The following is a 103,319-nucleotide window of genomic DNA, read 5'->3' on the forward strand; positions in this document are numbered from 1 at the left end:
GAGTGGTGAATTGGTTTTCTTGATTCTGAATATAAAATCATTGAAGATGATTGAACTATCTTTGTGTCTTTACATCAGAGACTTATGGACTACAATATATTTTTGTATAGCGATACTCTGATCTTACAAAAAGATTGACTTATGAAACAACAAGGGACATACACTGGCGCCGATGGTAAATCAGCTGGCTTCGATATTCAATATACAGTAAACCAAAAGCGACCTCTAATTTTGTTTTGCCATGGATTCAATGGATTCAAGGATTGGGGTGCATTCAACTTGATGGCGAATTACTTTGTGCAAAGTGGGTTTCAATTTGTAAAATTAAATTTTTCTCACAACGGAACGTCTCCTATGCATCCTTCGGAATTTGTAGATTTAGAGGCATTTGGTGCTAATAACTTTGAAAAAGAGCTCGAAGATATCGAGGCTTTGTTAGTCCAGCTAAAAACCGAAAGTTTTGCAGATTGCGTAGATTTTAAGAAACTATTTTTAATAGGGCATTCTAAGGGCGGAGCAACTGCTCTCGCGTACAGCTTGTCACATCCGGAAATTGTTTCTTGTGCCAGCTTAGCAGCAGTTCTGGACCCAGTAACTCGCTATGGAAAATTGAACGATAAACTATGGAAAGAAAACGGGGTTAAATTTGTCCTGAACGGAAGAACAAATCAAAAAATGCCACTGTATTATCAATTAGCCGAAAACACGCAGAAAATAAAAGATAAATTAGATTTCCGAAATTTACTAAAAGCCGATAAACGAAAATTTTTATTTGTCCATGGTGGAAAAGACGAAGCGGTTCCTGTAGCAGAAATAAATTTGGTGAAAAACCTGCCCAATTGTACTGTCTCTATTATTGAAGATACCAATCATGTTTTTGGTGCATCGCATCCTTTTGCAAGTACTGATTTACCTAATGATTTGCAACAAGCCTTGAGTCAAATCGTAAAATTCTTTCAGTCACTGGGATGACTCATTACTAGATACTTACCCGCAAATAGCTCGTCCTAAATGATGTGGCAGCGCCGGACTGCTGCAGTGATTAGTTAAAATATATTTTCATGAGCTCTTTTTTGAACTTATACTTTGTAGATTTCCTTTGTCGGTGCTTTCTACGCGCACGGATTACAAATCCTCGCTAACATTGTCTAAAAAAACTAATCCGCCCGATCGGACTATTTTAATTTGACATATAAGTAAAACCTAAGGTGAATACTAAAAAAAAAAGACATTCCATAATTCAAATTTCCTTGATAATCTTGGCCGGAATTCCTGCTACAATTGTATTAGCTGGAACGTTCTTAGTTACTACTGAACCTGCCGCAACAACAGAATTTTCGCCAATAGTTACGCCTGGAAGTATTGTTGCATTTGCTCCAATCCACGCATTTCGCTTGATATTTATTGATTTAAGGTCAAGCATTTTACGTTCTTTCGGATTTAGAGGGTGACTTTCTGTGATAATGCTGACTTTAGGACCAATGAGTACATCGTCTTCGATAAAAATTCCACCAAGGTCTAAAAACGTACAGGCATGATTGATAAACACATTTTTACCAATCTGAATATGCCTTCCAAAGTTGGTATGAAATGGTGTAAAGATTGTTGTACTTTTGTCAATCTGCTGTCCAATTATTTCACTCAATCGTTCTCTAATTTGATCAACATTAATTGACGTATTGAGTGCAACTGATAAATTAATTGTTTTAGAAACTTCTTCAAATATTTTTGGATATTCTGGGTCAGTAAAAGGAATTAATCCTCCGCTAAGCATTCTCTCAAAAATGTCAATCTTGTTTTGATTCATATTATTTTTCATTTTCAAACGCCTCTTTTGCTATCATTATTGCAGTCATGGCTTTTGGCCAGCCTGTGTAGAAGGCTAGGTGAGTAATGACTTCTTTAAGTTCTTCCTCGGTCAATCCGTGTTCTTTTGCAAAATTTAAATGAAACTTAAGTTGTCCAGAATGTTCGCCCGCAACCAAAGCTGCAACAGTAATTAGACTTCTTTCCCGACGTGAAAGCTCTTTTCCTTCCCATAAGTCACCAAAAAGCACATTGTCAGTATAACCTAAAAGTTTTGGTGCAAAGTCACCTAACATTTTTTGTGCAGCTGATATTTTTTCTTCATTATCCATTTTATTTATGTTTTTAATTGTTAATCAAAATGTTGTTCGTATTGTTTGCTGTGTTTCATAATATTGTCACCAATGTTCTTGTGCTTCTAGACGTTTGCAAGTTATGAAAAGGATTGTTTTCTGATTTACGAAAATACTATAAAAAATGCTAATGACACTAAATTTAGAAATTGCTGGAGACCTGTGTTGCCTTTAGTTTTACTACTTAGTTGTAATTCAAGGAAAAATAAATTTTACATTTATTTTTCCTTGAATTACTTATTTAAAAACATTTTAATTTTTAGAGGATAGTACTTCCGATCCAATTCATAATTAGAACAACTGTTATTCCAAAACTACACAAAGCAAGAATACGCCAATAAGTAAACCTTCCATTCCCAAACCTCCAAATTCTCTCGCCCGTTTCTTTTCTGTTTGATTTTAAAGTATATTTCGCAAGTATATATGTTGAAACAATAAAAATTAGAATTGCAATTAACCAAAGTTTCAGCACAATTTATATTTTCAAAAGGATGTTAAATATACACTTTTTCCCTAAAACTATTGCCGACGATTTTTCTATAAGTAGTGGCGTTAAAACAGCATTACTTTTAGGATAAGTTCAATATAATTACTCTCTGAAATATCTTAAATTTTGACTTCGGGTTTTTTTGTCGCTTATTACGTAAACTCCTTTCATTTGAAAATTTCAATAATATCACATATTAATATTGGGCAAGGTCAGAGATATTTGCGCAGTAGCTATACTTTGCGGAGCTGGTTTTATAGATTGCTCTATGATATCACAGTACTACCAAACTGTAATTCTATCCTTTTCTGGCAAAAACATTTTATCTCCAGCTTGTACATCAAATGCTTTGTAAAAAGGGCTAGTATTCATTAATGGACCATTAACACGTAAAGCCGGCGGAGAATGTGGGTTGTTGTTAATCCACAAACGCAGGAACTCGTCTTTCATTTTCACTCGCCATATTTTTGCAACAGACAAAAAGAAGCGTTGATCTGGAGTAAAACCGCCAATTTTTGTAGTGTCCTGTCCTGCTTTGGTCATTTTAAAAGCATCGTAGGCGACAGCTATTCCAGCTATATCTGCCGTATTTTCACCAACGGTCATAGCTCCGTTGACATGTAAACTATCCAAAACGGTATAGGTACTGTACATATCGATAACCTGTTGTATTCTGGATTTAAACTGTTTATAATCATCCTTTGTCCACCAGTTTTTTAAGTTACCATCTTTATCGTATTGTGCACCTTGGTCATCAAAAGTATGGGTTATTTCATGGCCTATAACCATTCCAATACCACCATAGTTAAGCGCGTCATCAGCATTATTATCGAAATAAGGCGCTTGTAAAATACCAGCGGGAAAGACGATCTCATTTGCGGTAGGATTGTTATACGCTGTAACTGTTGGAGGTGTTGTATACCATTCGGTTTTATCAACAGCCTTACCCAATTTAGCCAACTGACGTTGATATGCAGCTGCAGAAGCCGATACGACGTTCTCAAAATACGAGTCTCTAACTATTTGCACATTGCTGTAATCTTTCCACTTATCGGGATATCCTATTTTCTTGGTGATGGCAAACAGTTTCTCTTTCGCTTTCTCTTTTGTAGCGGTACTCATCCATTCCAACTTGTCAATTCTCTCAGCATACGCTTTTTGAACATTATTAACCAGGACCAACATCCGTTTCTTGGCATCTTCCGAAAAATATTTCTTGACATACAATTGTCCTAAGGCTTCGCCCAGATAATTATCAATAGCACTAGTTATTTTTTCGCCCCGCGATTTTTGCACAGCTTGCCCAGATAATACCTTGGTATACTCAAATGCAGCATCAACAAAAGGTTTACTTAAATCATCTGCATATCTTTCTATAGAATTTGCTTTCAAGTACACTTTCCAGTTATTTATGGGAATAGTCTTTAGGAGTTTATTAAGGGCATCATAATAAGCGGGTTGGGCTATGTCGATTGAATCAGTTTTGGCACCTAAATTAGCTAATAAATCGCCCCAGCCTATGTTAACATGTGTTTTTACAAGATCTGTCACAGCCATCTTATTATAATTTGCCTGCACATCCCGCAGCTCAACTTTTGTTTTATGCGAAACAGCGAGTTGTTTGTCAATGTCGTACACCAGATTAGCATTCTTTTTGGACTCCTCGGTATTGCTTCCAGTCTGTTGAAATAATGAAGTAAGGTATTTCTTGTACGATTCTTGTATGGCAACAGTCGATAAATCAGATTTGAAATAATAGTCCCTGTCAGGTAAACCGATACCCGTTTGGTAGGCGTGGGCAATGTTCATACTGCTATTTTTATCATCGGATGACACTCCAAAAGCTAAAATTGAAGAATTGTCCACTTTTGCTTGATCAGCCACAAAATGCATTAAGGAAGGTATATCAGTTATAGCTTCAATTTTGGCAAGTAAAGGTTTAATAGGCGCATAACCACGTTTGTCAATAGTTACTGTATCCATACCAGACGCATAAAAGTCCCCTACTTTTTGTGCTGTACTTCCCGTAGGATTCTTGCTTTGTGAAATACTGTCCAATATTCCTTGAAGGCGCATACGTTGTGGATAATTCATAAACATATAGGCGCCAACTCCAGCTTGTGAGGCGGAAATCGCTACAGAATCGTAACATTTACCATTTACATATCTAAAAAAATCATCACCGGGCCGCATTGTAAAATCTATTCCTGTGATAGCGTCATTTTTATTTTCTACCTGTTTTGAGCAGGCGGTAAAAGTTAATAATGCAATTAAAAGCTTGAATGAATTTTTCATAATCTTGATGATTTCTATTAAAAATGAATTAACGAACGTTTGAATGTGGGTCTTTTAATATCGTATGCTTGGCAAAGTTAATTTTGAGGTAACAATTTTTAAATTCCGTTTTAAATTCCGTTATTTTATGTTAGTGCTACAACCTATACAACTCTGAAATAAATCAGTTACAGATCATTTGATAAATGTATGGTAATTCTGGTCGCTGAATAGATTTTCTACTAATTTGTAATCAAATATAATAAAAACACCAGAATATAAGCAGGAATTCGCTGCAATCATAAAATAATCTGCGGAACACGAAATCCCGATAGCCTAACCTTGTCTAAAAAAACATATCTGCGAGATCGGGCTATCCAATCTATTTCTAGGTCTACATTCTGATCAAAAAAGAGGTATAGCTCTTAGTTCTTTTTACCCAATCTTCGATCGTCTTTCGGTTTTCTACTGCGTCAAATTGGCCTGCAGCGCCTCTCGAGATTTTTCCCATGTTGAAGTACTGAGTAAAGATTTACTTTTTAACTAAATACTAAATTCTCAAATCCAGCAATACTGCCGCCGTACGTTCGTGCTTACTCAATCACTTTTGCTTTTATTTCTTGGACATTGAGCGTTCGACCAAATTCATGAACTCGCCCATTTTACTGTCGTCCATCCATCTTGTAACTACGACTAAGTCATTCACATTATCAATTACAATATAATTCCCTCCAAAACCTGCCGCAAAGTAAAGATCAGACGAAACGTCTTTCCATCTTCCACTAGTATTTATCCACCACATATAACCGTAATCTTTATTAGAATTTGAAGGTTTATGGGCAGAGGCAACCCATTTTTCTGATAATAATTGTTGGTTTTTCCACTTGCCCTTTCTTAAGTATAATAAACCAAATCTAGCTTGGTCTATTGCACTTACAAAAACACCGCCTCCAGAATGGCCTCCGCCACTTACGGACTGCATCATTAATCCATCAATATTGACAAAGGAGTTTTCGTACCCGTACCAACGCCAAGTGGTAGAAGCACCTATTGGGTCCATAATTTTTTCTTTAAGTACTACAGCTAACGGTTTTCTCCAAACTTGTAGTAAAGAATAGGCGAGCAGGTTAACGCGTACATCATTGTATTCAAAGACAGTTCCTGGTTCATTGAGCTTCCTGTTTTTCCAATCTTCAATAGTTCCTTCTTTAGGTGGGCGATCTGCCCAATCATGTAATCCGAATAGCGTTCCGCTCCAGTCAGAAGATTGGTTTAGCAAATCCTCCCATTTAATTTTTGAATTATGAGGTTCTTCAAAAGTTCCCTCCCAAACATAATTTTTCACACTATCGGTTACACTTTTTACAAGACCGTTGTCTATTGCCAATCCTGCTGTTGTAGAAAGAAAACTTTTTGTTACACTAAAAGTCATATCAACACGATTAATATCGCCCCATTGCGCTACGATGTATCCGTTTTTTAGAATTAGTCCTGCTGGACCGCCACGTTCTTTCATAGGTCCGATAATTTTATAGTCTGGCTCTCTCGCGTAGGATTTTAGATTGGCAATCCGTAAATCTCTCTCAACTTTATTTTCGTTTTTTAAAGCAAAATTCACAGCACTGTCTAATAAAGTTTTACTTAGCTGCATTTCAGCGGGTGTTTTTACCAGCCATGTTGCGTCAGGAAAGTATTGGCTTTGTGCAGTTGCAACAACAAAGCAAAAGCTAAAAAGAAATGTGAGAGTGTTATTTTTCATATTTATTTTTTATTTCTAATTTATCAGATTATCAAGTCGGATGGTAAATGCCGGTTTTATATTATGATTTTCGGCAGCTAGTAATTGGATGTTTTTCCGACATAGGATAAATGTAAAAAAAAAAATATTAGTAACGCATTCTAATGATTCTAACAATTTTCTTACTGTTATTCCCCCAGCTGCGCAAAGTCTCCTGACTTTGAGCTAATTTAAAATAATTGTAGACGCTATAAGCGCCTACGGTTTCCTAACTTTTTCACCGCCTCACTGTTAATTGTATTACACAAAACCATTTGAATCTAAGACATAAATAATAGGCAGCATATAGATAAAATTCTTATCTAATTATCCGCATTACAAACGTTAGTTTTTTTTTAATTGAGGAAGGTACTTTGATTTAATCTAGCACCAGCGGCTCTAATTGCTGGCTTTATTTTATATATTGTTCTAAAATTCCGCTGTCTTTTAAAAATCTGTCATAATCTTCAATATTTAAAATATGATTTACAGCTAATTTCTTATCTTTTGCTTTGTTAAAATAGGCCTTCACAATTTCGTAGCCTATCCAATATCCCAGATCATTGGGTCTATCATCTTTTCCACTAGTTTCATAAAGCCAATCCTGCATATTGTTTCCATTCATTTTTGCCACAAACTCATTGCATAACTCTTCCTTGTGCTCATTTCCGTAGTTGTTTGCTTCCTTATTTCCCTTTTGTCCTGTGACTAGTTCTGCGATAAAGTCTGCCGCTCCTTCAATGATAGATAGTTGCAGTAAGTTTCTTTCTCCATCTTCGGTGCGTTTTTGTTGGAAATGTATGGATTCGTGAATTACCAATCCAGGAAGTTGGTCTAGACTTGTAAGTTTTTCGGATCCAATTAGTAATCCGTCTTGAGATCTTGTTCCTGCACTATTAAATCTCCCTACAACAAAATAAACTGGTGGATAAACAGCAGCTGGATACCAATATTCCAATGCATAAAAGTATGGTTTAACCTTTTTTTCCTCTTCTCTGATTTTTACCGCAATACCTCTGATTTTTTCATAATCTTGTCTTCGTCTATTTACCATATATAGTAAAGAGTCTGCACTAATTATTCTATAAGGAATAAAATGTTGAAGTCCAATTGTTCCGTTTTTGATGTAAGTTTCGAAAGGGTTTGCATCTAAGTTTTCTACCGTATCAAATGCTTTCCAAAAATTTTGAATATCTGAAGTTTCAAATACAACTTCCTGAGGGTCTTTTGGGAAATTTATCTCTTGTCCAACTACTTTTGAAAAGCATAATACTATGACTATTAATATTACTGTTTTATACATTGCGATTGTGTTTTCAGGTAACTTTATGCCACTTTGAGATGGCTGGAAATTCGTACCCCCTCAATTTTCGGCTTAACGAAAACTTGATGCGAAACGATTATTCCACTAAATTCCAGCTAGCTCAAAATCGTGGCAAGCATTAGTGTTTATTATTGATTTTCTAATTTTGCAATAAACTTGATTATTTTTTTAACTTTTTGGTTTTCTGTTGCAACTGAGTTAATGCTTTCTATTATTTCATTTTGTTCTTCAAGTTTTAGTTTTTTAAAAAAATCTAAAACTTGAGCATCTTTAAAACACTCGAAAATCATTTCATTATCATTTGCTTTTTCGTCGTTTTGATTTTCAAGATAAAGTGTAACATTGACAAAATCTCCAGCGCCTTTTCCGATAGAATTTCTAATTTCAGAATTTAACGCCATTTTTTTGTCGGAATTTTTCATTGGGCCTAAATTCTTATTTTTAATTTCAAAATTGTCAATTTTACCAGATACTTTTAAATCTCCCCATTTTCCTTTTATATCTTTAGTATTTGGAATAATAAGTTGATAAGTCCAAGCACCATTTCCAGGAATATATTGAATTATTAATTTTTCATTATTTACTATATAATTCATTATTTTTTTCTGTAAATCGTTGTTTTTAAATATTTCACTTCTGTTTTTGGGCGACATTACTGCCGACGTTATGCCACTTTGAGATGGCTGGAAGTTCGTAAGCCCTCAATTTTCGGATTAACGAAAACTTGATGCGAAACGATAATTCCACTAAATTCCAGCTAGCTCAAAATGGCTGTTAGCAGATCGGCTTTTTTTACTTTATGTTGTTATTTCAAAAACTTTTTCAAAATTAGTTATTAGTTTGTTTTTTTTTCGCCACATATAAAAACGGCTAATAATGAAAAAACCTAAAAGAATTATATTTATTATTGTATACATTTCTACAGGTGTCGATTCCATATAAAGGATTAAATTAAAAATAAGAATTCCAAAAATCGGCAAATACTTTATCCAATAATATCCGAATCCTATAGGTTTAACTTCGTAAACTATTTCTGTTCGATTGTTGCTTGTTGAATTAAATTTTCCGCAAATAATAAATGGTGCTGGAAATAAAGTAGAGTTTTTAGTCAGTTCAAATTTTGCTTCATTATATGTTCCATAAAAACTTTTATTTGATTCTCCGGATATTGAAAACACTGCAAATGGAGTTCCTTTAATTTTTGGATTTCCATATTTTGTATTTTTAACTAAACGTTCTCTACATTCTATTATACTAATTTTTGTAACCATTTTGATAAAGTCAACTTTATTTTTTTTGATAGTCTATTTGTCTAAAATAGTTGTTTTTATACGATTTTCCCTAAGCTGTCTGCTAACTACCCCATTTGGGATGTAGATACGAAGTTTTGTATCGTTTTATATAGCATCAAATATATTCATTAATTTCTTACAAAGTATGAAATCGACTCTAATTCATCCACATAAAAAAAGCGCTCCTTTTCAGGAACGCTATCTATATAGTAAATCAACGAAATTATTTTTTAGCTATCCATTTTTTGGCATTGACAAAAGCTTCGTGCCAAGGAGAAACTTCATCGTTTCTGCCTGCCGGATAATTCGCCCAGTTCCATTGGAAGTTAGAACGCTCAATATGCGGCATCATCACTAAGTGACGACCTGTAGTGTCGCATAACATGGCGGTGTTATAATCAGATCCATTAGGATTCGCTGGATAACCTTCGTAACCGTATTTCCCTACTATGTTGTAGTTTTCTTCGGCAAGCGGCAAGTTGAATTTTCCTTCACCATGCGAAACCCAAACTCCTAATGTAGATCCAGAAAGTGTAGACAGCATCACTGATTTATTTTCCTGTACCGTTACCGAGGTAAAGATACTTTCGTGTTTATGGCTGTCATTATGAAGCATTTTTCCGTGCACTTCATGCTCAGGATTAATCAATTCTAATTCCATGAACAACTGGCAACCGTTGCAAATTCCAACAGATAGTGTGTCTTCTCTTTTGAAGAAGTTTTTCAACGTGCTATTTGCTTTTTCGTTGTATAAAAATGCTCCCGCCCAACCTTTGGCTGAACCCAATACATCCGAGTTAGAGAAACCACCCACGATACCTATGAATTGAATGTCTTCCAGGTTTTCACGACCCGAAATCAAGTCGGTCATGTGAACGTCTTTAACATCAAAACCGGCAAGATACATCGCGTTTGCTACCTCACGCTCAGAATTACTTCCTTTTTCACGGATAATAGCTGCTTTCGGACGTGGTTTTGAGAAGTCGATTACGGGTTTCTTTCCTGTAAAATGTGCAGGGAAAGTAAACTGTAAAGCTTGGTTTTTATAATTGTCGAAACGAGCTTGCGCCATTCCGTTTTTAGATTGCTTTTGGTCTAACAAGAACGAAGTCTTGAACCAGATATCCCTGTACTCTTTTATGTCAAAAGTCAATTGTCCAAGGTCTAAAGTTTCGTCATTCGTAACAGTTCCTAATTTATAGAAAGCAAGCTCGTTTCCATTTAATTTATTTTCTAAAGTAGCATCGTCTTTGGCTTGGAAAACAATTCCTATGTTTTCAGCAAAAAGATATTTGATGATGTCTTTTTCTTCAAAAACAGAGAAGTCAATTTTGGCTCCCAAATTCAAATCGGCAAAACACATTTCCAATAAAGTTGTGATCAATCCACCACTTCCTATGTCGTGCCCAGCAATGATTTGATTGTCAAGAATTAATTCCTGCATCGTATTAAAGGCCTTTTTGAAAAAAGCAGCATCTTTAATTGTCGGTGCATCTTTCCCGATGGTATTCAAAGTCTGCGCAAATGAGGATCCACCTAATTTGAAATCATCTTGCGAAAGGTTGATGTAGTAAATAGAACCGCCGTCTCTTTGCAAAACAGGTTCCACTACTTTATTGATGTCGATACAATTTCCACCTGCCGAAATAATGACCGTTCCCGGAGCAATCACTTCTTCGTTTGGATATTTTTGTTTCATCGAAAGTGAATCTTTTCCCGTAGGGATGTTGATTCCTAATTCGATTGCAAAATTAGAACAGCTTTCTACCGCTGCGTACAAACGAGCGTCTTCGCCTTCATTTTTACAAGCCCACATCCAGTTAGCCGAAAGGGATAATCCTTCCAAGCCATTTTTGATCGGTGCCCAAACGATATTTGATAATGCTTCTGCAATTGCGGTTCTACTTCCTGCAACAGGGTCGATCAATGCCGCAACGGGCGAATGTCCTATTGAAGTCGCCACACCTTCTTTGCCTAAGTAATCCAAGGCCATTACGCCACAGTTATTCAATGGTAATTGTAAAGGTCCAGTAGTTTGTTGTTTGGCTACTTTTCCACCCACACAACGGTCTACTTTATTTGTTAACCAGTCTTTACAAGCCACTGCTTCTAGTTGCAATACTTGCTCTAAGTAGGTTGATATGTTCTTTTTATCGTAATGCAAATCAGCATAATTTCTGTTGATGTTTTTGTCGGTCATCACCACTTTTGGAGAACTTCCAAAAAAGTCTTCCAAAGCATAATCCATTGGTTTAGCACCAGTAGTTTTTGACTTGAAAGTAAAACGATGATCTCCAGTCACATCACCTACTTCATACATTGGAGCGCGCTCCCTGTCAGCTATGCGCTGTAAAGTGTCAATGTCTTTTTGACCTATAACTAATCCCATTCTTTCTTGAGACTCGTTACCTATTATTTCTTTGGCCGATAGGGTAGGGTCACCCACTGGCAATTTGTCCAGGTCAATTAATCCACCTGTATCTTCCACTAATTCCGAAAGACAGTTTAAATGTCCTCCAGCTCCGTGATCGTGAATCGATACAATTGGGTTGTTGTCGCTTTCTACGAGTGCACGAATGGCATTTGCAACACGTTTTTGCATTTCTGGATTCGAACGTTGTATTGCGTTTAATTCAATTCCTGAACTGAAAGCGCCGGTATCAGCAGAAGAAACTGCAGCACCACCCATTCCGATTCTATAATTTTCCCCACCCAGGATAACGATTTTGTCTCCTGTTTGCGGTGTTTTTTTGATTGCTTGTTCTAATTTTCCGTAACCTATTCCACCTGCTTGCATAATTACTTTGTCGAAACCTAATTTGCGAGCATCTTCTTCATGTTCGAAAGTAAGCACAGAACCTGTAATTAACGGCTGTCCGAACTTGTTTCCAAAATCAGATGCTCCGTTCGAAGCTTTGATTAAAATATCCATCGGAGTTTGGTACAACCATTTTCTTTCAGTCATTCCATTTTCCCAAGGTCTGTTTTCTTCTAATCTTGAGTATGAAGTCATGTAAACCGCTGTTCCTGCTAGAGGTAAAGAACCTTGTCCACCTGCAAGACGGTCACGAATCTCTCCACCTGCACCAGTTGCCGCTCCATTGAAAGGCTCTACTGTTGTTGGGAAATTGTGTGTTTCCGCTTTTAATGAAATCACAGAATCGAAATCCTTGGTTTCATAAAAATCAGCTTTGTCTACACTTTTTGGTGCAAATTGTTGTACTCGTGGTCCTTTTACGAATGCCACGTTATCTTTATATGCTGAAACTATATCGTGAGGGTTTTCAGCAGATGTTTTCTTGATCAGTTTAAATAAAGAAGATTCTTTCTCGACACCATCAATAACAAACTTTCCGTTGAAAATCTTGTGACGACAATGCTCTGAATTGGCTTGTGAGAAAGCGAAAATTTCTGAGTCTGTTAATTTTCTAGCAATTTTAACGGATAAATCATCCAAGTATCCTACTTCTTCTAGGCTCAAAGACAAACCTTCAGATTTGTTATAGGCTGCAATATCATCAATGTCCAAAATAGGCTCTGGCTTTACATCAGTTGTAAAAATATCTTGATTTAATTCGGAATATTTCTGTGAAAGCATCGGGTCAAAATCAGTAAAATCAGCTGTCGCTTTGTGAAATTCTTCGATTCGAATAATTCCTGATATCCCCATGTTTTGGGTAATCTCCACAGCATTAGTACTCCAAGGCGTAATCATTGTGGCACGAGGACCAACAAAAAAATCCGACAATACGGATTTTTCTATTTTATTTGAGTCGGCAAAAAGCCAATTGAGTTTTGAAATGTCTTGAGCTGAAATTTCGTTTTGCGTTTGTACTGCAAAAACAGTTTTGCTTTGGTTTTCAAAGAAATGGATCATTGTTGTGTAGTTTGTTGTATTATGGCTGCAAATTTAGTTTAAAAAAGTAGTAAGCGCAAGAGCCAAAAGAAAAGTATTTCGGAAATTATTTCGGGAAAGGCATACTTTGATAGGCTCCTAAATCAGGGGGTAAAGTTCTTGTATTTCCTATGATGTCAATTGGAATCATGTAGCCTGAGTTCCCTTTGGCGAAAGCGGCCGAAGTTTCGTCAATATTGAATTTGTTTTCTGACTGATTGAGGAATTTGGGATTTTCATTTAAAATAATCGCGTTGTAATGCGCTGTATCAGTTCTAAATTGATAATCTGGATTTGCTGTGGCTGAGTCAAATTTTATCAAACAATTATTAAATTGGTACTCAAAAGCAGCGGCTGTTTTTTTACTTAAAAGCATCTCGTTAGGATAGGAGCCGTATATAATACAATTATTAAAAGTGGCTTGGGTTAACGCTTTAACCTCAGGAATGGCTCCAAGGGTATAATTATCAATAGATACTGCGACTTGCGACGAGCTATTCCAGTTATTGTTGAATGTACAATGGGTGAATTTATAATTTCCTCCATAGGAACAGCTTAAACTAGCCAAGCCAGCAGAATTGATTGCAATGTTTTCCCCTTCTATTTTTGCGGTCTGCGCCAAAATACCATAGTTGGAACAATCATAGATTTGCGTGTTTTTGATGGAAACGGTTGTTCCGTCATTGTTTTGAATCAATAATCCGATGGTCGCGTTTTTAATACTTAAATGGTTTATGGTATTTTTTGTACTCCCGTCAGTAAGCCAAATCGTTCCCCACTGTCCTGGGACATCAGAATATTCCGGTTCTAGTCGGTCGCCCTCAAAAACGACTTCATTTTCTAATTTATCAGTGGTCGATATATTTCCGTTTACGTTTATTGAAGCATTGTTAGCTACAATAAGTCCTGAATTAGCATGAAAATGTACACGGGAACCTGCTTCAAAAACAGCTTTTTTTCCAGTAGGAACAGCAGCATAACCATAGATTACATAGGGTTTTTGATTGGTAAACAGAAGTTCGTTACCATTTATTGGATCATTTTCATCTAGATAAAAGCCTTCGATTTCTTGATCATCAATAGGAAGCGTTTCTTTCGTACCATCACTAAAACGTTTTGGATATAAGAAAACAGCATCTTGAATGAGCGTCACAAGTTCAACCGTTTGCAGATTAGTTCCGCCGTCAAACTCAATTTGGTCCGTATACAGGAAATCAGATGGGTTTACATCAGTAATATTTGCGGTAGTTTCTATGAAGATAAAAAGGCTGTCTTTGGCCAAAAGATCAATATTATTAAAGAGTTTTCCTTCTGTCCCTTGCATACCATCAACCGTCATGCGATATTTTGAATTTAAACCCTTTGTAAGTTTTATTGTTGGGATAGTAATATCATTTTTACTCCGGTTGTATACTTTAAGTCTATAGGTGCTAGAACCTATGTTTGTAAAAACGGTATCTAGGTAAATCGTGTCTTTTGAAAACGCCAAATCACCTGTGCTGGCTACCGTTTCAAAATCAGAACGACACGAGCCGAGAGCTAATATTAAACCAATAAAAAGTAAAAAAGGGATAGGACGCATTTAGTTTTTTATGTAAAAATAAGAAAAATCTATTTTGAAATCAGAATAACAATTGTAATTACTGCTTTGTGTCTCATCTTTTATTTATTTTTACACTCTTTAAAATAAGACAGATGACATTAGACAAAGATAAAATGCTTCAGTATTGCAATGATTTTTCAAAAAACACACTGATGCAAACTTTAAATATAGAATTTATAGACGCCGGGGAAGGCTTTCTTGTTGCTAAAATGCCTGTTAATCCTAGTGTTCACCAGCCTGCAGGATTGTTGCATGGTGGAGCTTCAATAGCTTTGGCGGAAAGTGTTGGAAGTGCTGCTTCTTATTTTTATATTAATGGTGAAGAACAAGAGGTACGCGGAATCGAAATTTCTGCGAATCATCTAAAAAGTATTCGAGAAGGTATTGTTTATGGAACTGCCCGCATTATCCATAAGGGAAGAACTTTACACCTGTGGGAAATTAAAGTCACAGATGAGGCCGGAAGCTTAATATCGCTTTGTAAATTGACTAATATGGTTTTGGATAAAAAGAAATAAAAAAAAAGCTTTTTTTGTTCAATATATAGTTAAAAAATGATTAAAAGATGATTGATTTTTTTATAAAAGTTAAACAACAAATGGCACTCAATCTGCCGTTTGTGATTTACAGGAAGCCCAATAAAACTAAGTTAATTGGTTTTTTTCAAAAAAATGACCATTTGTATTTTGCTGAAGATTTTAATGAGACGGGGTTTGTATTTGCCCCTTTTGATGGTAGCCAGATTATCCTTATTCCTAAAAAAGAATCTGTATTATGGGAATCCGAACTGACGGCTTTTAAGGCGGATTACGATTCTGATATTGAATATCCTGAGAATATTGAAGACAAAGAACGTTTTGAATCACTAGTGCAAAAAGGAGTTGATGCTGTGGCGAGTGGTACTTTTAAAAAAGTAGTTTTGTCAAGAAAAGAAGTTATTGACCTGACTAATTTTGATTTGGTTTCAGTATTTAAAAAATTAGTACATACTTATCCAGCTGCTTTTTGTTATTGTTGGTATCATCCTAAAATTGGTTTATGGGTCGGGGCAACACCGGAACGCTTGCTAAAAGCTAGCAAGAAGAAGTTTTGTACAATGGCTTTGGCAGGGACACAAAATTATGAAGATACCATTGATGTAGTTTGGAAAAAAAAAGAAATGGAAGAACAGCAATTTGTGACTGATTTTATTTTAGATAGTATAAAATCACTAACCACAGAAGTGGCAGTTTCAAGTCCATATACATTGAAAGCTGGGGGTGTATTACACATTAAAACAAATATTGAAGGGAAATTAAATAAGGATTCTAATATGAAACAAGTAGTTTCTGTTTTACATCCAACACCTGCCGTTTGCGGCTTGCCAAAAGAATCTGCCAAGAATTTTATTTTAGAAAATGAAGAATACGATAGAGAGTATTACACTGGGTTTCTAGGAGAAATAAATAAGAAAGAATTTTCTAAAGATACGTCCAAAACTGATTTGTATGTTAATTTACGCTGCATGCAAATAAAAGACAAACGCGCTCATTTATATATTGGTTGCGGAATCACGGAAGCTAGTATTCCTGAAAAAGAATGGAAAGAAAGCGTCAATAAATCGATGACGATGAAAAAGGTATTGTAGAATAAGAAAGAAAAAAGAATGGTTTGTAACGAGATGTTGTAGATCAATGATAATAGCAACAAATAATAAAGAAGAAGAAAATGAAACTAGATATATTAGCTTTTGGAGCTCATCCAGATGATGTAGAGTTGGGTTGTGCAGGAACTCTTTTAAAAGAAATGTCATTGGGTAAATCCGTTGGGATTGTCGACTTGACGCGTGGAGAATTAGGAACAAGGGGTTCAGCAATTATTAGAGATCAAGAAGCAAATGCTTCAGCAAAAATTCTAGGGGTCGCTGTAAGGGAAAATCTAGGTATGCGTGACGGCTTTTTTTTAAATGACGAAAAACACCAATTGGAAATCATTAAAATGATTCGAAAATACCAACCCGAAATAGTATTGTGTAATGCTATTGAAGATCGACATATTGACCATGGAAAAGGAAGCAAGTTGGTTTCTGACTCTTGTTTTTTGTCAGGATTGATGAAAGTAGAAACGGAACTGGAAGGGGAGAAGCAAGCTGCTTGGAGACCAAAATTAGTTTATCATTATATCCAATGGAAGAACTTAGAACCGGATTTTGTCGTTGATATTACTGGATTTACTGATAAAAAAATCGAATCGATTTTAGCCTACAGTTCGCAGTTTTATGATGCGTCTTCGACAGAACCGGAGTCGCCTATTTCATCTAAAAACTTCCTAGAAAGTCTTAATTATCGCTCAAGGGATTTAGGAAGGCTCGCTGGAGTAGATCACGCCGAAGGTTTTACTGTTGAAAGATATTTGGCAGTCAATAGCTTAGGGGATTTGATCTAAATTTGCTATAATTTTTTAATTATATTATTTGCAGAAGTAAACTTATGTTGTATATTTGCAACCGCTAAGCAAATGGTGGTTGTAGCTCAGTTGGTTAGAGCATCGGTTTGTGGTACCGCGAATTTTAAATACAGAAATATAGTTAAAGTCCTTTTTATAAGGGCTTTTTTTATGGTCAAAATTCTAATTTCTAGTGACTTACAGTAATTTAGAAGAACGTGTTTTTATTTTAAAGATGTCTGGTTAATAATTCCAAATTTACTTAAAAACTCTTAAATGTTTGTGTTTTTTGACACTTTTAGCTTTTATGAAAGAGAATCAATTTTTTGATATGAAAATCACTTCTAAATTTAAGAGTTTAATCCGCTTAATTATCAATATAAAAGAAAAAAGAAAGTGCTTCAAATTATGGTTATGACTTGCGGTAATGAAGTGAACAGTGAACGACTGAAGTAACATGAGTATTCTAAATTTACTACATATTTTTATCGCACATCCAAATAATCTTGTTTTGAAAGACAACCCCAAGCACCACAGAAAAACATGCAATTTTTTATGAGGAGCGATGTGGCGTTTTTGCGGTAAATTACTAGCTACAATATATCGAGAGTGAAATTTAGCTTTTGTGAAGTTTAAAGAAGGGATAGTAGCGTGAAACATAGGGTAAATAATAAAATTTAGCGAAGCATTCCTTGATTTAATGCAAAGTGCTAACAGCGAATACCTCAATAGCTATTCATAAGAGCAACTGCTGAACCAACAAAGGGAGAAGGACAATAATATTGCTGAACGCAGAGTAGCAAAATGGCTGTAATCCGCCTAATTCAGGTTGACTTTGTGACACGAAGCTTTATTTGATCAGCGTACTAATATGTACAATATTACAAATCATCTTCAATTCATTTCTATAAAAAATCGCTCCTTTTCACGAACGCTCTCTATCGTAAATCAAAAATTATTTTTTATCTATCCATTTTTTAGTATTGACAAAAGCTTCCTGCGATGGAGAAACTTCATCGTTTCTGTTTCGCCTAGTTCTATTGGAAAGTAGAACGCTTAATACGCTTAATATTAAATAATTGATTAAACAGTAGGTTAACATAAAACAGTCGCATTGTGATCAGATTCGTTTGGGTCTGCTGAATAGCCTTCGTAACCGTATTTCCTTGCAATGTTGTAGTTTTCTTCGACAAGCGGCAAGTAGAATTTTCTTTCACCAAAAAGAAATAAAATCCTCGTGGAGATCCAGAAAGTGCAGACAACATCCTTGATTTGTTTTCTTGCACCTTTACTGAGCTATAGATGCTTTCGTGTTTATTGCTGTCATTGTCAAGCATTTTTCCTGGACTACATGCTCCGGATTAATAAGCTCTAATTTGAGTAACTATTGCCAACCATTATAAATTTTCAACATATAAAGTGTTAACTCTTTTTAATAAATGCACGAAAGTATTGTTCCGTGTATTTATTAAAATTTAAATGATTTAGTCATTCATCCATGAAGATTTGTAGAGTATGTCTACATCTACTTAATATCACTTAATCATATCAAATCACAAACCTATACATTACCACAACAATTGCGTAATCTTTACTTTTACGTTTTTTTTCTATTAATTTAAATAAAGACAAATTATCTATTTTTATTGAGTTTTTGGATGTTATTCTCACCAAAATAAGTTATTTTTTACATTGTATGTTTTTTATATATTAATGTTTTGATATTAATGTAAAATCTTATGGTATTATTGTGAATGTTACAGTCAATAATTATTTCGTTAATCTAAATAATTAGATGACTTTTAAATCAAGCATTTATATTACTAAGGGGATTTTTAAAATGTTGTCTAGTGTAGTTATCATCTAACTACAAACAGAACCTGGATTTATGTTGTATAATCGTCTGATTTAAAAAATCTTATATGATTTTATAAGGAGTTAGAGAAGGGGAAGAAATAAAACAGTACGACATTATTACTATTTTTAGAGGTTATACTCATTGCGAAGTAAGAAGTTGTTTTGCAAGTTGAAAAAAATAGAATCCGTTTGGTTCTAAAATAATTGGGTGTTTTAATTACAATTTCCAAACAAGAAGAAATTTAGTTTGGTATTAAATAAGTTGCTTTCTTAGTCTTAAAGAATGGGACTGAGAGGGCGGAGCCATAAAAAAAGCACATTAATCTTATTTCAGCATACTCTTTAGAAGAAGTAAAAATCATTAAATACTCATAGATTGGTGAATTTAATTAAATTTCACCTACTTTTAAAATCAGTTAAATTTAAATCATTGGTTAACAAGAGTTTAGCTAAAATAAAATATATTTGTACACGCTTTTCTGTCAGTTCTTCGACAACAGCAATCAAGATTTTTAATTTTGAGAGGAAGCAAAAAGTTATTATTAAAAAAAAAATAAATGTTTGTAATTTCCTCCAAGTTTAGCCCCTCAATAGTTCGGCGTGTTATTTTAAAATTCAACTTTATATATTTGAGATATGAAATACAAGAAATGAACTTTAACTCAGAAGCTATAAATACTAGCTGCTTCAGAAGACATGGGTATGAGCATAGTCGAAGGGAACAACTAGTTGTTAACAATTTCTGATGACGATAACGAACTCATTGAACAGTTAACTGATCAATTATCACTGAATAATAATAACAAAGACGGTTATTTAAATTTAACAGCGACTATGTCTAAAGCAATTTCATCTGCAGAATTGACAATCCGTGGTCAGGAATTATTACAAATACATCAGCAGTTTTAAAGTACTTAAATCTTATGAGTCATTAAAATTTATTCAGGAATGCTATGCTGAAAAAGAAAAAGAATTCAAAGCTGCACAGCTACAATTGCCACGTTTTAGGGACCGCAACCAATTTATAAACACAGTGCTTACCCAAACTACTTTAGAGGGGATGCAATCGGAAAAAGATTTAGCAGAAGGTATCTATACCGAATTGGCAAAATATTTGTAAATCCAGCAAATACGTGTAAAAAAAGACACACCAATATTTACCGGTTTAAAACCGGTTTCGGTTCCGATTGAAAAATCAAAACCACACAGACTTTTGGTTATAGTTATATGGAGATTTTTGGGTGGTATTGTGGGTATTAGAATGGTGTTTGGGAAAGTGTTTTTAAATTCTATAAAAAATAGTTGGAAAAAACAAAAAGACTAAAATTTCATTACATGTCACAAAGGAATGAATGGTTTTTCAATTTATTTTTTTAAAAATAAAAAAAATGAGATATTATTTAATTAATTCATAACTAATTTTTTTACTGATAAGTAAATAAAATAACCAAATCATTAAAATCTAATTATTTAGACTGAGGATTCGAAGTTTTAGAAAATAATTATAACTAAAATAAAGAAATTCAGTTTATAAGATGAAGTTTAAAGTAAAATAAATTCTTTACTTTGCTATGACTTTTTTTTCCATCCTAATATTTCATTTATAACAAATTTAAATTTTATGATTATTGAAAAAATAAAATTATATGGCTTTTGGGGATATATAAAATTAATAAGAGATAAAATATTTACAATTATTTTTTTTCCTAATGCAAGAATTGTGAGGTTGCCAATCTATATCCGAGGCAGAAAAGGGATTAGAGGTGCTGAAAACTTAACCACAGGAGTTAACTTAAGGATTGATATAATTAATTCTGATATTAGTACTCCTATACTTGACATAGGAAAAAATGTTGAAATTAATGATTATGTTCATATTGGAGTTGCAGATAGCGTTTCAATAGGTGATAATACATTGATAGCATCAAAGGTTTTTATTTCTGATCATAGTCATGGGTCCTATTCTGGAGATAATCAAAGTAGCCCAAACTCAACTCCAATATGTAGAGCTTTAAAATCAAAAAAAGTTGCTATAGGCAAGAATGTATGGATTGGCGAGTTTGTATGCATTTTACCTGGCGTTACAATTGGAGATGGGTCTATAATAGGTGCAATGAGTGTTGTAACAAAAGATATACAAGCAAACTCTATTGCAGTTGGTTCTCCAGCAAAAGTTATTAAAATTTACGATGAAACGAGATGCCAATGGGTATCCATTTAAATTAAATTATGTTTTTATTAGCCGCCATTTCTTATGGATTTTCTATATTTATAGATGTTGCTGTTTATCATTTAAAATTTCATGTACACGATATTAAAAATTTGAGATACCTTTTTTCTTTAATTAATGTTTTCCAATTTTCTGCAAGAGCTTTTGTTTTAATTTTTATTCCCATGATGGCATATTATACTGAAACAGTAAAAGATATGAATTTAGTCTGGATGATAACGTTGTATTCGCATGTTTTTGTAATACTACTTTTGTTGCCTCTTTTATTTAAAAATTTTTCCTACAAATTTTCGATTGCTGTCATAATGTTATTAAATCGTGTTTTGGGAAAGAATAGAAAAATAGATTTAGTAGAAAACTTGAAACTTGAAAATTTACAAGATTTGCCTAAAGGAGGCTTTATTAGTAAAATATTATTTTCGGGCAGTATTTTTATTTCAGGTTTTTTATTTTCGGTTGGTATTACATTTATATATTACTTAAGTTTTTGGTACCCTGAAAAATCTCTAACACTTGTTTCATATAGCCAAATTATAAATATGATCGGCTCAATTCTTTTAATACTATTTATAGACCCTAAAGTTATGAGTTCAATTGATATTGGTGATGGGCAAAAAGAAATTAAAATATTAACAAGAAGTAGAATATTTGTACATATATTTTTAATATTCCTTTTATTTCTAATTAAATAATATTGAATATTATATTCAAAATAATTAATTTTCTATTATTAAGCTCGCTTAATTCACTTAAAATTTCAAGTTATGTGTTGTTTATCAAATAGTAAACGAAAGACATTAAAATTAACAGTAAATGTATTTTTAGATTTTATATAAAAACTGAAGGATTATTTACCAATAAAATTCTAAATAATAGTGATAATTGTTGCTGTTTTACTTTTTTGTGTTTATTTCCTTTTAGGATATTTCGAAGATAGAAATTTGAAAATTTTGTTCGCTATCTTGTTTGTAATACTATCTTATGTATTAAAATTTTCAATTGATGTCACTAAAACAGCAGATTATGATAATTATCTTTATTTAATTAATCTAGATTTACCAGAATTTTCATTAAAAATGCTCTTTGCTGAACCTTATTTTTTTCAAATAGGAAGTTGGCTTTGTAAGTATTATTCTGAAGAACAAAGTTTAGCATTCTTTACCGAATCTAGTTTTATTTATAGTACTATTTTTTTTCTTTGGTTGGCGTTTTTAAATAATGTTTCTACGTTCAATAGAATAATTATATTTTCATTATATTATTATTTTTTTGCTTATGTAGTCTATAGGAATGGCCCAGCATATATGTTATCTGGGGTTACTTTTTACTATTTACATAAAAATATATATTTAAAAGCTACAGCACTTTTATTTCTTATGCATTTGAGTTCATTACCTGTTATTTTTTTTTCCATATTTAAAAATAAATTAGGAGACAGAAAATTACTCGTTATGTGTTTTTTATTTATTATATTTTTCAATATATTGGTTAGAATTGAATTATTTGCGCTTTATGATAAATTTTCATCTTACGAAAATGAAGCTGAATATGGTCAAAGCATTTTTCATAAAATATATTTTTATTCTTTTGTATTATTTAACATATATTTATTTCGTTTTAAAAAAGATGTAATTTATAATTACACCTATTTATTACTTTTTGTAACTTATTTGATTTTAAATTATTCAAATTCAGTGATGGGATATCGCTTCTCAATTTATCTAACTTTGTACTTAATGCTAAACCCTAAACTTGACTACAGTGAAACAAATAGACCTACATTGCTTTTTTTAACACCTATCTTTTTTATACTATTTATATTTAATTATTTAACACTTCAAAAATGAAAATTCTTGTAATTCTGGCTTCATACAATGGTGCTAAATACATTGAAGAGCAAATAGATTCCATTTTAAAGCAAGAGTCAGTGTCTTTAGATATTATGGTATGCGATGACTGTAGTAAGGATAATACAATTGAAGTCCTAAATAAATATAAATTGAATGCTAATGTATCAATAAATAAAAGAGAAAAAGGAACAGGGAATGCGCCTCGTAATTTTCTAGATGCAATACTGTCCTTATCAGACGAGTTTGTTAATTCATATGACTTTATCGCATTTTCAGATCAAGATGACATTTGGTTTCCAAATAAAATGTTTGAGGCAGGTAAAATACTTAGGAAGGAGCAGTCAAGCTTATATTTTTCAAACTTGAATTTATGGGATGAAAACACTAATTATAAAGCTGTTATTAACAAAAGCTATCCTCAAAAAAAATATGATTTTTTGTTTGAAGGAGGTAGCGCTGGTTGCACCTATGTTTTTACAAATGATTTTTGCCTAGGATTAAAAAAAATATTAAAGAACACCAATTACTATGATTGGGAACTCTTCTCTCATGATTGGTTTGTTTATTTTTATGCAAGAACTAACGGTTTCAAAGTTTCTATTGATAATAATGCCTACATTACTTACCGTATTCATGCTAATAATTCTTATGGGCAGGTAAACAAAATTTCTATTTCTGCAATTAAAGAGAGATTAAAATATATAAAAAATGGATGGTATTTTAATCATATAAAAGAGTTTAGTGCATTTATAACTCCTAACTCTGTTGAAAGTAAAATATATCATTTATATACTAAAAACTATTTCACAAGGTTGTATGTGCTACTAAGATATAATTTTGAATTAATGCGTAGTTCTAAAAAATTTATACAGTTTTTTATTATTAGTTTACTACCAATAAGAATAAATAAGTATGTATAAGAATTTTTGTAAAAGAGTAATCGACTTTATTGCTTCACTAATCCTGATAATTTTATTGAGTCCATTATTAATATTGGTAATAATTGTTTTATTCATCGCCAACCAAGGCAAACCTTTCTTTTTTCAACAGCGCCCTGGAAAAAATAGTAAAATATTTACTATCATTAAGTTAAAGTCCATGAACGATAAAAAAGATGATAAAGGCAATCTCTTGTCCGATGAAAGGCGATTAACCAAAGTAGGTGTTTTTGTCCGTAAAACATCATTAGATGAAATTCCACAATTGATTAATGTTATAAAGGGAGATATGAGCCTTATTGGGCCAAGGCCTTTAGTTATAAGATACCTTCCTTTTTACACAGATAAAGAACGTTTAAGACACACCGTTAGACCTGGAATTACAGGTTTAGCTCAAGTAAACGGCAGGAATGCTCTAAAGTGGGATGAAAGATTGGCTTTAGATGTTGTTTATGTTGAAAATTTAAGCTTCAAGCAAGACTTAAAGATTTTATATAAAACAGTTTTGAAAGTAATAATCTCTGAAAACGCAATTTCGAATCCGGAATCCATAATGAAAAATTTAGATGATGAAAGAAAAAATGGAAATACTAAGTTACAACAAGGTTGATGAAAACCTCGCCGTTTTGATTGAATTGCATAAATTAATTTCTAAAAATAATAAGTTAAATAATCATTTAATTTATTTTGATACTAATTTTCCATCATATTTAAAAAAAATCGTAGTAGATCCTAGATGCAATTATATCTTTACTCTTAGGCTAAATGGCACTATAGAAGGTGTTATTCATTTTAAAATATTTAATGATATCATTTTTCTCAATAATATTTGTTTAAGTGAAAATTGCCAAGGAAAAGGATTAGGGAAAATTTTTCTTTTTGAAAGTTTAAATTTGTTGAACAAAACAGATTTTAAATATTTTACTTTAGATGTATTTATGTCAAATCAACGAGCTCTTTTATGGTATAAAAATTTAGGACTTGAAATGAATAAATCGACTACGTGGAAACAAATTTTTCTAATAAATAATCAAGAATATAAGAGCTTGTCTGATGAAATGATATTTAAAAAAGATTTTAATGGATTCAATAGTTTGTTTTTTAATGAAGTGAAAATAGCGACTATCGTAAATAATACAACCATGCTAATTCATGATTTGACTTACATAAACCAAATGCCATTATATAAATATATTCTTATCACTAATCAAGATACGGAGTTTCTTAAAAACGGAAATTTTGAAATAACAGATTTGGACACTTCAGTAAGAATGATATGCCCCATGAAAACTTTTTTAAATAATTCTAATAAATTAAACATAAAATAAGTAGTTCTTTTGCTTAATATCTTTCAATAATTATATAGGGGAAAGATCTTTTTTATGAAAAAATAAATTTAGCACATAAAACTATCTCAATAAATTCCTCAATAAATTACCTATGCTTTTTCTTCTTTTACGTTTACATTACAACAATATCATTTAATTCAAATAGACAAAACTTGTCGTATTTGTTCCTATTTATATTTTATATAACCCGTTGGGTGTAATTATTTGAGGTAAAAAATATTGATTAGATATTGTTCAAAATACTGAAATTCAGTATCTTGAAGTCGCAAAACAAACAATATCTATCTCAAATATAATAAAAAATTATTTAAGAGTTTTAGAAGTTTTAAGTTCTTTGAATTGTGAATTAGAATTCAAATCAGATGTTGGCAGAAAACAAAAAATGTCTGATTTAGAAGTAGTTGCATTGAGTTTAACTGCTGAATTTATGTCTATTGATAGTGAAAACTCACTTTTTAAACAGATTAACTCCAAAGAAATTCCTAATCTAATTGAGCGTAGTCAGTTCAATAAAAGAAAAAGAAAATTGTTTTTCTTTTCAGAAGAAGTTAGAACAAAATTGGCTTCTCGTTTTTTAGAATTTGAAGATTATTTTATAGTGGATAGTATGCCTCTAGAAATTTGTAAATTCTCAAGACACAACAGAATTAAAATATGTAAAAATGAATTCGAGACTGCTCCTAGCAAAGGATTTTGTGCTTCACAAAACAGTTGGTTTTATGGCTATAAACTTCACGGAGTTTGTTCCGTATTTTTCATTCTTTAGACATTACTAAAGCAGAAGTTCACGACATCAATTTTTTAAAAAATACAAAACAACAAATGTCTGATTGTGTGTTGCTTGGAGACAGAGGGTATTTGTCTGAAAGTATACAATTAGATGTGTTTCAAACGGTAAACGTTAAATTAGAAACACCAAAAAGGATGAATCAAAAAAACTATAAACCACAACCTTATATCTTTAGAAAATCAAGAAAAAGAATAGAAACATTGTTCTCTCAATTATGCGACCAATTTATGATTAGACGAAATTACGCGAAATCTTTTCAAGGCTTTAAAACAAGGATTTTAGCAAAAATAACAGCATTAACTTTGGTGCAATTCATCAATAAATTTATTTTTGAGAAACCAATAAATAATATCAAAACACAAATAATTTAATTACACCCAACGGGTTTTATATAATCAATTATTTATCAGGTATGCTTTTTTTAAAGGTGTGTTCTGTCAAATGAACAAATTTTTATGTTTTTTATTAGTAATTATAATAAAATTTAAATGCTGCAAATATTTAAATTAGATTCAAAAGAAGGTATTGAAAATTACGAATTTTCACTTTCAACTCTAAATGTTTCGGAACCTTTTTTTTTAAAAGAATACATAGATGTTTTTTGTAGTGGAACAAAAAACCTGATTTGTTTTTTTTATTTTTCATCTAAAAATAATGCTAGTGCAATAATGCCAGGTTATTTGAAACCGATTGTTATTGGTAAAGAAGAAACAATCTTTTACGATTTTATAACGCCTTACGGATATACGGGTCCAATTTTTTCTAATAACATAACTCAATCTGATATTTTAGATTTTTGGGAATTGATTGATCAATGGTATACTGATAATCATGTAATAACTGAATTTATCAGATTCAATCTTTTTGGAAATCAAGAACATTATTCTGGAGAAAAGTTCCCATCATTGCATAATATTAAAGGAAATATTATCGATAAAGAGGATCAATGGATAGCATTTGATCGTAAAGTAAGAAAAAATGTAAATAAGGCTAAAAGAGAACATCTTACCAGCGCAGTATATTTTTTGGATATATCTGATATAAAAATTTCTGAATTTTATGATATTTATATTCAAACAATGAAAAGAAGAGACACAAATAAAAGTTTTTTATATTCTTTTCAGGAATTTAAAAGATTTATAAACAACAATGAAAAGCATTCAGCAATTTGTACAATTTATTTTAAAGATATTCCTATTTCATCGGAATTGATTTTGATTTCTAAAGATTCAATTTATTCTTTTCTTGGAGGAACGGATGAAAATTATTTTGATAAAAGACCCAATGACTTTCTTAAATTTGAAGTTTTAAATTGGGCAAGAGCCCTAGGAAAAAAGCATTATATTTTAGGAGGTGGCTATAGTCTTGAAGATGGGATATTTCAATATAAAAAAGGCTTTTTTCCTAATGATGTAGTTGATTTTTATACTGGAAGGAAAATTTTGAACAAAAAAGTTTATGATCAATTAGTTACTAAAACATCTAATTTTAAATTATCAAAAGGTATGGATAAACTAGATATTGAAGATAATACCTTTTTTCCTTTATATAGGAAAATAGATTGATTTTATTATGCTTATAAAAATTGTATTGGTATACCGTACCCCATTTTTTAGACAGAAACATCTACGATTTAGATAGGGTTTTAGTTTACTATTATATTCTTTTGGTTAATATTGGAGATGACTTTTTAAGCTCTTTAAAAACCTAAAAAAGGTCACAAATTTTATCAATCACACTTAGAGAATTTTCAGAACTTCAAAGATGGGATTTGGTAATAATTTTTGTGCATATACCCAAATTCGACCTTATTAAGTAATTGGTAATCTCAATATTATTAACAGTAGATCAATTATCGGACATAATTCAATTATTAGAGACAATAATATATTTAATCCTAAATATTGGTTTATCAGGACATACGAAGGTGGGCAGTGCAAACTTTTTTAGTCTAAATGTTGTGACAATTCCCAATATAAGTATTGGCGCTAACAACGTTAGTACACCAAATATGGTCATCGAAAATAATATTAAATCTGATTCGACTTTTTTTCATTTATGTAAAGAAGTAGTGTTAGTTATAACTAAAGATTAATTTTATGGAAAGTTCAAAAATATGGTTATCTTCTCCACACATGGGAGGATCCGAGCAAAAATTTATTAAGGAAGCTTTCGATACCAATTGGGTAGCTCCTTTGGGGCCAAATGTTAATGGATTAGAAAATGATATTGATCGTTATTTGTTAAATCAATCCCATGTTAGCGTCTTAAATTCGGGTACAGCAGCAATTCATCTCGGACTTATTTTATTAGGAATAAAACCAGATGATGAAGTAATTTGTCAGAGTTTTACTTTTGCAGCTTCAGCAAATCCCATTTTATACCTCCGGGCAATTCCAGTTTTCATTGACAGTGAGTTAGATACTTGGAACCTATGCCCGATTGCATTGGAAGAAGCTATTGTTGACAGAATAGAAAAAAGAAAAACACCAAAAGCCATTATTGCCGTTCATTTGTATGGAGTGCCTTATCAAATTGAAGCAGTGAGAGCAGTAGCAAATAAATATTCTATTCCTATACTTGAAGACAGTGCAGAGGCTTTAGGGAGTAGTTATAAAGGGCAAAAGTGTGGGACTTTTGGTGATATTGGTGTCTTATCCTTTAATGGAAACAAGATCATTACTACCTCTGGTGGTGGAGCTCTTGTATCAAAAACGAAGGGACAAAAAGATAAAGCGGTATTTTTAGCAACTCAATCCAGAGACTTTGCGCCACATTACGAACATTCAGAAATTGGTTATAATTACCGCATGAGTAATATCTGTGCAGGAATTGGTCGTGGGCAGATGGAGGTCCTTGATTCTCGAGTAGCTTTAAGAAGAAAAATACACAAATTTTATATAACATTATTTAAAGAAATTCCGGGGGTCACTGTTTTTTCAGTTCCAAATGAAGATTATTTTGCTAATTATTGGTTAAGTACTATCATTATAGATCCTCTAAAAACAAATGGGATTACCCGCGAAACATTAAGACTTACTTTTGAAGAAGATAATATCGAATCCCGGCCTCTTTGGAAACCGATGCATTTGCAAGTTATTTTTCAATCCTATCCGTATTATGGAAATAAAATTGCGGAAACATTATTTGAGAACGGACTATGTTTGCCATCAGGATCTAATTTAAGCGAGCAAGAGTGTGAACGTATTGCTGCTGTTGTTAGTAAAGTTTTTAAGGTTGAGCTTTTTAAAGTTGTAGTTTAAGAGTAAAACAATTATAGGGTATAAAGTGTTTATTTATAAAATGAATTACATTATTTATAAATAAGACACAATACATATTTCTAAAAAATAGACTATTTACGCACATTAGACTGGGACAGTTTTGTTACTCGTTAAAATTGAAATATGATCAATCTTGGTATTTTAATTATTAAGGTTAATATTTATGTTTTTGATACAAATATGTAGTAAAGTAAGTTATTTGAAAATTTAAACTCTAATTCGATTAAAGATATTCGGCCTCATTTATAAAAAAAAAAATAAAAATATTTTTATGAAAATTATGCATAGTTCAATATTAAATTTAAGAAAAAAAATAGCTTTAATCCTTTGCTCGGAATACGTCAAGTCAAATACGATTAATGAAAACAAGCTCTCAAAAGCAGATGGATTAAGTGGAGGTGACATATTTTCAGATTTTAACTCAAAGGGTCACACAGCTCCAAAAGTTGCAAATGGCGTTAAGGAAATAGAAAATTCAAAAAGAGCTTTAAGTTTTAAAACGCAAGATTTATTAGAGCGTGATAAGATAGTTCTGGATAAAAATCCTGTATTTAACCAATTAAAAAGAAAAACAGTTTTAATTACTGGTGCAGCAGGTTCTATAGGAAGTGAAATTGTAAGACAAGTAGTTGAATTTAACCCTGACAAAATAATTATTTTAGATCAAGCTGAAACACCTTTGCATTTTTTAAAATTAGAACTAGAAGATATTATTTCAAATACTACAATAGAAACGGTTATTTGTGATGTCAGAAACAAAGACACCTTGAGTGACGTTTTTAAAAAATTTAGTCCGCAAGTTGTGTTTCATGCTGCAGCCTACAAGCATGTGCCTATGATGGAGGATAATCCGGCTCAAGCGGTTTTTGCAAATGTTTTAGGTACAAAAAACACGGCAGATTTATCAATTGAATTTGGTGTAAATAACTTTGTTTTTGTTTCTACTGATAAAGCAGTCAATCCAAGCAATGTTATGGGCGCTAGTAAAAGGATTGCCGAAAAATATATCCAATCTTTATTCTTTAACTCAAAAGGGGGAAATACGATAACTACAAAATTTATTACAACCCGTTTTGGAAATGTATTAGGTTCTAATGGTTCTGTTGTCCCTTTGTTTACCCAACAAATACAGAGTGGAGGTCCCATAACAATTACACATCCAGATATTATTCGCTATTTTATGACCATTCCTGAAGCCTGCCAATTGGTGCTCGAAGCTGGTGCAATAGGGAATGGAGGGGAAATTTTTATTTTTGACATGGGACAGCCTATAAAAATTATAGATCTTGCTACAAAAATGATACGATTGGCAGGTTTGGTTCCTGATAAGGATATAGCGATTAAAATCGTGGGATTGCGTCCTGGAGAAAAATTATACGAAGAACTTTTCAATGAGTCTTCAAAAACATTGCCAACACACAACGAAAAAATATTGATAGTAGAAGATAGTTGCATGGAATATTCAAGTTTATCAGAACAGATTGATGATTTGATCGCTTTAGCAAAAAACTCAAATAAAAATGCAGTTGTTTTAAAAATGAAAAGTATTATTCCTGAATTTATAAGTATGAATTCAAAATTTAATGAATTAAACGTTTAGAAATAGCAAATGATGAAAATGTCAAATCAAATTAATTATAAAAATAATCAATCAACTACCATTAAAATGAAAAATATAGTCAGCAGATTTAGTCCTATTCTACTAATGACACTAGGGGTTTTGACCTCTTGTGCATCTAAAAAAGATGTTATTTTATTCCAAGATATTCAAGTAAGCCAACAAAATTCTGTTAACTATGCATTTCCTAAAATACAAATAAATGATATTCTTGATGTAAAAATAAGTGCATTAAATCCGGAAACAGCGAATCCATATAATTCTTCAATATCAAGTTTAAACGCTGTTCAAAGTCTTGATTTAATGAAATTAAATGGATATATAGTTTCTAAAGATGGTAAAATTATTCTCCCTATACTTGGTGATATTATAGTAACTGGCAAAACAAAAGATGATTTAGAAAAAGAATTAGTACTTATTCTGGAAACCAAAGGGCATTTGAAAAACCCAACGGTTAATGTTCGAATTTTAAATGCTAAAGTCACTGTACTTGGAGAGGTAAAAACTCCAGGAACCTATGCTTATACAGAACAGTATATATCATTACCGCAAGCTTTAGGTTATGCAGGTGATGTTACTGCCGAGGCCAATAGAAAAGAAGTCGTTATAATTCGTGAAGAAGATGGTATAAGAAAATACCATAAAATCGATTTAACCAAGACGGATTGGTTCAATTCTCCTTACTTCACTATCAAACAAAATGATATTGTGTATGTTTATCCCAATAATGTAAAAGTGAAAAGCACAGGTTTTATAGGTAACACTCCTACGGTACTTTCGGTTATCTCTATTTTATTAACCTCTTTTGTTTTGTTAACTCGCTAATTCTGATGGAAAATATAAAATTGAAAACAACATCCGAAGATAATATCAAAGAAACTATTTTGCAATATTTAGGTTATTGGAGATGGTTTATTTTAAGTCTATTTATCTGTACTAGTATCGCCTTTACTTACCTACGATATTCAAAGAATATTTACCAAACTACTGCACAAATAAAAATTTTAGACAATACGCAAGGCAAGATGGGTCTGCCTAGTGATATCAATTCGTTATTGTCAAGTAACAAAGTAAACTTAGATAATGAAATAGGCGTTATAAAATCGCAACGACTTTTAAGTCGCGTTGCATTAGCTTTAAATTTAAGTACGAGATATTATATTGATGGAAAAATTACAAGTTCAGAACTTTGGGGGAATTGTCCTTTTAAAGTAATTTGGTTGAACACTCAAGATAAAATTAATCCAAAAAAAATTGAATTTTCTATTGAATTTGAAAAAGAGGGATATAAAATAGTTTCAGATGATAAATTAAGCAATCAGACTTTTCAATTTGGCAAAAAAAATGTAGTGTCAGAACAGTCTTTCATATTGGTTCTAGCGGATAAAGTGGTTCCCGAAAAATACGTTAAAGGGCAATTTACAGTTAATAGAATCCCACTGCCATTTGTCTTAGATGATTTATCCAGTAGTATAAATTTAGTCCGTACAGCTAAACAAAGTGAATTACTTTCTATAGTACTTAACGGAGAAAACAAAGACAAATCGGAAGCAATTATTAATGCAATTATTGATGAATTCAATAAAGATGGTGTTGTTGATAGACAATTAATTTCGCAACGTACAATTGATTTTGTTAATGAACGTTTCGTTTATTTGATTAGTGAATTAGATTCAATCGAAAATAATAAGCAAGTATATAAGAAAGAGAATGATTTAAGTTATTTACCAGAAGATGCTAAGGAAACAGTATCTAGAAAATCAATTAATGATAGCGAATACTTCAGTTTAGAAACTCAAATGGCATTAGCTAATTTATTAGAGGAAACCCTTGAAAATGATAAAAATTTTGAATTATTACCTTCTAATCTTGACATTAAAAATGAAAACATTAATTTATTAATTGCAGATTTCAATAAGACAATTTTAGAACGAAATAAAGTCCTCCAAAGTGCAGGGCTGCAAAATCCTTTAGTATTATCATTCTCAGAGAAGTTGATTAAGCTTAAGCAAAATATACTTTATTCTATCAAAGTATTACAAAAACAACTATTTGTTTCCATTAGTAATGTTAAGTCATTAAAACAGGATAATGCCAGTTTATTTAGTAGTATTCCAGCCAAAGAAAAAATATTACGTTCCATTGAGCGTCAGCAAAACATTAAAGAAACACTATACTTATTTTTGCTTCAAAAGCGAGAGGAAGCCTCTGTTTCAAAAGCGATTACAACACCCTCAATTAAAGTAGTAGATTATGCTATTTCAAGTTATAAGCCTATAACTCCCAAGAAAGATGTTATTTACGTAGTTGTTTTGTTTTTGGGATTACTTATTCCAATTATTATAATTTTTATAGTCCAAATTTTAGATACTAAAATTCATAGTAGACAAGATTTTGATCGATTAGTTCCAGAGATTCCGGTAATAGCAGAGATTCCTTTTATTCAAAAAGACCAACATATCATAAAAACTAATGATCGTTCCATACTAGCAGAGGCGTTCAGGATGTTGAGGACTAATATTACCTATTTAATGCCTATTAAAACTAATGGCGAATCCCCGGTAATTTTCGTGACTTCTTCAATAAAGGGAGAGGGAAAGACTTTCGTTTCTATAAATTTAGCATTAACACTTTCATCGATGAATAAAAAAGTAATACTGATAGGAGCTGATTTGCGAAATCCACAATTACATAAGTATTTAAATATTATTAAAAACCGAATTGGTCTGTCTAATTACTTACATGACGCAAGAACAGATTGGAAAAGTTTAATCAATGAAAAGGCTTTTAATAATGAGTTTTTAAATATCATTTTTGCAGGTTCTATAACTCCAAATCCAGCTGAATTATTATCAAACGGGCGTTTTGAGGAATTGCTTAACATTTTGAAAAATGAGTATGATTATGTAATTGTAGATACCGCACCTACTATTTTGGTCACAGATACTCTTTTAATTTCTCAATTATCAGATTTGACGGTATATGTTACCCAAGCAGACTATACCGACAAAAAATTATTGGCCTATTCATTAGATTTAAAAATTCAAGGAAAATTGAAAAATATGGCCTACGTAATTAATAAAGCGGGCATCTCCAAAGGATATGGCTACGGGTATAATTATGGCTACGGGTATAATTATGGCTACGACGACGACGATAGATTAGTAGAGAAAAAAGCAAAATTTTTTAGATTTCTAAAAAACAAGCAGTAATTTTTATTTGCAAATCCAATCTTGTAAGATTAAGTATTCTGTAATTTTTTTGTTTACAGAAGTTAAATCTTTTTTGTAGCGATTGCTGTATTCCATTTTCATTTTTTGCCCCATTGCTGATGTAATAGCTTCGTAGAGATTGATGTCAATTGGTTTAATTACTTTAGACTTGAACACTTTAGTAGGACGCCATCCTTTTTCTAGTTTTTCTAAGAAAGCATAGTACATAAATGCGAGTTGTTTGTCCTTTAGGTTCTCTCTATACGTGTTTGGTTGGAAATCTGTATCAATTGCTTTACCATTAAAATAGCGATACCTTTTGTTATCATAGAAGAATGATATTCCAACTCTGCCGTTAGCAGTTTAACTTTTTGCAAATGTTTAAATTTATAACTCATTTTGTGACACTTTTGTGACACTCGTATAAGAAGAACTATTTTCCTCTAAATTTTCACCTATGAAATACTCGTAAATAAGTATCTAGATTTCTTAGAAAGCCTGAATTATCGTTCAAGAGATTTAGGAAGGCTGGCTGGAGTAGATCACGCCGAAGGTTTTACTGTTGAAAGATATTTGGCAGTCAATAGCTTAGGGGATTTGATCTAAATTTGGTATAATTTTTTAATTATATTATTTGCAGAAGTGAACTTATGTTGTATATTTGCAACCGCTAAGCAAATGGTGGTTGTAGCTCAGTTGGTTAGAGCATCGGTTTGTGGTACCGAGGGTCGCGGGTTCGAGCCCCGTCTTCCACCCAGAAAACAAAAGCTTCGAAGAAATTCGAGGCTTTTTTTGTGGCCTTATTTTAGAAAGGGATAAGTATAAAAAAGCCTGCAACTTAAATAAGTCGCAGGCTTTGTCATTGTATGAAGTTGGATGCTTATTTCAAGCTTCCCACCATGTCTTCAGGCTTTACCCAAAGATCAAAATCTTCCGGAGTTACATATCCTAAACGTACCGCTTCTTCTTTTAAAGTGGTTCCGTTTTTATGTGCGGTTTGCGCAATTTCGGCCGATTTGTAATATCCTATTTTAGTGTTTAATGCCGTAACTAGCATCAATGAATTAGATACTAACTCTTCAATTCTTTTGTAGTTCGGTTCGATTCCTTGAGCGCAATGCAAATCAAATGAAACGCAAGCATCTCCTAACAAACGTGCCGATTGCAAGAAGTTGGCAGCCATAAGCGGTTTAAACACATTCAATTCATAATGACCTTGCATTCCACCAACGGTGATAGCAACATCATTTCCCATAACCTGGGCGCAAACCATCGTCAACGCTTCACATTGTGTAGGGTTTACTTTCCCGGGCATGATTGAAGAACCAGGTTCGTTTTCTGGAATGATCAATTCACCAATTCCTGAACGCGGTCCCGAAGTAAGCATACGGATATCATTAGCTATTTTGTTCAAGGAAACTGCTAATTGTTTTAAAGCGCCATGTGATTCCACAATTGCATCGTGAGCAGCTAGTGCTTCAAATTTGTTTTCGGCTGTTACGAACGGGTGTCCGGTAAATTCAGCGATGTATTCCGCTACTTTTACATCATAACCTGCAGGTGTATTCAAACCAGTTCCTACTGCAGTTCCTCCTAATGCCACTTCAGACAAGTGAGCTAAGGTGTTTTTAACTGCTTTTAAGCCATAATTTAATTGGGCTACATATCCTGAAAGTTCCTGACCAACAGTTAAGGGAGTAGCATCCATAAGGTGTGTACGGCCAATTTTTACTACGCTTTTGAATTCGGTAGCTTTAGCGTGTAAAGTATCCCTTAATTTCTCCACTCCCGGGATGGTGATTTCCACTACCGATTTGTACGCAGCAATGTGCATTCCTGTAGGGAAGGTGTCGTTTGAAGACTGTGATTTGTTCACATCATCATTGGCTTTAATGAATTGTTCGCCTTCGCCAATAGCAAAACCTTTGAGCACTTGGGCGCGATTAGCAACCACTTCGTTAACGTTCATATTACTTTGTGTACCTGAACCTGTTTGCCAGATAACTAATGGAAATTGATCGTCCAGCTTACCGGCAAGGATTTCCTCGCATACCGCTGCGATAGCATCGCGTTTTTCTATTGGTAGAACACCTAAATCACAGTTGGCGTAAGCGGCCGCTTTTTTTAAATAAGCAAAACCTTCAATAATTTCTTTTGGCATAGAAGCCGATGTACCTATTTTAAAATTGTTTCTAGAACGTTCTGTTTGTGCTCCCCAATATTTGTCAGCTGGAACTTGCACTTCACCCATGGTGTCTTTTTCTATTCTGAATTTCATTTTAGTGTTTATTTATGTGTTTCTTTTTTTTTGTTTAATCTCCATTGATTGTAATGGTGTTTTATTGTTCGAACTTTTTTTTTAGCCCTGATAGCAGTGGAAATCCCAGGTTTTTACCTGGATTGAAACGAATAGCGGGAATAGCTCCTGCAAAAATCAGTACAAAATCCTCTTAATTGTGCTCAAAAATACGGATAAATACTATTTTATGAAAATTGATTTGGATTTTTATTGCGACGAAAAAATATTACCCTTACATTTGTGGCTACATTCAAAAATTCCGGAAAACATGTTTGAATTTTCACAGTACTTAGGCTTTTTACTTTTTTTATCAATCCTAACATTAGGATTTTGGTTAATGTTTTTTTTAGTTACTTTCGTATCCTATTGGGTAGGTGGAGCAACTTGGGAAGCATATAAAGAAAAAAGAGATAAAAAGAAGCAAGAACAATCAGTTTAAATTGATCGTTACTTAAAAAAAGGACCCGTTTACACGAGTCCTTTTTTTTATGCCTTATTTTCAGACAAAAAAATACGGGTGCGTAACTAAACGAACCCGAATTTATAGTGAATTAATTAACCTAATTAAACCTTTTATTATCCTTGATATCCACCGCCGTCATCGTCATTGTTTCTAGGGGCATTTTTATCCCTGTCCGTTTTCTTTGAATTCAATCTATAGGTAAACGACAAATTGAATTGTCTTTTTCTCCATTGAAATTCACTATAGTTACTTACACTTGCTAAATTTGTTTCAGATCTCCTTTTACGTGAATTAAAAATATCACTTACGTTAAAAGCTACTGTAGCCTTATCTTTTAATATGTCTTTACTGAAAGCAGTATTGATGGCATATAAAGCCAAATCTCTTCCTTGCGCTGTATTGCTCGGGCCAGAGTACGTTCCGCTAGCTTGCCATTCAATTTTGTAAGGTAATGTTAGTCGAGAGTTGACTCTTGCAAACCATGAAAAAGCCTCGTTATCAAGATTTTTAGTAATTGCAATGTCTTCTGAATTGATATATGTAAAATCTCCTGTTGTTTTGGTATTGAAGAGATTGAAACTACTATTTATTTTCCACTTTTTGATTGGAGAATAATTCAAGGTAAATTCAAATCCAAATCTTTGTTCTTTTCCGATATTGATTGGCGTACTAAGAATTACCGGCGTACCATTTACAAAATCACCACTTTCATAACGTACAAAAGAGAACACATCGACCGTGTTTTCAAAATACATAGAAGTATTGAATGTTACTTTGTCCCAACGGTTGATATATCCTAAATCAAATTTATCTGTTAATGAAGGATCTAAATCTGGGTTACCTCTGAAGATATTGATGTTACTCGATACATTAGGAGTAGGGTCTAAAAAGCGACCTCTTGGTCTCGACAAACGTTTGCTATAACTTAAAGCAATGTTGCTTTGATACGAAATTTCATAATTTACGAAAGCACTAGGGAAAAATTTATTGTATCTTTTATTATTGTACTCATTTGTCTCCAATAAGTTTACATCTATATTAGTGTCCTCCCAACGTAGACCAAATAGATAAGAGAATTTATTTACTTTGAAACCGTATTGCGTATAAAGGGCATTGATTTTCTCTTTGTACTCTAAGGTGTTAGATAAAAAATTGTCCTTGTTATTTCCGTTATCACTAGAGAAAATAGCGTAATCTTTATTCAGTGTATTGAAATTTCCCTTATATCCCGCCTCAAATTGACTTCCTTCACCAGTGGGTAAAACATAGTCAGTTTGAAATTGAAATTGTTCTTGAATTTCATTATTAAGCGTTGTGCCAAAAGTATTTTGATCCGGGAAAGTTAGATTGACACCATCGATGGTCGAATCTTCATTATCTTTATTTTTAGAAAAAGATCCGTCAACGGTTAATTTATGACCTTCGTCATCGAAGTTTTTGATGAAGTTAGAGGAAAACTCAAAGTCTTTTCCGCTGTCGTTACCATCGTTTAAACGATAGCTGGTCGAAGTAAAATCTTTATTGCTGTCAGATGCATTATAAGTAACTAAATCTTCGTCTTTACCGCTATTTTGTCTGTAACTAATAGAGTTAGTCCAGAAAGTAGTAGGAGTAATTGTCCATTCTACTCCTGTTTTTGTAGAAATACCTTTTCTAGTTCTCTTAGTGTCACGATTTTCATAAATGTAGTTACTCACGGAACCATCAGGATTGAAGTATTGTGAATCGGTTAAACCCGCACCTTCATTAGTCCTATAATCATAACCAGTAGAAGTAAAGTAGTTCAACTTCTCTGTTTTATAATTTAAATTTGCACTTATTCCGTAGGTCTCAGGGATTCCTGTAGAGGCTATAAAAGATCCGTTAAAACCTCGGTTTTTACCTTTTTTTAATATGATGTTCAAAATTCCGGCTCCACCTTCAGCATCATAACGGGCTGATGGATTTGTGATTACTTCGACTTTATCAATAGCGTCAGCAGGAATTTGGCGCAAGGCCTCTGCCATATTTAAGGCGTTTGAAGGACGGCCGTCGATGAAAACACGAACATTGTTACTACCTCTCAAACTTATGTTTCCTTCGATATCAACAGATACAGAAGGTACGTTTTCTAATACGTCACTTACCGTTCCTCCTTTTACAAGCATATCTTGTCCTACATTGTATACTTTTTTATCCAGTTTTATCTCAACAGTAGATTTTTCTGCACGAATTATAACTTCATTTAATTGCGAAATGTCTTCCGCTAAAGCTACAATTCCTAAATTGGTGCTTTTTTTTAGGTTTTGGTCTTTTAGTAGCACTGATTTGAAAGAAATAAATTCCAACTTTATAATATATACGCCAGGGGTCACATCAATAGTAAACTCTCCTTTTGGATTTGTGATACCTCCAGCTTCTACTTTCGCACTCTTTGAGTTAATAATGGTAACTGTAGCATATTCGAGAGGTTGCTTGCCCATTTTCTCTATAACGGTTCCTGTTATTTTTATTTTTTCAACAGCCGGTCCTGATCTTTGCTGAGCAACGCTCAATAAGAATGTGAAGAACAATGTAAAGGTCAAATAATAATTTAATGTATGACGCATTATGTTTTTAGTTTTGATTATATGTTAATAAGACTGCAAAAATCGCATATAGTTTAAAAGACAAATCACAAAAGTTGTTAAATTAAGTTAAGTAAGACTTAAATAAATGCAATCACCTTATCTAACTCTCTGCCAATGATAGCTTTGTCTTTTTTTATTAAAATTGGTCTTTCAATCAAAATTGGATTAGAAACCATGGCTTTGATAATTTCATCATCATTCATCGATTTGTTTTTGAATTGTTCTACCCAAATTTTTTCTTTTTGACGAACTAATTCCAATGGTTTTTTATTCAGTTTTTGTAAGAGGGAAACTATTTCAGGTTCAGTAGGTGGCTGTTCGAGATATTTTACGATCTCATAGTCTTGTTCAGACTGCTCTAAAAAGGCTAAACAACTTCTTGATTTTCCGCAACGTGGATTATGGTATATTTTTATCATGAATTTTGTTTTTTTGAATGCAATAAAAAGGTTATTTTCGAACGAACAAAAATAGGCTTTGAAAGTCCAAATGCAGGCATAATTAAATAAAAATAAATGTTTATAGAACAAGGGGTTAATTCAGAAAACAAGTTTTGGAAATATTTGATTGGCTCCATGATAATCATATTAGCGTCTACTATTGGACAGATTCCACTATTAGTTTGTTTTCAATATAAAGAATTGATAAACGGGGATTCATACTCTTCAAATAATGAGGACATAATGCATCCTTTAGAACCTAATGTGACCTTGTTTTTGATTCTTATTTCTTTTGTTTTTGCTTTAGTAGGTGTATATTATGTCGTTCGGTACCTTCACAATCAATCCATACTTTCCGTTACAACCTCTAGAAAAAAAATGGACTGGTCTAGATTTTTTTTCTCATTTTCTTTATGGGCAATTTTCACGGTTGTTTCCACTTTACTTTTTTACTTTACAAGCCCTGGTGATTTTATAATCAATTTTAAACCAATACCTTTTACTATATTAGTTATTATCGGTGCGCTTTTAATACCAATACAAACTAGTACTGAAGAGTATGTTTTTAGGGGATATTTAATGCAAGGATTTGCCAACCTGGCCAAGAACAAATGGTTTCCGTTGCTGATGACTTCAATTATTTTTGGAGGGATGCACTTGTCTAATCCCGAAGTCCTGAAAATGGGGAATATCGTTTTTGTTTATTATATAGGTACGGGTTTGTTTCTAGGGATAATTACCTTGATGGATGAAGGAATGGAGCTCGCTTTGGGTTTTCATGCGGCAAACAATTTAATAGGCGCTTTGTTAATCACTTCTGATTGGTCTGCCTTTCAAACGCATTCTATTTTTAAGGATATTTCAGAGCCCGAAGCAGGTTTAGATGTGATCTTGCCAGTAATTGTAATTTACCCCATAATACTATATATCTTTAGTAAAAAATATCAGTGGTTCGGTTGGAAGGAAAAACTGACTGGTAAGATTGAGTTAAAGAAGTTAAGTAATGTTTAAAAACAAACAAATTTTTAATGAAGAATCTAAGCTACAAAAATGTACATAACCTTTTTAAGTTGAATGGGTTTCATCTAAATAAACAAGATTTATGCAGAGTGTCCTATTGTTTGATCAAAGAAGGCGATGAATTTGAAAAATCTATAGGAGATTTTCTGCTGGATTGGTTTGATGATAAATCCTATATCGATTTACAAACCTCTGGTACAACTGGGCAACCTAAGATCATAAGGACAGAAAAGCAAGCAATGGTTAATTCCGCCTTGGCTACAGGTGATTTTTTTAAACTGAGCCCCGGAGATAAAGCACTTTATTGTTTGCCTACTAAATATATTGCAGGTAAAATGATGCTCGTGCGCAGTTTTATTCTAGGTCTTGATATTGATTTTGTCGCGCCAAGTTCCCATCCTTTAGCTAATAATGATACAATATATGATTTTGTGGCTATGGTTCCGTTACAGGCGCAAAACTCATTAGGTGGTTTGATAAATGTAAAAAAGATGATTGTTGGTGGTGCTAAGATGAGCAAGCCTCTTGAAAAAAAACTTTCAAAAGTGAGTACAGAGGTATACGAAACCTACGGTATGACCGAGACAATTACACATATTGCCGCAAAAAAAGTAGGGGATAAGGCTTTTTCTCTTTTACCTGATGTCCAAATTTCGCAAAACGAAAAAAACTGCCTTGTTATTGATGCTCCAAAAGTTTCTTCAGAGTCAATTATAACCAATGACTTAGTCGAAATAATAAATGGGAATCAATTTGTGTTTTTGGGACGTATTGATAATGTCATTAATAGTGGCGGAATCAAGTTGATTCCCGAACAAATTGAAGAAAAACTGTCAAACGGAATCCATTCTCGATTTTTCGTTGGAGGTATTCCCGATTCCATTTTAGGCGAAAAATTAGTTCTTGTTATCGAAAGCGAAAAACAAGCTTCGGATGAGGTCTCTTTTGAAATGTTAGATAAATATGAAAAACCTAAAGAAGTTTTTTATGTTTCTAAATTTATGGAAACGGAGAATGGAAAAATTAAGAGGAAAGAGATTTTGGAAAACTTAAAATAAAAATAGTATTTGTATGAATAGAAAGCATCCCTGTAGGATGCTTTTTATGTTTTAAAAGAACACTTATTTATTTAACATTGGATTATATTTAATTTTAATATCTTTTAAAATCCAATTGAGCTCTGGATCGTTTCCATATATAGCATCTTTAAGTGTAGGTTGAATGCTAACATCAGGATAAATTCCGTGTCCTTCTTTAGTCGTTTTGAATTTAGACCTCATTAACATTATCCCTGTGCGAATTTGGATTTCGCTATTAGGTAATTTGATTTTAGGCATAAATCCAGCAACAGTTCCGTTATAGGCGCCTCCAGTTTCCTGGCCCACAAAAAAAGCTCTTTCTGCCCCTTTTAGATTTGTGGATAGAATGCTAGATGCAGAAAAACTCCCACCATTGATAAGTACATAAATTTTTCCTTTAAAAGCATTTTCATTCACTTTGTGTAATTTGGTCCTAGTTTCAAAATAATTTGTACCGTTTTCTTCCTTATGGACAGTTAATAATAGGTATCCATAAACTATTGGTGAAAATAAAACTTTTAAAGTTTTGACGCCAAATGACCCACCATTAAAGTAAGCGCCTGTAAATAAGCTAGATTTGGAGACTACTTCAGACTTGTCCAAAAAAACGAAGCTAGAATCTGCCAAATAAGAGTACAGATGTGCGATTTCGTTTAGGCGTCCGCCACCATTATCCCGTAAATCAAGAATAAGAGTATTTGATTTGTATTGTTCAATTTTGCTGAAGCTTTCTTTATAGAAAGTTCTAAATCGTCCATTTTTAAAACCTCTGATTTTCATTACTGCAATACTGCTATCTTTTTCTAAAAAATGAAGGTCATGGCTGTATTTTTTTTCGTCTTTATTGTAGCCGTTGACCCTTTTCTTTCTTCTGATTGCCCTCGATTTTACTTTATCAATAGCTGCTAGTTCCTTTTTAATTTTTTCGGCAAGTTTCCCAACAGGATTCTCTTTTTTTCTTAGGATTGTAACCGTTTTTAGACTGTCATTGAATTTGAAAGTAAATTGGATACTATCCTTGATCCCATTTTCGTTTGTGAAATAGGAAGAAAAGCGTTTGCCTGCGCTGCGGGTTTTGAAAGTAGTGTTAAAGCCATCGGAGCTATAAAACCGGTTATTTTTACTAATTAAACCCATGGCATCTACTCCGTTGACGGCTACGACTTCTGTTCCTGGTTTTATAGATTTATCCTGTGATTTATTATTTACAACGTATAACTTCTCGTTGAAAAGCTCGAAGTCAAATTGGGAAAAGGGACCTATTCCCCTTTTAATAAGCGCCTTAATTTGTTTCTTGGTCAATGATTTGGTGGGTGGGTAGACTAACAGATGCCCTTCACGAATAGCAGCGACAACTGGGCTCAATTTTGTGTAGAAATCAAAAGGGAGCATGGGTTTGCTAATGCTGGATTTTAGACTATCGAACTTATAATCAAGTTCTTTTTTGCTAATGTACCAATAGAGGTTCGGATGTAATTTTTGTAACTTTCGATAGCTGAAATCAACGTCGGACTTCAGCTTTTCTGGTGAAATCAATTTATTTAAATGTTCATTGTGCTTTTCTACTGAAGCACATTGAACAAAGAGTAACAGCGTGATGATGAAGAGTACTGTTTTTTTCATGTTTTATGTTTACACGAAGTCTTTTTAAAAAGTGTTTAGGCCTAAGTATTTGAAATACCACGGGCCTAAACATTGCTTATTATTAACTATACCTGAATGACACCTAGATTAAATTTCTTTTCGATAGGAGAGTGATTCGCAGCTTCAATACCCATAGATATCCAAGTACGTGTGTCTAGCGGGTCAATAATTGCATCAGTCCATAATCTTGATGCAGCGTAATAAGGAGAAACCTGTTCGTCGTATCGCGCTTTTATTTTTGCGAATAATTCGGCTTCTTTGGCTTCATCAACTTCTTCTCCTTTTGATTTAAGAGAAGAGGCTTCGATTTGAGCCAGAACTTTGGCTGCCTGAGTTCCGCCCATTACGGCGAGTTCTGCGCTTGGCCAAGCAAAGATTAATCTTGGGTCATAGGCTTTTCCGCACATGGCGTAATTTCCTGCGCCATAAGAATTCCCAACAATTACTGTGAATTTAGGGACAACGGAGTTACTTACTGCGTTTACCATCTTGGCACCATCTTTTATGATTCCACCTTGTTCCGATTTAGAACCCACCATGAATCCAGTGACATCCTGTACGAAAACTAAAGGTATTTTCTTCTGATTGCAGTTCGCAATAAAACGGGTGGCCTTATCAGCACTATCGGAGTATATCACTCCTCCAAACTGCATTTCTCCCTTTTTGGTTTTCACCACTTTTCTTTGATTGGCAATAATCCCTACAGCCCAGCCGTCAATTCTGGCGTAACCAGTAATAATGGTTTGGCCATAACCGTCTTTATAGGCTTCAAACTCTGAATTGTCAACGAGACGGTTGATGATTTCCATCATGTCATATTGTTCATTTCTGGCTTTTGGTAGTATTCCATACATTTCTTTCTCTTCGAGAGCTGGCTTTACAGATTTAACACGGCTGAAACCGGCTTTGTCATAATCACCTATTTTGTCGACAATGTTTTTTATTTTATCTAAGGCGTCTTTATCGTCTTTTGCTTTGTAATCCGTAACCCCTGATATTTCGCAATGAGTGGTGGCACCACCTAATGTTTCATTATCGATGCTTTCGCCGATGGCTGCTTTAACCAAATAACTTCCTGCCAAAAAAATACTTCCTGTTTTTTCTACTATTATAGCCTCATCGCTCATAATTGGGAGATAAGCGCCTCCAGCAACACAACTTCCCATAATTGCTGAAATTTGGGTTATCCCCATGCTGCTCATTTGTGCATTGTTCCTAAATATTCGTCCAAAATGTTCTTTGTCCGGAAAAATTTCATCTTGTAACGGTAAATAAACACCAGCACTATCTACGAGGTAAATAATGGGCAATCTATTTTCCATTGCAATTTCCTGTGCACGTAAATTTTTCTTAGCGGTAATAGGAAACCAGGCTCCCGCTTTAACAGTAGCATCATTAGCAACCACAATACATTGCTTGCCTTTGATGTAGCCTATTTTTACAATCACACCGCCAGACGGACAACCTCCATGTTCTTTATACATTCCTTCTCCTACAAAAGCACCAATTTCAATACATTTTGCTTTTGGATCAAGTAAGTAATCGATGCGCTCACGGGCGGTCATTTTACCTTCAGTATGTAGTTTTTGAATTCGTTTTTCACCACCTCCCAATCGTACTTTTGAAAAATTTTGTTTTAGTTGAGAAAGTAAAAGTTTATTGTGATCTTCATTTTTATTGAAGTTTAAATCCATAATGTTATAATGTTTGTGAGAAAATAGACAGCTAAAATACAAAATTAGCGGAGATAAATTTCAGGATTTGGATTAGTTTAAAGTCTAAAGTTTGGTTACTATTATTATAAATGCAAAAAAGAAAATAGATTTTGATTTCTATTTTCTTTTTCTTTTAAAATTTTATTTGTGTTCGAGCTATATGGAATAATTATTTTTTAGAATCATTTACTAATCTTTTCAAAATTGCCCATTGTTTCAGAGCATCACGTGCCTCAACTGCTGGATAACCAAGCACTGTTTTACCAGCAGGGACATCACAGGTAACGCCAGATCCGGCGCCTACTATTACTCCACTACCTAATGTTGCATGGTCTTTTATAGAGGCGCTTCCGCCAATAATTACTCCATCGCCTAAAGTTACTGAGCCGGCTAATCCGCTGTGTCCTGCCATAATGCAAAAACGACCCAATTTACTGTTGTGACCTATTTGAACTAAATTATCGATTTTGCAACCATCTCCTAAAACCGTAGAGCTAAATTTCCCACGATCTACGCAAGAGTTAGCGCCAATTTCGACATTATTACCTATTATTACATTTCCTATTTGGGGTATTTTTACCAAACCTCTTTCCGGGCAAGGGCGAAATCCAAATCCATCTGCTCCAATCGTTGCATTAGGGTGTATTATACAGTCATTGCCAATGTGACAACGCTCTCTAACCACTGTTCCAGACCACAGTACCGTATTTTTACCGATTGTACATTCATCTAGAACGGTGACATTAGGGTAGATGATTGCGTTTTCTCCAATTTTTGCATTTGGTCCAATATAAGATCCAGCACCTATTTTAGCGCCAATTCCTATTATGGATGTTTTGTCTACAACAGCAGTGGGATGAATTTCAATAGAAAAGGAAGGCATCGGTTTTGCAAAAAGTTGTAAAACTTGGGACATTGCCAAATCGGCATTTTTTACTTTTATAAACGCTCGGTTTTCTCCTGGCTCTATAGAAATATCGTCATTAACAACTGCAACGCAAGCTTTCGAACTAGACCAAAATTTTTCGTATTTTTTGTTTCCTATGAATGAAATTTCAGAATCAGAGGCATCTTCTAATTGCTCAGGAGCGGTAATCGATTGTGAAGTGTTACCCAAAATAATGCCTTTTATGACTTCATTTATTTCTTGTACGGAATAGGATTTCATAAGGTTGTTTTAAATGTTTAGGTTTGGGAATAATTTTCAAATAAAGTGATTTAGACTTTCTTTTCCAAATATTTTTTAATTCTTTAACAATATTAAAAATAGCAGTTATGTTAAGAAGATAAACAAATGCGTAACGACCTAATTTAGGTATCTCTTCCGTTTATTGATTACTCACGATTTTTTAGCTGGAAGTTAGGACAGACTTAGTTTTTGATTATTATATTTGTCAGTATGTTTTGGGCAAAGACGCAAGTTTAATATTTAGTAGATATAACACAGAGCTCTAGGAAACAATTGTCATTAGGTTTTATAGTATTGTAATTCAGTGTGTTAATTCTATTTTTTAAATACTCATTAGAGGAAGTGCTTCGTTACAATAATTAAAAAACCTCTAATAGATTATCAATTTTTAAATTTAGGGGCTTTTGGTTTATGGTAATGAATTTAAGCGAATTTCAGAAATTATTTTATTGTGATGGGAATCCCGTATTTGACACGTGCTAGTTTCCCATCTATTTTACCAGGAGTCCATTTTGGACTGTTAACTAATAATCTTATTGCTGACAAATCCATCTCTTTATTGAAGCCCTTTATGACTTCAAAGTGGTTTAACGTTCCATCTAATTCAACATAAAACCCTATTTTTATTTCACCCCTGCCACTATTTACAGACTTAAAATTATTTGCTACGTAATCATAAAAAGCTTTCATTCCTCCAGGAAATTCTGGTTTTACATAATAAGGGAAAAATGCAATTTCAGTTCCATTTTCGTCAAAACAACTGCCTTCAATAAATTCGTCATTGTGATAGTTCTCGGTGCGTTTTACTTGACCGTTTTCATAATATCGAGTTTGAATTCCTTCTTGTTTTCCTTTTACGTATAACAAAACAGATTCTTTATTTCCATTTTTGTCCCAATTTGAGGAGGTGCCGTTTAAAATACGTTTACGAAAATTCGAGAATTGATGACTATTTCTAATCGTTCCATCTAGGTAAAAGGTTAATCTTAGTGTTCCATCTTTGCTATTCTCATAAGTACTGTAGTAGCTTGCCCCATCTATATTAGGTAACTCTTTAAAATCCTCGGTATAATATATTTTTTCTTGTGCAAAGAAGTGAAATGAAGATAGCAACACGAATAATACAAGGATTTTTTTCATAAAAGGGGGATAAATTTATTTGAGTCGAAAGTAATAAAAAAATCCTACAAAAAGTAAAATACTAGCTGTAGGATTATAAATATTTATAAGAATAGATTTACTCATATTCTTTTTGTTTCTTCCAAATTAATTATGCTTTTACAACCATTTTTCCTTTGTTTTCTCCTCGAAATAAACCAAGAAGAGCTGTAGGCAATTGATCAAAACCTTCAACAATGGTTTCTGTAAATTTCAATTTTCCTTCATTTACCCATTTTGATAAGTGTGCAATTCCCTCAGGAAAGTCTTTTTGGAAATTATTTATGATAAATCCCTGCATTAATACACTTCGGGTTAATAACATGGGTTGAATTCTTGGTCCCATTGGGACTTCAGTACTATTATATAAGGAAATTTGACCGCATAAAGCAATTCTAGCATGGAAATTAAGGTTTTGGATGACTGCATCAGAAATGCTTCCGCCCACATTGTCAAAATAGACATCAACTCCGTTTGGACACAATTTAGCAATTGTGGCATTCATATCATTATTAGTTTTGTAGTTGATGACTTCGTCATAACCAAACTCCTCTTTTAACATTTTAACTTTTTCATCAGATCCAGCAATTCCAATTACGTGGGCTCCCTGTATTTTTGCAATTTGTCCAACTACAATCCCAACGGCTCCGGCTGCTCCCGATACCACAACGGTTTCTCCTGCTTTTGGTTTTCCAATGTGCATTAGACCAAAATAAGCGGTAAGTCCTGTCATCCCTAGAACTCCTAAATAATAGCTAAGGGATTCTACTGTTGATTCAACTTTTTGCAGAGTTTTTTCGGACGCAATGATTTGTTCTTTCCAAGGCAAAGCTCCTAGAACAATATCTCCTTTTTTAAAAAGATCGGATTTTGATTCCATCACAGTAGCCAAAACGCCGCCTTCTATAGGTTGGTCCAATTCAAATTGGGGTACATAAGATTTTCCTTCATTCATGCGCCCGCGCATATAAGGATCGACGGAATAATACAATCCTTTTAAAAGAACTTCGCCTTCTTCAATCGGGTCTAATTCTATATTTTCAAATCTAAAATCATCCAATTTAGGCATTCCTGAAGGTCTTGCTGCTAATACGATTTGTTTTGTTATCATAATATTTTTTTATTGAATAAAAAACTCCATTAACCTAAAGTTAATGAAGTTTTCTTAATTGTAATTCTTGCTTAAAACCATTTTAGAGCTTCGTTCTGAAATCATTTATGATTCCTCCTTTTGCAAGGACAGTAATTTGACGATCACTTAAACTGTGTTTGGTTTCAAATTCTAAAGTGCTTCCGTCAGCTTTTTCGACTAGTACTTTTATGTTGTTTTTATTGACGACATCTTCACGAAGGTTTTTAAAATGAATAAAATCTCCTTGTTCCATTTTGTCATAATCAGAAACGTTTATAAATTCTAAAGGTACTATTCCGAAATTGACTAAATTTTGCCAAGCAATACGGGCATAACTTTGGGCAATAACAGCAACTTGTCCTAAATATTTAGGAGCAAGAGCGGCATGTTCCCGACTAGAACCTTGGGCATAATTTTCTTTTGCAATGACGATATGTCCACCAAATTCTTTTTTAGATTTCATAGCTCGGTCATAAAAACTAGGATCGATCACACTATAGGAATATTTACTGATTTCAGGAATATTACTTCTTAAAGGAAGTACGTCGGCTCCAGCTTTCAAAATTTCATCAGTAGATACATTATCACCCATTTTTAATAAAATAGGAATTCGATAGTCTTGCTGTAAGGCTTCAATTTCTGGAATCGATTTGATATTTGGTCCTTTGTGTAATTCGACTTCTGACCCATCTTCTAATGGAGCAACGAGCATATCAGTATTGATGATTTCTATTTCAGGATTCTCAAATTCAGGATATTTCATGCCATATATTTTTTCCAAATCTCTAGGATCTGTGATTTTTCCTGTCAGGGCAGATGCAGCAGCCGTTTCTGGACTACACAAATGCACTTGATCGTCTTCTGTTCCAGATCGACTTGGGAAATTTCTTGGCATAGTTCTTAAACTGATTGTTCCTGTAGCAGGAGCTTGTCCCATTCCTATACAGCCCATACAACCCGATTGATGAAAACGAGCTCCAGCAGTTATCAAATTAGCAAAAGTAAAATTCTTTAGCATGTTTTGAATCGTTTGTCTGGAAGTAGGATTGACATCGAACGAAACTGCACTGTTGATAGTTTTGTCTTTAACAATGGCTCCGGCAATCCAAAAATCTCTTAATCCAGGGTTTGCGGAAGAGCCTATTACGACCTGACCAATTGTTTTTCCGGCAACTTCGCTCACAGGTACTACGTTTCCAGGACTTGTAGGCAGGGCAATTAAAGGAACTAAATCGTCTAAATTGATTTCTGCATATTCATCATAAGTCGCTTCTGGGTCTGCAACTAATTCTGTCCAATCAGATTCCCTGTCTTGGGAAATCAAAAACCGTTTGGTTTCGTCATCACTTGGGAATACAGTAGTTGTGGCACCTAATTCGGCACCCATATTTGCAATAACATGACGGTCCATCACACTCAGATTTTTCAATCCGTCACCGTAATATTCTATTATTTTTCCGACTCCGCCTTTTACATCATAGCGTCTTAGCATTTCTAAAATAACATCTTTAGCACTAACCCAATTCGGTAATTTACCGCTGAGTTTTACACCCATTATTTTTGGCATTTTTACAAAATAGGGTTGACCTGCAATGGTAGCCGCAACGTCTAAGCCACCCGTCCCGATGGCTAGCATTCCCAGCGATCCTGCAGCACAAGAATGGCTATCGGAACCAACGAGTGTTTTTCCGGGTTTGCCAAAACGTTCCATGTGTACCGGATGACTTACGCCGTTTCCGGGACGGCTGTACCAAAGGCCAAATTTTTGTGCCGCCGAAAGTAAAAATAAATGGTCATCGGCATTTTTAGAATCAGTTTGCAATAGGTTGTGATCAACATATTGAACCGCAACTTCTGTTTTGGCTTTTTTAAGGCCCATTGCTTCTAATTCTAATTGGACCAATGTTCCGGTAGCGTCCTGCAGCAAAGCCTGATCTATTCGGATACCAATTTCCTGACCCGCTATCATTGCACCATGTAAAAGATGCGTTTGGATTAATTTTTGACTGACGTTTAATTTTGACATGTTTTATTTTTTAGAGACTTTTCTTAGATGTAAAATTCTAGCTATTGTTTCATTCTAGAACGGATCAGATATTCCACTAAAACGAATTAATTTTTTATTTACAAATTCATGGATTCCAATTTCAGAAAGTTCTCTACCATAACCGGATTTTTTGGTTCCACCAAAAGGTAAATCAGCTTGTGTCCAAGTTGGGTGATTAATAAATACCATTCCAGAATCAATTTGATCTGCAATTCGTTTTCCGCGTTCGATATCTTTAGTAAATATTGATCCTCCTAGACCAAAATCAGAATCATTGGCCAATACAATTGCTGCAGCTTCGTCTTTTACTCTGTAGAAAGAGGAAACTGGTCCAAATAGTTCTTCGTGATATGCAGGAATTTTAGGGTTTAGATCTGTTAAAATGGTTGGTTCCATAAAGGCTCCTGGGCCATCGACTCTTTTACCACCTAATAAAACGGTAGCTCCGGCAGCAATTGATCTTTCAACTTGATCTAATAAATGTAGTAAAGCTTCTTCACTACTTAAAGGCCCAAGTTCCGTCTCTGGATCCATTGGATCGCCCACTTTCATCTTTGCTAATTTAGCTGTGAATTTTTCGATAAACTCGTCAGCAATAGCTTCAACAGCAATAATTCTTTTGGAAGCAATGCAGCTTTCACCATTATTGTTCATTCTGCCTATTACAGCCCAATCAACAGCTTTGTCGATATCAGCATCTTCTAAAACAATAAAAGCATCATTACCTCCTAATTCTAAAACTGACTTTTTAAGACTTTTTCCGGCTTCTGCAGCTAAACTTGCACCAGCGGCTTCACTACCGGTGAGTGAAACACCTTTGATTCTTTTGTCAGAAACAATTGCTGATGCTCTCCTTCCTGAGATCAACAAATTAGTGTATAGTCCAGTTGGCGCTTGAGCTTGTTTAAATAAATCTTCAATTGCAATTGCACATTGAGGAACCATTGAGGCGTGTTTTAATAAGATTGTATTTCCTACCATGATATTTGGCGCAATGAAACGTGCTACTTGGTAGAAAGGGAAATTCCACGGTTGTACACCCAGTAAAACTCCTATTGGGCTTGATCTAATAATAGCTTCGCCGAGTTCAGGCTTTAATTTTTTGTCTGCTAAAAACGCTTCGCCATTTTTGGCATAATAGTCTAAAATATTGGCACTTAATTCTACTTCGCCTTCTGCTTGAGAAAGGATTTTTCCCATTTCCAAGGTAATCAAAGTTGATAAAGCAGCTTTGTTTTCTCTCATCAAAGAGGCTACTTTGGTCAAAACGGCCGCTCTTTCTGAATAGGATGTTTTTTTCCAGTCCTGAAAGGTGCTCACAGATTGTTCAATAGCATCATCTACTTGCTTGTCGGTCATTTCATCAAATGATTTCACGACTTTGTTTGTTGCCGGATTTGTTGTTTGTATTGGCATAATTTTATAAATTTTAAGAAAATTAATTTTTTGGCGTCTGCCAAAGTGATTTATAATGCAAAACAGATAGTTTTGCGTTTATAATATTCAACAAGAAGTTTAGGTTTCTTTTACGAAGCAGGTAGTTTTTATTGAAAAAATAAAATGCTGTGGTTTGTAAAATACAACTGTTGAGAAACGAAGATAAGGTTATTCTAGAGTAAAAGACCTACATTACCAGCACATTAACGTTTCGATAACAAGAACAAGCGTGCGTTTGCAGGGGTTATTTTGTTTTTTTTAACAGTTTTCGTTTTTTGATGCTTGATTCCTAGTTTTTTTTTATTGCTGAGGTTAAACCACATTAAATGAGTATGGACTAATCAAGATGTAGCGTTTTTAAATAGATTTACCTTTCTGCCTTTAGTGTTTTTTCGTTGCGCCATTCAAATCCTCAAGCCTCTATTACTACTACAATTAAAAAATGTATTAGTAGTTACAAGACAGCTCAAAATCAGCTATGAATATTGGTAATTAAAAATTGTAAGCCAGAAAGCTAAAGCTATTTGTTTTGGCCTTAGAGTAAAAAATAAGAAATGGAACTTTATTCGGTTGTAGTTGGAATTGGAAAAAAAACTTTCGCATTACCACCTAATAAACGAAAGGATACAACAAGTAACCATCCGGCTTTCGATTAGGGAAATTTTAATGTTTTGAAAATCGGTTTGTAGAAAGTATTCTGTCAACATCCGCAAAGCAGGCTATAAGGGTTTAAAAAATCTTCCCCAACATTTCGATCTGCGAAAGTTGGGAGGATTTTTATTTAAATTTGGCTTATTATTCGCCGAAGTGACAATTTATAGAATGACAATTTTCGATGACCACGGAAAACTATTCTTCTTCTTTTTGCCCCATCATCATGAGATATGCTTTAAGGAACTCATCGATTTGACCGTTCATAACGCCTTCAACATCACTAGTCTCGTAACCAGTCCGAACGTCTTTTACTAACTTGTAGGGTTGCATCACATAATTTCGGATTTGTGAGCCCCATTCTATTTTCATTTTGCTAGCTTCAATATTTGCACGTTCCGCCTGTTGTTTTTTCAATTCGATTTCGTACAGTTGAGAACGTAACATTTGCATCGCACGTTGCCTATTATCCTGTTGTGAACGAGTTTCAGAACATTGAATTTGAATTCCTGTAGGTTTATGAACTAATTGCACTTTGGTCTCCACCTTATTTACATTTTGTCCTCCGGCACCACTGGAGCGGGAAGTTGTAATTTCAATGTCAGCAGGATTAATATCAATTTCGATACTATCGTCAACAAGTGGATACACATATACGGATGCAAACGAAGTATGTCTTTTAGCATTACTGTCAAAAGGTGAAATACGTACTAAACGGTGTACTCCATTTTCCCCCTTTAAGTACCCAAAAGAATAATCCCCTTCAAACTCAAGCGTTACGGTTTTAATACCGGCAGATTCTCCTTTTTGGAAATTAAGTTCTTTTATTTTGTAGCCGTGTTTTTCTCCCCACATCATGTACATGCGCATCAGCATTTCGGCCCAGTCGCAACTTTCGGTTCCGCCAGCCCCAGCTGTTATTTGTAATACGGCGCTTAAGGTATCCCCCTCATCCGATAGCATATTCTTGAACTCAATAGCATCAAGATGATTTTCTGTAAGAGCGTATTGCTCGTCCAGTTCTTCTGCGGTAAGTTCCCCTTCCTTATGAAATTCATAAGCTAATTGCAATTCGTCAGTCATTTCGACTGCTTTATCATAATCTTCAATCCACTTTTTTTTGTTTCTAAGATTCTTTACAATGGCCTCTGCTTCCTTTGGATTATTCCAAAAATCAGGGGCAAAAGTCTTTTCTTCTTCGTTTGAAATCTCAATTAGTTTGGCATCAACGTCAAAGATACCTCCTCAACGCACCAAGGCGCTCTACAATACCTTTAATTTGTTCGGTAGTTGTCATAAATTATGTAATTTTGTTGGACAAAAATAAGATATAGTTTTTAGAATATGGAAATAAATTTAATTAGTGATACTATTACTAAGCCCACACAGGAAATGTTACAGTATATGTTTAAAGCCGAAGTGGGTGATGATGTATATAAACAGGATCCGACGGTTATAGCATTAGAAGCGAAATTGGCAGCGATGTTTGGTATGGAAGCAGGATTGTTTTTTCCGTCAGGAACTATGGCAAATCAAACAGCCATAAAATTACATACGCAACCAGGAGAGCAATTAATAGCCGATAAATACGCCCATGTTTATCATTATGAAGGAGGTGGTGCCTCTTTTAATAGCGGAGTTTCTTGTTGTTTACTTGATGGGAAGCGAGGAATGATAACTGCTGAACAAGTAGCGGCAGCAATTAATGATCCTGAGTTTTACCACAGTCCTTTAACGAGTTTGGTTTGTGTAGAGAATACAACGAACAAAGGGGGAGGAGCCTGTTATGAAATGGAAGATTTAAAAAAAATAAAGGCTGTTTGTGTTGCCAATAATCTAAAGTTTCATCTTGATGGAGCTCGAATTTGGAATGCTTTGGTGGTCAAAAAACAAGACCCAAAAGAATTTGGTAAACTGTTCGATACTATTTCCGTTTGTTTGTCAAAAGGACTTGGTGCGCCAATAGGTTCTGTTTTATTAGCTGATAAGGCTACTATTCACCGTGCTTTAAGAATACGTAAAATTTTAGGGGGCGGTATGCGTCAAGTGGGATATCTAGCTGCAGCTGGAATTTATGCTTTAGACAATAATATGGAACGTCTTGCAGAAGACCATAGGAGAGCGAAAGAACTGGCTAATGTACTTGCCAAGGCTAGCTGGGTTTCTTCGGTTGAGCCTGTTGAAACTAATATTTTGATTTTTTCATTGGCAGCTAACTGCAGTGATAAGGTCTTAATAGAAAAACTTAAACAAAAAAACATTTCTATAAGTTCGATGGGTCATGGAAAATTAAGAATTGTTACGCATCTCGATTATAGAGAGGTCATGCATACTTATGTTTTAGAGACTCTGGAAAAACTAACAATCTAGTAAAAATATTATCAGGTTTAAAGTTTTAGTATTATCTAAAACTTTAAACCTGATAATATTTTATTTAAACATATTCTCCATTCCAGGAATCATCGGCATGTCCATTTTTGCAACAGCATCAAGTTCCGCTTCATTTACTTTTGTTGCTTTTTCGATTGCTTTGTTCATCACTAAAACCATATAATCTTCTAGTTGTTCTTTGTCTTCAAGCAGCGCATCGTCAATTGTGATGGACTTAATTGTTCTGTTGGCAGTAATCGTTATTTTTAATAAACCATCCGTACTTTGTTCGTCTACAAGAACTGAATCCAATCGTTTCTTTGTTTCTTCCATTTTTTGTTGGGTCTCCTTAAGTTTTCCCATCATTCCCATTAAATCCATTTTGATAATTTTAAAATTATATAAACACGAAATTACAAAAAATCAGAATGATACGCAATGTTAAATAAGACGAAAAATGCAGTCGCTATGAGCTGACTTTGCCTTATTTTTGTATCTTGTTTTAAAAACTTGAAAGCCTAAAAAATGACAGAAAAGATACAACCACCAGTTGCTAAAGTTATACCAACTATACTAGAAAAGTTCGGAGATATTAGAATAGACAACTATTTTTGGTTAAAAGACAGAGAGAACCCTGAAGTCATTGATTACCTTAATAAAGAGAACGAATATTATCAAAAAATGACTGCCCATACGCAGGAGTTTCAAAAGGAATTATTCGAGGAAATGAAAGCCAGGATTAAGGAAGATGACGAATCAGTACCTTATTTATACAATGGCTATTATTATATTACCCGTTTTGAAAAGGGAAAAGATTATCCTATTTATTCTCGAAAGAAAGAAAGCCTTTCGGCAAAAGAAGAGATTATGTTCGATTGTAACGAACTAGCTAAAGGGAAAAAGTATTTTAATTTAAGCGGTTTAAGTATCAGTATTGACAATCAGTTTGCTACCTATGCGGTCGATACGGTAGGGAGAAGAATCTATACTTTACAATTCAAAAATTTACTTACGGGTGAAATTTTATCCGATAAAATAGAAAACACTACTGGAAATTCTACTTGGGCAAATGATAATAAAACTGTTTTTTATACTAAACAAGATGAGAACACCTTGCGTTCTGATAAAGTGTTGAAGCACGTCATGGGAACCGAAACGGGAATCGATAAGTTGATTTATTTTGAAAAAGACGATACTTATGATGTGGCTGTAGGAAAGGAAAAATCAAAAAAATATATTTTGATAAGTTCTTCAAGTACCTTAACATCAGAATTCAGAACTTTATTGGCAGATAAGCCGGAAGGTAAGTTCTCTGTTTTTCAAAAAAGAAAAAGAGGTTTAGAGTACAGTATTTCACATTATGGCGATAGTTTTTATATTGTTACCAATAAAGACAAAGCTACCAATTTTAAGTTGATGAAGACTCCTGAGTCAGCAACGAAAATGGAGAATTGGGAAGATGTTATTGCCCATCGCGATGATGTTCTATTAGAAGATATTGATATTTTTAAAGATTATTTAGTGGTTTCTGAACGAAGTAATGGTCTGAATAAAATACGAATCATGCCATGGAACGGAATTGGGGAATATTACTTGCCTTTTGAAAGTGAAACCTACACAGTTTATCCAACATCAAATGTTGATTTCGATACTGATATTCTGCGTTTTGCCTATCAATCAATGGCCACGCCAGCTTCGATCATTGATTTTAATATGAAAACGAAGGACAAAGAAATCAAGAAGGAACAAGAGGTGCTTGGAGGTAAATTCGATAAAGAGAATTACATTGAAGAACGTTTATGGGCAACTGCTAAGGATGCAACCATAGTTCCTATCTCAGTAGTTTATAGAAAAGGTATGAAGAAAGACGGTAAAAATCCGTTATTATTATATGCTTACGGTTCTTATGGACATTCTATGGATGCCCACTTTTCATCAACAAGATTGTCATTATTGGATAGAGGTTTTATCTATGCAATAGCACACATTCGAGGAGGGGAAGATCTAGGAAGAAAATGGTATGAAGACGGAAAATTGTTAAAAAAGAAAAATACTTTTACTGATTTCATTGACTGCTCTAAATATTTAATCAAGGAAAAATATACTTCACCTGAGCATTTATATGCAGAAGGAGGATCTGCTGGAGGATTATTGATGGGAGTTGTTTTGAATATGGCGCCAGAATTATATAATGGGGTAATTGCTCAAGTTCCTTTTGTAGATGTTGCAACCACAATGTTAGATGATACAATTCCTTTAACGACAGGGGAATATGATGAATGGGGAAATCCGAATTTAAAAAAATACTATGGCTATATGAAGTCCTATTCTCCTTATGACAATGTTATATCTCAAGCTTATCCTAATATGTATATATCCACTGGTTTACATGACTCTCAGGTGCAGTATTGGGAGCCAGCGAAATGGGTAGCTAAATTACGGACTTTAAAAACCGATAATAATCTTTTGGTTTTAGATACAAACATGGACGCGGGTCACGGAGGAGCGTCTGGTAGGTTTGAAGCTCTTAAAGAATTGGCAAAGGAATTCAGCTTTTTATTAGATTTAGAAAAAATTAAAAAGTAATTCAAAAAATTTTGTTAAATTTGTGCTGTTTCGAGGTCTAACAAAGATGAATTTGCCTAACTATTTTTTTATGAAAGAAGAAATAAACGCATACAACAATGTTTTAGAATTAATTGGTAACACACCGCTTATTAAGCTAAACAGAGTCACCGAAGAGTTAGAAGGTAATTTCTATGCAAAGGTAGAAGCTTTTAATCCAGGGCACTCCTCCAAAGACAGAATAGCACTTTACATTATTGAGGAGGCTGAGAAAAGAGGGATATTATCTCCAGGAGATACCATAGTTGAAACTACTTCGGGGAATACTGGTTTTAGCTTGGCTATGGTGAGTATCATTAAAGGTTATAATTGTATCCTTGCTGTAAGTTCAAAATCATCCAAAGATAAAATTGATATGCTTCGCAGCTTAGGAGCAAAAGTTTATGTTTGCCCAGCTCATGTGTCGGCAGATGATGAACGTTCTTATTATAGTGTAGCCAAAAGATTGCATGAAGAAACGAAAGGGTCGGTTTATATCAATCAATATTTCAATCAGTTAAATATTGATGCGCATTACAAATCAACTGGACCCGAAATTTGGAAACAAACTAATGGTCAAATTACACATCTTGTTGCTTGTAGCGGAACTGGAGGAACAATTTCAGGAACAGCAAAATACTTAAAAGAACAAAACCCAAACATTAAAATTCTTGGTGTTGATGCTTTTGGTTCGGTGCTAAAAAAATATCATGAAACACGAGAGTTTGATAAAGATGAAATTTATCCTTATAGAATAGAAGGTCTAGGTAAAAACTTGATTCCATCCGCAACCGATTTTGATACGATTGATAAATTCATGAAAGTAACTGACGAAGAAAGCGCTCATTCTGCAAGAGAAATCGCTAGAAAAGAGGGGATGTTTGTTGGGTATACTTCAGGAGCTGTTTTACAAGCAATCAGGCAATATGCTGAGGAAGGTGAATTTGACGTTAACAGTAATGTTATTGCCATATTCCCGGATCATGGTTCTCGTTATATGAGTAAAGTATTTAGCGATGATTGGATGAACGAACAAGGATTCTTTGACAGTGTAAATCAAGAAGAAGTTCAAAAAATTGAAATGATAAAATAAATTACCAACTATAAATTTAAAAGTCCCATTTGCTTTTGCAAATGGGACTTTTTTGTTGGACATAAATGGAGAAAACTTCTTTAGTTAGTCCAATAATTCAGGATTACTAAGAATTAACTCTATCTTTTTAATAGTAATCGTGATCTGACTCATTTGTGATTCTATATTTCTAAAAAAGAGACTAATGTCTCTATTGACCCAACTTTCAGAAATAACTCTTGAACCCAAACTGATTCTTAAAATTGCACTTTCAATTTCGTTAGTATATTTTACATTAACAGCTTGACCGATATGGCATTTTTGAGCAGCAAGTCGAATGATTTCTAAAGAAGCGTCTTTAAACTGATCTGATAAATCAGAATTTAGTAAAGTATATAATTTTTTCACTTTATCAACTGACAATACTTCATTATCTTTAAAAATAAAGAAAGGAAAAATGGTACGGATATTTCTTATTCCAAACTCTTTACTACTATAACTTTTCGTTTTAGTTTCATCACCATAAATATGCTGCAAAAAGCTGGCCTCTTTTATAGAGTCATCAACAAAATTGCAAAACATCTCAATACCCATATTTCGGTACAAAATAGGTGTTTTGTAATACCTGTCCATTTCAACCACGGCAGCATTCCAGCGCATATATGAGCCGTAGTTATAACCATCAGATAACTCATTTGAGCAGAACCAAGAAGTAGGCCAATCGGAATGATTGTAATATTTGGTTAAACCTTTGGGCAATGTGTTCTTTACAGAATGAATTAATTTATTTACTCTTTTTGGTAGTATTAATGCGCCGCAATATGGAGGACCAGTGAAGAATTTACTCCCTGTAATGGTAACAATGTATCCTTTATTTAAATAATTTTGTATGTCTTTTGGATCTAATCTAAGCTGTGAGCCATCTACAATTATTTGAATTGATAAATTTTCAAGTGTATTTAGTTTTTTAATGAATTCGTCGCTAGGAGATTGATAACCTAGTTTCGATTGATCCATCGTATGTAAAACTACATGCCTGCCTAGATCTTTGGTTCTAGAAACAGCATCAAATACTTCTTCATCTAATTGATTGGATGATTTTAATGCGCCATTTTCATCTCTAAAAGGGATTTTAATTAAATCAACATCTCTAAAACCTTCAATTTTGTCACCTTTTTTAATTGGATAATTTAAGGCAGTGGTATTTTCAAAATGACATCCTTTTAAGGCCGCGGCGACACCGCTACCAGTTTCATCAGATGCAACCAAAATATGTGTTATTTCTTTATCGAAAATAATTTGTGTTATAGCTGCTATTTGCAGAGAAGAGTCGGTGCCCGATGGTGAAAAAATTATTTCACACTCCTCATTTAATTTGAATGTTTTTCTCAGGTTGTTTTTTAGTAATTCAGAAAACTCTAGTGTAGTCTTTTTGAAACCGTTTTTTAAGCTATTTCTAATTAATATACTTCTAACTTTATCTGTTTTATCAAAGGCAAAATTTGAAACACTTGTCGCTGTTGATGAGGCAAAAGTAAAAGCATCGGGTCTTGGGAATGGGCGACATCCGTATTTGTTTAGCAAATGAATTTCGTCGATATTCAATCTAAGATCACCTCCAGACATCAACAAGTATTCTGTAGGTTTTGCTAGATTTTCAATAATAGGTTTCCAAGATTCTTTAAGTTCGGTGTTTGATCTTTTTAAATCATGAAAAGATTGCAGCTCTTCGTTGTTTAATAAAGATTCCGCATTTAAACGGGTATCATTTTTAATTAGATTAATTAAGAGATAATCTAGGTTTTCTAATTTTTCTTTATCGTCCTTAGGTAGTAAATTATAAAATATTCGAATCACTTCAAGTGCAGCTATATCGCATAAAATAGCATCTTTTTTTTCGTTATTCAACGCTTTATACCACAGTTGCCATTCGATACCATATCGTAAATAAACTAAGGCCAAAATAGGTTTATTCAAAAAAGACGAACCAATTATAATCGACTTATTGGGAACAATTTTGAAAATAGTAGGCTCACTAGTTGAGGTAATAATATTGATATTATTTATTTTTGGTACGGTATTGAATCTTTTTAAAATGCGAACCAAATAGTCTACGTTTTCTTTTTCAAATAAACTGGTTCTTTTATATTGATTTTCAATTAGGATGTTGTTTGTCATAGATGTTATAATTTTAAAGGTTCCTTAGAACGATATTCTTTATTAGCAGTATTTAGCGGATTAGCTAAACACATTCAATCAGCGGCTATATTCGGTGGAAAACCGTCAAAAAAAAATTAATTCCTCCCTTTAGATTAAGCGAGACTCTTCTTTTTAATGATTTATGATATTCCAAATGTTTTTAGGTCTTGGCTGCTTTTAGAGCGCCGAATTTATCAAAAATCAAGCAAATATAATGAACTTGTAACCATGTAAAAAATTATAGGTTTTTTATAAAGTAAAAAAGATTAGATGTTTGCTAAAAAAACCTCCGTTTAACTAGGTAATGCTAATGAAGCCGCGCTTGTGAAATAATTAGATAAGTAATATACCAATTATAAACATGATTTAGTAAAATTTTTTATTTATTGAGAATTTGAGAAAATGTGATCAGCACAATGGCAATTATCGCTAAGAGTAATCCAAAGTAATTGTAACGACTAAGTTTCTCTTTAAAAACAAATATCCCCACAAGACTTCCTATAATAATCACACCCATATTCATCGCAGCAAAAACTGTAGAGGGGTTTTCGGCAAATGCCTTGTGTGCTTTTAGGTAGAAAAGGATATTTCCAAAGTTAAATACACCCACTAAAGCGCCCAAAATGAAGTTGACTCTGGTCAAGCTGACTTTCTTGAAGATAACTTCATAGATTACTGCTGCAACCATAATGACCATTGCTATACAAAAGATAATTAATAAAGAGGTTGTAAAAGCTAAGTTAGCATATAGGGCAATTTGTTTAAAAAGAACGTCTATAAGTCCAAATCCAACTAGAACTACGGCAGGATAGATCCATTTGTTATTTTTGTTTTCTGCTTTTTTGGAAAGTATAAGTAATATTGCCGGTAAGGCTATGAAAAAAGCCGTAATCTTGAGCGTGTTAAAATCTTCTTCGAACAATAGCCAGGCTGCTAAGATGGGAATAAATAACGAAAGCCGTTGTGCGGCATCTGTTTTTACGATACCCATATACCTTACTGATGCTGCCAAAAAAAGAAAAACGGCGGGCAGTAAAACTCCAAGACTTATGTAAATACTCCAAGGCGCTTTGGCATCTATGGCATTCAAATCGGGAGGGAATGACAGATAACATAACAGAATTGCGAAAATGTAATTCCAAGCCACGATTTGCACGGTGCTGATTGTGTATTTTCGAGATATTTTGAAGATGATACCCACGGTAACACTACATAAAATACTTAAAAGAAGAAATAACATTGTCGTGTGTTTAGAATTGAATTCTAATATTAGATGTAAAAAACTCCAGTAGTACTGGAGTTTTGTTTCGTATACAACGAGCTTGTCTAAGCTTCTTCCATAGTATGATAGACGTTCATAACATCCTCATCATCTTCCAGCTTCTCAATCAATTTTTCGACGTCAGCCATCTCATCGTCCGTTAGTTTTTTCGTGATTTGAGGAATTCTTTCAAATCCGGAAGAAAGTATTTCCAAACCTCTGTTTTCCAATTCTTTTTGGATGGTTCCAAAGCTAGTAAAAGCGGCATAGATTAAAATACCGTCTTCGTCTTCAAAAACTTCCTCAGCACCAAAGTCAATTAATTCCAGCTCTAATTCTTCAGGATCTAATCCTTCAGCAGGGATTCGGAAGTTACAGGTATGGTCAAACATAAATTCGACTGATCCTTGTGTACCCATCGTTCCATTGCATTTGTTAAAACAGCTTCTTACATTAGCAACAGTTCTGTTGTTATTGTCGGTGGCAGTTTCAACGATAACCGCAATTCCATGTGGTGCATAACCTTCAAAAAGCACTTCCTTATAATCAGCGGTATCCTTATCTGTAGCTTTTTTAATGGCGCGTTCCACATTTTCTTTAGGCATGTTTGCTGCCTTTGAATTTTGTATAACCGCACGTAATCTAGAATTGGCTTCAGGATTTGGTCCACCTTCCTTAACGGCCATTACGATGTCTTTTCCAATTCTGGTAAATGCTTTGGCCATCGCTGACCAACGTTTCATTTTTCTCCCTTTTCTGAATTCAAACGCTCTTCCCATTTCTAAATTATTATATTGAGCTGCAAAAATACGTCTAATAGTTACTTTTACCAAGATGAAGTGCTGTTCTTTTCATTAAATGGATGGAATATGGATACTTTTGAGTCTATTTTAAAGAGTTGAAATCTTCTAATATGTTTATCGACTCCTTTATAAATTGATTTGTTTTTAGTATTTCTAGTTGAAATTGATTGCTTTCTTTTTCCTGGGGATTTAGGCTGAGAAGAAATTTATTCAAGTAAGAGTTATAAATCTTTAAATTATTAGTTTGTGCCTCAAGCGTAGTAATTTCTAGGGATAAACGATTGATTTCCATCTGGTCTCCTAACACAGCTTCAATAGTTATGGGTAGTGGTGGTTTTGGTTTATTAATTAAGTCAGTTATTTTTTTGTTTACTTCTTTTATTTCATTGAAATAAGGATTGGAAGCAATTCTTTTTTTGCTGTTTTTTGCTGCTTTTTCAAACCAACTGGTATTCATGTACAGCTTAAAAGGTAGCTGTGCTGTCAAGCTGTCATTTTTAAATGAAGATGGACTATTGCTTTCCTTCGGACTGACTGTTTCATAGATTTTTGGCAATAATACATCTGGAGTAATGCCCAAAGCCTGGTTACTTTTGCCAGTCACCCGATAAAATTTGTTAATAGTCAGTTTTAAGAAATTCTCATTGTCATTCTGGTCTAGCGGCATTATAGTTTGTATTGTCGCTTTGCCGAGAGTGGAACTTCCCAACAATAGTGCTCTATTGTAATCTTGTAGAATGGAAGCGAAAAATTCACTTGCAGATGCCGTATTGCCATTTATTAGAACAACAATTGCATCCTTATATAACATGCCGGTATATGGGTCATTTACTATTGTGGAAAGCTGCTTATTGTCCACAATAATTGAAATAGGCCCCGAATCAATAAACATTCCTGCTAACTTTATCGCCTCTTCAATGGAGCCACCTCCATTGTCAACTAAATCTATAATTAGTCCTTTAATATCTTCTTTCTGTAATTTTAACACTTCCATAGCTGCGTCTTCCGCGCACCCTCTGCCGCTATTTCCTTCAAAGTCGGCATAAAAACTTGGAATTTTCAGATAACCGAATTTTTCATTTTTTTCTTCGATGATAAAGCTGTAGACCGTGCTTGACTCATCTTTTATGAGTTGTTTCTCAATAGTAACGTCGAAATTTTGACCTGAGTTTCTTCGCAATGTTAGTATGATTGTCTTATTGCTATTAGAAAGAATCATTGTTGCTATTGATTCTATCGTTGCGCAAGAGACGTCGTACGTTTCCTTCTTATTGGAAACAGAAATAATTTGATCTCCTTTTTTAATTTTACCTGTTTGAAATGCAGGGCCGTTAGGGTTTATAGCATAAATGATGACTTCATTGTTTTCATTTAGGCTGACATTTAATCCCAATGACAGATGCTCTTTTGATAAAGACGAAACAAAATTTGATTTGGAGTCATTACTGAAGTAGGCGGTGTGTGGGTCAAAGTAATTACAGAAATGATTAAAGACACTTTCTGAATTAGAACTGCTGCTTTGGAGGATGGTATTTATTCTGCAAAGTTCATTCTCTATAATTATTTTTTTTGATGCTGATGTCAATGCCTTAAAGTTAGCTTTAATGGAGTCAAGACTAGTTATTTTTGAAGCGATATCATCTAGAACTTCATATTTTATTTTCTTTAGCAAAACTTTTTCAATTTGATTTTCCATCAGGTAGAACGGAACTGATTTCCTGTATAAGTGAATAGTATCTTTTGTGTCATAATCTAGGCTTTCATTTGCTATTGCTTCTAAACAAATTTTGTTTCGCGCTAGCCCAGCTTTAAAAACACTATTTATATCGGTTAGGAAGGAGCAATTTTTAGCATTGATATAATCGTCAAGTTGAAAACGATATTTTCGCGAAAGAGTTTCGTATTCTGACTTTAGAAAGAGATTGTGGGTTGGATCTAGTTCATCAATAAGCTTATCAAAAACAAAAACCGAGAGACTGTCGTCTATCGGTTTTGGAAGAATATGCTCACTTTGAATAAGCGTATTTATTTTAGAAAGTATTTCACATGTTTTGGTTTCATTTTGGGCAAAAACCGAAAATGTTATCAATAACAAAAGCAGTGAAATTGTTTTCATGGATTGTGGTCATCTCGTCAATTAAAGTTAAGCTAATTATTTTAAAAATTAGTTTGAGAACTTATATTTTTTGACCAAAAAACAATTTATTTCTTGTAGAAAGGCAACTTAACTACCTTGGCCGGAACATCATTTTTTCTGATTCGGATAAAGATATCATTGTCAACCGCACTATTAGCAACGCTAACATAGCCCAGTCCAATTCCCTTATTCATCGATGGAGACATGGTTCCAGAAGTTACAATTCCGATAACAGTTCCAGAAGCATCTACAATCTCGTAGTCATGTCTTGGAACGGAACGTTCTTGCATTTCAAAAGCAACTAATTTTCTAGTAACACCTTCTTCTTTTTGCTTTTTTAGATTTTCAGAGTTAGTAAATTCTTTAGTGAATTTAGTGATCCAACCAAGTCCTGCTTCCAGTGGAGATGTAGTGTCGCTAAGGTCGTTTCCGTATAAGCACAAACCCATCTCAAGACGTAAAGTATCACGTGCAGCCAACCCTATTGGTTTGATTCCATAAGGGGCACCCGCTTCAAATACTTTATTCCATATTTGTTTAGCGTCTTCATTTTTACAATAAATTTCAAATCCACCAGAACCGGTGTAACCAGTAGCGGATATAATAACATTGTCTAATCCTGCAAAATCTGCTACTTCAAAATGGTAATATTTTATGGAAGCCAAGTCTATTGAAGATAATGATTGCATTGCCTCAACCGCTTTTGGTCCTTGAATTGCCAATAATGAGTAGTCATCAGATAAGTTTTTCATGTTGACACCCAAATCATTTTGAGCCGAAATCCAATTCCAGTCTTTTTCAATATTCGAAGCATTTACAACCAGTAAGTATTTCTCCTCTTTCATCTTGTATATAAGCAAATCGTCTACAACACCACCTTCATTGTTAGGCAAACAAGAATATTGCGCTCTACCAACAGTTAACACTGAAGCGTCGTTTGAGCTTACTTTTTGAATCAAAGCTAAAGCATTTGGACCTGAAAGCAAGAATTCTCCCATGTGAGAAACGTCAAATACACCCACTGCGTTACGTACAGTTTCATGTTCTGCATTTACCCCTTCATATAAAATAGGCATATTGTATCCGGCAAATGGTAGCATTTTTGCTCCCAAACTCTCGTGTATGTGCGTTAGCGCAGTATTTTTCATTATCGCTTTTTTATGATTTTTTGAAGTGGCTAATTTATTGAAAAATTATCAGATTTAAGGCATTATAATTGTAAATTCAATACTACTTAGGAGCTATTTTCAACTATCTATTGTGATATTCTTTTTATTAAAGAACTTCGAAACCTAATTGAAATAAAAAGACAAATCAAAAAATAGCTTTGGTTTGTCTTTTTACCCGGAAGAGTGCAATCTTAGTATTTTGCAGCTTCTCTAATTTTAGGCAGTGAATTTTTTATAAAGTCTCTAATGTCTTCATTTGCTGTTTCCAGATCTTTTTTTCTTAGATACATCATATGTCCACTTCTGTAACCTTTCCAAGTCATTCGGTCTTTTAGTTTTCCGCTTGGATCCATTTGCCATAAATTGTATTTCGCATTAAAATAATCGCAAGCTCCATCATAGTAGCCAGACTGGACCATAAGATTCAAATAGGGATTTTGTGCCATTGCTTGACGCAGGTTTTCGGCCGTTTCATCATTAGTTCTATCCCAAGGGTTTACAGGAGCAAACATGTTGTATTTGAAATCGGTTTTATAATTTAAATCATTCCGAATGTACATGTTGATAGCGGGTGTAAAGGAATGCAGCCAAGAAGTTAGTTCAGCATTGAAATCAGGGCTATCTCCTGCGTCTTTGCGGTCGATGCCTTTATAACGGGAGTCTAATCTACCTACCGTAAAACCTTGATCACGTAACAGTTCTTTCCAGAAGTAATTATAGGGAACATCTAGATTATTTTGCAACACTACTTTTTCCGAAATACCAGAATAACGTGCTATTTTTGCTGCTATTTCATCTTTACTCTTTTCATCAAGGGAGCCTCCTTTACTCAAAGCGGGAAGAAGTTCATTTATGGTAAAATCCTCCACTTCGGGCAACATATCTGTCAAATCTTTATTCTGTAAATCGGGAGCTAACATTTTATGATACCAAGCAGTTGCAGCAAAATAAGGTAGTTTTAATGCAGCATCAGTAGCTACGCCGCGAGTTATTCCCAAGGTGGTAGGTGATACTAATATAACGCCATTCAGATACATCCATTGCTTGTTTTGTAATTCAAGCGCAAGGCCGGAAACACGTGTTGTACCATAGCTCTCTCCAATAAGATACTTAGGGGAGGCCCAACGATTAGCGCGAGTTACAAATCCGCCAATCCAGTCGGCCAAGTATTTGATATCTGCATTTACGCCAAAGAATTTTTCTTTTGGAATGTCTTTGCTTGTCGGCCTGGAATAAGCGGTGTTTACTGGATTTACAAAAACGATATCGGCAACATCTAAAATAGAATAAGGATTTTCCTCGATTCCATAGGGCTGCAAAGGGTATCCTTCATCATCAATATTCAATAGTTTAGGTCCCGTATACGCAATATGCATCCAAACCGAAGCAGATCCAGGGCCGCCATTGAAAGAAATAACCAGTGGGCGGGAAGCTCGATCTTGCACATCCGAGCGTTCGTAATAGGTATAAAATAATCCTGCTAGGGCTTTTCCGTCTTCATCCCAAACAGGCATAGTCCCTGTAGTTGCTTTGTAAGGCACTTTTTGCCCTGTAATGGTAGTAATGTGCTCTGTAATCACATTTTGATCAGGATTGAAAACCAGATTTGACTTAGAAGTAATTTCTGGGGCAGCAGTTTTTTCTTCTTTATTAGATTGTTGGGCACTGGAGTAATTTATAAAACCAGTTAAGAGTAATAAAAATAATGTTTTTTGCATCTGTTTATTTTTAATAGTAATTATAGGAGACTAAAGTATAGTTTTTTAAAAGAATAACAAAAAGTGTTTTTGATATTTTTAGTGGAACCACAAGCTAAGAGATATGAAACGTCAGTTTTATGGAATGCCATGTTGCTGAAAAGGAATGATTATTTTCGGTTTCCTATAATTTTCGTATTTTTAAATAAATAATTTAAAATGAAGCAGTCCTTTTTTATAAATAAAATAGAAATCCTAAAACGGTACAAACCCGTTGATTCCAATGCGCACAAAGGAATTCAGGGACACGCATTAATTATCGAGGGAAGCTATGGTAAGATGGGGGCAGCTGTTTTGTCGTCAAAGGCCTGCCTTAAATCAGGTTGCGGACTTGTAACGGCTTATGTTCCTAAAATTGGATATGAGATCCTGCAAATTTCGAATCCAGAAGTAATGACGCTCACGGACGAAAGTGAGAAATACATTTCGAATATCGCATTCGACATAAAGCCGCAGGCGATAGGAATCGGTCCAGGTTTGGGACAAGAACCTAAAACCCAAAAAGCAGTTCACCGGTTTTTGATAAGCAATAAAACTCCTCTTGTTATTGATGCTGATGCGTTGAACATTTTGTCCGTTAACAAAGAGTGGTTAGCATTGTTAAAGCCAAAAACTATATTGACACCACACCCGAAAGAATTGCAACGATTAATAGGTAATTGGAATTCGGAGGAACATAAGTTTGATAAAACAATCGCGTTTTCTAAACAATATGATTTGATTGTCGTGATGAAAGGCGCACCCACTCATATTATTGATGGGGAAACCGTTTACCAAAATACAACAGGAAACGCGGCTTTGGCTACAGCGGGAAGCGGTGATGTATTGACAGGAATTATCACTGGTTTATTGGCTCAATCTTATGAGCCATTGAATGCAGCAATTTTAGGTGTTTATCTTCATGGACTTACGGCTGATATTGCTTTGCCGGAAACGGGACATCAGTCCTTCATCGCTTCGGATATTATTAGCTATTTAGGGAAAGCTTTTTTGAGTTTAGAAAACAAGCAGTAATTTAATGCTTCCAGTAAAATCTAGTTAACTAATTTGTAAGTTTGTACCTCAGTAAATTCCGAATATGAAAACCAAGTTCAATCTTCGAACCGTAAATGTAACGCGGTACATCTCTCCTTTGCGCGAAGGCGGTTCTCTGCCTGCTTTGGCGGAAGCTGATGATGATTTCAAATACGTGCTCAAATTCAAAGGTGCTGGTCACGGTGTCAAAGCCTTAATCGCCGAGCTGATTGGTGGCGAAATTGCACGAGCTTTAGGTATGAAAATGCCAGAGTTGGTTTTTGCCAATCTTGATGAAGCTTTTGGACGTACTGAGGCCGATGAGGAAATTCAGGATTTATTGCAGGGAAGTCAAGGGATGAATTTAGCACTGCATTTTCTTTCGGGTGCAATCAATTTTGATCCTGTGGTAACAGTTGTTGATTCTGCTTTGGCATCACAAATTGTTTGGCTAGACGCTTTCATCACTAATGTAGATCGTACCTTTAGAAATACTAACATGTTGATTTGGCATAAAGAATTATGGTTAATCGATCACGGGGCAAGTTTGTATTTTCATCACTCTTGGACCAATTGGGAAAAACACGCTAAAAGTCCGTTTGCCTTAATAAAAGACCACGTATTGTTGCCGCAGGCGTCAGTATTGGCTGAAACAGATACCGCTTTCAAAAAAATATTGACTCCCGAAGTCTTAGAAGAAATTGTAAACTTAATCCCAGAGGAATGGTTGCAGTGGGAAGAGGTCGAAGACAACGCAGCAGAATTGCGAAATATATATTTGCAGTTTCTATTGACCCGATTAAATCATTCAGAAATTTTTATAAAGGAAGCACAAAATGCAAGAGAAAAACTTATATGAGTATGCTGTAATTCGTGTTGTGCCTAAGGTAGAGCGCGAAGAATTCCTCAATGTAGGGATTGTTCTTTTTTGCAAAAAAGCCAAATTTATAAAAGTACTTCATTCTCTTAATGTGGAAAAAGCATTATTATTTTCGGCAGAAACGGATGTGGAACAAATCCAAATGAATCTATTGGCTTTCGAAAAAGTAGCACATGGCACCAAAGATGGTGGGCCTATTGCATTGATGGATGTTCCGTCCCGTTTTCGTTGGTTAACCGCTTTGCGTAGTTCCGTAATTCAAACCTCAAGACCGCATCCGGGATTGTGTGACAATTTAGAGAATACGACGCAACGACTATTTGAAGAGTTCGTTCTTTAAAACACGCGCCTCAGTAGACATGTTTTTTCGCCTTAAAAATTAGATTATATTTTTCTCCAACACCATAAACTCCAGAGGCTGCTCTGAGATTGAAATATGAATGTCACCTACAGGAAAAGCCTCTCTTGCTCCGGTATCAATATAACCATGACGTTTGTACCAAGCAATCAATTCATCTCTGGCTGATATTACTGTCATTACAATTGTTTTCAATCCCAATGCTTTAGCATGTGTTTCGGCATTATACAAAAGTTTTTTTCCAATACCGCTATTCTGCAATTCCGGAGAAACCGTTAGCATCCCTAAATACAATTGCTGTTCTTTTTCAACGAGCAAAACACAAGCGTTAATATGTCCATTCTCAGTAAATTTCAGAATTGTGTTTTTAGAGTCTTGAAGAATTTCAATTAACTCTGATTCATTCGTGCGGCTACCTTCAAGCAAGTTAGCCTCAGTAGTCCATCCTTTTTTGGAGAACTCCCCGCGGTAAGCTGAATTTATTAATTTATTTAAGCTCGAAACATCTTCTAATAGTGCTTTTGTTATCATGGGTATTTACGTTAGTCGTAGTAGGAATTTCTTTTAGCAAATATAAATAAAACTACAACAGAATAAGTTTTTAGTTCTATTCTAATTCTGCTTTGGGCGTAACCCTAAAGCAGAATTTTTTTCTATTAAAGTATTAATCTACAGCTTTGGGGTCAGGCTTTTGGCTCAATCTTTATTTTTGAAAGAAAAAAATAAAGGATAACGCCGCAATCCCTTACGCAAAAATGTCGTAATAAATGTATACGCTCCTATTCATGAAATTTTTCAAAATCAAAAAGCCAGACTGATAAATATCTTAATGTAAGTCAAGAACTTAATTTGGTGTTAAATTATTAGTTCTAAAAGCTGTAAGCCGCCAAAGCCGCTACTTATTGGGTAAAAAAGCTGTACCTTTAAATGTATAGGAAATAAAATAATTTAATAATTTAAGAAATGAGAAATTTAAATATCACTTGGGTTTTTGTAATGGCTTGTCTGCTGAACATATCGGCTATATTAGGGCAGTCGAAAGATAAAATAAAGAGCATTATCTCTGATAGCGAGACTGCAAAGAGGGAATTTATTGCAGAGGATCCACTTCTGAAAGCGATTTTTGAAAGATCGGCTGGCTATGTCATTTTCCCTAATGTGGGTAAAGGTGGCTTTATTGTTGGTGGGGCAGCTGGTAATGGTGCTGTTTATGAGCATGGTAAGCTTATAGGTATGGCTAAGTTATCGCAAGTAACCATTGGATTCCAGGCAGGAGGACAGGCATATAGTGAGGTCATATTTTTTGAGTCAAAAAAGGAATTGGAGCGTTTTAAAGATAGTCAATTTGAGTTTGCTGCCCAAGTTTCGGCAGTGGCAGTAACCGAAGGAGCCTCAGCAAATGTAAAATATACGGATGGTGTGATGGTGTTCACTATGCAAAAAGGCGGGCTGATGTATGAAGCATCAATTGGCGGACAAAAGTTTAAGTTTAATAAATTGTAAAATGCTTTTTTGAATAGAAAAGAAAACTAATCATAGTAGTTTTTTTAAGTATAGAATAGATTCAAAGGCAGAGTCCACCTAAACCGTGTCCTCTCAATGAAAACTGACTTGCAGGTTATCTAAACCTTAATCAGGATAAAAAAAAGCTACTAAGTTTAGTAAGTTAGTAGCTTTTTTTGTGGGTAATTTTGGCGAGGCAAAAATAAATATTTGCAGTAAGAGCAAAAAGAGTATTACTCGAATAAAAGCAAAATTAAAAATGCTAATTACTGATGATGAAATTATTTCAAGAAAGTTAATCTTAAAGTCAGCACAAGATCTTAGAAAAGAGATAATCGAAGTAAAAACTTGGTTTGAAACAATTGAAAAATTCAAAGAGCATCCAAATATCAATTTAATATTAGTTGACGTTCAGATGCCTGACATGAACTGCTATGAACTAAAAATAGAGATTAGGGAATTAAACAGTGATGTAATTATTATAACACAGTCCGTTTTTGGACTTAATGGTGATAGAGAAAAAGCGTTGCTTGCAGGATCTAATGATTACATTACAAAACCAATAGACAAAACCGAATTCCTTATTGTGCTAAACAAGTATTTTGGCTAGTGTAAATTCTATAAATCGACGGCAATTGATCAAATTTTGGTTGGCATGGTAATATTGAGCAGGTACGTTCTGACTAGCGATAGAAATTAATTTCGGGTATTGTGTGGATATGCCATTATTTTTTCCGAGCTTCCTTTTATTCGTTTGTCGTTATTACAAAAATAATTAACGGTGAATCCCCAATATTTTTTAAACCATGAAAACCACCGCCTCGCATTGTAGTAATATTTCCTTTTTCTACTCTATATTTATTTTCAGTACTTTCCCAATCTTTCTTTTCAAGATACTCAGCTGTTCCTTCCATAATAATGTACAATTCTTGTTCTTTTCGGGAGCCATGAGTGTGAAAACCCACTGAATCGTTAGAAGTTGGTAAGATCATATAAGCTCCAATTCGGTTATTAACCAACTCCCCGTCAGCGAACATTTGGAGTAGATAAACCAAACCGTTACCTCCATACATATTCGGTCTTTTATCGTATTGTATAACTTTTCTTGGGCTTTTGCCAAAGTGAATCGTGTTCAGGTTTAAACTTTCTTTCATTACAGAATCGAGATAAGTCATTTCACTTTCGGACACATTTTCTCTATTTGATAAAATCATACTATTAAATTTTGTTTATTTTTTTCTCAGTTATTCTGTAAGGATAGAATAAAGATAGTTTTGCTAATTTAGCTAATAATTTTTTGTGAGTCTACTCCATGCGATTTTATCCCAAAACTAAATTTTTATAAATTAGAAAAGAACAGTTCATTTCTGCTTTTAAAATGCAGATTTCTATTCAAAATCAATTAAATAAAATTATTTAATAAAAAAACGACTGAAAAATGTCTTCTCAGTCGTTTGTATATTTAAGAAGTGTTTAAAGAATTACCTTAAAAATGCTTTAAACTCCTCGTAAGTTTTAATTTTAGTACTCACTTTGTCCTTTCCTAATACACTTTCAATTTGTTTAGGAATTGGCAGTTTTACATTTAATGTTGGTTCCACAGTATCCAAAAACTTGATTGGATGTGCGGTTTCTAGGAAAATCCCAATGGCATTGCTATGATTTTGTAATTCTCTTTTTAATCCAAGGTAACCAACAGCTCCATGCGGTTCGGCGATGTAGCCGTTTTTATTGTAAATGGATTTCATGGCTTCTAAAGTGGCTACATCTGAGAAAGTAAAAGAAGAAAAATCCTTTTTGAATTCCTCTAAATCATTCTGGTACATTTCCTGAATACGGATGAAATTGCTAGGATTCCCAACGTCCATCGCATTTGATATTGTTGCTACGGAAGGTTTTGGATCATAAACTCCATTTTCTAAGAAACGAGGTACCGTATCATTCACATTAGTGGAGGCTACAAAATGCGCTACTGGCAAGCCCATTTTTTTGGCGATAATTCCCGCACAAATATTCCCAAAGTTTCCACTCGGACAAGAGAAAATCAAAGGTTTGTTTTGTTTTTTTAAGGCTTTATACGCGAAAAAGAAATAAAACATCTGTGGCAACCAGCGTGCGATATTGATCGAATTCGCCGAAGTCAGATTATGATGTTTCAAACTCTCATCTAAGAATGCTTTTTTAACCATGTCTTGGCAATCATCAAAAAAACCGTCTACTTCAAGTGCTGAAATATTTTGTCCTAAAGTCGTCAATTGTCGTTCTTGAATGTCACTTACTTTACCTGATGGATAAAGGATAATCACCTCAACGCCTTTTACACCCAGAAATCCACTTGCAACTGCACCACCTGTATCTCCAGAAGTAGCAACAAGAACCGTATTTTTACTGTCTTTTTTATCTTTGTTGAAATATCCTAAACAACGGGACATAAATCGGGCGCCTACGTCCTTAAAAGCCATGGTAGGACCGTGAAATAATTCAAGGGAATAGATTCCGTTTTCGACTTCTACGACTGGGAATTCAAAGCAAAGTGTATCGGCAATGATTTCTTTTAATTTATCCTCAGGAATTTCGTCACCCACAAATTGGCGAATCGCCTCAAAAGCAATTTCCTCATTGCTTAGATTTTCGATAGTGTCAAAAAATTCTTGAGGTAAAGGAGTAATTGTTTCGGGAAAATACAATCCTTTATCAGATGCTAATCCTTGTATTACAGCTTCTTGAAAAGAGACGTTTGCTGCGTTATGGTTTAAACTGTAGTATTTCATTGTAACTTTTATTTTCTTAAATCTTTTGCCGCAGATTCACAGATTAAAAATGATTTTTTAAAATCAGTGCATCTTGGGCTATTATTTCACTGATTATTTTGTGTTTTAGATAGAGCTTATAGTATGCGAACGCCATCAGGATTTACTTTTGAAACGTGAATTTCATAAGGCAAATTCATTTTGTCATAAACGGCACTCATTGCTTTGGCAATTTTATTTGCTGTATCTTGTCCTTTGCTTAAAGCGAATATAGAAGGACCTGAACCTGAAATACCAGATCCTAAAGCTCCGTTTTCTAAAGCGGTTTGTTTGATTAAATCAAAACCCGGAATTAGTACACTGCGAATAGGTTCCACAATTTCATCATGTAGCGAGCGACCTATTAAATCATAATCTTTGGTGTATAAACCAGCGATCAATCCACCTACATTTCCCCATTGCATAATAGCGCTTTTGAGGGAAACTGTTTGTTTTAAGACGGAACGCGCATCTGATGTTTTCAACTCAATCTGTGGATGAACTACCGTGGCGTACAATTCAGATGGACTTTCGATTCTAATGATATCTAGCGGGCTGTAACTGCGCACCAATGTAAAACCACCAAGTAGGGCGGGGGCAACATTATCGGCATGAGCATTTCCGCAAGCTAGTTTTTCGCCTTGCATAGCAAAAGGAACCAAATCTTTGATCTCAAATGGTCTTCCTAAAAGTTCATTGATACCAAAAACAGCTCCTGCTGAACTGGCCGCGCTACTGCCAATTCCGCTTCCTGCTTTGATGTTTTTGTAGATTTCGATATCAAAACCTGCATCCGATTGTAAGGCATCAAGCATCGACAAAGCCGCAACTCCGGCTACATTTTTGTCGGTTTCGAGCGGCAAATCAGCACCTACCAGTTTAGTGATGCGAATTCCTTTTTGGTCTGATTTCCTAATAATCATTTCATCTCCCACATTGTCCAAACACAATCCAAGGACGTCGAAGCCACAGGATAGATTCGCGATTGTCGCAGGGCAAAATATTTTTATTTCGTTCATTTTCTATTAGTTTCAAAGAAGCAAAGCTTCAAAGGTTCAAAGTTTCCAAAACTTAGAGCTTATTGATAAACGACTAAATTTTGCTACTTTGTTCCTGAGTTACTTTGTAACTTAAATTTACACATTCCCTATTCTTATTACATCTGCAAAAATACCTGAAGCGGTAACTGCAGCACCAGCACCAGCGCCTTTTATTAATAACGGTTGGTCTACATAGCGATCTGTGTAGAACAATACGATATTGTCTTTTCCTTCTAAATTATAAAAAGGATGATCTTTTGGGATGAATTGCAAACCAACGCTTGCTTTTCCATCTTCAAATTGGGCTACAAATTTTAATCGGCTCTCTTTTTCATTGGCTTCCGCCAAAATTCCTTCGAAATGACTAGCATGTTCAATTAGTGACTTAAAGAAATCTTCATTGTTTGCTGTTTCCATACATGCAACAGGAAGAAAAGATTCGTTTGCAATCTCTTCAATTTCCATCTTGTACCCACTTTCGCGAATTAAGATCAATATTTTTCTAGCTACGTCAATTCCGCTCAAATCAATCTTTGGGTCTGGTTCCGTAAATCCTTGAATACCGGCTTCTTTTACCACATTATGAAAAGAATGATTTTGATCAAAATTATTAAAGATAAAGTTCAAACTTCCTGATAAAACAGCTTGAATTTTATTGACTTTGTCACCTGAAGCGACTAAATTTTTTACAGTGTCAATAATAGGTAGTCCAGCGCCAACATTAGTTTCAAACAAGAAAGGCGCATTGTATTTTCGAGATAAATTTTTAAGGTTTTTGTAATTGTCATACGCTGATGAGCAGGCAATCTTGTTGCAAGTTACCACTGCAATATTTTGTTTTAAAAAATGCTCGTATGTTCTTGAAACACTTTCGTTTGCGGTGATATCGACAAAAATACTATTTCGTAAATTAAGTGCTTTTACTTTAGAGATGAAAGCTTCTTTATCAGCAGCTTCTCCATTATCTAAAGCACTTTGCCATACTTTTAGGTTAATTCCGTCGTCGTCAAAATGCATTTTTCTTGAATTAGACAAAGCGATAACTCGTAGATTTATTTTTAAGTTGTCCTTCAGGAATTTATTTTGCTGGCTGATTTGCTCGATGAATTTTTCTCCAACATTACCGACACCCATTACAAACAAGTTTAATTGTTTTGTATTGTCTTCAAAAAAGCGTTCGTGAAGTGTATTTAATGCTTTTTTGACATCTCTTTCGTTGATTACTGCCGAAATATTTCTTTCAGAAGCACCTTGAGCAATTGCACGAATATTAACATTATTTTTTCCTAAAGTACTGAACATTTTACCGCTCAAGCCTTGATGATTTTTCATGTTTTCCCCCACAAGAGCGATGATGCAAAGATTTTTCTCTACTATGCAAGGGTCAATTTTGTGTTGCAAAATCTCTATATGAAAAGCTTTGTTGATAGCTTCTTCAGCCGCTTGGGCGTCTGAATTTAGAATTCCGATACAAATGGAATGTTCAGACGAAGCTTGAGTAATAAAAATAACATTTATGTTTTCATGTGATAAAACTTCAAACAGTCTTTTTGAAGATCCAGAAACACCTATCATTCCTGGTCCTTCAAGCGTAATCAAAGTGATGTGCTCGATATGGCTAATTCCTTTTACCGGAGAACCGTTTGATAGGCTATTATTTGATATAAAGGTTCCTTCTGCCTCTGGCTCGAACGTGTTTTTGATATGAATTGGAATATTCTTTCTCAATACTGGTTGAATAGTTGGAGGAAACAAAACTTTGGCACCAAAATGAGATAATTCCATGGCTTCTTGATATGAAATGGAAGCTATCGGTTGGGCTTGTTTTACGATTTTAGGATTGGCAGTGTACATGCCATTCACGTCAGTCCAAATTTCTAAATCAGTCGCATCTAAAGCCCCAGCCATAATTGCAGCTGTATAATCTGATCCGCCACGACCTAAAGTGGTATTGATACCGTCAAGGGCGGAAGCAATAAATCCCGGCATAACAATAACTTGCGATTCACTCGATTTGTAAAAATCAGTGATTAATTGATTTGTTATTGCGAAGTTTACCGCTGCTTTTCCAAAAGAATTATTAGTTTTAATTAGTTCTCGACTGTCTTTATAACTGCTGTTTGTTAAATTTTGCTTTAGCGCTTCGGCTATAATATAAGAAGACAATAACTCTCCAAAGCTTAAAATAGTATCAGATGTTCTATTGGATAACTCGCCCAATAAGAAACAACCGTCCAATAAAGTTTCCAGATGGTTTGTAATTCTTTTTATATTGCTTAACGAGCCACTTTGTTCGCTAATGGGAATTAACTCCTTTATCGCGTCTAGATGTTTTTTCTCTATATCAGCAACAATTTCTTTATAAGTTTCATCATTAGATGCCGCTTTTTCAGAAGCCAATTCCAATAAATTAGTCACTTGACTAAAAGCGGAAACCACTACAATTAATTTATCTTGTTTTGCTTTATTTGATACGATGTCTAAGACACGTTTTATATTTTGGGCATTGGCGACAGAAGTTCCACCAAATTTTAATATTTTCATTTTGTTTGTTTTGATTTAGAAAATGCAAGCTTCTTTTATACATCCAAAGATTTCCTTTTTTTAAAAAAGAAAAATAGTTTGATAGGATTATATGTAAAATGTATACCCCTAAGGGGTAGTAGTTGTAACTGTAAATGTAGTTGTAGCAGATAGTACAACCCGAATTTGGGCTAGTATCGAAGTGTGATATTTTGATCTGTTGTGTTTCATTTCTGTTTGCCAAAAATACAGTTTTTTATAAAAAGCAAAAAACCTTTTTTCAGTTTTTGCGAATATTTTAATAATCTAATGAGAATTTGATTCTTGTTGAGTATTTCTCATTTTAGGAGCTTATTAATAGAACAATCGATATATTTCATTTACTCCCTACTCCAAGTAAATTTGTTTATTACTAATTTTTTTTTATCATCGACTGATATATTTTTCTCGTTTCAGCTTGATTAACAAGCTATTCATATACCGCGTGTACTAATTGTATTCAATAAATGCAGTGTGTAGCGGGTGGATATAGTCAGTTCTACAGTTATTAAAACTGTATTACTATTTAAGGAAGAATATTCTTGTAATTACTACGTCAAATTCATTAATTTAATATTATTTGACAATAATTTTTAATTATTATTAATATAAGTTGCTTTTTAATATTGATTTATTCAATTTTGGCTATTCAAAAAATCAATGCAAGATGGATAATACACATTACATAAGTACTGAAGTGCTTTCCCTTGAAATAGTACAAGAAATTATTTCCCAACATAAATTATTAGAATTATCTGATGAAGCCAAAATCAATATTCAAAAATGTCGCGACTTTTTAGATGACAAAATGGTTTCTCATTCGGAGCCTATTTACGGTATTAATACTGGTTTTGGTTCACTTTGCAATGTGAAAATATCGAATGAAAACTTGTCGAAATTACAAGAAAACCTAGTGAAATCCCATTCTTGCGGTACGGGAGAAGAGGTTCCAAGTGCTATTGTAAAATTAATGTTGTTACTTAAAATACAGTCTTTAAGTTATGGACATTCAGGAATACAATTGCAAACAGTGGAGCGATTAGTTGCTTTCTACAACAACGATATTTTGCCAGTAATTTATACCCAGGGTTCGTTAGGTGCTTCTGGAGATTTAGCTCCTTTAGCACATCTTTCATTACCATTGTTAGGTGAAGGAGAAGTTTATTTTGAAGGTAAAAAAGTACATTCAAGTGTAATAATGGCACACTTTAACTGGGAGCCAATTGTATTGCAATCTAAAGAAGGTTTGGCCTTATTGAATGGTACTCAGTTTATGAGTGCCTATGGAGCACATATTTTAATGAAAGCCAATAAGTTCTCTTATTTAGCAGATCTAATAGGAGCTATTTCTTTAGAAGGTTTCGACGGTCGTATCGAACCATTTGATGAGTTAATACATTTTATACGTCCGCACAAAGGTCAAATCGTTACGGCTAGTCGTGTAAAAGGATTTTTAGAGGGTAGTGAAATCATTGAGCAAGAGAAAATGCATGTGCAAGATCCATACTCATTTCGTTGCATTCCTCAAGTGCACGGAGCATCAAAAGACGCTTTCGAGTATGTGAAAAAAGTATTTAAAACTGAAATTAATTCGGTTACAGATAATCCTAATATCTTTATTGAAAGTGATAAAATTATCTCTGGAGGTAATTTTCATGGGCAGCCTTTAGCATTAGCCCTAGACTTTATGGCAATTGCTTTGGCAGAATTAGGCAGTATTTCAGAAAGAAGAACCTACCAATTAATTTCAGGATTACGTAATCTACCTGCATTTTTAGTGGATAACCCTGGATTGAACTCCGGATTGATGATTCCTCAATATACAGCGGCCAGTATTGTTAGTCAGAACAAGCAATTAGCGACACCGGCTAGTATTGATAGCATCGTGTCTAGCAATGGTCAAGAAGACCATGTGAGTATGGGAGCAAACGGAGCTACAAAAGCATTGCGAGTAATGGACAATATCGAGCGCATTTTAGCAATCGAATTAATGAATGCAGCGCAAGCCATTCAATACAGGAGACCTTTGAAATCGAGCGATTTTATCGAAATGTTTTTAGCTGCTTACAGAGAGGAAGTTTCATTTATAAAGGAAGACCGTATTTTGCATTACGATATTGAGAAAACGGTGTCTTTTTTGAATAGTTTCCAAATCGAAGAAGATTTATTAGGCTAGTGCAGATTGAGCGCAAAAATGAAGTAAATTTGCGTTGTAAAAACACATAAAAATGTCAATAAATAGTATTTTCCAATTTTTAGTCCCTAAGGAAAAAAAGTTTTTTCCGCTATTTGAGGATGCCTCAAATAATTTAATCGAACTAGCGTCAATCTTACATGATGCAGTCAACCTTCCTTTAAAAGAAAGAGAAGTTCTTTTTCAAAAAATTGACAAACTAGAGGAAAGAGGAGAAGTAATCACTCGACAAACTAATCTTGAGTTGAGTAGAAACTTTATTACACCCTTCGACAGGGAAGACATTCACTCTTTGATTACTAAAATTGATAATGTTGCGGATAACCTGCATGGGGCTGCAAGTAGAATGCGTCTTTATCAGGTTGATAAGATTACTAAGTCCATAAGAAAATTGACTGAAATTAACCTTGAAGCTTGCCAGAATATTGGTGTGGCTGTAAATGAATTAAAGAATTTAAAAGACATTAAGAAGATTACTGAAGCATGTGCTAGAATTAGCAAGCTGGAGAATAAATCGGATAATGTGTATAATAAAGCTGTTTTTGAAATATTCGAAAACGAAACGGATGTTAAAAACATTATTAAATATAAAGAAGTATTATCGGTTTTAGAAACTGCGACTGATAAGTGTAAGAGCGTGGCTAGTGTTTTAGAGTCTATAGCAGTAAAAAATTCTTAATCTAATCAGATACTTCTTAAGTTACACTTATGGAATTTACTTTACTTATTGTTATTATTGTATTGGCCTTGATTTTTGATTATATCAATGGTTTTCACGATGCAGCCAATGCTATTGCTACCGTTGTTGCAACCAAAGTGTTGTCTCCGTTTCAAGCGGTACTTTGGGCTGCTTTTTTTAACTTCTTGGCATATTGGGTTTTTGGCTTTGGTGTAGCAGATACTGTTGCTAAAACAGCAAATACGATGGATATTAACCTCGTGGTTATTCTGGCAGGGGTAGTTGCTGCTATTTGTTGGAATCTACTCACTTGGTGGCTAGGAATACCTTCAAGTTCATCTCATACTTTAATTGGTGGTTTTGCCGGAGCGGCAATAGCGCATGCTGGTTTTGGTGTGGTTTCTTGGTACAAAGAAGGTAAGGATGGCGGAATGCCTTCTGGTGTTACTATCATTATTGCTTTTATCGTATTAGCCCCCTTACTAGGAGCTTTGATTTCTTATCTGATTTCGATTTGGCTTTTGTACTCTTCTAAAAAAAGTATTTATCCCAAATTATTTACATTATTGTTAATGGCATCGACAATTTGGTTTGTCGAAAGTCAAATGTTGTACTATGATGCGATATCTGAACCACGTTTTGATTCTCATTTTTGGAGTGTAGCTTGTGAAGCGCATAACATTAAATGGTTTTTGGTGGCTTTTATTGTTTTGTCTGTAAGCATGTTTTGTTTAATTTTTAGTTCTTTAAATCTAAATCAAGCAGCATTATTGCTAAAGAAAATGCAATTATTATCCTCAGCAGCTTTTAGTTTAGGTCACGGTGGAAATGATTCACAGAAAGTAATGGGTATTATTGCTGCTGCCGTTGCTGTTTATATTCATACTAGCGGTGTGGCGCAAGAAAGTTTACCAGATTGGCTTGATGTAATTTTACCTAAAGATGACATTGCTGGTCAGATGCCTGTTTGGATCCCGCTAGCTTGTTATTCTGCTATCGCCGCCGGAACGTTAAGTGGGGGGTGGAAAATCGTTAAAACAATGGGTTCTAAGATCACAAAAGTAACTTCTTTTGAAGGTGTGGCCGCAGAAACAGCCGGTGCTTTAACACTATATTTTACAGAACATTTAAAAATTCCTGTAAGTACAACACATACGATTACAGGTTCGATCATAGGAGTAGGTTTGACAAAAAGAGTTTCTGCAGTACGTTGGGGGGTAACCGTAAGTTTATTATGGGCTTGGGTATTAACGATTCCTGTATCGGCTGTTTTAGCTGCTTTAATTTACTATGTTCTTAGTCTAGTTCTATAATAATTCAGAGCTTTTGATTAAATAAAAAAACCATCCAAATTTTAGAAATAGGATGGTTTTTTTGTGTCAATTTAGCTGAAAAGAAGTATCAACTGAATCTAAGTTATTTTATTTTAAAGTTCTTTTCGATGGCCTTAATCATTTCACCTGCAATATCTTTATTTGTTGCCCCTTCGATTCCCTCTAACCCTGGAGAAGAATTAACTTCTAGTAGTAAAGGTCCTTTTGAAGAACGGATAATATCGACACCTGCTACTTTCAAATCCATAGCTTTTGCTGCTTTTATCGCGATACGCTTTTCTTCCATAGTTACATTTATAACCGATGCTGTTCCTCCAAGATGAATGTTAGCTCTGAACTCACCAGGCATAGCTTCACGTTGTATGGAAGCAACCACTTTGCCGTCTATTACAAAACAACGGATATCTTTCCCATTAGCTTCTTTGATAAACTCCTGGACTAATATATTGGCATTTAAGCTTTTGAATGCGTTGATAACACTTTCTGCAGCTTTTTTTGTCTCGGCCAAAACTACTCCTTTACCTTGGGTTCCTTCAAGTAGTTTTACAATTAGTGGTGGCCCTCCCACCATCTTGATCAGATCATTGGTGTCTAGGGGTGAGTTGGCAAAACCAGTTGTTGGAATTCCAATTCCGCTATTCAAGAGTAACTGCAGTGAATATAATTTGTCACGAGATTGTGTTATTGCGCTTGCGGAGTTAAGACAAAATACTTTTAACGCTTCAAACTGCCTCGTTAATGCACATCCATAAAAAGTCATACTTGGTCGTATTCTTGGAATAATGGCGTCAAATTGGTTGAGTATGATCCCGCCTCGATAATGAATTTCGGGCGTTTCCGCATCAAGTTTCATATAGCACTCCTTAATATTCAAAAAATGCATTTCGTGACCGCGCATTTCACCGGCTTCCATGATTCTTTTGTTGCTGTATAGTTCAGGGTTGCTTGCTAAAACACCTATTCGTAAGCCTGTGCTCGCTTTTGCGGAATTTTTATATAACTCCTTAAGGTTTTCAGATGTGGGTTGACCCAAAAGATATTGTTTTTCTGGATCAACCAGAACTCTTCCGCTCATCGCTTCACGCCCCAGAAGCATTCGAAACCCCATTGAATCACGATTAGTTAATGTCATTTCAATAGGCCATTTTGAATCTCCAATTTCTAAGTTAGTCTGAATAACATACCGTTGTTCACGAAATCCGCTAGAACTTTTTACGATCCGTTTGTCTATTAAAGGAGCCTCACAGTGTATAACTGTTTTGAGGTTATTCTGAATTGGGTTGATATCGAATTTAACCCAGTTAGTCTCGTTTTTGATGAATGGGGCAATGTTTATGGCATGTAATGCCGATGTTTTTGCACCTGAATCGACGCGAGCTTTTATTGTAGGGATTCCCAATTCTGGAAAGGAGCACCATTCTTCGCTACCGAGAATTACTTTGTTTTGTGACATATTATTATATAGTTTGACCTGCAATTATAAAATTCAAATGTAAATATTTGTTTTTAATATTAACAATAAATTATTTAAAGAATAAACCCGTTACACTATAAAAATGGAACGGGTTTATTTTATGGTTAATAATAAAAATCTACTGCTTAGTAGGCTGTTCAGCTTTATTAACTTTTACGGTCAATTCCTGCGTACCTTCTTCAATGTCCATGAAAATATCGTCACCTGAAGCTATTTTAGAAGTAATAATCTCCTCAGCAAGGGCATCTTCAACATATTTTTGAATTGCCCTTTTTAGTGGCCTTGCACCAAACTGTCTATCAAAACCTTTTTCTGCGATAAATGCTTTTGCTTTATCCGAGAGGCTTAAATTATAACCCAATTCAGAGACTCTAGAATATAATTTTTTCAACTCAATTTCGATAATTAAGTCAATATCATGTTTTTCCAAGGCGTTGAATACGATTACATCATCAATTCTATTAAGGAATTCTGGCGCAAAGGTTTTCTTTAAGGCATTTTCAATTATGCTCTTAGAGTTATCATCGGCTTGTGCTACTTTAGCAGCGGTACCGAAGCCAACCCCTTGACCAAAATCTTTTAATTGTCGGGCACCTACATTAGAAGTCATTATTATAATAGTGTTTTTGAAGTCAATTTTTCGACCTAAACTATCAGTAAGATATCCATCATCAAGAACTTGCAATAACATATTGAAAACATCTGGATGTGCTTTTTCAATTTCATCTAATAAAACTACACAATATGGTTTTCGACGAACTTTTTCAGTTAATTGTCCACCTTCTTCATAACCTACGTATCCTGGAGGTGCACCAATCAAACGAGAGATGGCAAATTTCTCCATGTATTCACTCATGTCAATTCGTACCAAAGCATCTTCAGAATCAAATAATTCTTTAGCCAAGACTTTAGCCAACTGTGTTTTTCCAACTCCTGTTTGACCTAGGAATATAAACGATCCGATTGGTCGATTAGGATCTTTCAAGCCAGCACGATTTCTTTGTATAGATCGGGCAATTTTTATGACTGCCTCATTTTGGCCAACGACCTTACTTTCTATAAGCTCAGGTAATTTAGCTAGTTTGTTACTTTCTGTTTGCGCTATACGATTTACTGGAATTCCAGTCATCATCGATACTACATCGGCAACATTGTCTTCTGTAACTTCGATGCGGTTGTTTTTAGCATCTTCTTCCCATTGTTCTTGAGCTATGGCCAATTCTTTTTCGATGCGTTTCTCATCATCGCGAAGCTTGGCAGCTTCCTCATATTTCTGTTTTTTGACAACAACATTTTTTAATTCTCGAATATCTTCCAACTGACGTTCTAAATCAAGAATTTTTTTAGGAACTTCAATATTGGTGATATGTACACGTGAACCTGCTTCATCTAAAGCATCAATTGCTTTGTCCGGCAAAAAACGTTCTGACATATACCTATTTGTTAATTTCACACAGGCTTCAATAGCATCAGGTGTATAAATAACATTATGGTGGTCTTCGTATTTGTTTTTTATGTTGTTCAAAATTGTGATTGTTTCTTCAACAGAAGTGGGTTCCACAATTATCTTTTGAAAACGTCTTTCTAAAGCACCATCTTTCTCAATATACTGTCTGTACTCGTCAAGGGTAGTAGCTCCGATGCATTGGATTTCTCCTCTTGCTAAAGCTGGTTTAAACATGTTGGATGCATCTAAGGAACCTGTCGCTCCGCCAGCGCCTACAATAGTGTGAATCTCATCTATAAAAAGAATGATATCATCATTTTTTTCCAATTCGTTCATTACCGCTTTCATACGTTCTTCAAACTGCCCTCTATATTTAGTACCGGCAACTAGGCTGGCTAAATCTAAAGTTACGACGCGCTTGCCGAATAGTATTCTAGAAACTTTTTTCTGTATGATACGTAGCGCTAAACCTTCAGCAATAGCAGATTTCCCAACTCCTGGCTCACCAATAAGTAGTGGGTTGTTCTTCTTACGTCGGCTTAATATCTGGCAGACGCGCTCAATTTCTTTTTCTCGCCCTACAACAGGATCTAATTTTCCTTCCTCAGCCATTTCGGTCAAATCCCTTCCGAAATTATCTAAAACGGGTGTTTTAGACTTTTTGTTTGATTTATTAGCGGGATTATTAAAATTGGCTTCTTTTAGACTGTCATCTTGTCCTGAATCATCATTGTATGAGTCAGTTGCTTTTGGTAAGTTCTCTAAGAACTCTTCTTCGCTTGGTGTCATATTTATGTATTGTTCTTTAACTACATCATAATCAATTTTTAACTTATTCAGTAGTTTGGTTGTTGGATCATTTTCATTTCTTAGAATGCATAATAAAAGATGCGCTGTACTTACGGATGAGCTTTGAAATACCTTTGCTTCTAAAAAAGTTGTTTTCAATGCACGCTCCGCTTGACGAGTCAAATGAAGGTTTTTCTTTTCAATATTAGTCTCTGTAGTAGGGTTTGCAGGGCTTAGTATTTCTACTTTTCTACGTAGATAGTCTAAATCAATAGACAGGTTGTTTAATACTTGTATTGCTTTGCCACTTCCGTCTCGAAGGATACCTAGCATCAAGTGTTCTGTTCCAATGAAGTCATGACCTAGTCGCAAAGCTTCCTCTTTGCTGTAAGTAATAACGTCTTTTACTCTTGGTGAAAAATTATCATCCATAATGTATGTGTTGATTGTATATGTAAATTTAGTGAATTACCTTGTGTAAAACAAAAATCGTTCCTTAAGATATCATGTCAGCTAATTGACGAAAAAATGATTAAATAAAGTCAAAATAAAACAGTTTATTTATGAAATAAATAAGAGCTCTCCTTTGTTAATAATTCATTAAAATAAGTGTGTTAAAACACTATCAAAAATTTCAAAAAAGCGTATATTGGCACGTTTTGAAACTAATATAATTTTTTAATATAACAACTTATGTCTGAAGGAGAAAAGTTAATTCCTATTAACATAGAAGATGAAATGAAAACTGCTTACATCGATTACTCGATGTCGGTAATTGTATCAAGAGCACTTCCAGATGTTAGAGATGGCTTGAAACCAGTACATCGAAGAGTACTTTTTGGAATGCATGATTTGGGAGTTAACTCGCGATCGTCCCACAAAAAGTCCGCAAGAATTGTAGGGGAAGTTTTAGGAAAGTATCACCCGCACGGAGATACATCCGTTTATGATGCCATGGTTCGTATGGCGCAGGAATGGAGTATGCGTTATTTATTGATTGACGGTCAAGGTAACTTTGGTTCTGTTGATGGAGATAGTCCTGCAGCGATGCGTTATACAGAGGCTAGAATGCGCAAGATTTCAGAAGAAATTTTAGCGGATATAGATAAAGAAACTGTTGATTTTAAATTAAATTTTGATGATACGTTAGAAGAACCAACAGTTATGCCCACTCGTGTTCCTACCTTATTGATAAATGGGGCAACAGGAATTGCAGTAGGTATGGCTACTAATATGCCACCGCACAACTTAACTGAAGTGATCGATGGTACATTGGCGTATATGGACAATAATGATATTGAGATTGATGAACTAATCAATTATATAAAAGCTCCAGATTTTCCTACTGGTGGTATAATATATGGTTATGAAGGCGTTCGTGAAGCGTTCAAAACCGGTAGGGGTAGAGTAGTGATGCGTGCCAAAGTTGGTTTTGAGGAAGTGGAAGGTCGTGAGTGCATTATTGTAACCGAAATTCCATACCAAGTCAATAAGGCAGACATGATCAAGCGTACTGCGGATTTGGTTAACGACAAAAAAATTGAAGGGATTGCAAACATACGTGATGAATCTGACAGAAACGGTATGCGTATCGTTTATATCTTAAAGCGCGATGCTACACCTAATGTCGTTTTAAATACCTTGTACAAGTATACGCAGCTGCAGTCTTCTTTCAGTGTAAATAATATTGCTATAGTAAAAGGTCGTCCTCAAATGTTGAATTTGAAAGACCTGATACACTATTTTGTAGAGCACCGCCACGATGTGGTAACTCGCAGAACTCAATTTGAGCTTAAAAAAGCAGAAGCCAGAGCACATATTCTGGAAGGTTTGATTATCGCCTCAGATAATATTGATGAGGTAATTGCCTTAATCAAAGCTTCAAAAAGTACTGAAGAAGCTAGAGAAAGATTAATCGAAAGATTTAAATTATCTGACATTCAGTCTCGTGCTATTGTAGAAATGCGTTTGCGTCAATTGACAGGTCTTGAACAAGACAAGTTAAGAACAGAGTACGACGAAATTATGAAGTTGATTCAGCATTTGAAAGCTTTACTTGCTGATGTAAACTTAAGAATTGCCTTGATTAAAGAAGAACTTATTGAAATCCGTGATAAATATGGAGATGAGCGCCGTTCAATAATTGAATATTCTGGTGGTGACGTTAGTATAGAAGATTTAATTGCAGATGAAAATGTAGTGATTACTATTTCTCATGCAGGTTACATAAAACGCACGAACTTATCTGAATACAAGACTCAAAATAGAGGTGGAGTTGGTCAAAAAAGTGCTGGGACAAGAGATCAAGATTTCTTAGAACACATGTTTGTTGCTACAAATCATCAATATATGATGTTTTTTACCCAAAAAGGGAAATGTTTTTGGATGCGTGTTTATGAAATACCAGAAGGAAGTAAGACCGCTAAAGGGAGAGCTATTCAAAATCTTATAAATATTGAGAGCGACGATAAAGTCAAAGCATTTATTTGTACACAAGATTTAAAAGACCAAGATTATATTAAGAGTCATAATTTGATTATGGTAACTAAAAAAGGTCAGGTCAAGAAAACCTCATTGGAGAAATACTCTAAACCTAGAGTAAACGGTGTTGCCGCAATAACTATTAAGGAAGGGGATGAATTATTAGAAGCAAAATTAACAAATGGTGAAAGCCAAATAATACTTGCGCTTAAGTCTGGTAAGTTAGTTCGTTTTGAAGAAACCAAGACCCGTCCAATGGGTAGAACTGCATCTGGAGTTCGCGGAATAACACTAAAAGATGACAATGATGAGGTGATTGGTATGGTTGCTGTTAATGACATGAATAGTGAGATTTTGGTTGTTGCAGAAAAAGGATACGGAAAACGTTCAAGTCTTGACGAATATAGAATTACAAACCGTGGAGGTAAAGGCGTTAAAACGTTAAATATCACAGAGAAAACAGGAGATTTGATTTCTATCAATGCAGTTACAGATGCGGATGATTTGATGATAATAAACAAATCGGGATTAACCATAAGAATGGCTGTTGAAGACCTCAGAGTTATGGGTCGCGCCACTCAAGGGGTAAAACTGATCAATATTAAAGGGAATGATAAGATTGCCGCCGTTACGAAAGTAATGAAAAACGATGTTGAAGAAACCGTAGTTGATGAAGATGGAAATATTATTGAATCTGAATCTATTGAAAAAGTAAAACCTGTTCTTGAAATACTTGAAGATGAAGAAGTAGTTGATGACGAAGATGATTCTGAAGATGAAGAAGCTGAGGAAGACGAAATCGAAGAAGATGATTCAGAGGAAGACGAAGATTAATAAAACAATTGTAATAAACAAGAACGATTTTTAAATAAAAAACAAAAATACCATGAAAAGTAAATATGTAATATTAGCGTCAGCTTTATTGATTTCTGCTGCTACTTTTGCTCAAAAGAACGAAATAAAAGCAGCCGAAAAAGCCTTGAAAAAAGGAGAGTCTAAAGAAGCAGCAACTATCTTGCAAAGTGCGGAGTCTCTAATTTCAGCTGCGTCAGACGCTGAAAAAGCTCAATTTTTCTTTGTTAAAGGAAATGTTTATTTAGATTTAGCAGATAAAAATATAGAGGCAGATAAAAACTTGTCTTTAGCAGCAGCGGCATATCTTGATTTAATAGCAGCGGAAAAAGCATCTGGAAAATCAAAATATTCAAGCGAAGCAGCCACATCGGTAACTAAGATTAAATATAAGTTAATAAATAGTGCCATTTCGGATTCGAAAGCGGATAAACATGCTACTAGCGCAGATAAATTATACGAAGCGTATATGTTAGATACAAAAGACACCTTGAATCTTTATTATGCGGCCTCTACTTATGTAAATGCCAACCAATATGATAAAGCAATGAGTATGTATAATGAGTTGAAGAGATTGAACTACTCTGGAAAAGCAACGAATTATTTAGCAGTAAATAAATTGACTCTTGAGGAAGACCTTTTTAACACGGTTGCGGAAAGAGATAGAATGGTAAAAATGGGAACGCATGAACAGCCTAAAAATGAAGTTATTCCTTCAAAAAGAGGGGAGATATTTAAAAACATGGCGTTAATTTTGGTGGAAAGTGGCAAAACAGAAGAAGCTAAAAAAGCGGTTGCAGAGGCAAGACAAGCTAATCCTGAAGACACTTCATTAATTTTGACAGAAGCAAATCTATATTTGGAAACTAAGGACTTTGAAACTTATAAAAAATTAGTCGGCGAGGTATTGGCTAAAAATCCTAATGATGCTGACTTGGTTTTTAATTTAGGTGTTCTTAGTGCGAACGCTAAAAAGACTGCAGAAGCTGAGAAATACTACGCTCGGGCAATAGAAATTAATCCAAAATATCTTAACGCCTACATAAATATGGCGGCATTAAAGTTAGAAAGCGAAAATGCAATTATTGAGAAAATGAATAAGTTAGGAACTTCTGATAAAGAAATGAAGCAATACGATGTCTTAAAAGCAGAAAGAAAGGCGATATTTAAGTCGGTAATCCCTTATCTAGTTAAGGCTTTAGAAGTAGACCCTAAAAACGAGGATGTTTCAAAAACTTTGTTAGGCGTTTACAGTGCGTTAGAAATGACTGCTGAGAAAAAAGCGTTAGAATCTAAAATGAACTAACCTATTTTTTAAGAGAAAAAAACCTATCTGATTAGATTTTCAGATAGGTTTTTTTTTATATTATTTTTTTTATAACTCGGAGTTTGTGTGTGTGTTTATTAATTTCTGCATTGTAAATTCCTAGATGGTCTAGTCGATCTATCCTTACTTTTCCGCTGGCATGGATAATGTAATTGTTTTCCATTATTATTCCGACATGTATTATATTACCTTCCTCATTATCAAAAAAAGCCAAATCTCCTGGTTCGCTTTCTTCTATAAAACTTAATGCTTCCCCTTGAGTTGACTGTTGCGAGGCATCCCTCAATAATTTATAACCATTGAGCTTGTAAACCATTTGAGTAAAACCAGAACAATCGATTCCAAAAGGTGTTTTTCCGCCCCACAAATAGGGTGCGTTTAAATATAAAAAGGCTGTTTTTATCAGATTTTTTTTGTCTTTAACTCCATTAACCTTGGTGCCCTCAAAATCAAAATTGCCTTTATTCATCTCCGGATGATTGATAAAAGACAACGAAGATCCCAATGGGATAGGAATTAATAAATTAGATGCACCAGTAATGTATTCTACTAAATCTGAATTTAAAATAATCAGATCTTCCGAGAGTAAATCGTAGCTAGATTCAGTAATATTTTGATATTGTTTTGAATCTATCCAGCCTTCATATCCGTCAAATTGCATTTTGATGCGAGACCATTGTTTTAATTGCTCCAAAATCTTAAAATGTTCTCCAAACAAAACTTGCGAAACGATTTCACTTTTATCATTTGGTTCAACCCGAAGAGGGATTATAGCCAGATTACAAATTCCGAACATTTAGGTTTATTTATTAGTTAAGAATTATGCGTTATAAGCTGTAATAGTATAACGCATAAATTATAATTATTTTTAGGCTCGTTCAATAACGACAGACGAAGCTCCACCACCACCATTACATATAGCAGCTGCTCCAATTTTAGCATTGTTTTGTTCTAAAACATTCAATAGCGTAACGATAATGCGAGCACCAGAACAACCTAGAGGGTGTCCTAGCGATACTGCGCCACCGTTTACATTAACTTTATCATTATCTAAACCTAAAATTTTTGAATTAGCTAACCCTACAACTGCGAAGGCTTCGTTAAATTCAAAGAAATCAACATCGGTGATTGCTATATTTGCTTTATCCAGCGCTTTAGGAAGTGCCTTTGATGGACTAGTTGTAAACCATTTTGGTTCTTGAGCGGCATCGGCATAACTCTTAATAAAAGCTAGAGGTTTTAATCCTAATGAAAGGGCTTTTTCTTCACTCATTAGAATCAATGCCGCTGCGCCATCATTTATTGTAGATGAATTAGCAGCTGTAACAGTGCCCTCTTTTGTGAATACTGAATTTAATGTAGGGATTCGATCCAATTTCACATTGGTGAATTCTTCATCTTTCGATACTATTATAGGGTCTCCTTTTCTTTGAGGAACAGGTACAGGGACTATTTCATTATCAAATTTTCCAGCGTCCCAAGCTTTCGCAGAACGATTATAGGACTGAATTGCATATTTATCTTGGTCTTCTCTTGTAAACTTATACTCAGCGGCGCACAAATCTGCGCATACCCCCATTGCGTTGTTATCATAGGCATCAACGAGACCATCTTTTTGCAGTCCATCAACCATAGAGGCTGGGCCAAATTTGGTTCCATTTCTCAAATGCATGTAATGTGGGGCTAAACTCATGTTTTCCATCCCACCGGCAATGACAATTTCTGCATCACCACACTGTATTGCTTGTGCTGCCATCATCACGGATTTCATTCCTGATGCACATACTTTATTTATTGTAGTGCAGACTACGCTATCAGGTAAACCAGCATAAATTGCTGCTTGGCGAGCAGGAGCCTGTCCTACACCTGCCTGAATTACGTTGCCCATAAAAACTTCATCAACTAAATTTGGATCTAAATTTATTTTATCTAATGCTCCTTTTATTGCCGCCGCCCCTAACTTGGGCGCAGAAATTGTAGATAACCCACCCATAAAACTTCCGATAGGTGTCCTAACGGCAGAAACGATAACAACTCTTTTGCTCATAACTTATATAATGTTGGTTTATATAGCAAATTTAATCTTTTTTGTACAAATTTTGATTTTGATTTAGATATTATATTTTTTTGAAAACAAATGCAGTTTTTCCTGTAGGCTATATGTTTGACTGTGAACTGTTTTTATAAAAATGTCGAAAAACATAAAAAAAAAGCCTAGAAATAGTTGTGAGTAACGCAAAGAAGTTCTAAATTTGCAACCGCAAAACAAGACAGGTTCTTTGAGCTTGGAGGGGTGCCAGAGTGGTAATGGAGCAGTTTGCTAAACTGTCACCGAGTAATCGGTGCCAGGGTTCGAGTCCCTGTCCCTCCGCTTTTTTTTATGTTTAGAAACTAGCTTTTTAAATAATAGAAACCATTTAACTAAATTGTTTTTCGGGGTGTAGCGTAGCTCGGTTATCGCGCCTGCTTTGGGAGCAGGAGGTCGCAGGTTCGAATCCTGCCACCCCGACTGATTTTTTTTACATGAGCAATGGAGGCATAGCTCAGCTGGATAGAGCACCTGCCTTCTAAGCAGGCGGTCGAAGGTTCGAATCCTTCTGCCTTCACGGTATGGGACAAGTCTATTTTTTTAGACTTGTCCCATTTTTTTTTGCCTCGGGAAGCCCCGTTAACACTGGTGATTTTCATTAGGACTGGATTCAAATCTGCGGTTCGAACTTTTTTATTTTCAAATTGAAAATTATTTGGAAATATCGAACCAATTATTCGTCTTTTAGTGTCAATATCTCCTTCAATGTACTGATTTCCAATGTTTTTAATCTTTTCTGTGGCGTTTTTGTATAGTTCGAAAACTTCTTTTTCGTTGATAGCCTCCGATTCTTTATCTTTTAATTCGGAGTGGATATTCTCATATCTGGTCTTTGCAATTTGGTATTCTGTTTTGTCAATATCTCCATCAATATAAATATCCTGTAAGCGTTGTAGTTTGGCTTCAATATTTATCACTTTTTCATAATGCTTGGCTCCAAGTTGCTTTTTATCTCTTTCGTTGTAAAGCGCTTCTTTAATTTTATCTTCGAATATTTTCTTTACAGGAGCCTCCATTGAAATTGTTTTTAAATAATCGCCAATCCAAAGATTAACATCCTCCAAAAGATATCTGCTATTGCATGGGCTTACACAGTGATAATAGGAATAATACTTAGAGCGTCCCTTTGAAGTGCTTCCTGTTAATGCATTATTGCACTTTGGACACAATAAAAATCCTTTTAGGGGGTAAGTGTCATTTAATTTTTTATGGTTGGTATGGTGCTTTTTCCTTCTATTGTTTAATATATCCTGCACCTGATCAAAAAGGGCTTTTGAAATCAAAGGTTCGTGTATTCCATTAGCAATGCATGCCTTTTCGTCTTTATAGGCTTTGATGGGAACTCCTCCATAATAGATAGGGTTTTTTAATAAATTTGAAAATGGAGTTTTAGTAGTGCTTAGCCCTTTTTTATTTAGCTTTTTCATCACCTCAATTTGATTGTATAGGCCTGTACTCATTAATTCGAAGGCTTCCTGAACCAATTTCGCACTCTTTCCCGGAATCAACAGTGGCTTTTTGGCACTGTCTTTTCCATTTTCATATCCCTTTGGAGCGCTTCCAACATATCTTCCTTCCTTGAAGGCTCTTCGCATTCCAGATATGATGTTTAAGGAACGGCGGTGATTCTCTACTTGCGGGATTGACAGGTATACCGCAAGCATTAATCCTTGCTCTGGAATAGATAAGTCCAAAGGCTGTTCTATTGCATTAACCTCTATGGCAAGTTCATTAATGACTGAAATCATTTGGTAGGATTCGCCAGTGTTCCGAGAAAATCGGTCCCATTTAATGAATATTAGCTGATGAACCTCTTTTTTGTTTTTCTTGCAATAATCCAATAGTTTTTTAAACTCGGGACGCTTGAAAGTTTTTGCAGAATAGTCCTCCCGGAATATCTCCAAAATGTTCAAGTTATTGGTTTGGCAATAATTGATTAATTTTTGCTCCTGGTCGCGAAGTGAATAGCCTCTTCCAGCTTGTTCGTCCGTCGAGACTCTAACGTACAGAATTACATTTTTCATCTGCTCTTTTCTTTAATAAATTTTTTACTGTAACCTCCGCGAAAACGGTCAATAATTTCAAGATTTCTGAAATCTCTTCGTCTGTGTACTTTTTTTTTGATTCTGTGTTTAAAATTTGCTTTGCTTTTTCAAATTCCATGATACCTATAAAAGCGAAAAGGAGCAGGACCTACTCGTTTGTGCTGTTAGGTGATTTAGTGCTAAGGGATGCTTAGGACTTAAATTATTTTTCTATTATTTCTTTTCTAGTATTTGTGACTATTAAATGTTTTTCATTTCTATAGACAACCTCGATTCTTTCATATTGTTTTAGTCCAATTATCTTCCTTAGTTCTTTAGCACTTTTATCTTTAATTTCTTTTTGTGAAGAAACATTCAATGTCATAGTTCCACTAGTATGTTTTGAAATTTTAATTTCTTTTACATCATCATCGTTTAGTGCGGTAAGAATTGACCTCTCCGCTTTGGTGTACAATCCATAATCGAAACTATAAGTATCAAAATTTTCATTTTCAAACAAATTATGCAGAAGCGGCGTAATAGGAATATTTATGAATGTGCTGTTTGCAAATTGGTCTGAATAAAAAGCGTAGTTTTTCTCTTTTTCCTCTAGGCTTACTGCTTTTTCTTGATTGACGATAAGAAATTCTAAATATTCGGATGATTTCTTAACAACAATTGAAACGGCTATCCCTCGAACCAAGACAGAAAATAAAAGAGAGCTTATTTTCTTTAAAAAGTAGCCCATTTCGCTATTAATTATTTCATCTAATTGACTAAAAATATCTGTAGTCATTAAGAGTTGTTTTGCAGTGTCTTTTTGTTCAGCAGGGAAATAATTTATGATTGAATCCACAAAATCTTCTTTTGAAATAGAATCAATTTTATTGGTGTCCAACTCTACATTAGAAAATAAAAATTCTTTTAATTCTCTTATAGTTTCAAGGTCTAAATTAAGATTTCGCAGTTCCGCTATAATAGAAAGCCATAAAGCGTCAAATACATTTAGATACACCCACTGTCTTTTTGATTCAAATTCAACAATCTCTTCAGTATTATTGTATAAAAGTCCTTCCTTTTTCCAATTGCTATACACTCTAGAAGAAATACCTAATAGTGAAAGGGGTATTTTCTTTTTAGCAATTTCTGGGTAATATTCAAATAATTCCATAGTGATATTTTAATACACAAATGTAATAAATTTATTTTAAATACTATTTTGTTTTAAAAAAAAATATACATTTGTATTTAATATTTTAGAAAAATGAAAAAAGAACTAAAAAAAAGAACTTCTAATAGGCGCTACCCTATTCGTACATGCAAAAAACCAGACTGCAATGAAGGATTTATACCAACCGATGCTCGGCAAGTTTATTGTTCTGAGCAGCATAGAATTGATTTTAATAATGACCGTAGAAAATTAAAAGAATTAATTGATATATCCTTTTTGAAAATTGTCAAAAAAAACAGAGCTGTTTTGCACAAAATTGCCTCAAGTTATTTTTACAAAAAAAACGGATTCGCTCATAAGTCATTATTAGAATATGAAGGCTATGATTGTAATAAATATCACCAAATCATAATTAACCAAAGAACCCAAAATGAGGTTCATATTTGTTATGACTACGGTCTCGAATTGATAGACCCAATTAATCAAAATTTTTCAATTAATAACACCTTAGATTATGACTTATAGAGAACCAACATTTCAAGAATTATTTTCAAATTCACACAGCCAACAATTAGCCAAGGTACAATCAGCACATTTTGTAAACCTGTCAATTGCCAAAAGAGAAATAACGGGAGTGCTTAAAGAAATACCTACAAACCTTCCAAATCCAAAACCTTATAAACAAGTAGTTTTTGAAAGAAGTTCTGCTAGTGAATTAACAACAAATTACATAAAAATCAATTGGAGAGTTATCATTGCTTCTGCGATTATCGGTGGCGTGATAGTTTGTTTTGTATATCAAATTAATGAGCAGAATAAAAAAAATAAATCGAAAAATTTACTAAACTAAAAATCAATTTATTTCATTAAATATCAATATAAATGGATACAAATCATTGCAAATCAATATGTAATTATTTATTATTAAGGGACATTAAATTTGTATTGTATTCCTCGAATTTAATAGGTTGCTTTTTATTGAAACCATTTAAGGATTGACTTTACTATTAAGTCACTTTTTTTGGTAACGGTTTACAGTTTTGTTGTATAAAATTTTCTTTTGACTTCTATTTATGCCCTCTATTCGGCAAACTGCCTTGCAGCTTGTTTCATAATTTCCTAAAGAATTTTATTTATTTCCCATTTGCTTACTCTGCCGCACAATTCAGAAAGATTGCTTACAGAAAGGCATTCGTCAAAATTAGATGGTGGCTGCTCGAAAGCGTCATTATCCCTGTATTTTTCTGCCCCCTGCTTACTATAAAGCCATGCTTTTGAAAAAACATACCCATTTCAATTGGATTCAGCGACCCTTTTTTCTTCTTCAGAAAAATGATTGAATACTTTATTTAAGGCTTCTTTTTGACTAATCTCCGTAACTTATTTTATATTGGTTAAAAAAATAAATTCTTTTTTGCTAAATGTAACGCTAGTTTCATATTATTCTTGATTCAAAGTCCTTTAATAATTTTTGCAAATCTTTATGTTGCTTTATTACTACTGCGGCTTTATTTGCATATCCAAGGTTTTATTCTTGACTTATTAAACAAGTCCGTAAAACTTATGGCCGCTCTTTTAAAGAGAAAGCAGTTCAATTGAGTTACGAGAGAGCTAATATTTCAGAACTATCCAGAGAATTAGGTAAAGATGTTCTTTCGTTATTAGCTTCAAGCCAATGGATTTGATGCTTTACAAAACTATATTTTAAAGGCTATTAATGCGGGCCCCAACAAATTAGAAACTTTGAAAGTACTAAGATCGCAAAGATAGTAAATCATCGAAATTTGATTAGAGATTTCTTGTCGTGATTGAGGGTTAGTTTTCTGATGAAATTGTATCGTTTAATTTTAAAATTTGTTTTTTGTTGGTGATCGATACCATCTGCGTTATTAAATTATTTTGAAAGTATTCAACTTTCAATTCTAAAATAGCACTTCAAACTGTTAATTGGCTAAATGAATTAATAAACATAAATTTCAAGCTAAATTTAGATGAAAAGAGATGCTGTAAATTGGTAAATCAAATATCAAGTACTTTTTCTAAATTAAACTTTATTTTTAACTCTGTAATCAATATTTTTAAATAAGCAGTAGCTTATTAGCATTTCAATTTTTTTGAAGCCTTCTTGTCTAAAGAATATATTATGATTTTTTTTAACTTAGTTTTATTTGCATTACTAAGCTTCTTTATTTTTTACGAATAAAAATAATGGAAATAAATTTTTCGTTTTAGGAACGTATCGATAATATTTTAGACGTCAAACCCAATATGAATTTTAACTTAAAAACAGCCTTGATTTCACTTAATAAAATAATACCATTTATATTGGTATTTCTTTCTTTTTCAACTTCAACTGCTGCACAAGACATAGAAATTGACGGTAGTTTTATTCTGTTTCGTGAGGCTAAAACCAAAGAACCAATTTTAATTGTTAATGATTCAATATTATATAAAGGAGTTAAACCTATCAAAATTCCTTTTAAACATACTAAATACCCTGCTATACTTCAAGAATACATTCCTTTTAATATTGGGGATAAAACCTACCTTGTTCATGATGGTTGTGGTCCTGTTTTAGAATTTAGAAATGATTCTATTGTAAGGATTAATGATGCCTATTTGCAGCGAAATCAGCATCGTGCTACTCATTTTACATACAAAGACGAAATCTATTATTTTGGCGGTTATGGTCTTTTTACCACAAAATCCATCTTAACAAAATATAACTTTAAAACGAAAGATTGGATAGAAGTTCAAACTTATGGCGAAAAACAAGAGCCTCGAGATGGGGCCTATAGTTACCGTGCTGGAGATAATCTGTTTGTTTTTGGAGGAAGAACTAAAGACGAAAATAACATTCCATTTGATCAATTAATGGATAATAAAGTATGGCGATTACATTTGCCAACAATGCAATGGGATTGTGTGGGTCAATACGATCAAAACGCAATAAACATTAAATCTGAAATTAAGAATATTGATTCGGACAAATTATATTTTTGTCATGGAAATTTCTTAGAAATTGATTATTTGAATAATAAAGTTTATACTTATAGATGCAATTATTTTCCTACTGTGTTGACTTCTTATCAGGAAATGGATATAGTTGCAGGAGTATATTCAATTGAGACTAAGAAATTTTTTCACGCAGGCCCAATAAGTGACTTCAAAGGTAAATTAATATCTACATCCGTTTTTGTTAGTCCTTTATTTGATGCCATGCATACTGCTAGTATTTCAGTCTTTATATTAGTTTTGATTTTATTAGTTTATCTCTTTAGAAATAAACTAAAAGAAACGATTATACCTTTCAAAGGAATTATTTACAATCAGAAAAAAAACGTGTTTTTTTATAAAAGAAAGCCAATACTATTATTTGATGACCAAGAAAAAAGGTTGTTAATCTATCTTTTGGAACATTTAAATCAATATATTTCTTTAAACGAATTGAACCAATTATTCGAAAACAAGGCCGAGACTGGAACTTATGCGGCTACCATAAAAAGGAGGGAACTAATTATAAATAGTTTTCTTTACAAAGTGTCGAAGCTAACTGGAATTGAGGAAAATGAATTATCCATTGAAAGAAAAAATGGAACGGACAAACGAATTAAAGATATTTGGTTATTACCAAACTTACTAAAAAGTGAATAAACGAATATTAATCTCCTAAATCAATCTGAAACGCCTTATAGAAGGCGTTTTTTTTTTGCTTATTATAGTGTTGTTAATCAATTGTTTAAATAAAAATAAATAGTGGAAAGTATTGTTTCTGATATTTTTTTTTAATCAAATGAGTATTAATTAAATATTTGTACTAATATTTTGAATTCACAAAGGAATGATAATGTAAATTAATTTGCTACGTGTAGCTGCAGGGTAAACTTTTAAAATAGCAAGTAACATAGATAAATCAATAAGGTTACTTATCATAATATCTTTTTATATGAGACAAAAGTTGACCTAAAAAAGTACAATAAAATATAAGTGATTCTGATGGCTAATGTTTACAACTCTATCAGTTTAATGAAAAAGGAAGTGAATTCTACTAATGCATACCATGGATTAAAGTGACAAGTTGTTTTGATCATAGAACATTCAAGTTAAAATTTATTAAAGGAAAATAGTTTTATAAAAACAAGAATTTAAATAAATGGAAAATATCAAAAAAATAATCTTTCCTGAGTTAAAGAAATATAAAGAAGAGGTGTTGCCTATTCAAGATTCACCTCGATTAAAAAAACTATTATAAGAATGCAAACTCTTTTGAGTACTTATAATATTCCTATTGATACCAATACATTCGTAATAAACAATCAATTGATTTTGGACTAGCAACTTCAGCAATTGAAAATCATATTGGTAAATTAGTTCGTCAATCCATAAATCAAAGAAGTTTATGGCTAAAGTAGAACAATGGAAAGAAAAGGATGTTTTGATTTACTTTTTGCCACCTTATTCTCGAGAGTTAAATCTGATTGAAATTCTATGGCGAATAATAAAACATCAATTGTTGGGTTTCGATGCTTATAAAAGCTTTGAAAATTTCAAAGAACAATTAAATTTTGTCCTGAATAATTTTGGAGTAAAATACGACATTAAATTTTAACCATTACTTACTTTTACTCAGAAACAAAATTGTAAAAACTAATAATAAATAATAGTATAAAAAAACTTGAATTTTAATGATAAGCCTAATAAAAATGTACGTGAAAAATTTAAAAAAAATATTATTTTTAATATTATTAATATTTTCTTCAATTGAAGGATTTTCTCAAAATATTACACTTACAAATTTTAATGGTGGTACTGGTACTAGATATAATTCGTGCACAAATTATAATATACAGTGGACTAGTTCAACAGTTTCAGGGTATTACAATATTTATTATTCTGTAGATTCAGGTGCTACTTGGACAACAATTGCGACATCATATCAGACCATTTCTGGTTCTTTTCCATGGACGGTTCCCAATGTGTCTTCAGTAAATGCTAAAATTAAAATTACTGATGCCCAAAATGAGAATGTTTTAGATATAAGTGATAATGTATTTATTATTGATGGTGCGTTAATTTTGTTGTATCCTAAGGGTGGTGAAAATTTTATAGCAGGAAATCAAATTAATTTAATATATGAATATGCGGTTAGTGTATTAAATGTGAAAATTGAGTATTCTGTGAATGATGGTGTCACTTGGCAGGTAATTACTAATTCAACTACTGCAAATGGGAGTTATTCGTGGACAGTTCCTAATATTCCAAATTCTAATTTAACGAAATTGCGAATAACAGATTTAATAGATTCTACGTGTAAAAAATTTACAATGGAAAACAAGTTTTCTATTACCTCTTTTGTAAATGTTCTCAATCCAAATGGAGAAGAAATTTTACAAGCAAGAGTAGGTGCTCAAGGCACAGCATTAATTATGAATAATGGTCCTGAAAAAATAAATACTGCAAGTTTTTATGATAACGGGGGGCTTTCTAATACCTATTCTAATGTTAGTTATGTTAAAACTATAAAACCTGATTTCCCTACAAATAAATTAAAAGTTAAGTTTCAAGATTTTAATCTTGAAAATGGAGATGTTTTAAAAATATTTGATGGAATTGATGAAACCTCTCCTTTATTAGCTACTCTTACTTTGATTCAAGGTATAGGGCAAACATACACTGCTACAAATAGCCAAGGTGCATTAACATTTAAATTTATTTCTGATGGTGACGCAAATGTCAGTTCTGGTTGGGATGCCCTTATTACAAGTAATGGAACTCAAAGTTATCTTGTGCAATGGAATATTGTCGCCACATCTAAATATTTTAATATAGATTATTCTATCAATTCTGGAACTACTTGGATAAGAGTAGTTTCTAATTTTTATTCAACTGACGGCTTGTTTTATTGGCAAGTTCCCAATACCCCAACATCAAATGCTAGAATAAGAGTTACAGATGCAAACTATAACTCAATCGTTGATAGTAGTAACGCCGATTTCACGATTTTACCTGCGCTTCCATATATTAAAGTAAACTATCCAAATGGTGGAGAAAATTTCTTTCCTGGAACTTATATTAATTTGGGTTGGGAAAGTGCTTTTTTTAATTCAGATGTAAAATTAGATTATTCTATTGATAATGGTATAAATTGGAGTCAAATTGTCAATTCGACACCTTCAATAACTGGATATTTAGGTTGGTTAGTTCCAAATACTCCAAGCACAAATGTTTTGGTTAAAGTATCTGACCCTACTAACTCTAATTATTTTGACAAATCTGACTTGCCCTTTACAATCAATAATTATATTAGAGTCACTACACCTAACGGAGGAACTTCATCTACACGTTGTTCCAATTACGCTATCACTTGGCTCTCTGGGGGTGCTTCAGGCGCCTTTAAATTAGAATATTCTACCGATGATACAACTTGGAATGTAATCGAAAACAGTATCAGCCCTACTCCAAGTGGAAACACCTATACTTATAACTGGACGTTTCCAAATGTTTTAACCACAAATCTAAAAGTTCGTGTGAGCGATGCGGCTAACTCTTTAAAAACAGACACTAGTGATACTGGAATGTCAGTTGTTTTACCTGCTAATCCTGTTCGAATTTTATCGGCCAATGGAGGTGAAATGTGGACAGCTGGAACCACACAAAATATTACTTATACCTATGGCACAGGAACTACTTCAGT

The 103,319-nt window shown here is 34.0% G+C and carries 75 protein-coding genes, 4 tRNA genes and 3 pseudogenes; 43 read left to right on the plus strand and 39 right to left on the minus strand.

Annotated features, from left to right (window positions below; genetic code table 11):
- Positions 1–141 precede the first annotated feature (141 nt).
- The gene (locus ACEN2H_RS00915) at positions 142–972 is read left to right on the plus strand and encodes an alpha/beta hydrolase family protein (RefSeq protein ID WP_441729601.1); all 831 of its coding nucleotides are present in this window, start codon (positions 142–144) and stop codon (positions 970–972) included.
- Positions 973–1,240: 268 nt separating this feature from the next.
- On the opposite strand, the gene ACEN2H_RS00920 is transcribed toward ACEN2H_RS00915, so the two are convergent.
- The 9 genes from ACEN2H_RS00920 to ACEN2H_RS00960 form a co-directional block, all read right to left on the minus strand.
- A complete protein-coding gene (locus tag ACEN2H_RS00920) occupies positions 1,241–1,819 on the minus strand; it encodes a sugar O-acetyltransferase (RefSeq protein WP_441729602.1) in 579 nt (192 codons plus the stop codon).
- The gene (locus tag ACEN2H_RS00925) at positions 1,809–2,138 is read right to left on the minus strand and encodes a carboxymuconolactone decarboxylase family protein (protein WP_441729603.1); all 330 of its coding nucleotides are present in this window, start codon (positions 2,136–2,138) and stop codon (positions 1,809–1,811) included. The genes ACEN2H_RS00920 and ACEN2H_RS00925 overlap by 11 nt, the downstream gene beginning before the upstream one ends.
- A gap of 790 nt (positions 2,139–2,928) precedes the next feature.
- Positions 2,929–4,941, minus strand: a complete 2,013-nt coding sequence (locus tag ACEN2H_RS00930; RefSeq protein WP_441729604.1) for a M13 family metallopeptidase — start codon at positions 4,939–4,941, stop codon at positions 2,929–2,931.
- A gap of 592 nt (positions 4,942–5,533) precedes the next feature.
- A complete protein-coding gene (locus tag ACEN2H_RS00935; RefSeq protein WP_441729605.1) occupies positions 5,534–6,679 on the minus strand; it encodes a serine hydrolase domain-containing protein in 1,146 nt (381 codons plus the stop codon).
- Between the two features lie 430 nt (positions 6,680–7,109).
- On the minus strand, positions 7,110–8,000 hold the full coding sequence (locus ACEN2H_RS00940) for a DUF2268 domain-containing putative Zn-dependent protease (RefSeq protein WP_441729606.1): 891 nt from the start codon (positions 7,998–8,000) through the stop codon (positions 7,110–7,112).
- A 149-nt stretch (positions 8,001–8,149) separates the two neighbouring features.
- Positions 8,150–8,617, minus strand: a complete 468-nt coding sequence (locus ACEN2H_RS00945; protein WP_441729607.1) for a YdeI/OmpD-associated family protein — start codon at positions 8,615–8,617, stop codon at positions 8,150–8,152.
- A gap of 201 nt (positions 8,618–8,818) precedes the next feature.
- Positions 8,819–9,292, minus strand: coding sequence for a hypothetical protein (locus ACEN2H_RS00950; RefSeq protein WP_441729608.1), 474 nt, complete (start codon positions 9,290–9,292; stop codon positions 8,819–8,821).
- Positions 9,293–9,536: 244 nt separating this feature from the next.
- A complete protein-coding gene (gene purL / locus ACEN2H_RS00955; protein WP_441729609.1) occupies positions 9,537–13,190 on the minus strand; it encodes a phosphoribosylformylglycinamidine synthase in 3,654 nt (1,217 codons plus the stop codon).
- A gap of 85 nt (positions 13,191–13,275) precedes the next feature.
- A complete protein-coding gene (locus ACEN2H_RS00960) occupies positions 13,276–14,790 on the minus strand; it encodes a hypothetical protein (protein WP_441729611.1) in 1,515 nt (504 codons plus the stop codon).
- A 113-nt stretch (positions 14,791–14,903) separates the two neighbouring features.
- Between ACEN2H_RS00960 and ACEN2H_RS00965 the strand changes: the two genes are divergently transcribed.
- The 16 genes and pseudogenes from ACEN2H_RS00965 (at position 14,904) to ACEN2H_RS01040 (ending at position 34,363) form a co-directional block, all read left to right on the plus strand.
- Positions 14,904–15,329: a PaaI family thioesterase gene (locus tag ACEN2H_RS00965; protein WP_441729612.1), complete on the plus strand. Its 426-nt coding sequence runs from the start codon at positions 14,904–14,906 to the stop codon at positions 15,327–15,329.
- 47 nt (positions 15,330–15,376) lie between these two features.
- Positions 15,377–16,438 carry an isochorismate synthase gene (locus ACEN2H_RS00970; RefSeq protein ID WP_441729613.1) on the plus strand — a complete coding sequence of 354 codons (1,062 nt, stop codon included), beginning with the start codon at positions 15,377–15,379 and terminating at the stop codon, positions 16,436–16,438.
- 80 nt (positions 16,439–16,518) lie between these two features.
- Positions 16,519–17,235 carry a bacillithiol biosynthesis deacetylase BshB1 gene (bshB1, locus tag ACEN2H_RS00975; protein ID WP_441729615.1) on the plus strand — a complete coding sequence of 239 codons (717 nt, stop codon included), beginning with the start codon at positions 16,519–16,521 and terminating at the stop codon, positions 17,233–17,235.
- A 2,728-nt stretch (positions 17,236–19,963) separates the two neighbouring features.
- Positions 19,964–20,212 (plus strand): hypothetical protein, encoded by a 249-nt coding sequence (locus ACEN2H_RS00980; protein WP_441729616.1) that lies wholly within the window; start codon positions 19,964–19,966, stop codon positions 20,210–20,212.
- A gap of 501 nt (positions 20,213–20,713) precedes the next feature.
- Positions 20,714–21,313, plus strand: a complete 600-nt coding sequence (locus ACEN2H_RS00985; RefSeq protein WP_441729617.1) for an acetyltransferase — start codon at positions 20,714–20,716, stop codon at positions 21,311–21,313.
- A gap of 8 nt (positions 21,314–21,321) precedes the next feature.
- A complete protein-coding gene (locus ACEN2H_RS00990; RefSeq protein ID WP_441729618.1) occupies positions 21,322–22,014 on the plus strand; it encodes a lipid II flippase family protein in 693 nt (230 codons plus the stop codon).
- A 183-nt stretch (positions 22,015–22,197) separates the two neighbouring features.
- A complete protein-coding gene (locus ACEN2H_RS00995) occupies positions 22,198–23,169 on the plus strand; it encodes an EpsG family protein (RefSeq protein ID WP_441729619.1) in 972 nt (323 codons plus the stop codon).
- Entirely contained in the window at positions 23,166–24,092 is a 927-nt protein-coding gene (locus ACEN2H_RS01000) for a glycosyltransferase (RefSeq protein WP_441729620.1), read from the plus strand. Before ACEN2H_RS00995 ends, ACEN2H_RS01000 begins: the two co-directional genes overlap by 4 nt.
- Entirely contained in the window at positions 24,085–24,720 is a 636-nt protein-coding gene (locus ACEN2H_RS01005) for a sugar transferase (RefSeq protein WP_441729621.1), read from the plus strand. The genes ACEN2H_RS01000 and ACEN2H_RS01005 overlap by 8 nt, the downstream gene beginning before the upstream one ends.
- Entirely contained in the window at positions 24,677–25,438 is a 762-nt protein-coding gene (locus tag ACEN2H_RS01010; RefSeq protein ID WP_441729622.1) for a GNAT family N-acetyltransferase, read from the plus strand. The genes ACEN2H_RS01005 and ACEN2H_RS01010 overlap by 44 nt, the downstream gene beginning before the upstream one ends.
- 304 nt (positions 25,439–25,742) lie before the next feature.
- Positions 25,743–26,620: pseudogene (locus tag ACEN2H_RS01015) on the plus strand (IS982 family transposase).
- Between the two features lie 117 nt (positions 26,621–26,737).
- Complete coding sequence (locus tag ACEN2H_RS01020) at positions 26,738–27,814, plus strand: GNAT family N-acetyltransferase (RefSeq protein WP_441729623.1); 1,077 nt, start codon at positions 26,738–26,740, stop codon at positions 27,812–27,814.
- A gap of 534 nt (positions 27,815–28,348) precedes the next feature.
- Positions 28,349–29,512, plus strand: coding sequence for a DegT/DnrJ/EryC1/StrS family aminotransferase (locus ACEN2H_RS01025; RefSeq protein WP_441729624.1), 1,164 nt, complete (start codon positions 28,349–28,351; stop codon positions 29,510–29,512).
- Positions 29,513–29,804: 292 nt separating this feature from the next.
- Entirely contained in the window at positions 29,805–31,133 is a 1,329-nt protein-coding gene (locus ACEN2H_RS01030; protein WP_441729625.1) for a UDP-N-acetylglucosamine 4,6-dehydratase family protein, read from the plus strand.
- 18 nt (positions 31,134–31,151) lie between these two features.
- Positions 31,152–31,976 carry a polysaccharide biosynthesis/export family protein gene (locus ACEN2H_RS01035; RefSeq protein WP_441729626.1) on the plus strand — a complete coding sequence of 275 codons (825 nt, stop codon included), beginning with the start codon at positions 31,152–31,154 and terminating at the stop codon, positions 31,974–31,976.
- 5 nt (positions 31,977–31,981) lie between these two features.
- Entirely contained in the window at positions 31,982–34,363 is a 2,382-nt protein-coding gene (locus ACEN2H_RS01040; RefSeq protein ID WP_441729627.1) for a polysaccharide biosynthesis tyrosine autokinase, read from the plus strand.
- A 3-nt stretch (positions 34,364–34,366) separates the two neighbouring features.
- Here the strand turns inward: ACEN2H_RS01040 and ACEN2H_RS01045 are convergent, their stop codons facing one another.
- The gene (locus tag ACEN2H_RS01045; RefSeq protein WP_441729628.1) at positions 34,367–34,591 is read right to left on the minus strand and encodes a hypothetical protein; all 225 of its coding nucleotides are present in this window, start codon (positions 34,589–34,591) and stop codon (positions 34,367–34,369) included.
- A gap of 255 nt (positions 34,592–34,846) precedes the next feature.
- On the opposite strand from ACEN2H_RS01045, the pseudogene ACEN2H_RS01050 reads away from it, so the two are divergent.
- Together ACEN2H_RS01050 and ACEN2H_RS01055 are read left to right on the plus strand one after the other, a co-directional pair.
- Positions 34,847–34,969, plus strand: a pseudogene (locus tag ACEN2H_RS01050) (bacillithiol biosynthesis deacetylase BshB1); the annotation flags it as partial.
- Between the two features lie 74 nt (positions 34,970–35,043).
- Positions 35,044–35,119: transfer RNA gene (locus tag ACEN2H_RS01055), tRNA-His, on the plus strand.
- A gap of 124 nt (positions 35,120–35,243) precedes the next feature.
- On the opposite strand, the gene fumC is transcribed toward ACEN2H_RS01055, so the two are convergent.
- Positions 35,244–36,641, minus strand: a complete 1,398-nt coding sequence (gene fumC, locus ACEN2H_RS01060) for a class II fumarate hydratase (protein ID WP_441729629.1) — start codon at positions 36,639–36,641, stop codon at positions 35,244–35,246.
- Between the two features lie 208 nt (positions 36,642–36,849).
- On the opposite strand from fumC, the gene ACEN2H_RS01065 reads away from it, so the two are divergent.
- Positions 36,850–37,101 carry a hypothetical protein gene (locus ACEN2H_RS01065; RefSeq protein WP_441729683.1) on the plus strand — a complete coding sequence of 84 codons (252 nt, stop codon included), beginning with the start codon at positions 36,850–36,852 and terminating at the stop codon, positions 37,099–37,101.
- Between the two features lie 137 nt (positions 37,102–37,238).
- Here the strand turns inward: ACEN2H_RS01065 and ACEN2H_RS01070 are convergent, their stop codons facing one another.
- Both ACEN2H_RS01070 and arsC read right to left on the minus strand, forming a co-directional pair.
- Positions 37,239–39,713 (minus strand): TonB-dependent receptor domain-containing protein, encoded by a 2,475-nt coding sequence (locus ACEN2H_RS01070; protein ID WP_441729630.1) that lies wholly within the window; start codon positions 39,711–39,713, stop codon positions 37,239–37,241.
- Positions 39,714–39,811: 98 nt separating this feature from the next.
- The gene (arsC, locus tag ACEN2H_RS01075) at positions 39,812–40,153 is read right to left on the minus strand and encodes an arsenate reductase (glutaredoxin) (RefSeq protein ID WP_441729631.1); all 342 of its coding nucleotides are present in this window, start codon (positions 40,151–40,153) and stop codon (positions 39,812–39,814) included.
- Between the two features lie 96 nt (positions 40,154–40,249).
- Here arsC and ACEN2H_RS01080 point away from each other — a divergent pair, with 96 nt between their 5' ends.
- Both ACEN2H_RS01080 and ACEN2H_RS01085 read left to right on the plus strand, forming a co-directional pair.
- Positions 40,250–41,185 (plus strand): CPBP family intramembrane glutamic endopeptidase, encoded by a 936-nt coding sequence (locus ACEN2H_RS01080; protein WP_441729632.1) that lies wholly within the window; start codon positions 40,250–40,252, stop codon positions 41,183–41,185.
- Between the two features lie 17 nt (positions 41,186–41,202).
- Positions 41,203–42,252 (plus strand): AMP-binding protein, encoded by a 1,050-nt coding sequence (locus ACEN2H_RS01085; protein WP_441729633.1) that lies wholly within the window; start codon positions 41,203–41,205, stop codon positions 42,250–42,252.
- Between the two features lie 63 nt (positions 42,253–42,315).
- On the opposite strand, the gene ACEN2H_RS01090 is transcribed toward ACEN2H_RS01085, so the two are convergent.
- From ACEN2H_RS01090 to prfB, 8 genes are all read right to left on the minus strand, one after another.
- Positions 42,316–43,896 (minus strand): S41 family peptidase, encoded by a 1,581-nt coding sequence (locus ACEN2H_RS01090; RefSeq protein WP_441729634.1) that lies wholly within the window; start codon positions 43,894–43,896, stop codon positions 42,316–42,318.
- A gap of 86 nt (positions 43,897–43,982) precedes the next feature.
- The gene (locus ACEN2H_RS01095; protein ID WP_441729635.1) at positions 43,983–45,611 is read right to left on the minus strand and encodes an acyl-CoA carboxylase subunit beta; all 1,629 of its coding nucleotides are present in this window, start codon (positions 45,609–45,611) and stop codon (positions 43,983–43,985) included.
- Between the two features lie 190 nt (positions 45,612–45,801).
- Positions 45,802–46,800, minus strand: a complete 999-nt coding sequence (lpxD, locus tag ACEN2H_RS01100) for a UDP-3-O-(3-hydroxymyristoyl)glucosamine N-acyltransferase (protein WP_441729636.1) — start codon at positions 46,798–46,800, stop codon at positions 45,802–45,804.
- Positions 46,801–47,262: 462 nt separating this feature from the next.
- The gene (locus ACEN2H_RS01105; protein ID WP_441729637.1) at positions 47,263–47,961 is read right to left on the minus strand and encodes a hypothetical protein; all 699 of its coding nucleotides are present in this window, start codon (positions 47,959–47,961) and stop codon (positions 47,263–47,265) included.
- A gap of 130 nt (positions 47,962–48,091) precedes the next feature.
- A complete protein-coding gene (locus tag ACEN2H_RS01110) occupies positions 48,092–49,090 on the minus strand; it encodes an NADP-dependent oxidoreductase (RefSeq protein ID WP_441729638.1) in 999 nt (332 codons plus the stop codon).
- Between the two features lie 82 nt (positions 49,091–49,172).
- Positions 49,173–51,137, minus strand: a complete 1,965-nt coding sequence (locus ACEN2H_RS01115) for an aconitate hydratase (protein WP_441729639.1) — start codon at positions 51,135–51,137, stop codon at positions 49,173–49,175.
- 54 nt (positions 51,138–51,191) lie between these two features.
- Positions 51,192–52,574, minus strand: coding sequence for an NAD-dependent succinate-semialdehyde dehydrogenase (locus ACEN2H_RS01120; RefSeq protein ID WP_441729640.1), 1,383 nt, complete (start codon positions 52,572–52,574; stop codon positions 51,192–51,194).
- An 870-nt stretch (positions 52,575–53,444) separates the two neighbouring features.
- Positions 53,445–54,543 (minus strand): peptide chain release factor 2 gene (gene prfB / locus ACEN2H_RS01125; protein ID WP_441729641.1). Its coding sequence is split into 2 segments (ribosomal slippage): positions 53,445–54,479 and positions 54,481–54,543, totalling 1,098 coding nucleotides; the frame shifts between segments, so codons are not numbered across the junction.
- A gap of 47 nt (positions 54,544–54,590) precedes the next feature.
- Here prfB and ACEN2H_RS01130 point away from each other — a divergent pair.
- Positions 54,591–55,616 (plus strand): threonine aldolase family protein, encoded by a 1,026-nt coding sequence (locus ACEN2H_RS01130; RefSeq protein ID WP_441729642.1) that lies wholly within the window; start codon positions 54,591–54,593, stop codon positions 55,614–55,616.
- A 60-nt stretch (positions 55,617–55,676) separates the two neighbouring features.
- On the opposite strand, the gene ACEN2H_RS01135 is transcribed toward ACEN2H_RS01130, so the two are convergent.
- On the minus strand, positions 55,677–55,997 hold the full coding sequence (locus ACEN2H_RS01135) for a YbaB/EbfC family nucleoid-associated protein (RefSeq protein WP_441729643.1): 321 nt from the start codon (positions 55,995–55,997) through the stop codon (positions 55,677–55,679).
- A gap of 144 nt (positions 55,998–56,141) precedes the next feature.
- Here ACEN2H_RS01135 and ACEN2H_RS01140 point away from each other — a divergent pair, with 144 nt between their 5' ends.
- The gene (locus ACEN2H_RS01140) at positions 56,142–58,202 is read left to right on the plus strand and encodes a S9 family peptidase (protein ID WP_441729644.1); all 2,061 of its coding nucleotides are present in this window, start codon (positions 56,142–56,144) and stop codon (positions 58,200–58,202) included.
- Positions 58,203–58,272: 70 nt separating this feature from the next.
- Entirely contained in the window at positions 58,273–59,313 is a 1,041-nt protein-coding gene (locus tag ACEN2H_RS01145) for a PLP-dependent cysteine synthase family protein (protein WP_441729645.1), read from the plus strand.
- Between the two features lie 84 nt (positions 59,314–59,397).
- Here the strand turns inward: ACEN2H_RS01145 and ACEN2H_RS01150 are convergent, their stop codons facing one another.
- The 6 genes from ACEN2H_RS01150 to ACEN2H_RS01175 form a co-directional block, all read right to left on the minus strand.
- Positions 59,398–61,470 (minus strand): hypothetical protein, encoded by a 2,073-nt coding sequence (locus ACEN2H_RS01150; RefSeq protein WP_441729646.1) that lies wholly within the window; start codon positions 61,468–61,470, stop codon positions 59,398–59,400.
- 400 nt (positions 61,471–61,870) lie between these two features.
- Positions 61,871–62,731, minus strand: a complete 861-nt coding sequence (locus ACEN2H_RS01155; RefSeq protein WP_441729647.1) for an EamA family transporter — start codon at positions 62,729–62,731, stop codon at positions 61,871–61,873.
- A gap of 86 nt (positions 62,732–62,817) precedes the next feature.
- Positions 62,818–63,531, minus strand: coding sequence for a YebC/PmpR family DNA-binding transcriptional regulator (locus ACEN2H_RS01160; protein WP_441729681.1), 714 nt, complete (start codon positions 63,529–63,531; stop codon positions 62,818–62,820).
- A gap of 106 nt (positions 63,532–63,637) precedes the next feature.
- Positions 63,638–65,671 (minus strand): S41 family peptidase, encoded by a 2,034-nt coding sequence (locus ACEN2H_RS01165; RefSeq protein WP_441729648.1) that lies wholly within the window; start codon positions 65,669–65,671, stop codon positions 63,638–63,640.
- Between the two features lie 86 nt (positions 65,672–65,757).
- Complete coding sequence (gene gcvT, locus ACEN2H_RS01170) at positions 65,758–66,840, minus strand: glycine cleavage system aminomethyltransferase GcvT (RefSeq protein ID WP_441729649.1); 1,083 nt, start codon at positions 66,838–66,840, stop codon at positions 65,758–65,760.
- 212 nt (positions 66,841–67,052) lie between these two features.
- Complete coding sequence (locus tag ACEN2H_RS01175) at positions 67,053–68,579, minus strand: S10 family peptidase (protein WP_441729650.1); 1,527 nt, start codon at positions 68,577–68,579, stop codon at positions 67,053–67,055.
- Between the two features lie 198 nt (positions 68,580–68,777).
- Between ACEN2H_RS01175 and ACEN2H_RS01180 the strand changes: the two genes are divergently transcribed.
- From ACEN2H_RS01180 to ACEN2H_RS01190, 3 genes are all read left to right on the plus strand, one after another.
- Positions 68,778–69,632, plus strand: a complete 855-nt coding sequence (locus ACEN2H_RS01180) for an NAD(P)H-hydrate dehydratase (RefSeq protein WP_441729651.1) — start codon at positions 68,778–68,780, stop codon at positions 69,630–69,632.
- A 64-nt stretch (positions 69,633–69,696) separates the two neighbouring features.
- Complete coding sequence (locus ACEN2H_RS01185; protein ID WP_441729652.1) at positions 69,697–70,491, plus strand: HipA family kinase; 795 nt, start codon at positions 69,697–69,699, stop codon at positions 70,489–70,491.
- On the plus strand, positions 70,469–70,852 hold the full coding sequence (locus ACEN2H_RS01190) for a DUF3037 domain-containing protein (RefSeq protein ID WP_441729653.1): 384 nt from the start codon (positions 70,469–70,471) through the stop codon (positions 70,850–70,852). Before ACEN2H_RS01185 ends, ACEN2H_RS01190 begins: the two co-directional genes overlap by 23 nt.
- 39 nt (positions 70,853–70,891) lie before the next feature.
- Here ACEN2H_RS01190 and ACEN2H_RS01195 read toward each other — a convergent pair whose 3' ends face one another.
- Positions 70,892–71,401, minus strand: a complete 510-nt coding sequence (locus ACEN2H_RS01195) for a GNAT family N-acetyltransferase (protein WP_441729654.1) — start codon at positions 71,399–71,401, stop codon at positions 70,892–70,894.
- Between the two features lie 432 nt (positions 71,402–71,833).
- Here ACEN2H_RS01195 and ACEN2H_RS01200 point away from each other — a divergent pair, with 432 nt between their 5' ends.
- Entirely contained in the window at positions 71,834–72,373 is a 540-nt protein-coding gene (locus ACEN2H_RS01200) for a YSC84-related protein (protein ID WP_441729655.1), read from the plus strand.
- A gap of 259 nt (positions 72,374–72,632) precedes the next feature.
- Positions 72,633–72,983, plus strand: a complete 351-nt coding sequence (locus ACEN2H_RS01205; protein ID WP_441729656.1) for a response regulator — start codon at positions 72,633–72,635, stop codon at positions 72,981–72,983.
- 136 nt (positions 72,984–73,119) lie between these two features.
- Here the strand turns inward: ACEN2H_RS01205 and ACEN2H_RS01210 are convergent, their stop codons facing one another.
- The 4 genes from ACEN2H_RS01210 to thrA form a co-directional block, all read right to left on the minus strand.
- Complete coding sequence (locus tag ACEN2H_RS01210; RefSeq protein ID WP_441729657.1) at positions 73,120–73,587, minus strand: hypothetical protein; 468 nt, start codon at positions 73,585–73,587, stop codon at positions 73,120–73,122.
- Positions 73,588–73,854: 267 nt separating this feature from the next.
- A complete protein-coding gene (thrC, locus tag ACEN2H_RS01215; protein ID WP_441729658.1) occupies positions 73,855–75,144 on the minus strand; it encodes a threonine synthase in 1,290 nt (429 codons plus the stop codon).
- 116 nt (positions 75,145–75,260) lie between these two features.
- Positions 75,261–76,181, minus strand: coding sequence for a homoserine kinase (locus ACEN2H_RS01220; protein WP_441729659.1), 921 nt, complete (start codon positions 76,179–76,181; stop codon positions 75,261–75,263).
- 117 nt (positions 76,182–76,298) lie between these two features.
- Positions 76,299–78,746 carry a bifunctional aspartate kinase/homoserine dehydrogenase I gene (gene thrA, locus ACEN2H_RS01225; RefSeq protein ID WP_441729660.1) on the minus strand — a complete coding sequence of 816 codons (2,448 nt, stop codon included), beginning with the start codon at positions 78,744–78,746 and terminating at the stop codon, positions 76,299–76,301.
- A 685-nt stretch (positions 78,747–79,431) separates the two neighbouring features.
- Here thrA and hutH point away from each other — a divergent pair.
- From hutH to ACEN2H_RS01240, 3 genes are read left to right on the plus strand one after another with little or no spacing between them, the layout of a single operon-like run.
- Entirely contained in the window at positions 79,432–80,940 is a 1,509-nt protein-coding gene (gene hutH, locus ACEN2H_RS01230) for a histidine ammonia-lyase (protein ID WP_441729661.1), read from the plus strand.
- A gap of 52 nt (positions 80,941–80,992) precedes the next feature.
- A complete protein-coding gene (locus ACEN2H_RS01235) occupies positions 80,993–81,637 on the plus strand; it encodes a DUF47 domain-containing protein (protein ID WP_441729662.1) in 645 nt (214 codons plus the stop codon).
- 29 nt (positions 81,638–81,666) lie between these two features.
- The gene (locus tag ACEN2H_RS01240) at positions 81,667–82,950 is read left to right on the plus strand and encodes an anion permease (RefSeq protein ID WP_441729663.1); all 1,284 of its coding nucleotides are present in this window, start codon (positions 81,667–81,669) and stop codon (positions 82,948–82,950) included.
- A gap of 103 nt (positions 82,951–83,053) precedes the next feature.
- Here ACEN2H_RS01240 and rimK read toward each other — a convergent pair whose 3' ends face one another.
- Positions 83,054–84,424, minus strand: coding sequence for a 30S ribosomal protein S6--L-glutamate ligase (gene rimK / locus ACEN2H_RS01245; protein WP_441729664.1), 1,371 nt, complete (start codon positions 84,422–84,424; stop codon positions 83,054–83,056).
- Between the two features lie 139 nt (positions 84,425–84,563).
- Positions 84,564–87,113 (minus strand): ATP-dependent Clp protease ATP-binding subunit, encoded by a 2,550-nt coding sequence (locus ACEN2H_RS01250; protein ID WP_441729665.1) that lies wholly within the window; start codon positions 87,111–87,113, stop codon positions 84,564–84,566.
- A 261-nt stretch (positions 87,114–87,374) separates the two neighbouring features.
- On the opposite strand from ACEN2H_RS01250, the gene gyrA reads away from it, so the two are divergent.
- Together gyrA and ACEN2H_RS01260 are read left to right on the plus strand one after the other, a co-directional pair.
- Positions 87,375–89,996: a DNA gyrase subunit A gene (gene gyrA, locus ACEN2H_RS01255; RefSeq protein WP_441729666.1), complete on the plus strand. Its 2,622-nt coding sequence runs from the start codon at positions 87,375–87,377 to the stop codon at positions 89,994–89,996.
- A 52-nt stretch (positions 89,997–90,048) separates the two neighbouring features.
- A complete protein-coding gene (locus ACEN2H_RS01260; RefSeq protein WP_441729667.1) occupies positions 90,049–91,320 on the plus strand; it encodes a tetratricopeptide repeat protein in 1,272 nt (423 codons plus the stop codon).
- Positions 91,321–91,375: 55 nt separating this feature from the next.
- Here the strand turns inward: ACEN2H_RS01260 and ACEN2H_RS01265 are convergent, their stop codons facing one another.
- Both ACEN2H_RS01265 and ACEN2H_RS01270 read right to left on the minus strand, forming a co-directional pair.
- Positions 91,376–92,137 (minus strand): C40 family peptidase, encoded by a 762-nt coding sequence (locus ACEN2H_RS01265; RefSeq protein WP_441729668.1) that lies wholly within the window; start codon positions 92,135–92,137, stop codon positions 91,376–91,378.
- 72 nt (positions 92,138–92,209) lie between these two features.
- Complete coding sequence (locus ACEN2H_RS01270) at positions 92,210–93,388, minus strand: acetyl-CoA C-acyltransferase (protein WP_441729669.1); 1,179 nt, start codon at positions 93,386–93,388, stop codon at positions 92,210–92,212.
- Positions 93,389–93,628: 240 nt separating this feature from the next.
- Between ACEN2H_RS01270 and ACEN2H_RS01275 the strand changes: the two genes are divergently transcribed.
- The 3 genes from ACEN2H_RS01275 to ACEN2H_RS01285 all read left to right on the plus strand — a co-directional run bounded on the left by ACEN2H_RS01275 (position 93,629) and on the right by ACEN2H_RS01285 (position 93,947).
- A tRNA-Ser gene (locus ACEN2H_RS01275) sits at positions 93,629–93,712 on the plus strand.
- Positions 93,713–93,775: 63 nt separating this feature from the next.
- A tRNA-Pro gene (locus tag ACEN2H_RS01280) sits at positions 93,776–93,850 on the plus strand.
- Positions 93,851–93,873: 23 nt separating this feature from the next.
- Positions 93,874–93,947 (plus strand) — tRNA-Arg (locus ACEN2H_RS01285).
- A 727-nt stretch (positions 93,948–94,674) separates the two neighbouring features.
- Here ACEN2H_RS01285 and ACEN2H_RS01290 read toward each other — a convergent pair.
- Together ACEN2H_RS01290 and ACEN2H_RS01295 are read right to left on the minus strand one after the other, a co-directional pair.
- Positions 94,675–95,454: pseudogene (locus ACEN2H_RS01290) on the minus strand (recombinase family protein); the annotation flags it as partial.
- A 223-nt stretch (positions 95,455–95,677) separates the two neighbouring features.
- On the minus strand, positions 95,678–96,625 hold the full coding sequence (locus ACEN2H_RS01295) for a hypothetical protein (RefSeq protein ID WP_441729670.1): 948 nt from the start codon (positions 96,623–96,625) through the stop codon (positions 95,678–95,680).
- Positions 96,626–96,718: 93 nt separating this feature from the next.
- Here ACEN2H_RS01295 and ACEN2H_RS01300 point away from each other — a divergent pair, with 93 nt between their 5' ends.
- From ACEN2H_RS01300 to ACEN2H_RS01320, 5 genes are all read left to right on the plus strand, one after another.
- Positions 96,719–97,150, plus strand: a complete 432-nt coding sequence (locus tag ACEN2H_RS01300) for a hypothetical protein (RefSeq protein ID WP_441729671.1) — start codon at positions 96,719–96,721, stop codon at positions 97,148–97,150.
- On the plus strand, positions 97,140–97,475 hold the full coding sequence (locus tag ACEN2H_RS01305; protein WP_441729672.1) for a hypothetical protein: 336 nt from the start codon (positions 97,140–97,142) through the stop codon (positions 97,473–97,475). Before ACEN2H_RS01300 ends, ACEN2H_RS01305 begins: the two co-directional genes overlap by 11 nt.
- Before the next feature lie 1,418 nt (positions 97,476–98,893).
- Positions 98,894–100,279, plus strand: a complete 1,386-nt coding sequence (locus tag ACEN2H_RS01310) for a Kelch repeat-containing protein (protein ID WP_441729673.1) — start codon at positions 98,894–98,896, stop codon at positions 100,277–100,279.
- Positions 100,280–101,003: 724 nt separating this feature from the next.
- Entirely contained in the window at positions 101,004–101,234 is a 231-nt protein-coding gene (locus ACEN2H_RS01315) for a transposase (RefSeq protein WP_441729682.1), read from the plus strand.
- A gap of 100 nt (positions 101,235–101,334) precedes the next feature.
- Positions 101,335–103,319 (plus strand): hypothetical protein (locus ACEN2H_RS01320; protein WP_441729674.1); only part of this gene is annotated, 1,985 nt, incomplete at its 3' end.

Source organism: Flavobacterium sp. W22_SRS_FP1, from assembly GCF_052113685.1.
In the GTDB taxonomy this organism is placed as follows: domain Bacteria; phylum Bacteroidota; class Bacteroidia; order Flavobacteriales; family Flavobacteriaceae; genus Flavobacterium.

Excerpts from the sequence above, each read along its gene's own strand:
- bshB1 (WP_441729615.1), top strand. The coding sequence starts at position 16,519 with ATGAAACTAGATATATTAGCTTTTGGAGCTCATCCAGATGATGTAGAG.
- ACEN2H_RS01005 (WP_441729621.1), top strand. The coding sequence starts at position 24,085 with ATGTATAAGAATTTTTGTAAAAGAGTAATCGACTTTATTGCTTCACTA.
- rimK (WP_441729664.1), bottom strand. The coding sequence starts at position 84,424 with ATGTCACAAAACAAAGTAATTCTCGGTAGCGAAGAATGGTGCTCCTTT.
- fumC (WP_441729629.1), bottom strand. The coding sequence starts at position 36,641 with ATGAAATTCAGAATAGAAAAAGACACCATGGGTGAAGTGCAAGTTCCA.
- gcvT (WP_441729649.1), bottom strand. The coding sequence starts at position 66,840 with ATGAAAAATACTGCGCTAACGCACATACACGAGAGTTTGGGAGCAAAA.
- ACEN2H_RS01220 (WP_441729659.1), bottom strand. The coding sequence starts at position 76,181 with ATGAACGAAATAAAAATATTTTGCCCTGCGACAATCGCGAATCTATCC.
- ACEN2H_RS01040 (WP_441729627.1), top strand. The coding sequence starts at position 31,982 with ATGGAAAATATAAAATTGAAAACAACATCCGAAGATAATATCAAAGAA.
- lpxD (WP_441729636.1), bottom strand. The coding sequence starts at position 46,800 with ATGAAATCCTATTCCGTACAAGAAATAAATGAAGTCATAAAAGGCATT.
- ACEN2H_RS01095 (WP_441729635.1), bottom strand. The coding sequence starts at position 45,611 with ATGGATTTAAACTTCAATAAAAATGAAGATCACAATAAACTTTTACTT.
- ACEN2H_RS01200 (WP_441729655.1), top strand. The coding sequence starts at position 71,834 with ATGAGAAATTTAAATATCACTTGGGTTTTTGTAATGGCTTGTCTGCTG.
- ACEN2H_RS00960 (WP_441729611.1), bottom strand. The coding sequence starts at position 14,790 with ATGCGTCCTATCCCTTTTTTACTTTTTATTGGTTTAATATTAGCTCTC.
- ACEN2H_RS01085 (WP_441729633.1), top strand. The coding sequence starts at position 41,203 with ATGAAGAATCTAAGCTACAAAAATGTACATAACCTTTTTAAGTTGAAT.
- ACEN2H_RS01260 (WP_441729667.1), top strand. The coding sequence starts at position 90,049 with ATGAAAAGTAAATATGTAATATTAGCGTCAGCTTTATTGATTTCTGCT.
- ACEN2H_RS01205 (WP_441729656.1), top strand. The coding sequence starts at position 72,633 with ATGCTAATTACTGATGATGAAATTATTTCAAGAAAGTTAATCTTAAAG.
- ACEN2H_RS00935 (WP_441729605.1), bottom strand. The coding sequence starts at position 6,679 with ATGAAAAATAACACTCTCACATTTCTTTTTAGCTTTTGCTTTGTTGTT.
- ACEN2H_RS01135 (WP_441729643.1), bottom strand. The coding sequence starts at position 55,997 with ATGGATTTAATGGGAATGATGGGAAAACTTAAGGAGACCCAACAAAAA.
- ACEN2H_RS01045 (WP_441729628.1), bottom strand. The coding sequence starts at position 34,591 with ATGTACTATGCTTTCTTAGAAAAACTAGAAAAAGGATGGCGTCCTACT.
- thrA (WP_441729660.1), bottom strand. The coding sequence starts at position 78,746 with ATGAAAATATTAAAATTTGGTGGAACTTCTGTCGCCAATGCCCAAAAT.
- ACEN2H_RS01025 (WP_441729624.1), top strand. The coding sequence starts at position 28,349 with ATGGAAAGTTCAAAAATATGGTTATCTTCTCCACACATGGGAGGATCC.
- ACEN2H_RS01155 (WP_441729647.1), bottom strand. The coding sequence starts at position 62,731 with ATGTTATTTCTTCTTTTAAGTATTTTATGTAGTGTTACCGTGGGTATC.
- ACEN2H_RS00965 (WP_441729612.1), top strand. The coding sequence starts at position 14,904 with ATGACATTAGACAAAGATAAAATGCTTCAGTATTGCAATGATTTTTCA.
- ACEN2H_RS01105 (WP_441729637.1), bottom strand. The coding sequence starts at position 47,961 with ATGAAAAAAATCCTTGTATTATTCGTGTTGCTATCTTCATTTCACTTC.
- ACEN2H_RS01150 (WP_441729646.1), bottom strand. The coding sequence starts at position 61,470 with ATGACAAACAACATCCTAATTGAAAATCAATATAAAAGAACCAGTTTA.
- ACEN2H_RS00945 (WP_441729607.1), bottom strand. The coding sequence starts at position 8,617 with ATGAATTATATAGTAAATAATGAAAAATTAATAATTCAATATATTCCT.
- purL (WP_441729609.1), bottom strand. The coding sequence starts at position 13,190 with ATGATCCATTTCTTTGAAAACCAAAGCAAAACTGTTTTTGCAGTACAA.
- ACEN2H_RS01070 (WP_441729630.1), bottom strand. The coding sequence starts at position 39,713 with ATGCGTCATACATTAAATTATTATTTGACCTTTACATTGTTCTTCACA.
- gyrA (WP_441729666.1), top strand. The coding sequence starts at position 87,375 with ATGTCTGAAGGAGAAAAGTTAATTCCTATTAACATAGAAGATGAAATG.
- ACEN2H_RS01270 (WP_441729669.1), bottom strand. The coding sequence starts at position 93,388 with ATGAGCAAAAGAGTTGTTATCGTTTCTGCCGTTAGGACACCTATCGGA.
- thrC (WP_441729658.1), bottom strand. The coding sequence starts at position 75,144 with ATGAAATACTACAGTTTAAACCATAACGCAGCAAACGTCTCTTTTCAA.
- ACEN2H_RS01090 (WP_441729634.1), bottom strand. The coding sequence starts at position 43,896 with ATGAAAAAAACAGTACTCTTCATCATCACGCTGTTACTCTTTGTTCAA.
- ACEN2H_RS01180 (WP_441729651.1), top strand. The coding sequence starts at position 68,778 with ATGAAGCAGTCCTTTTTTATAAATAAAATAGAAATCCTAAAACGGTAC.
- ACEN2H_RS01195 (WP_441729654.1), bottom strand. The coding sequence starts at position 71,401 with ATGATAACAAAAGCACTATTAGAAGATGTTTCGAGCTTAAATAAATTA.
- ACEN2H_RS01265 (WP_441729668.1), bottom strand. The coding sequence starts at position 92,137 with ATGTTCGGAATTTGTAATCTGGCTATAATCCCTCTTCGGGTTGAACCA.
- ACEN2H_RS01110 (WP_441729638.1), bottom strand. The coding sequence starts at position 49,090 with ATGATAACAAAACAAATCGTATTAGCAGCAAGACCTTCAGGAATGCCT.
- ACEN2H_RS01250 (WP_441729665.1), bottom strand. The coding sequence starts at position 87,113 with ATGGATGATAATTTTTCACCAAGAGTAAAAGACGTTATTACTTACAGC.
- ACEN2H_RS01210 (WP_441729657.1), bottom strand. The coding sequence starts at position 73,587 with ATGATTTTATCAAATAGAGAAAATGTGTCCGAAAGTGAAATGACTTAT.
- ACEN2H_RS01305 (WP_441729672.1), top strand. The coding sequence starts at position 97,140 with ATGACTTATAGAGAACCAACATTTCAAGAATTATTTTCAAATTCACAC.
- ACEN2H_RS01115 (WP_441729639.1), bottom strand. The coding sequence starts at position 51,137 with ATGTCAAAATTAAACGTCAGTCAAAAATTAATCCAAACGCATCTTTTA.
- ACEN2H_RS01175 (WP_441729650.1), bottom strand. The coding sequence starts at position 68,579 with ATGCAAAAAACATTATTTTTATTACTCTTAACTGGTTTTATAAATTAC.
- ACEN2H_RS01235 (WP_441729662.1), top strand. The coding sequence starts at position 80,993 with ATGTCAATAAATAGTATTTTCCAATTTTTAGTCCCTAAGGAAAAAAAG.
- ACEN2H_RS00940 (WP_441729606.1), bottom strand. The coding sequence starts at position 8,000 with ATGTATAAAACAGTAATATTAATAGTCATAGTATTATGCTTTTCAAAA.
- ACEN2H_RS00920 (WP_441729602.1), bottom strand. The coding sequence starts at position 1,819 with ATGAAAAATAATATGAATCAAAACAAGATTGACATTTTTGAGAGAATG.
- ACEN2H_RS01240 (WP_441729663.1), top strand. The coding sequence starts at position 81,667 with ATGGAATTTACTTTACTTATTGTTATTATTGTATTGGCCTTGATTTTT.
- ACEN2H_RS00925 (WP_441729603.1), bottom strand. The coding sequence starts at position 2,138 with ATGGATAATGAAGAAAAAATATCAGCTGCACAAAAAATGTTAGGTGAC.
- ACEN2H_RS01065 (WP_441729683.1), top strand. The coding sequence starts at position 36,850 with ATGAAAATTGATTTGGATTTTTATTGCGACGAAAAAATATTACCCTTA.
- ACEN2H_RS00950 (WP_441729608.1), bottom strand. The coding sequence starts at position 9,292 with ATGGTTACAAAAATTAGTATAATAGAATGTAGAGAACGTTTAGTTAAA.
- ACEN2H_RS01130 (WP_441729642.1), top strand. The coding sequence starts at position 54,591 with ATGGAAATAAATTTAATTAGTGATACTATTACTAAGCCCACACAGGAA.
- ACEN2H_RS00990 (WP_441729618.1), top strand. The coding sequence starts at position 21,322 with ATGTTTTTATTAGCCGCCATTTCTTATGGATTTTCTATATTTATAGAT.
- ACEN2H_RS01020 (WP_441729623.1), top strand. The coding sequence starts at position 26,738 with ATGCTGCAAATATTTAAATTAGATTCAAAAGAAGGTATTGAAAATTAC.
- ACEN2H_RS01145 (WP_441729645.1), top strand. The coding sequence starts at position 58,273 with ATGAAAGAAGAAATAAACGCATACAACAATGTTTTAGAATTAATTGGT.
- ACEN2H_RS01165 (WP_441729648.1), bottom strand. The coding sequence starts at position 65,671 with ATGAAAACAATTTCACTGCTTTTGTTATTGATAACATTTTCGGTTTTT.
- hutH (WP_441729661.1), top strand. The coding sequence starts at position 79,432 with ATGGATAATACACATTACATAAGTACTGAAGTGCTTTCCCTTGAAATA.
- ACEN2H_RS00970 (WP_441729613.1), top strand. The coding sequence starts at position 15,377 with ATGATTGATTTTTTTATAAAAGTTAAACAACAAATGGCACTCAATCTG.
- ACEN2H_RS00985 (WP_441729617.1), top strand. The coding sequence starts at position 20,714 with ATGATTATTGAAAAAATAAAATTATATGGCTTTTGGGGATATATAAAA.
- ACEN2H_RS01185 (WP_441729652.1), top strand. The coding sequence starts at position 69,697 with ATGAAAACCAAGTTCAATCTTCGAACCGTAAATGTAACGCGGTACATC.
- ACEN2H_RS01140 (WP_441729644.1), top strand. The coding sequence starts at position 56,142 with ATGACAGAAAAGATACAACCACCAGTTGCTAAAGTTATACCAACTATA.
- ACEN2H_RS01080 (WP_441729632.1), top strand. The coding sequence starts at position 40,250 with ATGTTTATAGAACAAGGGGTTAATTCAGAAAACAAGTTTTGGAAATAT.
- ACEN2H_RS01160 (WP_441729681.1), bottom strand. The coding sequence starts at position 63,531 with ATGGGAAGAGCGTTTGAATTCAGAAAAGGGAGAAAAATGAAACGTTGG.
- ACEN2H_RS00915 (WP_441729601.1), top strand. The coding sequence starts at position 142 with ATGAAACAACAAGGGACATACACTGGCGCCGATGGTAAATCAGCTGGC.
- ACEN2H_RS01035 (WP_441729626.1), top strand. The coding sequence starts at position 31,152 with ATGTCAAATCAAATTAATTATAAAAATAATCAATCAACTACCATTAAA.
- ACEN2H_RS01010 (WP_441729622.1), top strand. The coding sequence starts at position 24,677 with ATGATGAAAGAAAAAATGGAAATACTAAGTTACAACAAGGTTGATGAA.
- ACEN2H_RS01030 (WP_441729625.1), top strand. The coding sequence starts at position 29,805 with ATGAAAATTATGCATAGTTCAATATTAAATTTAAGAAAAAAAATAGCT.
- ACEN2H_RS01300 (WP_441729671.1), top strand. The coding sequence starts at position 96,719 with ATGAAAAAAGAACTAAAAAAAAGAACTTCTAATAGGCGCTACCCTATT.
- ACEN2H_RS01190 (WP_441729653.1), top strand. The coding sequence starts at position 70,469 with ATGCAAGAGAAAAACTTATATGAGTATGCTGTAATTCGTGTTGTGCCT.
- ACEN2H_RS01120 (WP_441729640.1), bottom strand. The coding sequence starts at position 52,574 with ATGCCAATACAAACAACAAATCCGGCAACAAACAAAGTCGTGAAATCA.
- ACEN2H_RS00930 (WP_441729604.1), bottom strand. The coding sequence starts at position 4,941 with ATGAAAAATTCATTCAAGCTTTTAATTGCATTATTAACTTTTACCGCC.
- ACEN2H_RS01000 (WP_441729620.1), top strand. The coding sequence starts at position 23,166 with ATGAAAATTCTTGTAATTCTGGCTTCATACAATGGTGCTAAATACATT.
- ACEN2H_RS01310 (WP_441729673.1), top strand. The coding sequence starts at position 98,894 with ATGAATTTTAACTTAAAAACAGCCTTGATTTCACTTAATAAAATAATA.
- ACEN2H_RS01295 (WP_441729670.1), bottom strand. The coding sequence starts at position 96,625 with ATGGAATTATTTGAATATTACCCAGAAATTGCTAAAAAGAAAATACCC.
- arsC (WP_441729631.1), bottom strand. The coding sequence starts at position 40,153 with ATGATAAAAATATACCATAATCCACGTTGCGGAAAATCAAGAAGTTGT.